This is a genomic window from Dysosmobacter sp. Sow4_B12 (genome assembly GCF_052116665.1).
Lineage (GTDB): Bacteria > Bacillota > Clostridia > Oscillospirales > Oscillospiraceae > Oscillibacter.
Genome location: NZ_JBQKKR010000001.1, coordinates 1 through 112,436, shown reverse-complemented (window position 1 = coordinate 112,436; position 112,436 = coordinate 1). Strand labels below are relative to the sequence as shown.

Here is a 112,436-nt window from a genome sequence, read left to right as displayed (position 1 = left end):
ACCGCACAGGATGATGCCCTTGGTGGCCTCGTCGGGACGCTTGGCGACGATGTTGATGGAAGCGGCAGCCACGCGGCCCTGGAAAATGGCGGACAGCCAGCCGCCCAGCGCGATGGGCAGGCAGGAGACGAAAATGGTCAGGCCCTGGGAAACAGTCAGACTCACCATACCGCTGCCGCCGAACACGCCCATGGTCAGCAGCACGAAGAACCATGCCACCATGCCGTACAGGCCCTGGGTGCCGGGCAGCACCTGCAGGATCAGGCACTTGGAGAAGTTTTCGGGAGCCATGCTGATGACGCCGGTAGCGGCTTCACCCACCATGCCGGTGCCCTTCGCGGAGCCAATGCAGCACAGGCCGACGGCCAGAGCCGCGCCCAGGAATGCCAGACCAGTACCACCAAATAATTCAAAAAAAGCAGCCATGTCAATGTTCCTCCTTGATTACATCTACATATTTTGTTTGAATTGCCAGGGGCTTGTAGGGCTTGCCGCCCTCCTCGTAAAAACGGTTGAAAAATTCCAGGCACTGCAGGCGCAGGTCGTGGACATAGCAGCCCAGCAGGTTCAGCGCCAGGTTCAGTGCGTTGCCGATCATGGAAATGATGATAAACAAGATCACGTTGCCGAAGGTGGCCGCCAAGGTGTTGAACACCTGGGCGATCACGCTGCCGGACAGCATCAGGGCCATGAGGCGGACATAGGACAAAATATCGCTGAAATAGCCGGTGACGCCGTTATAAACCAGGCCCACCAGCTTGGTCACCTTGCCGAAGCCCTTGGCCTCCCGGGTGCCGCCGAACACCAGCATCAAAATGCCGATCACCAGCACCACAGGGACGCCCTTCACCGTGCCGATGCCAAAGATCGCCAGCACGGTGCCGCCCAGAATGATCCACCAGGTGAACTCGTCGAACAGGGCATCGATATACTGGCCCCTGCGGAACTTCTTCACAACGCTGACGCCCATGCCGGTGAACACCTGGATCACGCCCAGCACCAAAGAGCCCAGCATGATGGCCACCGTGTCGTTCAGCGGCGTAAAGAGCGCCGGCATTTCAAAGGTGCTGTTGGGGTTGATGACTTTCAGGATCTGCGGGATAAAATCTCCGAAGAAACCGCCGGTCATGGCGCCGACGATAAACGTGCTGATGCCGCACCAGAACACCAGCTCCATAAAGTTGCGGGTCCCTTCCCGGGGCTTGCTCTTTTTCAGCACGAACAACGCACCCAGGACCATCAAAATGCCATACGCCATGTCCGCCATCATGATGCCGAAGAACAAGATGAAAAACGGCGCCATCAGCGGGTTGGGGTCCACGCTGTTGTAGGCGGGCAGGGAGTACATCTCCGTCACCACGTTCATGCAGCGGCTGAAAATGTTGTTTTTCAGCTTCACCGGCACCTGGGGATATTCCTCCTCCGTGGGGTCCTCAGACTCCCAGGCGCAGCCCAGCCGGTCCAGGAAGGCACTCACCTGCTTCATGGTATCCGCCGGGGCCCAGCCCTCGAAAAAGAGGATGGTCCCATCTGTCAGCAGCCGCTCCGTGTTGGTCTCCCGGTCCGCGTCAGCATTGAGCCGGTCGGCATAAAGCCGCAGAGCGTCTTTGGCCTCCGCGCTCTGGACGATCTCCTGTGTGGCGCGCTCTTGTGCCTCATGGTTTTCCGCTAACTGACGGGACAGCTTGTCCAGGTTTTCCGCCGCGGTCCCCTCAGTGCCCTGGAACGTCACGACACTGAAATTGCGGGGGCGCAGGATCTCCATCGCCGCCGCTTCATCCGCTTTGTGACAGATAAGCAGGCAGTAGCTCTGCTGGCGGTCACTGCTGATCTCATAGAACGCAGCGGCCAGCTCCCTCAGCTCCGCCTTGACCGCCGCCGTATCGGTCCCAGCCGGACAGACACCCATCCGGTAGACCACATGTGCGGTCCCCTCGGCATCCAGCGGCATGTCCAGCGCCTTCCACGGCGCCAGGGACGCCTGCCTGGCCAGCAGCCGGCTCTCCTCGCTTTGCAGGCGGGAGATCGTCTGGAGCAGTTCTCCGACTCTCCGGCTCACCGTCCTGGCCTGCTCCACAGCTCCTCTTCCCAGAAACTCCTCTTCCGAAACGGGCTGCCGCTGCATGAACATTCCGTCCTTGACCTGGGCATACTTTTTAATAGCCGCCAGGGCAGTGTTCACATCCGCGATCTCGTTTCGGGTGGACACCAGCCGGGAACTCTCCCGCTTTAAAAGGGCCGCCCAGGCCGGGTCTGCCAGCTTGCCATCCGGCTCGCTGATCTCCACACAGCCCAAGTGCAAAAGCCCTCTCAAAAGCTCATCCCGCTGGCTGGCCATGGTCATGACGCGGAGTTTCTTCATTTTTACAATGGCCATATCAGTCTTTCACAACCCTTCCGACAATAAACTCCGCGGCCGCCTCCATATGCTTGTCCGCCATCTGCCGCAGCCCGTCAGCTTCGCGGGAAGCATTGGCGCTGATCTCGGCGGCGCGTTCTGCCGCACGCTCCTCCGCCTTACGCAGAAGGGCCTTCCCTTCTGACGCCGCGTCCGCCCGCACTTTCTGCAAAAGCGCAAGGCCTGTCCGCTCCGCATCGGCGACGATCTGTCTCGCCTCGGCTTCCGCGGCTCCCCTGCGCTCCTTGCTTTCCAGCTCTACTTCCGTGACTTTTTCAATTGCTTCCAGGGACATCCGATTTCACCTTCTCTCCTGCAATACAAACCCACGTTTGTCGTCCTTACCTAATTATGCCACCGCCGCGCCAGCCAAGCAACGGACAATCCTCACGAAATGTCACATTTCCAACGCGCACAATTGCCTGCCCAGCTCGGTCAGCTCACAACATTCAGTATAGGTCACCTTCCCCCACTCTGCAAGGGTATTTTTTCATAAACCCCTGCTTTCTTCCATTTGCACAAAAGTGGCTCTTATTTTTTGTAAAAAGGAAGCGCAAACGTGTGCGCATATTTTCGCAAACGTATTCTGCGCCCATTTTTGTTCCTTTTTTCGTTTTATTTTTAACAGAAGATTCCGCTTCTATACGCTTTCCCAAAACGCCTCACTAACTTTTTGTTAAAAAAACAAAATTTTAGTTTTCAAACATTTGGGTATGATGAAATATAGAGAGCCGGGCAGGCAGCCCGGCTCCTCTGTCGGCATACTATCCCTTCTGTTCGCCGCTGCGTTCCAGAAGCTTTTCAAGCTCTTTCAGCTCCGCGCCGGCCTGGTCCATGGCCCGGGGCAGTTGGGTCAGATTGACCTCCACTTTCCGCAGTTCTCCTGTCACATGAGAGGCAGTCGCGGTGAAAGTGCTCATCAGCGCTTGATACTGGGTACGGAAAGTTTCAACCGTCCGGAGAAGCCTGGACTGGGTGTCCGCCTCCAAATCAGCGGCCCGCTTTCGCGCCTCACACTCAATCGCACCGATCTTCTCCCGGAACTGGGCATATGCCTCCGCGTCAGGACGCAGGCGCTCCAGTTCACCGGACATCTGGGTGCACTTCGCCTCCAACGGTTCCAGCTCTTGCAAGCGGCAACTCTCCTTTTGAAGGTCTGCCGCCAAACGCTCGTGCTCCGCCTCCAGAACTGTCAGTCGGGCTTTCAGGCCCTCCACCTGGCTGCGCAGAGACTCCGCCGCTGCCTGCAGCTCGTTGTTTTCCTGCTGGAGCTTTTCCTGCGCAGCGGCAGACTCCCGGGCTGTCCTTTCAATATAGTCGATCACGTCCTGCTTGGCAAAGCCGCCAAAAGCGACGCTTTTAAAGGTGTTGTTCTCCATAAGGCCCACCACTTTCCTCTTTCTCTCATTTGTTACTTTAGCACAGAACAGCCGCGTTTACAAGCCTCTGAAAAAAAGTGAAAAATTTTTAAAAAAAAGCTTGCATTTTCTTTTACCCCATGCTATTATAACTAAGCTGTCTGTGAGACATGCGCCGTTAGCTCAGCTGGATAGAGCGTCTGGCTACGGACCAGAAGGCCGGGGGTTCGAATCCCTCACGGCGTACCAAAAGTGCCAAACCGAAGGGCTTGGCACTTTTGTTTTTACTTTTTTGAAAAAAATCCGCGTGGGCCGCATTCCTTCCGCAGCTCACGCGGATTCTTTTTTACGGATTTACGTTTTATAGCAGCCTCCGCCGATAAACTCCCGCATCAAGGAAGTCTTTGGCACGTCGTCCGCCGGAAGCGGCAGGAAATAGTTCAAGAACTTCAGCAGGCGCTTGGCTTCCAGATATTCCTCGCAGTCCCTGGGGACGCCGAAGAGCAGCGGCTCCACATAGGGCTTTAAAAGGGCTGTCTCGTAAATAAGCGCGGAGTTGAAGATCATGTCCGCACTATCCTGATAGGGGAAGATGTTGTTTTCCTCCCCTTTCCGGACAGAGGGCCACATCTGGATCGTGGCTCTCGCGCTGTATCCTCGAGTCCGGGCATCCCGCTCAATACGCCGCAGGAGCCGGGCGTCTGTGGTGGGGATCCTGTTATGGTCATCAATATTCAGTGTAGTCAGACAGCTGATGTAAATTTTGTACTTGCTCTCCTTGGGAAGTGAATAGGAGAACTGGTCGTTCAAGCAGTGGATTCCCTCAATGACCAACACGTCCTGCTCTCCAAGGGTCAGATAGTCGCCGTTATATTCCCGCACGCCTTTTTTGAAGTTGAACTGGGGGATCTCCACAGTCTCTCCCTTCAAAAGCCGGGTCATGTCGCCGTTGAATTGCTCGATGTCCATAGCGCCCAGGCTTTCAAAGTCATACTGGCCGTTTTCGTCCCTGGGGGTCTCCGACCTGTTTTTAAAATAGTTGTCCGTGGCAATGGCGTGGGGCTGCATGCCGCAGGCCAGCAGCTGCGTGGACAGGCGGTGGGAAAAGGTGGTCTTTCCGGAGGAGGACGGCCCCGCGATCATGACGAAGCGGACGCCCTTGCGGCTGGCGATCTCCTGGGCGATGTCGCCGATCTTCTTTTCCATCATGGCCTCGTGGGCCAAAATCATCTGGGTGGCCTTCCCCTCCGAAATAACATCATTCATTTCACCAACATTGGTGATATGCAGCGCCTCGGACCGCCGTGTGGCGTCGTGAAGCTCCCGGAACACCTTGATGGAAGGCTCAAACACCCCCAGCCGGTCCGGCGCCTTTTGATCCGGAAGACGCAGGACAAAGCCGTCCTCAAACAGTTCCAGGCCAAAGCATTTGATGTAGCCGGTGTCCGGAACCATATAACCGTAAAAATAATCGGAAAAGTCCTCCAGGGTGTAGATATTGACATGGGAATTGATGCGGAAGCTCAAGAGCCTTGCCTTGTCGCGCATCTGGGTCTTTTGGAACAGCTCCACGGCATCGTCGGTATTAACGGAGCTTTTCCGGATGGGCACCGCCTGCGCCGAAAGGGTCTTCATTCTCTCCTCCACCCGCCGCAGCAGATCCCGGTCCAGATGGAAGTTCCCCTTGGCACGGATGAACAGGGCATTGCTGATGGAATACTCCACGGTGATGCGCTCCACATTCTCACGGCCCGCTACGTCGTAGAAGGCCTTCAGCATCAGAAATACCGCGCTGCGCTCATAGGTCTGGCGGCCCGGCTTCTCCGCCGCTGTCACCATTTTCAGCGTACAGTCCCGGTCCAGCGTTTTGTGCAGCTCACAGAGCTTCCCCTCCCGGTTGACTAGCAGGATGTCGTGAGGATACTCTTTCTGAAAATCAGCGGCGATCTTTCGATACGGCGTTCCAAAGGGGTACGCATATTGTGTTCCGTCCACAGTCACTTGCAGCAGCTTCTCTTTTTCCATAATAGACTCCTTCTTTTCTTTAAAGCAGGTGCTGTACGTACTATTTCGCCTCTTCCCTGAGGCCGGGAAGAAATTCCTCCCCTTCCGGCAGCATCTCCAGTGCTCCGGCGGAGAGCTCTGTCAGCCGGGGAGCAAACCGTTCCGCGCCGCCGGCGGGAAACGCCGCCCGCAGCAATATATCCGCTCCGTATTCCGCATCCCGGACCACGCCGCCGCAGGCAGCAATCTCCAGCTTCATCCGCTCAAAAAGCGGATATGTACAGGGAACGTCCCACACGGTCCAAAGGCTCATGCGGCAAATGCCGGCGGCGTCCAACGCATCCTTGGCGCCCTTGGTATAGGCGCGGGTCAATCCTCCCGCACCCAACAAAATGCCGCCGAAGTACCGGGTCACCACACAGCAGACATTTGTCACGTTCTCCCGCTGGAACACGTTCAGCATGGGCTGCCCCGCGGTCCCCTGGGGCTCGCCGTCATCGGAGTAACGGACCACGCCGCCCTCCTTTAATAAATAACACCAGCAGTTATGTCGGGCGTCATAGTACCGCTTTTTTGTCTCCTCAATGCGTGCGCGGGCCTCCGCCTCACTCTCCACACGCCAGACATGGCTGATGAAACGGGAGCGTTTCTCCGTAAATTCACTTTCCGCCTCCGCAAAGGGCACCAGATACTCGCTCACGCCAATCCTCCTCTGTCTGCATGTAAAAATAGCTCTGCCGGGTCTCATTTACCAAAGAGACGTATTCTGTTCGGGAAAACTGGTAGCGAAAGCCGCATTTGTTGATGACCCGGCGGCTTCGCCAATTTCCGGCATAGTGTCCGCACCAGATACGCCGCAAGCCAAGCCCTGTAAAACCATATTGCAATACAGCTTCCACTGCCTCCGGCATGAGCCCCGCTCCCCAACAGGCTGGACTCATGGCATAACCCACTTCATCATCGGGACAGGCGGAATGCTCTCCCGCGGGATGGCTGCCCACAAAGCCCACGGAACCGATGACCCGCCCAGTCTCACGCAGCTCCATGGCGAACACACCTGGCCGGGAAAACACCGAGCGGATGACCTCCCGGCTCTCCTCCAGACTTTTGTGGGGCGGCCAGCCGGCAATGGGGCCCACTCTCGGGTCCCGGGCATAATGGTATACATCCTCCGCATCCTTGTCCCGGAAGGGACGCAGGAGCAGGCGCGGTGTCTCCAAAACAGGCTGCGTCATGGTCAGTTCCTCCTGCCGCGTCTTAGGTTTGTGCTTGCTCTGCAAGGAACGGCGCCACCTGGCCCAATACCCGGGGATTGCACACGGCAGTGACATCAATGGTCTCGCCATACTCCACACGTTCCACCTTGGCCTCCCGGTACAGCATGTCCAGCAAGCCCCCCTTATCATAGGGCAAATGGATGACACACCGGCGGGTGCCCTTGTCCAGCCGCCGGTCGATCATCTCCAGCAGCGTCTCAACGCCCTGTCCCGTTCGGGCGGAAATGGTACAGATATCCTCGCCGTGAGGCAGGATCTCTCCCGCCGGCACCAGATCGCTTTTATTATAGACGTCGATACGGGGCATATCGCCTGCCCCCAGCTCCAAGATGAGGTTTTCCACCACCTGGGCCTGCAGCTTCCACTCGGGATTGGACACATCAATAACATGCAGCAACAGGTCCGCGTACTCCAGCTCCTCCAGCGTGGCTTTAAATGCCTCCACCAACTGGTGGGGAAGCTTGCGGATAAAGCCGACGGTATCGGAGATCACCACATCCAGCGTGTCGCTGACCGTTAAGAGGCGGGTGGTGGTATCCAGCGTATCAAACAGGCGGTTGTTGGCGGGAATGCCCGCCCCGGTAAGCTGATTGAGCAGCGTGGATTTGCCGGCGTTGGTATACCCCACGATGGCCACCACCGGGATCTCGTTCTTCCGGCGCCGCTCCCGCTGGGTGCCCCGGACCCGGCGGACATCCTCCAGGTCCTGGCGCAGCTTGTCGATCTTGCGGTGGATATGACGGCGGTCCGTTTCCAGCTGGGTCTCGCCAGGGCCCTTAGAGCCGATGGGCCCCTTGCCGCTGGTGCCCGCCTGGCGCTCCAGATGGGTCCACATACCCGTCAAGCGGGGCAGCAGGTACTGGTACTGGGCCAGCTCCACCTGGAGCCGGCCTTCCTTCGTTTTGGCACGCTGGGCAAAAATATCCAGAATGAGACCGCAGCGGTCCAGCACTTGAACGCCCAAAGCCTCTGTCAGCACCCGCATTTGGGAGGGTGACAGGTCATTATCAAAAATGACCATGGTGGCTCCGCTGTTCCGGCAAAAATCCCGGATCTCCTCCGTCTTTCCCTCACCGATGAAGGTGCGGGGGTCTGGGGAGGGACGGTTTTGCAGTACCATGCCCACAGTCTCAGCACCGGCGGTCTCCACCAGGGCGGAGAGCTCCTCCATGGTGCCCTCGTCGGCGTTTTCCTCTTTTTTCAGCACCGGCGAGTTCAAGCCCACCAGCACCACTTTGTCTCTGACTTCTTCTGTATTTCCCATAAAACTCCTTATTTAATATAGGCCTCGACTACTTCGCCGGTATATGCCCGGTGCCAGCCCTGTCCCTCGTAATAGCGCTGAATCTGGGTGCCATCCTTCATGCAGGCAGGTTCCAGGTCCTGGACATACACCTTTTTGCACACCAGCACCCATTCCGCCTCATCGAAGAAGGGCGCATCCCCTGCGCCGTAGCAAAGGGTCAGTCCGCAGGCCTTTACCTTATCCACTTCCCGACCGCTTTTCGTGCCGCAAAGCTGCATGGTAGTCTGCTTGTGGCTGGCGGGCAGAACAGATACGGTGAAATAATCATGAGATTCCATAAATTGGTAAGTATACCGTTCCGGGCGCACATAGACTGTGCATACCGGGATGCTCCACAGGCGGCCAAGCTGGCACCAGCCGATGGTCATGGTGTTGCAGCCGGACTTGTCGCCGGCGGTGAGCAGAGCATTTTGACTTCCAAACACCCGGAAGATCTCCGGTGTGAGACTTTTCAGATCCGCAGCGTGCAGTTTCATGGCGCATGCTCCTTCCCGTGTCATTCAGTTACTGACAGTATATGCGATTTTTCCGGAAATGTAAATAAAAAGGGTCTGCCATTTGGCAGACCCTTTTATGTGACTGTGCCAGACTTACTTGTCCAGACCGAACTTCTTGTTGAACTTGGCAACGCGTCCGCCGGTGTCCACCAGCTTCTGCTTACCCGTGAAGAAGGGGTGACACTTAGAGCAGACTTCCACCTTGATATCCTTCTTGGTAGAACCTGTCTCAATCACATTACCGCAGGCGCAAGTAATAGTAGTCTGCTGATAATTGGGATGGATTCCTTCCTTCATTGCTCTCGTTCACCTCTTTCTTTTCCAGCTTACCTTTCACAAAGGCGTCATTTAGTGTAGCACAGTTATACTGGGATTGCAAGCATTTTCCCAAATATTTTTCCATGAATTTTATATTTTCCGTTTTTTAGAATATTTTTTACAATTTGTAATTTTGTATTGTGCTTCCCCACTTTTTTGATATAATATACTTGATATGTAACCTGGTCAAGGGGATGTTGCCATGGTACGCTGGTCCTTGATGGGAGAATACCTCTCACTGTTGATTATCGGCATCATTTTTATACGCTACTACTGCTATGAAGGCAGCGTGGTCTTTTCTCTTAAGAAAAAAATCTTTTTAGGCTGCCTTCTTTCCGCCGCCGCCTCCATCTTTTTGAATATTCTCACGGTCCTCACTATCTCCAATCCCGGCTGCATCCCGCTGTGGCTGGGCATCCTGCTCAACAGCGGATACTTTGTCGTTGTCGGCGGGGCGTGCACACTATTTGCCCTGTTCATGTTTTTGCTGACGCTGGAGCATGTGTATGACCGGCACTGCATGAAAATGGCCTGTACCGTGCTCCTGGTGCTGTTTTCCTTATATTTGCTGGCCATGGTGGTGAACCTGTTCAACGGATGCCTGTTTTATTACGACGCCGTGGAGCAGTACCAGCGGGGGCCGTTGAACCGCATCGTATTCCTACTGCCCATTATGCAGCTGGTGTTTTTGGGATATTGCTACATCCGCAACCGCAGCAGCGTGGGCACATCCATGGTGTACGTCATGTGGACTATGCCTCCCATCGTTTTGCTGTTGAGCCTGTTTCAAGTATTCTATCCCGATTTTCTCCTCAACGGCACCATCAGCGCTTTTGTGAGTTTGATCCTGTTCCTCAGCTTCCAGACCCACACCGGCGACCGGGACAGCCTCACAGGCATCCGCAACCGCAACAGCTTCATGACGGAGCTGTCCCTTCGGGTACGCAGCCGCCAGCACATCCAGATTCTGGTCGTGTCTTTGCTGTCCTTCTCCGATGTGAACCTGCAGCACGGCCATACCCTAGGCGACGCGGTTTTGTATGAAACCGCCCGGTATCTGGACCAGATGTTCCCCCAGGGACACGCGTTCCGCACGGGAAACGTGACGTTTGCCATTATGCTTCCCTGGCTGGATGATGAGACCGCCCACCAGCATCTTCAGCAGGTGCGGGACCGCTTCCGCTCTCCCTGGGTACTGGGTGAGGTCTCCTGCCATCTGCACTGCTGCATCGCCGACCTGTGCTACGATGGCGGCGATGCCACCGCCATGGAAGTGGTGGAGCAATTGGAATACACCCTGGAACAAGCCAAGGAGGAGCGGGGCATCGTCCGTTTTGACGAAACCATCCGCCTTCAGATGCGCCGTAAGCAGGAGATCATTGACATCATACGCCGCTCTATCCAGGAGCGCCGCTTCCGTGTGTGGTACCAGCCCATCTACTGCTGTCACGACGATATTTTCTGCTCCGCCGAGGCGCTGCTTCGGCTGAACGACTACGAGGGGAAACCCATTCCTCCCGACGTGTTCATCCCCCTGGCGGAGGAGACCGGCATGATCGGTGAGCTTACCTGGATCGTGCTGGAAGAGATCTGCAGGCTTCTCAGCAGCGGCCAGGTGCCTGGGCTGAAAACCGTTTCGCTGAACCTTTCCATGCAGCAGCTGCTGGACCCGGGGTTGGCGGACCGCATCCAACGGTATCTGACGGAATATCAGCTTTCCCCCGACTGCCTAAAGGTGGAGATCACAGAGCGATTCCTGCTCCATGACGCTCTGTACGCCAAGCGGCAGCTGGCTTCTTTGGCAGCCATCGGCATCCAGATCTACATGGACGATTTCGGTACGGGCTATTCCAACCTCTCCAGCGTTCTGGATTACCCCTTCGCCTTTATCAAGCTGGACCGGAGCCTGGTCATCCACGTACCGGAAGACCACCGGGCGGAGCTGATGCTCCGTACCCTGTTGACGCTGTTCCACAGCCTGGGCAAGCGTGTTGTGGTGGAGGGCGTGGAGAGCAAGGCCCTCGCCGACTATCTCAAGCACTGCGGCTCCGATATGATCCAGGGCTTCTACTACGCAGCCCCCATGGCGAAAGAAGAGCTGATCGCTTTCTTTTCCCAGAAAAACCATCCGGAAAACCGCAAAATGGACGCATAAAAAACAAGCCCTAACAGCTGTTAGGGCTTGTTTTTTATAGTTCCACAGCTTCTCCCGCTTCCAGGAAGTACAGAACCCGCCGTGTCACCGGGCGCTCCAGCACCGTGGACAGTGCCCGGCTGTACGCCTCCAATTGGGTCCGGTAGCTTTCCGCCCGGACAAGCACATCCTCGTGCCGGAACACGCGGTCTGTCTTAAAGTCCACCACCGTCAGTCCCTCCGCTGTTTCAAAGCAGCAATCCACCACGCCCTGCAGCAAAACATGATCGCCGGAGGACGCGCCAGGCTCCAGTTCCCGGGCATCCATCAGAAGCGTGAATGGATATTCCCGCAGCACATGGCTCCCTTGACGGATCTCCTCTGCCAAGGGCGATGCCAAAAAACGCTCCATCGCCTCCACATCCACAGCTTCCGCCTGCTCCTGCGTCAAAAGCTGCCGCTGACACAGGCCCAGCACTTGAGCCGGTACATCGGCGCCGTCAAAATCCAGATACTGCAGCACCAGATGGGTGGCCGTGCCTCGTTCCGCCGGCGTCAAGCCCGCCCGCTCCTGCCGGAAACGCGGCTGAGATAAGGGCCGGATATAGGGCACATGGGCAGCGTTTTCCGCAATTTCCTGGTCCAATGCGCGGCCTTTCAGCTGTGTGGCCGTCACCTTGGAGGGAAGGCGGGTCTCCCGGGCATAGGGATAGGAGAATTCCAGCAAAGCAGGATCAAAATTTCCGGTTCTCTCACCGTTTTCCTGCTCCCGGGAGGCTGCAAAGGCCGTACGAAACTCCTCGGCGTTGTGGACGGATACCTGCCAGGGCGCTGTATCGCCGGTATACAAATGCTCCACCTGGACATCCGCCAGCGTCCGGAGCGGCGCAGCCTCCGGGCGGCACAGCAGGGGCAGAAGCAGCCACTCCCCGAAATTCCGGCAGGCGGCCACCGTCTCCGGCAACACCGGACAGGATGCCACCGCCGCCAATTTTTGCAGCCGTCCCTCCGCGAAATACATGGAGTCTACTAAAATCAGCTTCTCCTTTGGCCGGGTCATGGCAACATACAAAATGCGCTGCTCCTCCGCCTGGTTTTCCCTGCGGAGTTTTTCTTGAATGGCCTCCCGGGCCAGCGTGGGATATTTGATTTTCCGTTTTAGGTCCACACGCCTGGGCCCCAGCCCCAGGACAGGATGCACCAGCACCGCCGTGTCAAAGTCCTGGCGGGAAAAGGTGTGGTCCAGGTCTGCCAGAATAACGATGGGAAATTCCAGTCCCTTGGATTTGTGAATACTCATCAGCCGCACGCCGCTGACAGCCGCGGCTCCCTTCGTAACAGGCGCCTGTCCCTGGTCCAGCAGGCGCCGCAGTTGGGTCACAAAAGCGAATAACCCCCGGTAGCCGCTGCTCTCGAATTTCTCCGCATGGCGGCTGAGGGCGATGAGGTTTTCCTTTCTGGCGGCACCGCTGTCCATGGCGCCGAATACGCCCAAAATGTTCAAACGGTTGTACACATGCCAGAGAAAACGGTGGACCCCCATATCCCTGGCTGCCAGACGCAGCTCCTCCAGAGTCTCTAAAAAGGTCCGGCAGTCCGCTCCCCCATCCGCCAGTACGGCGTCGTAAAAGTCACCTGTCGGCGTTTTGGCCCGCAGCTCCGCCAGCCGGTCCGGTGTAAAGCCGAACACAGGAGAGCGCAGAACGGCGATGAGGGGCACATCCTGCCGGGGATTGTCAATGATCTGCAAAAGGCCCAGCATGACGGAAATCTCCATGGTTTGGAAAAAGTCTCCGCTTTCCTCAAAAGAACAGGGGATGTCCCGCTCTGACAAAGCCTGTGCAAAGGCGGCGGTACGGCTGCCGGGAGAGCGCATGAGGATGACGAAATCCTCCGGACGGCAGGGCCGCAGGGTGCCGTCCTCTCCGGTGACGGGATAGCCCTCGTCCAGCAGCTGGCGGATGCGCGATGCCACGAAACGGCTCTCCGCTTGCAGCTTTTTTACCGGCTTCGGGTTTTCAGCCGACCGCTGGGCAGCGCAGATCAGATGAAATTCCGTGTCGCAATCATGGCGCTCCGGGTAATAGGCGGCGCCGAAATGAAGGGCCTCTTCATCTCCATACGCCATGTCTCCCATGTCCACAGACAGGATATTTTCAAAGATAAAGTTTGCGGCATCCAGGATCTCCCGCCGGGAGCGGAAGTTCTTGGACAGGAGGATCTTGCGCTCCTGCCCCGGCTCCGCCTCTTCATAAGAGCGAAAGCGGCCGTACTTTTCCAGGAAAATCGAGGGGTCCGCCAGGCGAAAGCGGTAAATACTCTGCTTGACATCGCCCACCGTGAACAGGTTCTGTCCATCCCGGGAGACTGCCCGGAAAATGGCGTTTTGCACCTCGTTGGTGTCCTGGTACTCGTCCACCATGATCTCTTGATACCGGGCGGCTACCTGCCGCCCCAATTCCGTGGGCTCTCCTCCCTCCGTCACCAGCAGCCGCAGAGCCAAGTGCTCCTGATCGGAAAAGTCAGCCGCGTTCAGCCGCAGCTTTTCCGCCTGGTACGCCCGTCCAAAGGCGGCGGTCAGCCCCAGCAGGGCCGACATGGCAGGTGCCACGGCATTGAGGTCCTCCATGGCCTCCTCCCCGCTGATGTCCAGCAAGCGGTCCAGCTTTTTCAAATCTGCTTTGCAGCTGTCCCAAACCTGCTTCATGGCTACCACATCCGGGTCGTCCTTCCGTCCCCGGGGCGTTGTCAGCCGGGGAAAGACCACAGCGCCGGCAGCGTGCCGGGCATCCTCCCACCGCTCCGCCTGGGCAAGAGCCTTCAGCGTATCCGCGGCCTGGCGGAATTTCACGCCGTAACCACTCTCCAGCGCTGGATCATCCGCCGTTCGCTCCGCCGCCCTGCAAAGCAGCGACACCCAGTGGTCCGCCTTGCGGCGGACGAAGATCAGCAGTTCTCCCGCGTATGGCGTGGTGTCAAAATCGGAGCCGAGGCTGTTCCAGGCCGTTTGATTTTCGGAAAGCCACTGGTCCGGATAGGCATGGCTTTGAAGCTTTTCATGGATCTCCAGCACCAGCTCCGCCAGAGCCCGGTCGTCCCGGCCGGCGCCAAGAGTATCCGCCAGCAAAGCGCCGCCCTCGTCCAGATGGTCGTAAAAGTCCTCCAGCGTCCGCTCCAGCACCCGCTGGCGCACCAGCTGGGCCTCTCCCTCGTCCAGAATGCGGAAATCCGGCGTCAAAGAGAGCTTCTCCCCGGGCCGGGGCAGCAGATGGGTGTTTTCCCGCAGCAGCGCTGTGCAGAAAGCGTCCACGGTTTTAATGTCCGCTTGATACACCCGCAGAAGCTGCCGCTTCAAATGCCCGTCGCCGGGAGACTCCGCCAACCGTTTACTCAGCTCCGAGGCGATTTTGGACCGCAGCTCCGCCGCGGCGGCCTTTGTATAAGTAATGATGAGGAAGTCATCCACATTGCAGTGCTCTTCCGTCACATAGCGGAAAAGCCGCTCCACCAGGACTTTTGTTTTGCCAGAGCCGGCGGCAGCGGATACCAGCAGGGCGCCGCCCCGGTTCTCCACCACAGCCTGCTGCTGGGGTGTCAAGTTCAGTTTTGCCATGTCAGTCGCCCCCCTCCCGGTCCAGCTGGTCCCAGAACTCCTCCTGGGTCACCGGCTGGATGTAATGCAAGTGGTCTCCGTCCCTGCCGTCCTGGAAATGGCACGCGCTGGCCCAGTCGCAGAACTGGCAGTAGCTGTCCTCCTCGCTCCTGCAGCAGGGGTCGGCGTCAATGTTGCCGTCCCGGACCTCCCGGGCGATCTGGTGGAGCAGTTTGTCCACGTACCTCCCCAGCTTGCCAAGCTGTGCCGCGGAGGCGATGCTGCCGGCCACGTTGCCGTCCCGACTCACCCGCAGGGGAAGATACCGGGGCTCCGAGAGGGATTCATGCTCCATGGCTTGGAGCACCGCCGGGTCCGACAGCAGAAGCCCTGAGCGGCGCAGCTGCTTGGACACCTCCCCCGCCAGCTTTTCCGGGGAAATGTTTCGCTCTGCGGACAAGATCTCATCCCGGGCCGGGAGGTACAGCACACCGGCAGGCTCAATGTCCCGGCCAAAGTACCGCTTCCCCTCCTTTTGCAGGGTAAAGAGATAGAGCAGCATTTGGATGTCCAATCCCATGCGGACGGATGCCAGGTCGAAGGCCTTTCTGCCGGATTTATAATCTACCACCCGGAGGTAGAGCTTGTCATCCTTCACCCAGCCGTCCACCCGGTCCACCTTGCCGCCCAGACGCAGCTCCCCGTCCGGCTCCGAAATGACCACGGCAGGCAGCGTCCCGCCGTCGCCAAAGGACAGCTCAAATTCCAGCGGTACGAAGTCAGAGTGGCGCAGCTCCTCCGCCACCTGGTCCACCACGGCGTAGGCAGTGGTACGCAGGCGGGAGAACAGGTATTTGAAGCGGGTGCTGCGGTTTTGGAAATTGCGCAGCTCCTGCTGCACATAGAGGTCGATGTATTTGCGAACCAAGGCGTGAAGGGCGTCCTCCTCCACCTGGGCAAAGCCCCCCAGTGCCAGCACATCCCGGGTCACGTGCTCCAGCAGAAAATGGAGGAAGGTGCCGATTTGCGGCGCGTCAAAGGCCGCCGGCTCCCGCTTTTTAGCCCGCAGGCCATACTCCATGAAATAGGCAAAATGGCAGGAGCGCATCCGCTCCAGCCGGGATGCGGACATGGAGGCCCGTCTGCCATACAGCGCCTGTACCGCCGCGGGAGACAGCGATCCACGCTTCAGCGCCGCCGCCCGGTCCATGGCGGCAAGCTGCGGGCCATATCCACTCAAGCTCTCCAAATAGCACCAAAGCGCCCCGTGCCGTTCCTGGCCCGCGGCCTCCAAGGCGGGGAGAATTGCTGTCAAGCGGTAATCCTTGTCAGCCCTTTCTTTTTCAATCCGCAGCTTTGGAAACAGAGACAGCAGCCGCTCCACCACAAACGCAGGCCGCAGTTCCCCGCCGGATACGTCCGCCACCGGATAACTGACCCAAAGCCCCTTCTCCGGCTGGGCCAGGGCGGCGTAAATGTTTTCCAGTTCCATGCTCATTTGATCCATACCGGAGGGAGACAGCCGGATGCCCCGCTGCGCCAGCTCCTCCCGGTCATCCTCGTTGAGAATGCCGCTGCTTTGGCCCACGGCAGGCAGCACATGGTCATTTGCCCCCAACAGGAACAAGTATTGGACTGCGTGGCGTTCATTGCGGGTGATCTCCGTCACGGACACCTGGTCCAGCGCAACAGGAATCGTACCGATGCTGTATTGGGTCAAAATCTGCCGCAAAAGGCGGGTAAACTCATCCAGTCCGATGGGCTCATCCCCCAGAAGCTCCACAAACTGGTCCAGCACGCCGCATAATAGCTCCCACAGCTGGGCAGTCTCCTCCGCCTCCTGGAGGCGGCCACGCTCCGCCTGCTTGTGCATTTGCTCTTCCAAGGTCTGCTGCAAAGACAGCTCCTCCATAAAGCTGTAAAGTGCATCCACCTTCTCCCGGGCCGTTTGTCCGGCTTTCATTCCTTCTGCCAAGCGGGAAAGGGGCTGGCGCACCCGGCGGCGCAGGTCATTGACCTGTGCCAGCCGCTGCTGGTGCTCTTCTTTCCAGGGCGCTCCATATCCCTCCGGATTGTCTGTCCAGTCCACGTCCCGAAGCCACATCTGGCCGTGGATCTGCCAGCGGATGACGTAATTTTCCAAAATGTCACACTCATCCGGCGTCAGGCCCGCAAGGCCGGTCTTTAGCCAGCGGAACATGTCGTCGTATTCATAGCCGTTTCCGATGGCTTCCAGCACGCCGGTCAATAGAGCCAGCGCCGGCTTTTCCAGAATGTCGCTGCGGCGGCTGAGATAGACAGGAATCCCGTAGCGCTCAAACACAGTCTCGATGGTGCCCTCGTAATCCGCCATGTTCCGGGCGGCAACGGTGATGTCCCGGTAGCGGCACTTCCCTGCCGCCGTTAGGCGCCGGATCTCCGCCGCCGCCTGCTCCACTTCGGAAAACAAGTGATCCGCTTCCACAATGCGAATGGGCAGGTCCTCGTCCCGGTAAGGCAGATTCTCCCCGAAAAAGTACCGCTCCAGATGGGCCAGGGCTCCGGTGCCCTCCCTGCGCAGTGTCTGTACCTCCATGGGACAGCGCTCCTCTTCACAGAGGCGGCGCAGCTGGCCCAGGGTCTTCAGCGACGCTTCAAATATCTCCTCCCGGCTGTCCGGCTCCCCCAGGAGCGTGATCGTGACGGAGCGGGCCTGCCGCAGCAGGACAGACAGCACCCGCCGCTCCTGGCCGTTAAAATAAGTAAAGCCGTCCAGGAACACGTCCTTGCCCAGCGCGTATTCAGACTCTTCCAGGTGGTCCGTCAGCTTGCTCATGCGGTCCCGCCGGTCAAAGCCAGGACGGGACAGGCGGCTTTCATAGGCGCCGTACAGCAGGCTCAAGTCCAAGAGCTTGTCATGGGTCGCACCCTGGATATCCTGCGCCTGGTCGTAGAGGATGCGGGGCGTCACCTCATAGCTGCGCAGCTCGTCAAACAGGTCCAACAGCTGCTGCAAAAAAGACGCCTTTTGGGAAGGACGGCGGTATACCGCCAACTGGGAGGCCACCTCCCCCAGGGCCTTCTGCATGGTCAGCAGCCTTCCGCCGGCATCCAGCGTCACCTGTGCGGCGCCGCCGGTAATCGACAAGACCCGGTCACTGAGCCGCCGGAAGCTCAAAACCTCCCCGTGGCGGCTGGCAGTAGGGCCGCAAACGCGGCACAGGTCCATTTCCGCCTGGTGTGAGGCATGCTCCGGCACCAGCAGGATCTGTCGGCTACTGTCCCCCAGCTCCACCATGCGGCGGAGGACGGCCTCGGATTTTCCGGTTTTTGCCCGGCCCATCAAAACGGTCAGCATGGTGCGTCTCCCTTCGTGAACTGTTTTTGTCATGATACCACATTTTCTGTCCCATTAACAGACCCGGTTGCCTTTTTTCCCCGGCTGTGCTATGCTGAGAAAAATGCCAAAACAGGAGGCGCCGCCTATGCCGCACATTCCACAGGGCACCACGGACCAGTTGACGCTGGAGCTGTTTGAACCGGCTCTCAAGGCCGCTCTGCTGCCCTCCCCCGCTTATGATGTCGCCCGATGGCTGTATGTGCCCAATACATACTCTGAATACCGTTACATCCTGGGCACCCGGGGAAAAAGGCCGCTCATCTGCGTGGGCATCAATCCCTCCACCGCCGCGCCGGACGCCCTGGACCCCACGCTTCAATCCGCCCAGCGCATTGCCCTGGCCAACGGGTATGACAGCTTTTTGATGTTCAACGTCTACGCCCAGCGGGCCACACGGCCGGACGACATGGAGCCCGCCTTGAATCCCGCCCTTCACGCCGAAAACCGCAAAGCCTTCCGGTATCTTCTCTCCCTGTCAGACCAGCCGGCGGTATGGGCCGCCTGGGGCAACATCATCATGAAGCGGGACTATCTCATGGAGTGCATGCGGGACTTTGCGGCGGATGGTCAGGCCGTTGGCGCCAGGTGGTACACCGCCGGTCCCCTGCTGAAATCCGGCCATCCCCACCACCCTTTATATCTCAAGGGTGATACAAAGCTTGTGCCGTTTGATATTGACGCCTATGTAGGCAACACATAAAAAATGTCCGGACCGATGGTCCGGACATTTTTTGTGCGGTGTCAAAACAGCGTGATCTGGCTGGTCTCCGCCATGCCGGCAAAAGCCCCCAATGCCTTCAGCTGCTCAATGTGGGTCTTGGAGAGCTTATTGCAGCACATGGAAAACTCCTCAATGGAAACAAACGTCTTGCCCTTTCGCTTTTCCACCGTGTCGATGGCCGCAGTTTCGCCCAGGCCGTGGACCGCCGTGAAGGGCGGCAGCAGGCCGTTTTCCGTCACCTTGAACTTGGTGGCGTCAGACTCGTAGATATTGATGGTATCAAAGTGGAAGCCCCGGAGATAAAATTCGTAGCACACCTCCAGGGTGGTCATGAGGTCCTTTTCCACAGCGGAGGCATCCTTGTTGTTTTCGATCTCCCGGATCTTTTTCTTCACCGCGTCCTTACCGGCGCAGCAGTACTCCGCGTCAAAGGCCTTGGCCCGGACAGAGAAGAAAGTGGCGTAGAACGCCAGAGGCTCGTGGACCTTGTACCAGGCGATACGGAAAGCCATCATCACATAGGCCACCGCGTGGGCCTTGGGGAACAGGTAGCCGATCTTGGCCAGAGACTCAATATACCAAGCAGGTACATCATGGGCCTCCATGGCCTCCACCCAACCCTCGTCAAAGCCGCCCTTTTTCACCTTGCCTTTACGGACCTTCTCCATGATCTTAAAGCTCATCTTGGGGTCCAGCCCCTTGGAGATGAGGTAGAGCATAATGTCGTCACGGCAGCCCACGGTCTCCAGAACGCTCGCCGTGCCGCTGACGATCAAGTCACGGGCGTTGCCGATCCACACGTCAGTGCCGTGGGAAAAGCCGGAAAGACGCACCAGGGTATTGAAGTCCTTGGGCTGGGTGTCAATGAGCATCTGACGGGTAAAGCGGGTGTTGAACTCCGGAATGGCCACGGCACCGGTGGGGCCCAGCAGGTCGTCGTTTTCATATCCCAGCACCTTGCTGGAGGTGAAAATGGACATGGTGTCCGGATCATCCAGAGGAATGGAGTGGGGGTCTACGCCGGTAAGGTCCTGCATCATACGGACCATGGTGGGATCATCGTGTCCCAGCATGTCCAGCTTCAGAATGTTGGCCTCCATGGAGTGGTATTCAAAATGGGTGGTGATGGTGTCGGAATCATCGGCGTCCGCCGGGTGCTGGACAGGGCAGAAATCCTCCATGTCCTTGTCATCCGGGACTACCACCAGGCCGCCGGGATGTTGGCCGGTGGTGCGGCGGGTGCCGACGCAGCCCAGGGTCAGCCGGTTCTCCTCCGCCCGGCCGGCTACGATTCCGTTTTCCTCCAGGTACTTCTTCACAAAACCGTAGGCAGTCTTTTCCGCCAGGGTGCCAATGGTGCCCGCCCGGAAGACCTGGGTCTCTCCGAACATCTCGATGGCGTGGCGGTGGGCCCGGGCCTGGTACTCACCGGAGAAGTTTAGGTCAATATCCGGCACCTTGCCGCCGCCAAAGCCCAGGAAGGTCTCAAAGGGGATGTCAAAGCCGTCCTTGACGTATTTCGTGCCGCAGACAGGACACACTTTGTCCGGCATGTCGGCGCCGCAGCCATAGGAGCCGTCCAGAATAAATTCGCTGTTTTTGCAGTTGGGACAGCGGTAATGAGGCGGCAGGGAATTCACTTCCGTAATGCCAGACATGTACGCCACCAGGGAGGAGCCCACGGAACCACGGGAACCAACCAGATAGCCGTTTTCCAACGACCGCTGTACCAGCTTTTGGGCGGACATGTACACCACGTCGTATTTTCCCAGGATACCGCCCAGCTCCACATTCAAGCGGTCCACGATGAGCTTGGGAGGGTCCTCGCCGTACAAGCAGTGGACCTTTTCCCACACCAGGCGATTCAAGTCCTCCTCGGAATTTTCCAGCCGGGGCGGAAACAGCTCGCTTGGCAGCAGCTCAAAGGTCTCGATCTGGTCCGCCACCAGCCGGGTGTTGGTGACCACCACCTCATAGGCCTTCTCCTCCCCCAGATAGCTGAATTCTTTCAGCATCTCGTCGGTGGTCTTGAAGTAGATCGGCAGAGGCTCATTGGCGTCCGGGAACTTTTTGGAGGCCAACAGGATATGGCGGTACACCTCATCCTCCGGCTCTTGAAAGTGGACGTCTCCGGTGGCGCAGACGGGCTTGTCCAACTCCTCGCCCAGGCGGACGATGGTGCGGTTGAACTCCCGCAGCTCCTCCTCCGACTGGACGTCGCCGTTGCGCAGCATGAAGGCGTTGTTGCACAGGGGCTGGATCTCCAGATAGTCGTAATAGTCCGCGATACGCTTGAGCTCCTCCCAGTCCTTGTGGTCCGCCACCGCCCGGAAGAGCTCACCTGCCTCACAGGCGGCGCCCACGATAATGCCCTCCCGGTGCTCGTTCAGCAGCGTTTTGGGGATGGTGGGCACACGCTTGAAATATTTTAGGTTGGAGGCGGAGATCATCTGGTACAGGTTCTTGAGTCCCACCTTGTTCCGGGCCAGCAGGATGATGTGCTTGGGGAAGCGGTTGGTCTTACTGCCCAAGGGGCGCAGTTTCTCCATCTCCTTGTTCACCGCCTGGAGGGTGTGGACACCCCGCTCGTGGAGCATCTTCCAAAACGGAATGAGCATGTAGCCCACGGTGGCGGCGTCGTCGCTGGCCCGGTGGTGGTTGAAGGCCGGCAGGTCCAGGTGCTCCGCCACAATGTCCAGCTTGTACTTGCCCAGGTCCGGCAGCAGATTCTGTGCCAGAATAAGGGAGTCCACATAGGTGGGATGAAACTCCAGGCCCACCTTTTTGCAGCCAGCCCGGATGAAGCCAATGTCGAACTCCGCGTTGTGGGCCGCCAGAGGGCGGCCGTTCACAAACTTCAAAAAGTCCGTCAGCGCCTGCTTCAGCTGGGGAGCGTCCTTGAGCATCTCGTCCGTAATGCCGGTGAGTCCGATGATCTCCGGTGTCAGACGGCGGTTGGGATTCACAAAGGTCTGGAACCGCTCGGCAATCTGGCCGTTTTTCAGTACCACGGCGCCGATCTCCGTAATGGCCTCGCGGTCTACCTTCAGTCCGGTGGTCTCAATGTCAAAGCAGACGAACTCATCGTCCAGGCCGCAGTCCTGGCTGCCGTGGACAGCCACCCGGTCATCCAGATTGTTGACGAAATATCCCTCCACACCGTAGAGGAGCTTGATCTTGCCGTCGGCGGCATGCCAGGCGTCCGGGAAGGACTGGGCCACGCCGTGGTCCGTGATGGCAATGGCGGGATGGCCCCAGCGGATGGCCTGCTTGATGACCTTTTTCGTGTCCGTCAGGGCGTCCATGTTGCTCATTTTCGTGTGGAGGTGCAGCTCCACACGCTTTACCGGAGCGGTGTCCTTGCGGCCCTCATGCTGAATGACGTTGATGTGGTATGGATTCAGCTGGATGTCCTTGCCGTCCCAGGTGGGCTCCATCTTTCCCTGCACCAACAGCCACATATCCGGCTTGATGGCGCCGCCGAACTGCTCCGCCTCCTTAGCGGTGAGATTTTTATGGACGGTGACGGAGTTGGTATAGTCCGTCATCTCAAAGGTCAGCCGCCACATGCCGGGCCGGCGGGTCTCCGTGCACTCCGCGGAGAACACCTTGCCACTGACAGTTGCGTTGCCCATTTTCAAATCCAGTGTTTTCATCGGCACCGGCTTCGCCTTGATGGGCTTGCCCAGCAGCACCTTCTCTACCGCGGCGCCGCCGGATTCCTTTCCTCCGCCGCCGGTGGCCACCGCCTGGGGCACTGACGCCCTAGCAGTATCCGGCAGCTTGCAGGTCAAATCAATATCCACCCGGCGGAAGCCATAGACCGCCTGGATCATCTGCTTTAAGTCCTCCAGGTCTTCACCGGACATAGCCGTCCGCACCGTCAGAGACATGGAAATGGACAAGGCGGACTGGTCGATGGCGGCGCCGGTCAGCTCCGCCCCCGCCAGCTTCAGCCGCAGTGCGCCGGACAGCTGCAGCTCCGCGAACATATCAAAAAACGGGATATTTTTTGCCATGGAATTTCCTCTCTCGTCTATGGTCACAGCACGCAGAACAGGGCTGCGGCAATTTTCTCTGCCGCTGCCCTGTTTTACGCTCAAAGCTTCTCGATCTCCGCCATCAGCGCGTCTACAAGCTGCTCCTGGGGCACCTTGTAAAGGACCTTCCCTTTTCGAAACAGCAAGCCTTCGCCCTTGCCGCCGGCAATGCCGATGTCAGCGGCGGAGGCCTCCCCGGGGCCGTTGACGGCGCAGCCCATCACCGCCACGGTGATGTTCTTTTTGCAGTTTGCAAGACGCCGCTCCACTTCCTCCGCGATGGGGATGAGGTCGATGCGGGTACGGCCGCAGGTGGGACAGGCAATGAGGTTGACGCCCTCACGCCGCAGCCCCGCCGCCTTTAAAATTTTATGAGCGGCGTAGATCTCCTCCACCGGGTCCGCCGTCAGCGTCACCCGGATGGTGTCGCCGATACCCATGCACAAAAGGCCGCCGATGCCCATGGCGGATTTCACCATGCCCATGGAGGGCGTCCCCGCCTCCGTCACGCCCAGATGCAGGGGATAATCCGTCTGCTGGCTCAAAAGGGTGTAGGCCTTCATGGTCAATGGCACATCGGAGCACTTCACGGAAATGCAGATGTCGTCAAAATCAAACTTGTTCAGCAGCTTCACATGGCCCATGGCGCTCTCCACCAGGGCCTCCGCCGTGACGCCGCCGTACTTAGCCCGCAGCTCCTTTTCCAGGGAACCGCCGTTGACGCCGATGCGGATGGGGATGTGACGGCTGCGGCACATGTCCGCCACGGCCTTCACATTCTCCTCGCCGCCGATGTTGCCGGGATTGATGCGGATGGCGTCAATGCCCCGTTCCGCGCAGGTCAAGGCGTATTTATAGTTGAAATGGATGTCAGCGATAAGGGGGATGTCGATTTGTTCTTTGATGCGGTCCACCGCTTCCGCCGCGGCCTGGTCCGGGATGGCCACCCGGATGATCTCACAGCCGGCAGCCTCCAACTGCTTGATCTGGGCAACTGTCGCCGCCACATCGTCGGTCTTCGTATTGCACATGGATTGGATGGACACCGGGGCCCCTCCGCCCACGGCCACCTTTCCCACCATCAGTTTCTTTGTCATAACAGCCTCCTACCGGAATATCTGAAAAACGTCCTTTACGGTGATGAGCAGCATGAAGCCCATCAGTACCACGAAGCCAGCTGTGTTGATGGCGGCGGCATATTTGCCGGGCACTTTTTTGCGGAAAAGCGCCATGGACACGGCATCCACCGCCAGGAACAAAATATGTCCGCCGTCCAGGGCGGGAATGGGCAGCAAATTCATCACCGCCAGGTTCACGGCGATCAGAGCCGCGAAATTGAGGATACTCTCCACCGCCTCCCGGGTATTGGCGGAGGTCTCCCCGATCTCCACCATGGAGTGGACGATCTCCACCGGACCGCCTACGTCCTCCACAGAGGCCTGGCCGGTCACCAGCATTTTCAAACTCAGCCGCACCACCCGCACATAGTCGATGGTGTTCAGCCACGCATATTTCAGCCGTGTGCCAACCGTGGCTTCTTCCACGCCGGAAGTGCGGTAAATGCCGTAGCCCCGGTAGCTCTCGCCCTCCATATCCGTGAAATCGGACCATTTCAGACCGTTCAGAAAAACTTTCTCCCCGTCCCGCAGCACCACCAGGTCCAGGCTCTGGCCCCGGCTCAGGCTCATCAACAGGTCCACATCACTGTACAGGTAGACCCGCTCACCGTTGATGGACCAGAACACATCCCCCTCCTCCAGGACGGTGCCGTTGACCGTCTGAAATTCCGGAGCAACGCCTGCGATCTCCGGCACCCGAAAGCCCTGGGCAGTGCTGTACAGCAGTACCAGCAGCAAAAAGCCCGTCAAAAAATTCATGAAGGCACCGGCGGCAAAGATGATGAACTGCTTCCAAAAACCCTGGCGGGACAAGGATCGCTCGTCGTCGGAGTCATCCTCCTCCCCCTCCATGGCGCAGAAGCCGCCGATGGGCAGTACCCGCAGGGAATACTGGGTCTCCCCCACCTCCCGGCTCCAGACCTCCGGCCCCATGCCGATGGAAAATTCGTTGACCCGGACACCGCAGGCCTTGGCCGCCAGAAAATGGCCCAGCTCGTGGACCGCGATCAATACGCCAAATACCAGAACAGCCGCCAGGATATAAACGATCGTCATGCAAAGTCTCCTACATCAAAGGCCCAGCACGCTCCGCCGGGCCGCGGCATCCGCCGCTAAAATCTCCTCCAAAGAGGGGTCCTGTACCACAGGCACTTCCGCCCTGGCCTTGGCCACCAACCGATGGATGTCGTGGAAGCCGACGCGGTCCGCCAAAAACAGTCTCACCGCCTCCTCGTTGGCGCCGTTCAAAATGGCGCAGGCGGTGCCGCCCTCCGTAGCCGCCTCCTCGGCAAGCCGCAGGCAGGGGAACGTCTCCCGGTCCGGCGCCGCGAAGGTCAATGGCGGACAGGTCAGAAGGTCCAAGGGCTCCGCCGGGTTCACCCCCCGGTTGGGATACGTCATGGCGTACCGGATGGGTAGGCGCATATCCGGCGTGCCCAGCTGGGCCAGCACGGCGCCGTCCCGGTACTCCACCAAGGAGTGGACGATGGACTGGCGGTGAATGACCACACTCACCTGCTCCAAGGGCAGGCGGTAAAGCCGCATGGCCTCGATGACCTCCAGGCCCTTGTTCATCAGAGTGGCGCAGTCCACGGTGATCTTGGGACCCATTTTCCAGTTGGGGTGGCGCAAGGCATCTGCCTTGGTCATTTTCCCCACTTCCTCATAGGTCATTCCGTAAAACGGCCCGCCGGAACAGGTCAGGATGAGCCGCTTGATCTCCCCGCGGTCGGCGCAGCCCTGGACGCACTGGAAAATGGCGGAGTGTTCGCTGTCCACCGGCACGATCTCCGCACCCCAGCGGTCTGCCGCGTCCATCACCAGCTGCCCGGCGCAGACCAGGGTCTCCTTGTTGGCCAGGGCGATGCGCTTTTTCGCCTCGATGGCGGCAAGGGTAGGCTTCAAGCCCACCATGCCCACCACGGCGGTGACCACCGTATCGGCTTCCTCCGCCGTAGCGGCCTCCGTCAAGGCGTCAAAGCCCCCCAGGACTTTCGTTTCCGTGTCCGCCAGGCGGACAGCCAAATCCCGGGCCGCGCTTTCGTCCGTCATGACCGCCAGACGGGGGCGGAACTGTCTCGCCTGGGCCTCCATCCGCTCCACGCTGGCGTTTGCCGTCAGAGCTGCCACCCGCAGCCCCATCTGCTCCGCCACGTCCAGGGTCTGGCGGCCAATGGAGCCGGTGGAGCCTAAAATTGAAATCGTCTTACTCATATTACGCATCTTATTTCACAAAGCTTAAAATGATCTCAATAACGGGCGTCACGAACAGTACGCTGTCGAACCGGTCCAGGACGCCGCCATGGGCCAGGAACAAGTGCCCGTAGTCCTTGATGCCAAACTCCCGCTTGATGAGAGAAAAGCTCAAGTCGCCCACTTGGGCCACGACGCCGCAGGCGAGAGCCAAGACAGCCATGGAGCCGTAGCCAATGCTTCCGCCAAACCAGCGGTCCATCACAAAGGCGAAGAGCAGGCCGCACAGCAGATTGCCAAGCAACCCTCCGATGGAACCCTCAATGCTCTTTTTGGGACTGACCTTGGGCGCCAGCTTGTGTTTACCGAAGGCCATTCCGGCAAAGTAGGCGAAGGTGTCGCAGGCAAAGCTGAGGATAAAGGGCAGCAACAGATACGCCCGGTGGAGGCCGGACGATTCCAGCCGCAGAAAGGCGGAGAAGGAATACGGAATGAACATCACGGCAAAGATTCCCGCCAGGACTTGAACGAACTTCACCTCGCCGGCCTTCACAATCGCGTAGATAAAAGCAGTCACCACATAGATGGTCCACCAAACCACAATATAACTCGGGCGGTCATAATACCATTCTACGGAGAATATTGCAGAAATCATTGTCCATGATAGGAGAAAACTCGTTTTATCCAAGCCAACGCACTGCATCAGCTCGTGTGCCGCAATGCCCGCCAGCAGCGCCAGCGCCGCCATCATCACAATGGACGGCGCCCACAGCACCACCCACACCAACACCGGCACACCGATGACGGCTACCAGGACACGGGACTTGAATGAGCTCATTTCTTCACGCCTCCAAACCGCCGGTCTCTTGCATGGTAGGCCGCGATGGCCTTATCCAGCTCCGCCTCGTCAAAGTCCGGCCACAGTACATCCGTGAAATAAAACTCCGAATAAGCGCACTGCCACAGTAGGAAGTTACTGAGCCGCAGCTCGCCGCTGGGGCGGATGATAAGCTCCGGGTCCGGGATGCCCCGGGAATCCAGATAGGAGGAGAACATGGCGTCGTCCAGCTCCTCCGGCTTCTTCTCCCCTGCCGCGCAGTCGGCGGCGAACTGCCGCACCGCCCGCAGGATCTCGTCCCTGCCGCCGTAGTTCAGGCACACGTTGGCCTGGAAATCTCCCTCCGGCAGGTGGGCAGATATCTCATCCGTCTCGTGGGCCAACGCCCGCAGCTCCGGGGAGATGGGCGTCATGTCGCCGAAAAAGTGGAGGCGGATGTGGTCTTTTTCCATGGTATCCACTGCTTCCAGCAGATACTTTTTCAAAAGGCCCATGATGGCCGACACCTCGCCCTCGGAACGCTTCCAGTTTTCCGTGGAGAAAGCGTACACTGTCAAATACTGCACGCCGATGTTCTTGCAGTAGGTGGCAATGCGGCGGAAGGTCTCCGCTCCCGCCTTGTGGCCGGCGGTACGGGGCAGGCCCCGCTTCTGGGCCCAGCGGCCGTTGCCGTCCATAATAATCGCAATATGGCGAGGCGGGTCTATGGCCCGCCCCGCCGTATTGGTTTTCAAAATGTCAGCCATCAGACCGCCATCAGTTCCTTTTCTTTTTTCGCCAGGAGCTCATCCAGTTTCTTGCAGCTGTCATCGGTCAGCTTCTGGAGGTCCTTTTCCGCCTGCTTCAGCTCATCCTCGGTGATCTCGGACTTCTTCTCCTGCTTCTTGAAATTTTCCATGGCGTCCCGGCGGATGTTGCGGACGGCCACCTTGCCGGCCTCTGCATACTTATGGATCTGCTTCACCAGCTCCTTACGGCGCTCCTCCGTCAGTTGGGGGAAGCTCAAGCGGATGCAGCGGCCGTCGTTCTGGGGATTGATGCCCAGATCGGAGTTCTGGATGGCCTTTTCAATGGATTTCAGCGCCTTCCCGTCCCAGGGGGAGATGACCAGAGCCCGGGGGTCGGGAGAAGAGATGGCGGCGATCTGCTGGATGGGGGTGGGGCTGCCATAGTAGTCCACCATGATCCGGTCCAGAACAGCGGCGTTGGCGCGGCCGGCACGGACGGAGGCAAAGTCAGCGGCCACAGAGTCGATGCTCTTTCTCATTTTTTCTTCGTAAACCTTGTATTCGTCTTTCAGCATAATGGGGTCCTTCCTTTCACATTCATTCTGTTATGGGAGGCGCTCACGCGCGAAAATCACTCTTTGACGATGGTGCCCACATTCTCGCCGCACAGGGCCCGGATGATGTTGCGGGGGTCCTTCAAGGCGAACAGCAGGACAGGAATATGGTTGTCCATGGAGAGGGATGTGGCGGTGGTGTCCATGACCATCAAATGCTGGGCCAGGACTTCGTCGTAGCTGATGGTGTCGTACTTCACGGCGGTGGGGTCCTTCACAGGGTCGGCACTGTACACGCCGTCCACGTTCTTGGCAAGCAGAATGACGTCGGCGTTGATCTCCGCCGCCCGCAGCACGGCAGCCGTATCCGTGGAGAAATAGGGGTTTCCCGTGCCGGCTCCGAAGATGACCACTCTGCCCTCCTCCAGATGCCGGATAGCGCGGCCACGAATGTAAGGCTCGGCGATGGCCCGCATCTCAATGGCGGTCTGGACCCGGACGGGGATGCCCTTCTGCTCGCACACATCCGCCACAGCCAAACAGTTCATGACAGTTGCCAGCATGCCCATGTGGTCGGCACGTGTGCGCTCCATTTTGCCGCCGCTGTTCTTGGCGCCCCGCCAGAAGTTGCCGCCGCCGACTACCAGACCCACCTGAACACCCATGTCCAGGCACTCCTTAATGACGTCGCAGACACTGCTGATCATCTCAAAATCAAGGCCGGTGCCCTTGCCGCCGGCCAGCGCCTCGCCGCTGATCTTCAGCAGCACGCGCTTATAAACAGGTTTTGCCATTTCAAACCCTCCATGCAATTTTATAGCGATTCTATTTTAGCGTATTTTTCCGGTTTTGCATAGGGGGTCCACTAAAGTTTTTCCCGAAATCTCCCCGTCCCAGGTCTGCCCTTCCGGGAAGAAGAAAAAAGGAACGGCGCGAGCCGTTCCCTTTTTTACGTTTCCCCGCAGGCCTTGTTCAAAAGGCCGATGAGTTCCTCCTTGCCCACACCCTTTTCGGCGGAGAAAGGCACCAGAATATCCCCCTCCGTCAGCTCCAGCGTCTCCCGGATGAGGGACAGGGCAGGCTCTACCTGGCTTTTTTTCAGCTTATCCAGCTTGTTGGCCACCACGATCTCCGGACAGCCTGTCTGGCGGAACCAGTCGTGCATGACCCGGTCATTCTCCGTAGGCTTGTGGCGGATGTCCACGATGAGGACGCCGGCGGTGATGGCGTCGGCCCCCTCCTGGAAGTAGCTCTCCATCAGTCGACCCCAGCGCGCCTTTTCCGCCTGGCTGACCTTGGCGTAGCCATAGCCGGGCAGGTCCACCAGATAGGCTTTTCCATCGATGAGGAAATAGTTGATCTGGGTGGTCTTTCCCGGAGAAGCACCCACATAGGCCAAGTTCTTCCGGTTCACCAGCCGGTTGATAACGGAGGATTTACCCACGTTGGAACGCCCCGCGAAAGCGAACTGAGGCAGGCCGTCCCGTAAGAAGCCATCCCGGGCGCCGGCGGAACGGGCAAACTCCGCTTTGTTAAAATTCAAAGACATGTATAGGAATTCTCCTTTACTGCCGCAAGGCGGTATCGTTAGAGGTCTCCCGGGCAACGGCGGCAAAGGCCGCCGCGGCAGGCTCCTCCCGGTAGGCCGGGGAAGACTCCGGGCACAGGGCGGCGGCAAACACCTCGTCCACCGTGGCTACCGGCACGAACCGCAGGGCGGCTCTTACTGTCTGGTCGATCTCCTCCAAGTCCCGGACATTGTCCACAGGGATGAGGACGGTGCCAATGCCATTGCGCAGGGCTGCCATGGTCTTTTCTTTCAAACCGCCGATGGGCAGCACCCGGCCACGCAGCGTTACCTCGCCCGTCATGGCTACACCAGCCTTGACCTTCCGCCCCGTCAAGGCGGACAGCATGGCCGTGGTCACGGCAATGCCGGCGGAGGGGCCGTCCTTGGGCACAGCGCCCTCGGGGAAATGTACGTGGATGTCCTTGGTCTTATAAAAGTCCGCCTCGATACCCAATGTCGCGGCCCGGCTGCGCAGGCAGCTGAGAGCGGCCTGTGCGGATTCCTTCATGACATCTCCCAGATTGCCGGTAAGCTCCAGCTTGCCGGAGCCCTCCATGACATTGACCTCCACTTCCAGAATCTCTCCGCCGGCCTCCGTCCAGGCCAAGCCGTTCACCACGCCGACTTCCTCCTTTTCCGTGTGGAGGGCAGGCGGGAACGGCTGGCAGTCCAGAAGCTTCGGAAGTTCTTTTTCTGTGATGGTGACACGCTTTACAGTCCCTGTCAACAAACGCATATCAGCTTTTCGGCAGATGGCAGCCAAACGCCGCTCCAGCTGACGGACGCCGGACTCCCGGGTATAGTCCCGGATAACAGCGCGCAGCACATCGTCCCCCACCCGGAGGGCACCTTTCTTGATGCCGTGCTCCTCCATCTGCTTGGGCAGCAGGTGGCGGCGGGCGATTTGGAGCTTTTCCTCATCGGTATAGCTGGAAAGCTGGATGACCTCCATGCGATCCAGAAGAGGTCTGGGAATGGTCTCCGTGGTGTTGGCAGTGGTGATGAACATGACCTTGCTGAGGTCCACCGGAAGCTCCAGGTAGTGGTCCCGGAAGGCGTAATTCTGCTCACTGTCCAGCACCTCCAACAAAGCGGAAGCGGGATTGCCCCGGTAGTCGTTGCCCAACTTGTCGATCTCGTCCAGCAGCAGCAGAGGATTCATGGAGCCGCTGCGGCTGATGGCCTCGATGATGCGGCCGGGCATGGAACCGATGTACGTTTTCCGGTGGCCGCGGATATCCGCCTCGTCCCGGACGCCACCCAGAGAGAGGCGGGCCAGCTTGCGGTTCAAAGCCTTTGCAACAGAAATGGCGATGGAGGTCTTACCCACGCCGGGAGGGCCCACCAGACAAATGATCTGTCCTTTCCCCTCCGGATTCATCTGCCGGACGGCGATGGTCTCCAGAATGCGCTCTTTCACTTTTTCAAGGCCGAAATGGTCCTTTTCCAGGACCTTTCTGGCAGCGTCCACACTGACGCGCTCCTTAGTTTCCGTATTCCAGGGTATTTCCAAGCATACATCCAAATAGTTTCGGATAACGCCGCTCTCCGCGCTACCGAAGGGCTGCTTGGCAAGCTTATTGACCTCTTTCATCAAGTGCTTGGTGGCATCCTCGTCCAGCTGCAGAGCCTGGATGCGGTCCCGGTAGCTCTGGATCTCGTCATCGGGGTCATCCCCCTCACCCAGTTCGTTCTGCAGGACTCGGATCTGGGTCCGCAAAATCTGCTCCCGCTGGGACTGGGCCAGCTGCTCCCGAACCTTCCCCTCCATCTCATGCTCAAAGCCCAGGACATTATTTTCCCGGGCCAGGAAGGCGTTCAGCTTCCGAAGACGGATAAAGGGGGCCGGCTCCTCCAGGATCTCCTGCTTGTCCGTGTAACGCAGGGCAGTGTTCTGAGCAATGTAGTCCGCCAGATACCCGGGATCCCGGCAATCCATAACGGTGGTCAGTACCTCCTCTGGCAGGCTTCCGGCTTGCTGGGCATAGTCGTTGAAGAGGTTATATGTCTGCCGCAGCAGCGCTTCCGTCCGGGGGCTGGCCCCCATGGCCGCGCTGGTGGGTTCCTCCTCCAGCAGGGCCACATTGGCCTGGAGGAAGGGCTCCGTCTGCCACAGGCGCCGCAGGTGGGCCCGTTGGCGGCCCTCCACCATTACACGGACAGAGGTGGCAGACAGCCGCAGAATCTGCACAATGTGTGATACAGTGCCCACAGCGTACAGGTCCGTTTCCCCCGGCATGTTAACGCCGATCTCCCGCTGGGTCACCAAGAAGATGTCCTGGTCCCCCTCCATGGCCCGTTCCAGGGCCGCGATGGAAATACGACGCTCCACATCGAAGGTCAAGCTCATATGGGGAAAAACCGTCAAGCCCCGAAGAGCCAGAACGGGAATATTCAATGTAGTGGGTTCCATGGGATAATCCCTCCTTTACAGGGGTGGAAATGAAACAGGAGACGCCATGCGGCGTCCCCTGTTTTCTCATTAAGACGCCGACGCGGGGGTGGAAGAGCCAGAGGCCGGCTTCTCGCCCTTGCCGGTGTTCAGTTTCACGGAATAGCTGACTTTGTTGGGGTCCCGGGTCAACTGCGGTTGTCCCTTCCCCTCCACGCAGTCACGAGTGACAAGCACCTTCACGATAGTGGGGTCAGAAGGCACCTCGTACATGATCTGGGTCAAGAGCCCCTCCATTACGGCTCGCAGGCCCCGGGCGCCGATATTCCGGGCGATGGCCTGGTCGGCGATGGCCTCCAGGGCCTCCGGCTCAAATTCCAGGTCCACGTCATCATATTCCAGCAGCTTTTTATACTGCTTGACCAGGGCGTTTTTGGGCTCCTGCAGGATGCGGACCAGGTCCTCCCGGCGCAGGCCGTTCAACGGCGCGATGACCGGCAGGCGGCCCACCAGTTCCGGGATAATACCGAACTTTAAAATGTCGTGGGGCTGGACCTCATGAAGGATTCTGCTGAGGTCCTTATCCTTCCTGCCTTGAACATTGGCGCCAAAGCCGATACTCTTCTGGTCCAGGCGCTTTTCGATGATCTTTTCCAGGCCGTCGAAGGCACCGCCGCAGATGAATAGGATGTTCTTGGTGTTCACCTGGATGAACTCCTGGTGAGGGTGCTTTCGGCCGCCCTGGGGCGGCACATTGGCCACAGTTCCCTCCACGATCTTCAAAAGGGCCTGCTGCACGCCCTCGCCGGACACATCCCGGGTGATGGACGTATTTTCGCTCTTGCGGGCGATCTTGTCGATCTCATCCACATAGATGATGCCATGCTCCGCCCGCTCCACGTCAAAATCAGCTGCCTGCAGCAGGCGCAGGAGAATATTCTCCACGTCGTCGCCCACATAGCCGGCCTCCGTCAAGGTGGTGGCATCGGCGATGGCGAAGGGGACCTTCAAAATTCTGGCCAGAGTCTGGGCAAACAGAGTCTTGCCGGAGCCGGTGGGGCCCAGCATCAAGATATTGCTCTTCTGGAGCTCCACATCCTCGTCCCCGCCGAAGAAAATGCGCTTATAGTGGTTGTACACCGCCACGGACAAAGCCACCTTGGCCTCGTCCTGGCCGATGACGTACTGGTCCAGCACGTCCTTGATCTCCCGGGGCGTGGGGAGCTGGTCGGGCATATCCTCCAGGGCATCGGACTGCGCGTCGTCAAACCCATCGTCCAGGATGCTCATGCACAGGTGGACGCACTCGTCGCAAATACGTACACCGGGGCCCTGGATCATCCGGTGCACTTGATTTTCATGCTTGCCGCAGAAAGAGCACCGGAGCGTCTTCTTGCCGTCGTCGTTCATGGTTATACCTCGGTTTCTGGGAATTTAAGAGAAGTCCAGCTTACTTCTTGGCGGTAATGATCTTATCCACCAGGCCAAAGTCCTTGGCCTCCTCGGCTGTCATCCAGTGATCCCGCTCAGACGCCTCTTTGACCTCTTCCGGTGTCTTTCCGGTGTTTTCAGCCATAATTTGATTCAGCTTATTCTTGATCCGCAGGAAATGCTCCACGTCGATCTCCATATCGGTGACCTTGCCCTGGGTACCGGCAGAGGGCTGGTGGATCATGATCTCGGCGTTGGGCAGGGCGATGCGCTTGCCCTTGGTGCCAGCGGACAGCAAAAACGCGCCCATGCTGGCGGCCATGCCCACACAGATGGTGGACACATCGCACTTGACGTACTGCATGGTGTCATAAATGGCCATACCGTCGGTGACGGAGCCGCCGGGGCTGTTGATATACAGCTGGATATCCTTGTCGGGATCCTGTGCCTCCAGATACAAGAGCTGGGCCACTACCAGACTGGCGGTGGTGGCGTTGACCTCCTCGCCCAGGAAAATGATGCGGTCATTCAGCAGCCGGGAAAAAATGTCGTAGGACCGCTCTCCGCGGCTGGTCTGCTCCACTACATAAGGGACTAAACTCACTTTCGAAAACCTCCGATCTTTTGTGGCCTGGCCAGTGCTATTGGCCCTATAAACCATTCTCTCATGATACCACAGGCACCATGAGAGAATGTGTCGAATCTGTAAAATGTCGCAGGAAAAGATTCGGGCTTATTCGGCCTCAGTCTCGCTCTTAGCCTCAGTCTCAGTCTCTTCGGCTTCCTTCTCGGCCTTCTTGGTGGTCTTCTTGGCGGTCTTCTTCTCGGGCTTGATGGCGGTGGCGCTGTCCACGACCACGGCCACGGCCTTCTGGGTCAGAAGCTGGTCCTTCACCTGGTCGGCCTGCAGATACTTCTTCACCATCTCCAGGTCCATGTTGTACTGCTCGGCCATCTTCTTAAACTCAGCCTCCACGTCCTCGTCGGAGACTTCCAGCTTCTCAGCCTCGATAATGGCAGCCAGGGCCAGGTCCAGACGCACCTGACGCTCGGAGGGCTCCTTGGCGTCAGCCAGGAGCTTGGCCTCGTCCATGCCGGTCATCTTCATGTACTGGTCATAGGGGATACCCTGCTGGGCGATCTGCATCTTGAAGTTGTCCAGGAACTGGCGGGCCTGGTTCTCGATCATGGCGTCGGGAACATCGGCGGTGATGTTGGCAGCCACCTGCTCCATCAGAGCGTCCTCAAAGGCCCGGTCAGCGTCCTTCTGCCGCTCCTCAGTGATCTTCTTCTTCAAGTCAGCCTTCAAGTCCTTCAAGGTGTCGAACTCGCTGACATCCTTGGCAAACTCATCGTCCAGCGCGGGAACTTCCTTCTCCTTGACCTCGTGGACCTTCACCTTGAACACAACGGCCTTGCCGGCCAGGTCAGCGTGGTAGTCCTCGGGGAAGGTGATGTCCAAATCCTTCTCCTCGCCGGCCTTCATGCCCACGACCTGCTCCTCAAAACCGGGGACAAAGCTGTGGGAGCCCAGCTCCAGGCTGTAGTTCTCGCCCTTGCCGCCCTCAAAAGGCTTGCCCTCCAGGAAGCCCTCAAAGTCGATGACGGCGGTGTCGCCCTCCTTGGCCTCACGCTCCACGCTCACCAGGCGGGTGTTGCGGTCGCTGAGCTGCTTGAGGCGCTCGTTGACGTCGGCGGCGGTGACCTTCACCTCGTCCTTCTCAGCGGACAGGCCCTTGTACTGGCCCAGCGTCACCTCGGGATACACAGGCGTGGTAGCCTTGAAGGTGAAACCGTCCTTCGTGCACTCGCCCACCATCTCCACCGTGGGATAGCCCACCACGCGGAGCTCCTGCTCCTTGACGGCAGCCTCATAGGCCTCGGGGAACGCGTTATTGATAGCCTCCTCGAAAAACACCTCTGCGCCGTACATGCCCTCAATGATCTTGCGGGGGGCCTTGCCGGGACGGAAACCCGGAACGTTGATCTTCTTGCGCATCTTCTGATATGCCTTTTCGATGGCGGCCTCAAATTCTGCCGCGCCGACCTCGATGGTCAGAGCGACCTGACTTTTTTCGACTTTTTCGCAGCTTTTTACACTCATTATGTTAACTCCTCCGTTCATCACCGATCAAATGCCGGTGCGAATAGATATTTTAACAGAAAATTCTTGAAAAATCCAGCCTTTTTTCCGTTAATCACAAATTTTTTTCGGAACAAATCCCAAATAGTCCCCGGAGATCAAAGAAAAGGCCGTTTCGCCCCGCTGCCCCTCCACTCTGCGGCGGATGACAGGACCGTGGAGATGGCCGTAGCAGCACTGCTGTACCCGGTATTTTGCAAGCAGATTCAAAATCTCCGGACACTCATACCCCTGGTACAAAGGCGGGTAATGGAGGAAACACAAAATGGGCTTCCCCCCCGCCGCCTTTAGACTGGTCTCCAACCGCATGACCTCCCGGTTGAGGACCTTGGCGTTGTGAGGCTTCTGCTCCTCCTCCAGGAACCACCCCCGGGTGCCGCACAGGGCGTAATCCCCATAGGCGCGGCAGTTGTTGTGGAGAAAATCAAAGGTGGTGAAGCCCTTCTCCGCGAAGAAGGCGCTCATTTTGGAAACCGTGGACCACCAATAATCGTGGTTTCCCTTCACCAGCAGTTTTTTGCAGGGGAACTGCTCCAAAAACCGGAAGTCCGCCTCCGCCTCCGCAAGGTCGATACCCCAGGAGGTATCTCCCGCCAGCACCAGGGTATCCTCCGCCGTTAAGGCGGACAGGCTCTCCCCGATGCGGTCCATGTAGTTTTCCCACGCGGGGCCAAACACCTCCATGGATTTGTCAGCGGTTAGGGAGAGGTGCAGGTCCCCGATGGCATAGAGGGCCATAATGCCCCCCTCCTTTCCTTCCTGCTCATGCGTTCCCAGCCGGGTCTCGGCAGGGCGCAGAAGAGCATTACTTCAAAAAGTCCAGCACCACGTTTTCCATATTCTGCTTTTCAGCCGTCAAGTCAAAGCGGCGGGCCTTGCCCTTCAGCGCCGCAAGCCGCTTGGGCACGGGAACGCCGGACACCTCGTGCAGCTGGTCCAAAAGCTCCATACCGTCCCCCGCCGGAGTCTCGCCGATGGCAGTGAGGACGTGATTGCAGAACTTGTAGGGAGAGGCGGTGGAGACAAACACCGTCACAGCCTCGTCGCCGGTGGCGGCGCGGTACTGCTCCATGACGTTCACCGCTACGGCAGTGTGGGTGTCAATGAGATAGCCGTGCTTGCGGTAGTACTCCGCGATGGTGGCCGCTGTGCCCTCCTCGCCGCAGAAGCCGCCCCAGTACTGCTCCGCGAGCTTTGCCTTGATGGCGTCAGACACCTCGTATTTTCCATCCTTCGCTAAAGCATCCATGTATCCCCGGACCTCGGCGTCGTTCTCGCCGGAGAGGTCGAAGAGCAGACGCTCCAGATTGCTGGACACCAGGATGTCCATGGAGGGGCTCATGGTGGTGTGGAAGGGGCGGTTGCGGTCATAGACGCCGGTGCGCAGGAAGTCCGTCAGCACGTCGTTGCGGTTGGAGGCGCAGATGAGCTTGCCCACAGGCAGGCCCATGCGCTTTGCGTAGTATGCCGCCAGGATGTCGCCGAAGTTGCCGGTGGGCACGCAGAAGTTCACCTTCTGGCCCATGGTGATCTTCCCATCCCGCAACAGGTCACAGTAGGCGGAGATGTAATACACCACCTGGGGCAGGATGCGACCCCAGTTGATGGAGTTGGCGGAGGAGAGCACATAGCCCCGGTCCGCCAGGGTATTCCGGATATCCACATCGGAGAAAATGCGCTTCACGCCGGACTGGGCGTCATCGAAGTTGCCCACCACGGCGCACACGCCCACATTGTCTCCCTCCTGAGTGACCATCTGGGCCTCCTGGACAGCGGAGACACCGTCCTTGGGATAGAACACCAGGATCTTCGTCTGCGGCACATCGGCAAAGCCCTCCATGGCGGCCTTGCCGGTATCGCCGGAGGTGGCCACCAGAATGCAGACGGTCTTGTCCTCCCCGGTCTTTCGGAGGGCCGCGGAGAGCAGCTGGGGCAGCATCTGCAAGGCCATATCCTTGAAGGCGGAGGTGGGGCCGTGCCACAGCTCCAGGCAGTGGGTAGTCTCGTCCACGGTGCGGACGGGAGCCACGGCGTCCGTATCAAATTTTCCGCCGCCATAGGCGTTTTCCGCGAAGGCAGACAGCTCCTCATAGGTGTAATCCGTCAGATAAAGGCCCATGACCTTGGCGGCACGCTCCTGATAGCGGGCGCGGACCAGGCTCTGCAAAAACGCCTCGTCGATCTGGGGGATCTCCACAGGGGTCAGCAGGCCGCCGTCCCGAGAAAGGCCCATCTTGACGGCCTCCGCCGCCTCGTAGCGCAGCGTGCAGTCCCGTGTGCTGTAATATTTCATGTTGATTTCCTCGCTTTCTCTCGGGAAAAGTCTTATTGGAACGCGTCCATCAAGTATTCCAGCTTGACAACGCGGTGCCCTTCATCTGTATAGACCTCCGCCACATCAAACCGGGCGGGGGCATCCAGGTCATGGGTGCTGAGGTAGCAAGCGGCGGCTCTGCGCAGCCGTTCCTGCTTCCGGGCGTCCACAAACTCCCGGGGCAATCCGATGGCTCCGGCGGAGCGGAGCTTCACCTCCACAAAGCAGATGGTGCCCCCGCGGTCTCTTGCCACCAGGTCCAGCTCCCCGAACCGGCAGCGCCACTGGCTGGCCAGGAGGGTGTAGCCCTTTTTCCGCAAATACCGGGCAGCCTCCGCCTCCCCGGCATTGCCTGCGCTTCTGGCGGTCATGGCTTTCTCTGCTCCCATTTCTTCAAAAATGTCCTCCGGTGCTGGGGACAGGGGCCAAACCGGTCCAGCATCTCATAGTGGAGCTTCGTGCCGTAGCCCTTGTGCTTTGCGAACTGGTACTGGGGATACTGGCTGTCCAGTTCCGTGGACACGTATCGGTCCCGGCTGACCTTGGCCAGAATAGACGCCGCCGCGATAGAGGCGCTCTTCCCGTCGCCGCCCACGATGGTAACGTGGGGCGCCTGGATGGCGCAGCGGCTGCCGTGGTCCCGGTTGCCGTCGATGAGGCACAGGTCCGGCTGGACAGTAAGCCCGTCGATAGCCCGGGTCATTGCCAGCATCCGGGCGTTGAGGATGTCCATTTCGTCGATCTCCGCCGCCTCCACCCGTGCAACACTGTACGCCACCGCCTGGGCGGTGATCAAGTCAAACAGGGCCTCCCGTTTTTTCTCCGTCAGCTTTTTGGAGTCGTTGAGTCCGGGGATGTCCAGTTCTTTCGGCAAAATGACAGCGGCGGCATATACCGGCCCCGCCAGAGGTCCGGCTCCCGCCTCGTCCACGCCGCAGACGGCGGAAAAGCCGTTTTCCCATTGTTCACGCTCATAGGTCCAAAGGTCCATCGTGTCGTTTTCCTCCGTCATTCCGGCAGCTCCAGGGTGAACCGGCCCAGCTTGGCGCCCCGGAATTCGTCCAGCAGGATTTTCGCCATCCGCTCCGTGTCCACATCGCCGCCGGAGACCAGGAAGCCCCGCTTCCGGCCCGCCGCCTCCAGCAGGCGGTAACCCCAGGCCACATCGTTCTCCCCGTCCTCCCGGACCGGGATGGCAGGCAGCTTATAGGCGGCTTTCAAGGCGTCGGGGTAGTTCTCCCCCAGATAGGCCATGAGGTGACAACCCAGGGTCTCCACGTCCAGAATATCATCCTTCACAGCGCCGGTGTAGGCCAGGTTCAGTCCCACGCTCTGGTCCTCAAACTTGGGCCAGAGGATGCCGGGCGTGTCCAACAGCTCCAGTCCCTTGTCAATGGGCACCCACTGCTTGGAGCGGGTGACGCCGGGACGGTCCTCGGTCTTGGCGGTCTTGCGGCCCGCCACTTTATTGATAAACGTGGACTTGCCCACGTTGGGGATGCCCAGGATCATGACACGGACCACACGGCCCGCCATGCCCTTTTCCGCGTAGGCGCGCAGCTTGTCCGCCAGCAGTTCCCGGACGGCGGCGGCGAATTTCGCCGTGCCCATGCCGCCCTTGGCGTCGGATTCCAGCACGGCGTAGCCCTTGCCGCGGAAATAGGCGGCCCAGCGCTTTGTGGCCTCCGGGTCCGCCTGGTCCACCCGGTTTAACACCACCAGCCGGGGCTTCCCCGCCGTCAGCTCGTCCACATCCGGGTTCCGGCTGGACACCGGAATACGGGAATCCAGGATCTCACACACGGCGTCCACGTTTTTGATCTGCTCCGCGATCATGCGCCGGGTCTTGGTCATATGACCGGGATACCATTGAATATTCACAAAAACCTCCATGCGCTGACGCGCTCATGAAAACTTAGGCGATCACGCCGATGCGGCTCAGCTCCTTCTTCCCCGTGGCCTCATTGGCACCGGGGAACGCCAAAAATACCGCCTTGCCAATGACATACCGGGTATCCACAGTACCCAGCCGGGAATCCCGGCTGTCGCTGGAACGGTTGCGGTTGTCACCCATGACGAAAATACTGCCCTCCGGCACCGTCAGGGGAAATTCCGTGCCCTCCTCTAAATAGGTGGGCTCGTTGATATAATCCTCCTCCAGAGCCTGGCCGTCCACGTACACCACGCCGGCGTCAAAGTCGATGTCCACTGTCTGCCCCTCTGTGGCAATGACCCGCTTGACAATAGGCTCCTCCAAAAAGGCCTCTTTCCGCAGGACAACAATGTCACCATACTTGTAATCGCTGTACAGCATGGAGTTCAGCACCAGCAGCCGGTCTCCGTCCTGCAATGTAGGGACCATGGAGTGTCCGTCCACGCCGATCAGGCGGATGACGAAGGTGAACACCAGCACCACCGTCAGCACGGAGCCCACCAGGGCCTGGACCCATTCATACAGTTCCCGGCTGTTTTCTTTTTTATTTTCTTCCTGTTGCTTTTCCCGCATGATTTGCTCCTCACAGTCCGCCGATGCGGCCGAAGTCACGTTTGCCGGTCTCCGCGGTCTTGCCCGGGAACACCAGCACCACCGCCTTGCCGATCACACAGCGGACATCCACCGGCCCCAGGTCGGGATAACGGCTGTCCATGCTGTTGTTCCGGTTGTCCCCCAGCAGGAACAGGCAGCCCTCCGGCACCGTGATGGGAAATTCCAGTCCCTCGTCCAGATAGGTCGGCTCCCGGATATAGTCCTCCTCCAGAGCCTGGCCGTCCACATACACCACGCCGGCGTCAAAGTCGATGTCCACTGTCTGCCCCTCTGTGGCGATGATCCGTTTGACAATGGGCTTTCCATCCTCAAAGTATTCCTTTTTTATCACCACAATATCTCCGGCCTTCAGCTCTCCCGCCAGATGCCGGTTCACCGTCAGCAGGATATCTCCGTTTTGCAGAGTCTCCCGCATAGATTGCCTTTCCACACGAACGATACGGACCACCAGGGTAAAAACCAGCACCGTGGCCAGCACCACGCATACCAATGTCCGCAGCCAGCTGTACCAGCTCTGGTCCTCCCGGGACTCCTTTTCCATGATGTCATCCATAACCGCAATCCTCTTCCAGTTTAATTTAAATAGTATAACAAAGAACCGGATGAATCACAAGAGCTTTTCCCCGTCAAGCAAACAAAAAAGAGAGGCGTAAACGCCTCTCTTCTTGTCTCTTTCTTAGAGCTTCTCCTTGACCTTGGCACCCTTGCCCACGCGGCCACGCAGATAATACAGCTTGGCACGGCGGACGTCGCCGCTGCGGACGACCTCGATGGTGGCAATGGAGGGAGAGTGAACGGGGAACACCTTTTCCACACCGATGCCGTAAGAAATGCGGCGGACGGTGATGGTCTCTTCGATGCCGCCATGCTTCTTGGCAATGACGGTGCCCTCGAACACCTGGATACGCTCACGGGAGCCTTCCTTGACCTTCACGTGCACGCGGACGGTGTCACCGATCTGGACGCTGGGCACTTCGTTCTGCAGGGTTTCCTTGTTCAGTTCTTTGATGAGATCCATGGATTTTCCTCCTAAATTATAGGTGTTCATGCCGCTTTTCCATGGCACAATGGCGCTTTCAGCGCGTGCACGGCAGAGGACCGCCCTTTTGTAGCCATGATAGGATACCATAATTGCACGCTCATTGCAAGCATTATTTTACAAAAAAGTGCGCTTTCCCGCAAGTTCTCTCCCGGCGGAGGCTGCAAACCCCACCACTGCCGGCAGCAGCCACAAGCTGCCTCCCGTCTTTATCATGAGCCAGACAGTCCCGCAGGCCAGCAGCGACGCCGTCAAAAAGCTCACACATTCCGCGGCCTGCTCCCCCGCCGCCGGTCCCGCCGCCCAGCTGACTGCCAGAGCCAACGCCCTGCCGCCATCCAGCGGGCGCACCGGAAGCAAATTGAATAGGCCCAGCACTACTTGAGCACCGGCCGCCTCCAGCCACGGCTCCCCTGCCGCAGCCAACAGCACGCCCGCGGCCAGATTGACCGCCGGCCCCGCCAGCACCGCCAACAGCTCTCCGCCGTAAGAAAGCCGCCCTACCGTCCGCATCTCCGCGCCGAACACGCTGATCTCCACAGACGCCACTCTCGCCCCCATGAGCCGCAGCGCCAGCCAGTGGCCAGACTCGTGGAGGACAGCGGCAGCCAGGACCGCCGCCAGCAGCTGCCAGCCATTGGCATAGAGAAACCATCCCAGCAGCAGCCAGAAGCCGCCGCTGACCTGCAATTTTTCTCTAAACAGCCACATAGTAGACCGGGTTTAGATACACTCCGTCCCGGTGGAGCTCAAAGTGCAGGTGCGGCCCCGTGGCAATGCCGGTATCCCCTACCCGCGCAATGGTCTGTCCCAAGCTCACCTTGGTGCCGGAGGAAACTTCAATGCGGCTGCAATGGGCGTACAGCGTATCATAGCCTCCCTCGTGGGAAACAATGAGGTATTTGCCGTAGCTGCTGCTCTCTCCCACCGCTTTCACGGTCCCGTCCGCAAAGCAGGCGATAGCCATCCCCGTGTCTGCCGCCAGGTCGAGCCCGTAGTGGAACCGCTCCTCTCCCTCTGTGGGATGCTCCCGGTATCCGAAACCGGAGGAGATCGTCCCAACCACCGGCGTGCAGTAGGCAAAGCCCAAAATAGCCTGCTCCATGCTGACCTGTTCCGGCAGATTCTGATCAGAATAGAGCACAAGGGCCAGCGCTCCGGCGCCTGTCTCACCATCGGCTGCTTCTCCGCCTTCTCCGGTCTTCTCCCGTTCTGTCCGAAAAGCGCGCAGGCTGTCCATGGCACGGTTTTTGGAGAGCCCGGGCACTTCCTGCAGCAGCACCGCTGTTTGCAGCGCTTCACTCCGCTCCTGGGGATGGAATACCGCCTGGTAGACTTCATCCAATGTCTTGTCAACAGGCTTTTCTCCGGCCGCCGCCTGCCCCACTGCGGAAAATACCTCCCGAATGTCCATATTCTGTTCCAACACGCTCTGCAGCCTCGTTCGCGCGCCCTCCAAATGGCCGGGCAGGAGCAGTTTTGCTGCCACGATCAAGATAAAGATTCCGCCGCAAGCAACCAATTGCGCCAGCCAGCGCCGTTCCCGGGTGCTCAAGTCCGTCTTCCGGACAGCCGCCCCGCTGCTTCGAATCCGTTTTTCAACCGAAAACGTGTTTTTCTTCCGCCGTGTCCGCCGTATAGCCATACCCACCCCTCCCTTTCTTCGGTCTTCTTTTAAACCTATGAGAGGTTTTTCCGCAATATGACCTTGACATTGCATTGGAAATTCCGTATAATAGTTGTCGCTGTATCCGGGTGTAGCGCAGTTGGTAGCGCGCATGGTTCGGGTCCATGAGGCCGTGGGTTCGACTCCCGCCACTCGGACCATGCGGAGTGTCCTTATAGGATCTGAGTATCCTGTAACGGGCACTCCGCATTTTTTATTTCCAATCTTATACCGCAACCTCTGCCGGGGCGTAGCTTAATGCTACGCCTCGTCTTGTTTCCAGCAGAATATCCCGCTCAGGGATTTTCCGGCGATCCGGCACCTCAAACACGCCGATGCAGTTGTAGTGGATTGTCACCCGCTGGTTGGTTACACCATCCTCCTTGACCGCTGGATATACCTCAATGTGGTCTATCAGTTCGGCTACCATGCGCTTGGTGATTTTAGTGGCGTCCGTATAGCGGCGTACCGTTTCCAAAAAGTCCTCCACATCCATACGCTTTTCGTCCAGCTTTTTCACTTCCAGCCGCAGGGTCTTAATACGCCCGGCGTTTTCACCCTGCTCCTGTTCATAACGCTTTGCCATTTTCGCAAACCGGGCATCGTCAATCTTGCCGGAAACATTGTCCTCATACAGCCGTTCAAAGAGCGTATCCAATTCCCGGTCACGGGCCAGTAGCGCATCCAGCTCCCGCTTTTTGCGTACCCGCTCGTTTTCAGCCACCTTTGCCGAGCGGCCCACCATAGCCTTGATAAAGTCGTTTTCATACTCGTTGGCGAAACAGGCCAGCCGATGCACCTCGTAGAGAACGACTTGCTCCAAGAAGTCCAGACGGATATAGTGGGTAGACGAGCATTTACGCAGTCCCGAATTATGATTTTGGCAACTGAAAAACTTGATGTCATGGTTATTCTGATTAAAATGGAAGTTCAAATTGCCGCCACACTCGGGACACTTCATCACGCCGGAAAAAACGCTTGGCTCTTGGGTAACGGTAGGACGCTTGCGCCGTGTCCCGGCTTTCAGCGCCTGTACCTTTTCCCAAGTAGGCCGATCAATGATGGCCTCGTGAACATTGAGGAAGATCGCCCGGTTTTCTTCCGGGTTTTCAATCCGCTTTTTCATCTTGTAGGATTTGGAGTAGCTTTTGAAGTTGATCACATCGCCACAATACTCTTGTGTGGTAAGGATTTTCTTGATTGTGGTGTGCCCCCACTTGGTAGGCTCCAAGGTGCTCTTGGAGCCGCCCCGGCTTGTACCCTTGCTGCGCCAGTAATAGGTAGGATTGACGATGCCATCAGCACCGAGAGCGGCGGCGGTTTCAGCCAGTCCGTATCCCTCCAGCGCCATGCGGTAGATACGGCGCACCACATCGGCAGCTTCGGGATCGACCACCCAAAAGCGGGGATCGTCCGGGTTTTTGATGTAGCCATAGGGCGGCGGTGAAAGCGGAATACCAGCGTTGCCTTTCATCTTGTTGACGATCCGGCGCTTCTTGGAAATGTCCTTGGCGTAGTATTCGTTCATGATATTTTTGAACGGGGTGAAATCGTCCTCGCCCTCGTCACTATCCACGCCATCCGACACAGCCACCAGCCGCACATCATGGAGCGGGAAAAACTCCTCGGTCAGCTTGCCGACCTCAATGTAGTTGCGGCCCAGCCGGGACAGGTCTTTGACGAATACCGCCGAGATATACCCGGCTTCGATTGCGGTTATCATTTTCTGAAAACCCGGACGCTTCATGGTAGTGCCGGTAATGCCGTCATCCACGAAGAAGATCGTGTCCGAATATCCCTTGTCCTTGGCGGCCTTTTGCAGTATCTTTTTCTGATTGCTGATGCTGTTGGACTCGTTGTCCATGTTATCGTCACGGCTCAAGCGGCAATAAAGAGCGGCTGTGCCGAGGGTAATTTTCTTACTTGACTGTTTCAAAATATCCTCCTTCCCGCAGTCAAGCAAGAGGTTTTATCCTATCTATATTATACCTCTGCCGACCGCCCATGTTAAGGATGTCGATGGAGCAGTTATGCTGGTTCTAAATCAGCCAGCATCAGTTTCAAAAGAATGTCACGCATAGGCTCGCCCTCGTCTTTGTAGACAGGCGTGACAATGAATGTGATTTTTCCGACTTGGTATGTATATTCTTCTCGGCAAGTTGCTTCGGCCATAGCGCACTCCTTTCGTGACAGTAAAACAATCTGCGATCCGTATTCCCGTTGTCCGCTGGGGAAACAGAAAAAGCCAGCGCCCGTAAAGAGCGCTGGCCTTTCGCCTTTCGCCACCTCCTCGGGGCAAGTTGTCCCAAGGTAGTCGGGAGCGCCACGCACATTTCCTTGGCCCGTCATAAGACAGCAATACTCGGCGCGACGCTCCCGCTGGGGTGCGGCGGCCCGGAGGGGCAAGCGGCCAACTTGTCCGGTTGCGGATCGTGGCCGTGGGGTGGCTTGTCCCACTTGCGGCGCTGGTGTTGTTCGCTCGTTCTCCCCTATCAGGCCCCCCGAAAAGTCAAAGACTTTTTGGGGAGAGGAGGAGCTGCGGAATGATTGAGCTTTCACGCTTGCGTGGAAGCGAAAGAAAACTGCAGAATTGCGGATTTTGGCACCGTGGTAGAAACTTGCTCTCCGTGACTGCAAACTTTCTCTCACTTCCGTCCGCCACTTTTTTGGAAAACTGCAACCACAAAAGTTTGTTTCTCTTTTTCTGCTACTACTAATCCTGTAAAGGGCATTCCTGCCCGCTTTCGCTAAAATGACACCGGACGCAGTGGTTTCTACCCGGTGTTGGAGAAATCCTTTCTCTTTGCCCTCTACTACGGGTAAATGCTCCAAATGCCAAACACCAGGGCAGAAAAAGGCAAGCCCCCGAGCGGTCAGCTTCGACGCCTTTACCGATACGGCAATCGTGCGCCGGGAAATATCCTCGTCTACCAGCCGTCATCGCCTCCTCTCTGGTAGAAATATGACCTCGGGACAAAATGTCCCAAGGTCAGCGGTCATCATGCTCCTTTCTCGGGTGCAGGCGTTCGCCCTCCAAAGAGGAACGGTCTATGACCTCCTTGTAGGCCGCCATCTGCTCCCGGATATTCAATTTGGGGTACGCAAAAATGCGGTGTTCGGCAGGAATATCCTCGATGCCGTGGTACACCTCCTTAAAGTCGCCGCTGCGGGTCAGATAGCCCGTGGGGGCGAAGTGGCCGCCCTCGTTGATCCGCATATCCCGCCCATAGGCTTCAAAATCGAAGTAGGGCAGCACATTATCCGGCACATCCAACAGCTCCATGTCCTCTACATAGATGCGCCCCAGCGTTTCATCGTCGGTCACGCCGGGGTGCAGATCGTAGCAGTCCAGATTGTGAACAAGGTTGATGATGTCCGCCACGCTGGAAGTATGGTCGCCCTTATTGAGTACGGCCTCCAGCGTTTCGATCTCGTCGCTGTCCAGCTCGGAAATGAGATGCGCCAGATGGTTCAGCTCGTCCAAGTTTTCATACTCGGTGAGATAGTCGTATAAGCCCATCACATCGCCGTCAAAGGCGGTGATGAAAAGCTCCTCATACCGCACACCGTCCACGCCGATGTTCTTTAAGAGCGATTGCACCTCCTCCGTGGTAGCCGGAAATTTCAGCGTTTCGCCCACAAGCTGCCCCTCGGAGTATTTGCCGAGGTTGGTAATGTAGGCTTCAAATACCGTCATTTGCACCTCCTTTTGTCAGCGCCTCCGCGATCCCCGCCATGATGTATTCGGCACAGGGCAGCGCGATGGCATTTCCCAATGCCCGGTAACGGTGGGAGGATAGAATTTCCTCGCCGTCCGCGCCGTACCTTGTCCAGCCCTCCGGCAGCCCCATGAGCCGTTCACATTCCGTTTCCGTGGGAAAGCGGACGCAGCCCCCGGAGGGATCGTCCTCATACCAAAAGGCAAAGGGCGAAATGCCGCCCGCTAACAGAGTGGGAAAAGGGTCAGTTGGCAGTCCGAAGCTGTTTCGGAACGCTGTTTCCGTCCGCTCCTTGGCGGATGCCCGCATACGGAAGCATTGAAAGGGTCGGGTAACTGGTACGCGCCGCCCTGCTTCAATAAAAGAGCCTCGATCTCCGCAGGCGGCGGGCAGCCCGCTATCTCTGCCAGATGCAGAAAGTGACTGCATTGTGCGGGGCTTAAAAAGTATTTCGTGGGAGCGCCGTCCTCCAAAGTCTGCCACAAGAAAGATACGCTGCCGTCGTGCCAGCCGGGGGCTTGCCCAATACTGGGCATCCATGAGCCGCCAAGAGAGGTCAGGCGTTCGCCCTCGCACCATTCCGGCTCCTGCCCATCTTCCAGAAGCAGGCATTGAAACATCGGCGTCTGTGAAAGCGGATAGGACGGCTCTAAAATCCATCCGGTCATTTGATGAAAACGCTCCCATGACGTTTTCCCAAACAGCGATTGCTGGAAATAGACCATTTGTCGCCTCCCTCATTTCACGGATAATGCGGATGGCTTGAAAAAACAGGCTGGACTTTTCTCCCGCAAGCCCCTTGCGGTTGCCGATTTGCGAGAGATTTTGACACGGTGAGCCAAAGGTGATGATATGGACGGGCGGGAGATCCCGCCCGTCCAGCTTTGTCACATCCCCCAAGTGAACCATATCGGGAAAGTGGCGCTTGGTGATGGAGATAGGGGCTTTTTCAATCTCGCTTGCCCATACTGGCTCAATGCCGCAGCGCACCGCCGCCAGCGGGAACACGCCGATCCCGTCAAACAGGCTCCCCAGCCGGAGCGCCGTCATCTTATCTGCGCCCCTGTCCCTTGACGGTCAATATGCCCTCAAGGGTAGTGGCGGTGATCCCCAGCCGCTGGGCAACGGCGATGTCGTTCTTCATGGCCTCGGTGACGGTATGACCGCACACCACCAGCACATGAGAGCGGCGGAGCAGGTCGCGCCCCATGTCGATACCGCTCTTATGCTCCTCGGGAACGGCGTCATTGAGGAAAAGCGGCTGATAGAGCGTCGGGCAGATAGGCGAAAAGCCCGCCTCATACACCGTGCGGCAATACTGCGCCGCCAGCTTCATGTTTTCGTGGTCGCTGCCGCACCATGCGGCGGTGATATACGCGAGGGGTCGTTTCATTGTAAAAACCTCCATTCATAAACGAAAGACCTCGGGACAAAAAGTCCCAAGGTCATTTTTCAAGATCCGTTTTCTTTTCGGGCTTGCCCAGCTCGGGCGGTTGCTTGGCTTTCCAGTCATCCAGCAGAGAAATGATCCTGTCTTTCATTTCCCTCGGGGACTTGTCCTTGCCGAAATACTTTTCCAGTTCCGCACTATTGATGATCACCTTGTCTACCTCCTTTTTCTCCTGCGACAGAATACCGTCGATCACATCGCCGTTGAGCCTGCCGTCCTTGTCCAGCTCCCGCATTTTCTGTGCCTGCGACAGCGAGGGCGAGGACTGCTGCCCCTCGATGGACACGGCGATATACCTCTGATTTTTGGGGCGGATGAATGAGATCTCCACCGCCGGGGTGAACGCCAGCTTTTTCTCGTCCACCATTTTCTGCAAATCCGGCACAAGCTCGGTCAGGCGGATATACCGCTGCACCTGCTTGTAGTTCATGCCGTTGCGATCTCCTACGACCTGCGTGGAGCGTTTTCCGGCATCCTTGTCCTCCTCGCCGGGGCGGCTGCCTTGGTGCTTGATGGCCTCCACCTGCATTTTGAGTGACTGCGCCTTTTCCGTGGGCAAAATGCGCTCACGGTGGCGGAGATTGTCATCCGTCATGGCGAGGATGGCTTCATCGTCCGTCATGTTGCGGACGATACACGGCATATTCGCAAATCCGGCAAGCTCGCTTGCCCGCTGGCGGCGGTGGCCTGCGATGATCTCATAGCCGCCATCCTCACGGGGACGCACCAGCGCAGGCTGATTGACGCCCGCTGCCTTGACCGACTCCACAAGCCCCTGCATCTCCGCATCGTCCCGGACACCAAAGGGATGATTTTTGAACGGATGCAGGTCAGACAGATTGAGATAGACGATCTCCTCTTTTTCGGCACGGGTGGCGTCACGGGGCGCAGACGGCTCCGGCGTGACCTCCGTGCCAGCGGGAGCGCCGCCCTTATCCACGGCAGGCTTCTCCGGGGTGGGCTTGCTTTGGGACTTTTTGTCCCGAGGTTTGGGCGGCTTGGCCTTATCGGGAGCGGCCTTGCCCTCCTTGGGCGGACGCCCTCTGCCTGGTTTGGTGGTCTTGTCCTTTTCCGTGGGTGGCTTTTGCTTGACCGCCTTTTTCTCCTCCTCGGCCGCCTCGTCACGGGCGGCGGAAAAATTCAACACCTTGCCGGAATGTGCCGGGGTAGGATCGTCCTTGCCGGGAGTGAGCGGCTGCTCCTGTTCCTTTTCAGCCTTGGGGACTTCGGGCGCGGCAGGCTCCTCCACCTCGGCGTGGGTAACAGCGTCGGCGGGATCGGGTACGGCCTCGCCCATTTCAAAGAGTGCGGCTTGTCCCTCATGCTCCAAAATGAGCTGTTCCTCTACGGTCAGCGCCTCCGGCCCCAGCGGGGCGGGAGCGGTGGCATCGGCCAGATCGGGAGCGGGGTTGGGCTGCTCCGGGACCTCGGTGGGAGTACCCACATCGGGGCTGATGGTCTTTTTATCGTCTGCCACTAAAAAACCTCCTTTGTTGTGAAATGAAAAAAACCAGCCCGATGGCTGGCAGCAGATAGGGTATCTCCTCCTTTCAGATTGTGGTGTATGAAAACGCCACCCATAGTCTCTCTGGGTGGAATTTACAATTTATTATTTTCTTTTTCGACCTATTGTGATATAATTACATTGTCAGTACGAGCGGTCAGATCAGACTTCGTTTGGCTCGTGATCAAAACGCGGGCGGCATCGTACCTATGGGTAAGGATGCATTTTCTCCGGCAGAAGTGCCATCAGCACCTCGTCACCCCGACACAGTGACACACGAACACGGTAACACTGTGACTGCACTTGTAGTCAGTATGTATGTGTGTTTCGTTGTGACCGTGTCAAGTGATTTGGTGTTAGACCGAGCAGAACAAACTGTTTGGGAAGTCGGATTTGTGCTGGTGTGATTTTAGGATATAAGGCTGCAATATCTCCTTGTTGTTGGCGGATGGGAAGTCCCCTCAATTTTGAGGGCCAATAATAACAAGGAGGTGAATTCCGTGAAGAAAGCGGACAAGCCCAATATTGTCATCAATATCAATGTTTACGGTGACAATAACAAGGTTTCCACGAATGAGACTCGCTCTCATGTTCCTGTTGCTGTGATCATCATTGTACTGATTGCAGTAGCCGTACTGGCTGTATCCTTTTGCTGCCCTGAACTACTTCCCGATTTTGTCCGTTGGATAATCGGTAAAGTAGTCAACAGCTAACACCAGCACATTTTAAGAATTGAGGTGTAATGCCTTTTGAAATATACTGATTGCCCACTATACGGAATTCAATCTAAAAAAATGCTAAAATATGTTCTACATATTAAAGATGGGGATTTGTTAAAACAAGACTATGTTGTTTCGATGATTAGTCCCTATGTAGATATGTCTAAAAAGCCTCGGCTTATTGAACCTCCACAGGCCGAATTGAAAACTGTACAAAAACGCATAAAAACATTATTGGGAAAAATTGAAGTGCCCGATAATGTTTTTTCCGGTATTAAGGGAAAATCATACTCCGATAATGCTCGCCAGCATTTGGGCGAGGGCACTCGGAATCTATATAAGATTGATTTGACTGCATTTTTCCCTTCGATCAGCAGAGAAACAGTTTATCGCTTTTTCTTTGAAGATTTGTGCTGTTCTCCTGATGTTGCCGAGGTACTGACTAACTTAACAACAATCGATCTTAAAAAGCTCGATCAAAAGTTCCTTTCGGAAGTTTACGATTTTCTGGCAGCTAAAGGAGTTAAATGCTATAATCATCTGATCTCTGGAGCTCCAACAAGTCAAATCCTTTCATATCTGGTTAATCACAAAATGTTTGATGAATTACAGGCGTTGTCAGATAATAACGATGTGATAATGACTGTCTATGTAGATGATGTGGTATTTTCGAGCGAACATAACATATCCTCGGAATTTAGAAAAACGGTATTGTCCCTTATCCGAAAATATAATTACCAAGTTTCCCGAAAAAAAGTGAAAGGGTATTCCAGAACATATCCTAAATTGGTGACGGGTGTTATTATCAATAGTGAGGGCAAAGCCACCGTCAAGAACTCACTTAGGAAAAAGATTATGTTTGAACATGAATATCTTCGCAATAATCCCACTGATAAAAAAAGTCGTCAGCGTCTACGTGGCCTTGTTACTGCTGCCAGACAGGTTGACAAGTCAGCTTACCCTAATATACGTAAATTTGCTTTTGAAAAGTTTGCAAAAGAATAAGTCACCGCTCAAAATTGGGTGGTAGCGTTAAAATTGTTTTCTCAGGATGAATACCTCTTGCCGACTACCAGCAAACCATTGATATATCTGTGTTTTTTGAGATCCTATAATTACACTCCGACCATCGGTGAGTCCTGAAAGGACTCACCGATTTTTTATTGCATATTTGTAAAGTTTTTGATTCTGTTGCACGGAAATGTGCAACTTTTTCTATTTTGGGGCCTGCATATAGAAGGACTTATTCCTTACTATGTACAGAGGTTCCACATGACCGAAGAAAATTACAACTACCGTACCAGCCAATCCCTGCTCCGCAATCAATTTCCCGGCAAAGGAAAACTACAAATTCCCGTGATTCCAAAGTTTCAAGAAAAGCCTGGTGACTTTGACGATCTCCTGCTGATCGGGTTTGATAAGACGCATCTGGAGGATCAAACCCACCTTGACCGCATGGTGCATTTCTTCCTCTATGACTACCGCTTTGAGCGGGTATGGAAGAATCCTGACAGCGATATTGAAAAGCTGTTATGAGCAGAATACCAAACGGCATCTGAAAGGGGCTAAGACGATGCAGATTTCCGCCATTGGCCACTCTGTTATACGTGGATTGGGTACCACAGGACAATGGTTCTCCGCCAGCACTACCGTCTATCCTCGTGGATCGCCGCAAGGGCGCCGTCATAGCTATTTCGTAGATTGCTGAACCTTCATAAGTCGCTTAGCCCTTTCCAGATGCCGTCCGGCAGCACAGATGTATATTGATTCCTTGAATACAATACATTGCGTGAAAATATGTGGGTCAAGGACGAAGCCGCGCAGCGGTGCAAAGCATCCTTGACGCACGGATTTTTACGCAATACGCTCTATCAAGGAATCATGCACAAGATATGCTTCAAACAAAACGATCCAGTTAATGCCAAGCAGCGCGCCGGACACAAACAGCAAAAAGAAATTTTTTCTGATATTGGGCAGATTCATGGGTTTTTTCTGTACAAGCCGCAGGAGCAGCAAAAATAAGCACCCGATCAAGCCTCTGACAAGGGAGACAACGCTTGACGCATACGGAATATTTCTGCGCACAATGCTGATGGTGCCCAGAATGGTCATTGCGGAAATCAGTTTGATCTTGTCACGTTTCATCTTTCACACACCTTGTCGGCAGCCCTCCGCGCCTGAAAGCCCGCCTCGTATTGAGTCCATTATAAGGGGGCTTTCGGTAAACATCAATGCGTGTATACCTAGGGTGTAAAGTAGATTACATTTTCAAAAGTTCCTCTTATTTCCGCCAATGGTTTTCTTCCTGCTGCACATACTAGGCACCGGTGATGATTATGATGGACTCTCTCTGGGCGGATACCGCCCTGCCCTCCTTTCCCTCTCTGGAGCAAGACGCAAAAACCGACGTGCTGATCATCGGTGGAGGTCTGGCAGGTCTTTTATGCGCATATGCCCTGGTCCAAGCCGGCGTCCAATGCCTTCTCATCGAAGCCGACACCATCTGCAGCGGCATCACCCGCAACACCACGGCAAAGCTCACCGTGCAGCACGGCCTCATCTACGACAGGCTGCTGCGGCAATTCGGTCCGGACGCCGCCCGGTCGTACTGGAAGGCCAACGACGCGGCACTCAGGCGATACCGGCAGTTGTGCAGGGTGTTCCCCTGTGATTATGAGGAAAAGCCCTCCTATGTCTATTCCGTCAGCAGCCCGGATAAGCTGGAGCGGGAGCTGCGGGCCCTGGAGGAGATCGGCGTCCGGGCGGAATACACCGGCAAGCCGCCCCTTCCTTTCCAGGTAGCCGGCGCCGTCAAGCTGGAGCGGCAGGCCCAGTTTCACCCGCTGAAGTTCGCCGCCGGCATCGCCCGGGACCTCCCCGTCCGCGAGCACACGGCAGTCCGGGCCTTTCAAGGGAATACCGTGGTCACAGACCGCGGCAGCATTAGGGCCGAAAAAATCATCGTAGCCACCCACTTTCCCCTTCTGAACAAGCACGGCGGCTATTTTTTAAAGCTGTATCAACACCGTTCCTATGTGCTGGCCCTGGACGGCGGGCCGGCGCTGGACGGCATGTATGTGGATGAGGCGGAAGGCGGATTATCCTTCCGAAATCATCAAGGTTATTTGCTTCTGGGCGGCGGCGCCCACCGCACCGGCAGCCAGGGCGGCGCCTGGAGGGAGCTGGAGGCCTTTGCCTCGGCTCACTATCCCCAGTCCCGGGAAGTCTGCCGCTGGGCTGCCCAGGACTGCATGAGTCTGGACGGCGTGCCCTATATCGGCCAGTATAGCAGGCATACGCCGGGCCTTTTTGTGGCCACCGGCTTCAACAAATGGGGGATGACCTCTTCCATGGCGGCAGCCATGCTCCTGTGCGACCTGGTGCTGGGAAGAAAAAATCCCTACGCCGAGGTATTCTCCCCGTCCCGAACATCTTTGCGTCCCCGGCTTTTCTCCAACATGGCAAAAGCCACTGTAAACCTGCTGACGCCGACATCTCCCCGCTGCCCCCACATGGGCTGTGCCTTGAAATGGAACCCCCAGGAGCACTCCTGGGACTGCCCCTGCCACGGCTCCCGGTTCACAGGGGAAGGCAAGCTGCTGGATAATCCCGCCACAGGGGATTTGAAGCGGGAGTGAACCCATGCACTGACAGCACGTTCTTTCCATATACTGCCCTATCATGGATCGTCATGAGGAGGCGTATGAATGATGGACAGAACCCAGGATTACGTGGTTCATTCCCTGGAGCTGCATTTATTTTTCGCGCGTATTATGAAGGAACACGCATACTTTCTGAAAGCCGGCTTTCTCCCACCCAACGGGAATCTGGCAAAAGAGGCGGAGTGGTTTTTACGAAGCTTTGAATCGCTTTTGTCCCGGTCCATCGCGCTGAGCGATCATGTGGCACGGTGCTGTGTGGTGGAATCCGGTGAGCTGTTCACCGAATTCACTGATCGGGCCGAATGTCAGACCCAGCGTTTCACCGGGATCGCCATCAACCGGGGACTGACCGCCCGGGAAAAGCGCTTGACATGCTGCGGGTGTGACGCGGAGCCCTGCTTCTCCCCGGCCCTGTTGCGGCAGGTGCGCCAACTGAACCGGGACGGGCTGCGGCTGGCAGACGGCCTTATCTCTTTCAAGGAGCGGCTTTTACGCAGCGTCAACGCCTGCTGTCTCGCCACCGCCAACTATCCGCTGCTGCTGGCCCACATTCTTCGGGAAGCCCGCCACTACCGCGCGCATTTGACCGCTTTGGAAGAAGGCGACAGCTGCCGCTGCCAGGAAATAAACAACGAAGAGCTTTTCTGGAATCAGATCATGATGGAGCATGCCTTGTTCATCCGGGGCTTGCTGGACCCCAGCGAGGATGCCCTCATCGATACCGCAGGCGAGTTCGCGGCGGACTACAAACGCCTGCTGGAGAATGCGTCGGCGGCCAACGACAAGACTATGCGCTGCGGGAACGTCCTGGCGCTGACCCAAAAGTTCCGGGACTTCAAGCAGGCCGGGGTGGAAGGCATCGAGGCCTGCCGCATCCGCTCCATCATCCTGCCGCTGCTGGCGGACCACGTTCTGCGGGAGGCCAATCACTATATCCGCCTGCTGGAAGCCTAGGCTGCCAGGCGCGCAGAAATTCCCCTCCATACGCCGCTGCGGACGACGCTCTCCGCAGCGGCTTTTTCCACCGGAGCGGCTCTTTCCGCACCTTCCCCGCCGCCCGGCATACACTGGATTGAAAGACACCATGCTTTCACCCAGTTACTTATTAGGAGGTATCACCATGCCCGAGAAAGTCATGCCCGGTCCCGTGTCGGACTGCGAAGGCGTCCGGGAGGCAGTCTGTATCCACACCCGAAAGATCTACGACTCCTGCCGTGACAAGGATTGTGTAGAGGACCTGCGGTTCTATCCCAAGATGCAGTATGTGGACGTTATCAACCGCGCCCTGTCCGTGAAGGGCGGCAGCGCCCGGCTGCTGTATGTGTACGTGGATGTGGAGCCCGTCAGCTTCAACCGCGGCTTCTACACGGTGGATATGCGGTTTTTCTACGCCGTCACTCTCCAGGCCTATCTCAGCTGCCCCGCCCCTGTCACCGTGGAGGGCCTGTGCGTCTTTGACAAGCGGGTCATCCTGTTCGGCAGCGAGGGCAACGCCAAAATTTTCTCCTCCGAGCTGCGGACCGGAGAGCCGGACATCCAAATGATGCGCCGGGCCAACGCCCCGGTGGCAGTGGTGGAGGCCGTGGACCCCATCGTGCTGGACGCCCGCATCCTGGACTGCTGCGGAAAGCGGGACTGCGACTGCGACCTGTGCGAGGTGCCGTCCTTCGTCAACGGCTGCTTTGACGGAGAGCTGTCCAGCGGTGACGACTCCCGCCGCATCTACGTGACCCTGGGTCAGTTCTCCATCGTCCGTTTGGAGCGGGATTCCCAACTGCTGGTTCCGGTGTTCGATTACTGCATGCCCGACAAGGAGTGCACCTGCAACAGCGGCGAGAGCGGCAACGTGGACCCCTGCCGCGTGTTCCGCAACATCTCCTTCCCTGTGGGCGAGTTCTTCCCGCCCAACACCATCCACACTCCGGAAAACTACGAGGATGCCAAATTCTGCTGCAAATAAACGAACAGGAGCCGCCCTGGCCGGGCGGCTCCTGTTTGTGTTTTTTACTCGTAGGACAGCGTGCTGGTCTTGGGGCTCATGATGCACACGTAGCTCCTGCCCTGGCCCATGGTCAAGGGCGTACCGTCGGCCAGGGTGTAGACGAACTGGCTGTTGCGGTCCGCCTTGCTCCAGCGGATGGTCATGGCTTTGCCGCCGCAAAAATAAGTGCCGTCGCCGCTGCCGGTCAGCTGTACCGTCAGCCGGCCCGCCTTGTCCCCGGGGATGACGGAAATGGCGGTCTCCAGCACCAGTACGTTGGTGGCGCTCACCTGCTCCCCAGTGGCGCCGTCGGTATAGGCGCCGCCGTACTGGCTGGCAAGATACTGCTTAGAATCGCTGTCATAGTCAAATTTTCCGGTCTTATAATTGGAAAATTTCAGCGTCACGTGCTCCGCCGGGGCGCCGCCGGCAGGGGTGCCGTCCTGGACAAAGGCCTGGGTATACACATAGCCATCCTTGTGCTCTGTGCGGAAATGGCCCTCCGCGTACTCCTGGATCTTCTCGCTGGAGGTGACCAGGGTGTGCTCGTAATCCATGGTCTTGCGGCGCTCGGCGTCCCGCCAGAAGATCTTGGCGTCGGAGCCGCCGTTGACGCCGTCCATGTTGTCCACGCCCCAGGCGGGGATATCCTTATAGGCCTCCGGGCTGCCTCCCGCATGGACATATAGGGCGTCGTGACCCAGCGCCAGCTCCAGATAATAGGGCCGGGAGGAGCGGATGCTGCCCAATGTGCCCACGCCCTCCAAGGACTGGAACACACCCAGCATCCGGGTGATGCCGCCCTCGGCGGGGACCTCGTAGATGATATCCGCCTGGCTGACGCCCAGTTGAGGCTGGGCCGCCTTCAAGTTGTTGAACATGACGGCCACCGGACGGTCTTTCTCAAGCTCCGGTTCCATCGGTTCTCCGGTAAGGGGATTGCTGCCCGCCGGAACGTAAGGCTCCGGTTCCGGCTGGGGCTCCGGTTCCGGCTGCGGCTCCGCTACCGGCTCCGGCTCCATCACCGGCTCCGCCGGCGCCTCCTCCTTCCCGCATCCCGCCAGGGAAACCACCATCATTGCCGCCAGAAGCATCGCCAGGAACCGCTTTCTCATAGGGCCGCCGCCTTTCGTATTATGGTTAACCTCATGATACCAGCGTCTTCCAGAGCCGTCAAGCAAAATCCGACCTTTTTCGTTTTGCCACTGTACAAACCGCCACCAGATGCGGTATACTGTAAATCAATATGAAACAACATCTGGAGGTGTATGTTTATGGCAGGCCGGGGCTTTATCCACGACAAGCTGGAGATCAAATTCCTCATCCTCTATATCACCGCCCGGGTCATCGAGCCCATCCCCTTCGACACGGTGCTGGATCTGACCATGTGCGATGACGGTGTGGATTATTTCGATTTTTCCGAGTGTCTCAACGACCTGGTGAAAACGGAGCATCTGACACTGTCGGAGGATGGACTGTACGCCATCACCGACAAGGGCCTGCGGAACAGCCGTATCTGCGAGTCCTCCCTGCCCTATTCCGTCCGGCTCCAGTGCGACAAAAACCTGGCCACCTGCAACCGGAAGCTCCGGCGGAAAAGCCAGGTGCGCGCCTCTTGGGAAAAGCGGCCCAACGGCACCTATACCGTGAGCATGGCGTTGGATGACGACACAGGCAGCATCATGGACCTAAAGGTCATGGCCGTCCGGGAGGACATGGCCGTCATGCTGGCGGAGCGGTTCCGCAAGACACCGGAAAAGCTGTACAGCGAGATCATGAATGTACTGCTCAGCGACGGACAGGATATGAAAAGCGAAAAATGAACATGAAACAGCGCCGCCCTATCTGGAGCGGCGCTGCTTTATTTGACCACGACATTCTCTTCTCCCAAGGTTTCCCTGGCTTCCTGGAGGAGGGCCTTGTGGAGCAGGACCCGGGCGGCAAAAACCTTGCGGGTATCCGCCATGACCATTTTCACCTGGGTATTGCCGGGGAACATGCTGAACACCAGCTTCATATGGCGGATGGAGGGATGGTCCAGGCTGGGGAATTTCAAATACAGCACCTGGCTCTTCTCCTCCGCGCCGCCTTGCCGGTCCGCCGGGACATCCGTCCCGGAAAGGGGGTACGCAGAATCGCACATGACCTGGGGTGCCTTCTCGTCCCGGACGGACAGGCGCCCCTTCACCACCACCGCCTGGTTCTCCTTTAAGTAGGCGCCGCAGGTATCCAGCACCCGGGAAAAGCACAGGAGCTCCATGGAGGCAGTGTCGTCCTCCACAGTAACATAGGCCATGAGGCTGTTATTTTTGGTCGTTTTCGTTTTGCTGGAGGTGATCACACCGCAGATGGTGATACGCTGGCCGTCGGCAAAGCGCTCCGGTCCGCCCTCCTGGGCAAAGTCCTCCAGAATGGAGCCGATGGTGGGGGCATGGAGCGTTTGCACCTGCCGGCGGTACTGGTCCATGGGGTGGCCGGAGAGGTAAAGACCTGTGGTCTCCTTCTCCATGTTCATGAGCTCCTGGGGGGTGAACTCCGGAATATCCGGCAAGGTGATCTCCTTCACAGGAGCTGTTCCGCCGGAAACCCCAGCCGCCATGGAGAAAAAGTCCATCTGACCCTCCAGGTTTTTCCGCTGCTGGTCCGCCACGGAATCCATGACCTTTTCATATACCTGGATCAGCTGGGAGCGGCGGGCACCCAGGGAGTCAAAGGCGCCGCTGCGGATGAGATTCTCCACCGCCCGTTTATTCATATCGCTGCCGTTCATCCGCTGGCAGAAATCCGTGAGAGAGGTGAACGGGGCACTCTCCCGCTCCCGCATGACCGCCTGGATAAAGCCGCGGCCGATGTTCTTGATAGCCACCAGACCGAAGCGGATGCCGTCTTCCTCCACGGTGAAGCAGTCGCTGGAGCGGTTGATGTCCGGCGGCAGCAGACGGATGCCGCAGTCCTTACACTCGTTGATATAACCGGACACCTTGTCCGAGTTGTCCAGCACGGAGGTCAGCAGCGCCGCCATATACTCCTTGGTGAAATGGCACTTGAAATACGCCGTCTGATAAGCCACCACCGCGTAGGAAACCGCGTGGGCCTTGTTGAAGGCGTAGTTTGCAAAGTCGTAGATCTCCTGGTAGATGGCCTGGGCGGTCTCCTCCGGGATGCCGTTGGCCACACAGCCTGTAATGCCCCGCTCCTTGTCACCGTGGATGAAAGCGTCCTTTTCCTTCTGGATCTGGGCGGCTTTCTTTTTAGAAATGGCGCGGCGCACCATGTCCGCCTGGCCCAGGGAATAGCCGCCCAACTGTTGAAAGATTTGAATGACCTGCTCCTGGTAGACGATGCAGCCGTAGGTGACTGACAGGATAGGCTTCAAAGCCGGGTGCTTGTAGGTGACCTTCTTGGGGTCCTGGGAGCAGGCGATGAACCGGGGGATAGAATCCATGGGACCGGGACGGTACAGCGCGATCACGGCGGTAATGTCCTCGATGCTCTTGGGCTTGAGACCCACGCACACGCCGGTCATACCGGAGGATTCGATCTGGAACACACCGGAGGTCTTGCCGGCGGAGATCATGTCGAAGGTGGCCTTATCGTCCTCCGGAATATCCTCCAGGCGGAAGTCCGGGTGCTCCGCCCGAACCAGCTTCACCGCGTCATCCAGCACGGTCAGGTTCCGCAGGCCCAGGAAGTCCATCTTCAAAAGGCCCAGTTCCTCCAGAGTGGTCATGACATACTGGCACACCACGGATTCATCGTTTTTCGCCAGGGGCACATATTCATATACCGGCCGCTTGGTGATGACCACGCCGGCGGCATGGGTGGAGGCGTGCCGGGGCATGCCCTCCAACGCCTTGGCGGTATCGATGAGCTTTTTCACCTGCTCATCCCGGTCGTACAGCTCCGCCAAGGGCTTGGAAAGCCGCAGGGCGTCGTCCAGCGTGATATGCAGGGTGTTGGGCACCTGCTTTGCGATCTGGTCCACATCGGCGTAGGGCATATTCATGACCCGGCCCACATCCCGGATGACGCCCCGGGCAGCCATAGTGCCGAAGGTCACGATCTGAGCCACGTGGTCGTCGCCGTACTTCCGGCGGACATAGTCTACCACCTCACCCCGCCGGGTGTCTCCGAAATCCATGTCAATATCCGGCATGCTGACCCGTTCCGGGTTCAAAAACCGCTCAAAGTACAGGCTGTACTTCATAGGGTCAATGTCCGTGATATGGAGGCAGTAGCTGACCATGCTGCCCGCCGCGCTGCCGCGGCCCGGGCCCACAGGGATCCCCACGCTTTTGGCGTAGCGGACAAAGTCGGACACGATGAGGAAGTAGTCCGTAAAGCCCATTCGTTCGATCATGTCCTGCTCATAGCAGAGCTGGTCCCGGTACTGGTCGTTTTCCCCATACCGCTCCCGGTATCCCTCGTCGCAGAGCTTTTTCAGATAGGAAAAGCTGTCATAGCCGGGAGGCAGCTGGAATTCCGGCAGGTGGTATTTGCCAAAGGTGAACTCCAGCTCGCACATATCCGCGATTTTGGCCGTGTTCTCCAGAGCGCCCTCATAGCCGGAGAACAGCGCTGCCATCTCCGCCTCGCTGCGGAGGTAAAAGTTCCTGGGCTCGTAGCGCATGCGGTTCTCATCGTCCAGGGTCTTGCCCGTCTGAATGCACAGCAGCACATCGTGGGCCTCGGCGTCCTCCTTGCGGAGATAGTGGGCGTCGTTGGTGCACACCATGGGGATGCCTGTCTCCTGGTGGATACGCAGAAGCCCCCGGTCCACCTCCGCCTGCTCCGGAATGCCGTGGTCCTGGAGCTCCAGGTAAAAATGGTCCGGCCCGAAAATGTCCGCCATATCCAGAGCATACTGCTTGGCGTTTTCGTATTCCCCGTTCCGCAGCATCCGGGGGAGCTCACCGGCAAGGCAAGCCGACAGGGCGATGAGGCCTTTGCTGTGCTCTCTCAAAAGCGCCAAATCGACCCGGGGCTTGATGTAAAAGCCCTCTGTCCAGGCCATAGACACCATGTAGGAGAGGTTGCGGTAGCCCTCTTCGTTCTCACACAGCAGCACCAGATGGCGGCTCTCCGCGTCGAACTCGTGGACTTTGTCGAACCGGGAGCGGCCCTTGGGGGTCACGTACACTTCACAGCCGATGATGGGCTTGACTCCCTCCGCCTTGCAGGCCCGGTAAAAGTCGATGACGCCGTACATAACGCCGTGGTCCGTGATGGCGCAGGCGGTCTGGCCCATGTCCTTCACCACCTTGGGCAGGTCCCGGATGCGGCAGGCGCCGTCCAGCAGGCTGTATTCCGTATGGACATGTAAATGGACAAAGGACATAGGCTATTCCTCAACTTCCTAAAAATGTTCCCACAAAAAGTGTAAAATTTCTTCCGCACCATCATAGGAGTCAATGGCCCTGTAAGCGTGGACAAGTTGGCGCAGATACAGCGCCGCCGCGATGATCGCCACCACCAGGGTCTCCACACTGCGGGCCGATAAAAACAATAAACTGTATACGATCACGAGCGCAAAGACCGCGAACAGTAGCTTTCCCGCCGGATGGATGCGGAACCGCCCGGACAGGACGCTGCCCCCCCTGTCCGTCGGGACAGACCTGGCCGCAAAAGGGATTGTTCCACTGCCAGTCCATGCGCCGCCCCTTGGTCCAACCCACACAGTGGCCCCTCGGGACCCAGCCGTCTTCCGCGGTATAGCGGCGCACGGTGGTCCTGGTCACCGTGAAGCGCCTGCCCTTCCACCTGGTCCTGATGCAGACCTCCAGCTTTGCCGTCCGGTCTTGAAACCGGGTCTCCCCCGGCAAGATGCGGGGGAGCTGCTCCGGCGGCAGGGGGCTGTGAAATTCGTAGCTGCGGGACATCCGGATCGTTCTCCTTTTTTCGTGAACGCTCTCAAAAGCGGCAAGTCTTTTCCAGCCTCTCGCCGCAGTTCGGACAGGAATGCGGGATGGGCGACATCATGCGAAAGGGTCTTTGCAGCGGTGCTCCGCATTTGGGGCAGACGCATCCATTCACCAGCACATGGTTCCCACAAAGGCACAGACAGAGGAGCCAGCCGCAGCAAAGAACACCAAGTACGCCAGGGTCTCCAAATCCCATCCAGCGCACCAAAGCACCTATGGGAAGCGCGGCAAAGCCGGCGCATACAAGGCCGCAGCCCAGGCGGCGGGCCCAGAAGCAATCCATTTCCCGCTTCATTTCAGATTCTCCTTTCCCGGGGCTGCCGATTCCCGCAGGAGGTTTTCCTCCATAAAGGCGATGGTCTCCCGCTGCTGGCGGCGGTTGAGTGCCGGCGTCAGCTTCGTCAGTAAAAGCCAGCACAGGCCGCCGGTCTTTGCCAGATAAAACCCGCCGTCCGCCCTCAAAAGCGGTCAGCTCCGCTCCGCCAGCATTTCCTCCAAAACCTCCACGGCGGTGACGATGAGGATGTCACAGTGCTTGTCCACACCCAGCCGGACAGCGGCGGGCGTTTTTTCCTCCGTGGGCTCGATGCGGGAGCGCAGCAGGTCGCCGCAGCGGCTCAGCCCGTCGAACCGGGCCTGGAAGCGCTGCAAAAACTCCTTGGCCTGGGCATAGGCCCGCCGCTTGCCCTCGGCGTCGGCGCCGTCGGTAAAGGGAAACAGCAGCCCCAGGGTCATGACCGCGCCGCTGGCGGCGCCGCACAGCTCCTGGTGGGTGGCACCTACGCCGCCGCCCAGACCGCCGGCCATGGCGAGGCCCGTGGCGGTCTCCAGCTTCGTTAGGTCCTCAAAGGCCATCAGCACGCTTTGCGCGCAGTTGTAGCCGCTGTGGTGATATTGTAATGCCAGTTCGCAACGATCCATGATACATTTCTCCATTCTTTTATGTAATATATTTTTCTTTTACAGGTTTTTTGACAGCTCCATAAGCTTTCGCAGCCGGTGGTTCAGGCAGGACTTCGTCACCGGCGGGTCAAATTCCTCCGCCAGCTCGGAAAGGGTCAGCTCGGGGTTTGCCGCCCGCAGGGCCGCGGTCTGACGGAGCTTATCCGGCTGCTTTTCCAACAGTCCCGCCGCGTCCAGCTTCCGGATGGCCTCCAGCTGTTCCTGGGCGGCGCCGACGGCTTTGTCCACATTGGCGCTGTCACAGTTGAGCCGGCGGTTCACGCTGTTGCGCAGGTCCTTTTCCATTTTGGCGGTCATCACATTCATGGCCGCCACCGGCGCGCCGATCAAGGTCAAAAAGTCCTCGATCTGGTCGCTTTGCTTGAAATAGGTCACAAAGCTTCCGTTACGGGTAACGCTTTTGGGCGGATACCCGCTCTCCCGCAGCAGGACCTCCAGCTCCCGGCTCACCTGGCCGTGGGAGGTAGTCAGCTCCAAATGGTAGCGCTTCAAGGGATCTGTGATGCTGCCGCCGGCAAAGAATACGCCCCGCAGGAAGGCTGACCGGCAGCACTCCTCCTCCAGAAGCGCAAAATTGATGTGGAGCACCAGGTTCTGCCGGGGGTCAAAGCCCAGGGTGTTGGTGATATGGTCCAGCTTCTTACGCTCCGTGATCTGAAACACCAGCTTTCCCTCCGCCTCCGGCTCCGGCTGGCGGTCGAACCGCAGGCCGAAGGCCCTGTGGAACAGGCGGGGCAGCCGGGCGGCGAAGTTCGGATTCTCCGTCACCACCCGGACCTCCGACGAGTGGAAGGTGTTGCAGTAGAGCAGGATGCCGTAAGCCTCCGCCCGGGCACAGCATAGGCGCTGCACCGGCAGGCGGCACAGCTCGTTTTTCGTATCAAAGGAAAAGGACATGGATGCTTCCTCTCTCTTCGTATTCCATGGCGTTCACCGCTTCTCCACCCGGTAGGTGTCATCCCGGTAGTCAAAGCTGTCACCGGCGATGCGGACGCTGCGCTCTGCATGGAGCAGAATGAGTTCCCGGGCCAGATGGCCGGGGTGGTGGCGGACATAGCCGTTTTTCACCGTGGCCACCGGCCGGTTGATGACCTCCACCCCCAAAGCGGCGCAGGCCTCCCGGTCGCACCGCAGCAGCTCCGCTCCCTCCTCGGCGTACCGTGCGGCCACGCCCTTGGGAATGGGGGAGGAATTGGTAAGGCACAGACTGAACAGGTCCGGCACCGAATGCTCGAAAATGGCCCGGATGTGGTCGGAGACCGTGTAGCCCTCTGTCTCCCCCTCCTGGGTCATGACATTGCACACGTAGATCTTCAAGGCATCGGAGGCTCGAATCGCCTCCACAATGCCGTCCACCAGCAGGTTGGGGATGATGCTGGTATACAGGCTGCCGGGACCCAGAACGATCATATCCGCCTCCCGGATGGCCTCCATAGCCGCCGGCAGGGCCTTGGGATGCTCCGGCAGCAGCCGCACCTGGCGGATGCGGCAGTCCTCTTTTTTCTTACAGTAGAAGATTTTCGACTCACCGATGACGCTGGCGCCGTTTTCAAACTGCGCCTCCAGCTGCACATCCGCCGTGGTCACCGGAAGCACCCGGCCCGTTAGGGCCAGGACCTCCCCCATGCGGCTCACCGCCACGTCAAAGGAGGGAGAGATGCCGTTCATGGCAGCCAGGAAAAGATTGCCGAAGCTCTGGCCAGCAAGAGACCCCTCTGTGAAGCGGTAATGGAGCAGTTCGCTCATCAGCGGCTCCGTGTTAGCAAGCGCTTCCATACAGTTGCGGATGTCCCCCGGAGGCGGCATGCCCAGGTCCTGGCGCAGCATGCCGGAGCCGCCGCCGTCATCCGCCACGGTCACCACGGCGGAGAGGTTTTCCGTATAGTGCTTCAAGCCCCGCAGCATGGTGGAAAGACCGTGGCCGCCGCCGATGGCAACCACCTTGGGGCCATGCTCCTTGGGAAGGCGGTAAGATACCCGTTTTGTTTCCATGGGTGCTCCTCCTCAGCCGCCGCGGCTGATGTCCCGGTGGTTTTCCGCTGTCTGATAGCCCAAGCCCCGGATATATTCCGCCAGGGCGTGAGTCACCGCCACAGAGCGGTGGTGGCCGCCGGTACAGCCCACGCCGATGAACAGGCTGGTCTTGCCCTCCTCGGCGTACAGGGGCAGCGTAAAGGACAACAGGTCCTCCAGCTTTTTCATGAAGCTGCCCGTCTGCGGGAAACCAAACACATACTCCGCCACCGGGGCGTCCAGCCCCGTCTGATGGCGCAGCTCGTCAATATAGAAGGGGTTTGGCATGAACCGGACATCCAGCACCAGGTCCGCCTCCATAGGCAGGCCGTACTTGAAGCCAAAGGAGGTGACGCTGACCGCCAACCCCGCCTTTTCATCCTTGCCGTCGAACAGGCGCAGAAGCTCTGCGCGCAGCTGGGCAGTGGAGGTATGGGTGGTGTCGATGACGCAGTCTGCCCGCGCCCGGACCGGCGCCATCATGGCCCGCTCCTTTTCCACCGCCTCCGCCAGAGACGTGGTGTCCCCGCTGAGAGGATGGCGGCGGCGGGTCTCCTTGTACCGCTTGATAATGGTCTCCGGAGAGGCCTCCAAAAATAGCATCCGGCAGGCGCCGTCCATGCTCTTCAGCTGGTCCAGCACGTCGAACAGCTCCGTGAAGGAGCTGGCCGTCCGCACATCGTATACCAGGGCCACCCGGTCATACCGGCCGTTTCCGCCAGCGCAGAACTCCGCGAATTTCAAGATCATGGCGGCGGGCATGTTGTCCACGATATAAAAGCCCATGTCCTCCAGGAAGGAGGCCGCCTTGCTCTTTCCCGCGCCGGACAGGCCGGAGATGATGAGAATTTCCATACTTGCCTCCCGTCACCGGATGATACGGACCTCCGGCTCCAGCCGGACGCCCTTTTCCGTCCACACCCGTTCCTGGACCTGGCGGATGAGCTCCATCACATCCGCGCAGGTGGCGCCGCCGGTATTGATGAGGAAGCCGGCGTGCTTTTTGCTGACCTGCGCGCCGCCCACAGTCAAGCCCTTTAGGCCGCACTGCTCAATGAGGGTGCCGGCAAAATACCCCTCGGGCCGTTTGAAGGTGCTGCCGGCGGAGGGCCATTCCAGCGGCTGGCTGGCCTTCCGCCGGTCCATAAGCTGACGCATCTGGGCCCGGATGGTCTCCGGGTCACCAGAGTGCAAGTGCACCACGGCGCTCAGCACCACCACCTCCGGATGGTCTGTAAACAGGCTGTGGCGGTAGCCCAGATCTAATTCCTCTAGACGGAGGGTGCGGACACCGTCCGGAAACAGAGCCGTGACAGACTCCAGCACCTGGCGCATCTCACCGCCGTAAGCCCCGGCGTTCATACACACGGCGCCGCCCAGGGTGCCGGGGATGCCGTGGGCGAATTCCAGCCCTGTAAGGCCCTGTCTGCAGGCAAAGTCCGCCAGCCGGGCCAGGGACACGCCGGCAGCGGCGCTGATGCGGCCATCCTCCTTCGCCTCCATGGCATGCATGGCGGCGGAGGTATCGATCACCAGAGCGTCCAACCCTTCGTCCGGCGCCAGGAGGTTCGTGCCGTTGCCGATGACCAGGGTACGGATGCCCCGCTCCTGGGCAAAGCCCATGAGAAGCACCAGCTGCTCTCCCGACGCCGGGCAGGCCATGCGCTTTGCCGGCCCGCCGATGCGGAAAGAGGTGTGGCGGCTCATGGGCTCGTCATGAAGTATGTCTAAGTCCGGCAGATACGCTGCCGTCCATTTGTCCAATTGCGCTGTCCAGTCCATGAAAGGACCTCCCAAATTCAAATTGCGCGGCCAAGCATCGCCGCGCCGATGATGCCGGCGTCGTTGCCCAGCTCCGCCCGCAGAACGCGGGTGGTGATGCCGCCGTGGCTGGAGAAGGACTCCCGGGCCACGATCTCCCGCAGGGGCTCCAGCAGCAGGTGCTCCGGGGCCGCTGCCACACCGCCGCCGATGGCAACCGCCTCCGGCCGCAGGATGTTGATGAGGCTGATGGTACCGTCCGCCAGGTATTCCACATACTGCCGGCATACCGCAAGCGCCGTCTCATCTCCCGCCTGGGCTGCCTGGAACGCGGTGCGTCCCTCCACCACGCCGCCGTTTTCTGCGGCAATCGCGTGGAGCAGGCTCTCGGGATGGGCCGCCATGGCCGCCTTTGTCTGCTGAATGAGGGCGGTGGCGGAGGCGTAGCGCTCCCAGCAGCCCCGGCGCCCGCAGTTGCACAGCTCACCGCCGTGGCAGATGACCAGATGCCCCGCCTCACTGGAGGCCGGTCCGCCGTGGAGCTTTCCGCCCAGCAGCAGTCCGCAGCCGATACCGGTTCCCAGCGTCACCACGGCGAAGTCCCGGGTGCCCCGGCCAGCACCGCAGAAAAACTCACCCACGGCGGCGCAGTCCGCGTCGTTGCCCAAAAGCAGGGGCAGGTCCAGATGACGGCGGAACAGACGCTCGATGGGAACGTCCTTCATGGGGATATTGGTGGTGAACAAAATGTCACCGCCGGACACGGCACCGGGCAGGCCCATGCCCACATATGCCAGGGACTCCGGCGCCACGCCGCCCTTCCCGGCGGCGGAAGCCGCCAGACGGGCCACATCCTCCGCGAACTGCTCGGGCCCCTGGAAGTTCAGTGGACACCGCTCCACTGCCAGGATCTTTCCCGTTTCATCCACCAGGCCGGCCTTCAAATTGGTGCCGCCCACGTCAATACCGATATACAGCATATGTATGTTTCCTCCTCTTAACGCAGCTTGCTGCCGGCGTCCGCCCGCTGATCCACCCGGCGGGCCAGCTCCTGGGCGGCGTTGTAGCCGAACTTGCGGTGACGGTTGTTCATGGCGGCCACCTCCACGATGCTGGCCAGGTTTCGGCCCGGCCGCACGGGGATGGTAACGATGGGCACCTGCACATCCAGGATGTCAGTGAAGTGGTCCTCAATACCCAGGCGGTCATAGAACTTCGTCTGGTCCCACTGCTCAAAGTGGACCACCAGGTCCAGTTGGGACTCCGTCTTGATGGCCCGCATACCGAACAGCTGCCGCACATCGATGACGCCGATGCCCCGCAGCTCGATATAGTGGCGGATGACCTCCGGCGCCGTGCCGATGAGCTGGTCGGAAATGCGTCGCAGCTCCACGGCATCGTCCGCCACCAGACGGTGGCCCCGCATAATGAGCTCGATACCGGCCTCGCTCTTGCCCACGCCGGAGTCGCCGGTGATCATGACGCCCTCGCCGTAAATATCCAGCAATACGCCGTGGCGGGTGACGCAGGGCGCCAGGGCCCTGTTGAGATACTCAATGGTGTGGCTGGTGAAATCCACCGTGGTCTCCTCGGTCCGAAGGAGGGTCTTTTCGTGCTCCACGGCGCTTTCCAGGCACTCTGGGAAGCAGTCCAGTCCCCGGGAGATCACCAGTGCGGGGATGTCATACAAAAACAGGTCGTCAAAGCACTTGCGGCGCTGTTCATCCGTCAAGCTCTTCAGATACGTCACCTCGGCCTTGCCGATGACCTGCAGCCGGCGGGGGTCAAAATAGTCGTAAAAATCATGGAACTGCAGTCCGGGGCGGTTCACGTCGTTGATGGTCAGCAGGGCCGTGTCAAAATCGCTGCCCTTGTTGAGTACCTGCAAGTTAAAGATGGAGACGAATTCCGTGATCTTCAAGCCTTTTTCATACATCGCGCATTCTTCACCTTTCCGGCGCGGCGGCGCCCATCTCCGCCCAAGCCGAGCCATGCGAACACCCGGCAGAGCGGTCAAAAATTTTTCAACAGGAAACTGCTTTTTATTATATATGAATTTCCGCCATTTCGCAACACTTTCGCCGTTGGAAGCGTCTGTTGGCGGCCTGGAAAATTCCTTGAATTTTTTTGAAAAATCTTCTTGCTTTTTTCTATTCTTTCTGTTATGATATCAGCTGTGCTTGTGAAAACGGCACGGAAGTACGCAACAGCAAGGAGGTGCAACGGATGGCAAAGTGCGAGTTCTGCGACAAGGGCGTTACCTTCGGCATTCAGGTTTCCCACTCTCACCGGCGTTCCAATCGTCCCTGGAAGCCCAATGTGAAGCGCGTGAAGGCGATCGTCAACGGTTCCCCCCGCCATGTGTATGTTTGTACCCGGTGTATGCGTTCCGGTAAGGTCACCAGAGCGGTCTGATTGTACAAACAAAGATCCCGGACTTCGTGTCCGGGATCTTTCTTTTTCCGTAAAAGCAGGAGCGGGCAAAATGCCCGCTCCTGCTTTTTTCAAATTACGGCTGCGAGAGACTCCAAAAAGCAAACCGCTCCCCGGTTCTCCGGATGAACCTCCGTTCGAAGCTCCGCACCCGGCAGGCGGAAACTCGCCAAGAGCGCTCCCTCATGCAGTTGGCTGCTCTCCAGGAGCACGCCGCCTAGGGCGGACCAGGGGATGGCTGTAAACTCCGCGCTGTATGTCTGCTCCCCTTTTTTCTCCGGCTTGCCGCTGCGCAGCAGCAGTACCTCCCGTTCGTTGTGGAGATACAGCGTGCCGGCAAACTCCTCTTTGCGCTTCCAGGGCAGGTGCCGGTCCGTCCGCGTGTCGCTCCAGCAGGGCTGATAGGCGTCCAGCGTAAAGCAGACGCCCCGATCCCGCAGGTCCCGCATCTGGTTATAGAGCCAGATGTCCAGGTCCCTTTCCCGCAGGTCCGGGTCGCCCCGGAGCCCGGCGGCGGCAGACACACCGCCTCCGTATTCCGCCCGCACCAGATCCCCAAAGCGCCGCATCACGTCGGCGGAGACCGTGTTGTATGTCAAGATGACCGGACCGCCGGCGCTGTACAGGGTGCAGACGCCATGGAGCAGCCGCTGGTACAGGCGGATGCCCGTTATATCCCGGTAGGCGATCCGGGTGGACTCCACCGCCTTTTCCCGGCGGCTCCAGATCTGGACGCCCGCGTCATCGGCCCCCACCACGAAGTCGTAAAGGTCCATGTCCGGTGTGGCCCGCCGCCGCTCGATGTCCCTGGGGATCTTCAGCAGCATCCTCCAGGATTTTGACATGTCCACAAAGGGAACAAACAGCGGCGGCAGAGGATGCTCGCCGTCAACGTCATATACCCAGGGACCAAAGGCATCATATTCCGAGATCCGCATGCTCCACTCCCCTTTTCATCACATCCAGGTAGTCTCCAGCAGCTCGTCCTTCTTGGCCCGGGTCATAAGCTCTGACACCACGTCCCGCACCTGCTTGCCGTGGTACAGCACCTCGTAGGCGCAGCGGCAGATGGGCATATCCACCCCCTCCCGCTCTGCCAGCTGATGGATGCTCTCGGCGGCGTAATAGCCCTCCACGACAGCGCCCACCTCATCCATGGCCTCCTGGACGCTTTTCCCCTGGCCGATGAGGATGCCGGCCCGGTTGTTCCGGGAGTGCATGGAGGTACAGGTGACGATAAGGTCACCCATACCGGCCAGGCCGCCAAAGGTGCGGCGGGTGCCGCCCAGCTGCTCGCCCAAGTGGGTGATCTCCGCCATGGCCCGGGTCATGAGCAGGGCCTTGGTATTGTCCTGGAACCCAAGTCCCGTGCAGATGCCGCAGCTGAGGGCGATGACGTTTTTCAGTGCGCCGGACAGCTCCACACCCACGATGTCATAGCTGGTATAAATGCGGAAATAGTCATTCATGAAAGCATCCTGAACGAACCGGGCCGCTGCCCGGTCCGGGCAGGCAGCCACGCAGCCCGTGGGCATGCGGATGCCAACCTCCTCCGCATGGGAAGGTCCGGAAAGGGCAACCACTTTACAGATGTGGTGTGTCTCCTCCTGGAGCACCTGGCTCATACGGAGGTTCGTGTCCCGCTCGATGCCCTTGGATACGGACACCAAAATGGTGTCCGGCCGCATGTAGGGGGCCGCTTTTCTGCCGGTAGCCCGCACGGCAAAGGAGGGCGACGCGCACACGACCATATCCGCGCCCTCCAGTACCGAAAGGTCCCCGGTGATATGGAGGCTCTCCGGCAGGGAAACACCCTTGAGCAGGGGATTTTCCCGTGTCCGGGCCATCTCCTCCGCCTTGGCGGGGTTGTGGGACCAGAGATATGTCTCATGACCATTGTCGCAGAGGACCCGGCTCAAAGCCGTGCCCCAGCCGCCGCTGCCCAACACAACTGCTTTCATGATACTCCTCCCTTATGAGTGTTTCCGGTGCAGGCTGAATTTATTTTCCGTACCGCTCAAAAGCCGCTTGATGTTGCCCCGGTGCTGCCACACCACCAGTCCGCCGCAGGCAAAGGCCAGGGCCACGATGACCGGGTCCGGATAGCAGTACCAGGAGATGAAGGGAAAGCTGGCCCCGGCCCAGAGAGAGCCCAGGGATACGTACCGGGTCAGTATGGTGAGAAGCAAGAATCCGCCCCACACCACCAACGCCACCCGCCAGTCGATCATAATGGCGATGGTGCCGCCGGAGAGGATGCCCTTGCCTCCCTTAAAGTGAAACATGCAGGGGAACATATGGCCCAGCAGGCAGAATAGGCCCGCCCAGTATTTGCCCAGCACATACCAGCCGCCAAACAGCCACTGCCCCAACAAAACGGCCAAAACAGCCTTTAAAACATCTGTTAGGATAACAACGACGGTCAAGGGACCTCCGAAAGTACGGTAAAAGTTCGTCAGGCCCGCGTTGCCGCTGCCGTGGGTGCGCACATCGTCCCGCAGGATATACTTGGACACGATGACCGCACCGTTGAAGCAGCCCAGGAAATAGGATGCCAGGGCGGTGATGATGACCGCCAGCACCAAATGCATGCCGGTGGGGACCGCCAGCAATTCCACGGTGGCCCCGGCGTTCAGAAACGTTGGCATAGCTTACTCCTCCTTATCGCCTTTCTGGCGGATGGAAAGGACAACGGGCGTCCCCTCCAGGCCAAAGGTATTGCGGATGCAGTTTTCGATATACCGCTGGTAAGAGAAGTGGAACAGCCGGGCGTCGTTGCAGAAAATCACAAAATGGGGCGGCTTCACGCCCACCTGGGTCATATAGTAGATCTTCAGCCGCCGGCCCTTATCCGTGGGCGGCTGCACCCGGGTCTGGGCATCCGCCAGAACGTTATTCAGCATGCCGGTGGTGATGCGGACCGCGGCCTGGTTGCTGACATAGTCGATGAGCTCGAAGAGCTTGTCCACCCGCTGGCCGGTCTTGGCGGAGATGAACAAAATGGGAGCGTAGGTCATGAAGGCCAGGTCCTGGCGGACCTTTTCCCGCATTCTGTCCATGGTCTTGTCATCCTTTTCCACCAGGTCCCACTTGTTGATGACAATGATGCTGGCCTTTCCGGCCTCATGGGCCAGGCCGGCCACCTTGGTATCCTGCTCCGTGACGCCCTCGGTGGCGTCGATCATGATGAGGCACACATCACTGCGCTCAATGGCCATGGTGGCCCGGAGCACACTGTACTTTTCAATGTCCTCTTCCACCTTGGACTTTTTGCGGATGCCGGCGGTGTCGATGAACACGAACTTGCCCTTGTCGTTTTCAAAGTGGGAGTCGATGGCGTCCCGGGTGGTGCCGGCCACGTTGGACACGATGACCCGCTCCTCCCCCAGGATCTTGTTCACCAGGGAGCTCTTGCCGGCGTTGGGCTTGCCGATAACAGCCACCTTGATGGCGTCATCCTCTTCCTCCTCTTCCTCCTCCGGAGGGAAGTACTGCACGCAGGCATCCAGCAGGTCGCCGGTGCCATGGCCATGGACAGCGGAAACGGCGATGGGGTCCCCCAGGCCCAGGTTGTAGAACTCGTAAAAATCCGGGTCCACGGTGCCGGTGGAGTCCATTTTGTTCACCGCCAGCACGATGGGCTTGCCGCTGCGAAGCAGCATGTTGGCCACCTCGTGGTCGGAGGCGGTGAGTCCGGTCTTGATGTCCGTCAAAAATACGATAACAGTGGCGTTGTCAATGGCGATCTGGGCCTGGTCCCGCATGAACTCCAGGATCTGGTTGTCCGTCCGGGGTTCGATGCCGCCGGTATCGATGAGGGTGAAGCGGCGGCCATTCCAGTCCGTCTCTCCATAAATGCGGTCCCGGGTGACGCCGGGGGTGTCCTCCACAATGGAAAGCCTCCTGCCGATCAGCTTGTTGAACAGCATGGACTTACCCACATTGGGGCGACCTACGATAGCAACGATAGGTTTCGACATATTGTCTCCCTTTCCAGAGCGCCGCGTCGTCCGGCGCTCACATAAAATCCCACGATGTATTATACCCGTTCCCAGACGGATACGCAAGCATAAAGCGCAGCTTCATTGGCTCTGCCGCAGCAAAGCGCCGGCCCACTCCAAAAGTGCCGCTCCGCAGCTGCCAGAGGGGGGCAGATCCAACACTGGCTTCCCCTCCTCTCATGTGCGCGCGCAAAAAGTTAGGAGGGAAGAATGAATCTTCCCTCCTAAAGCAAGCATGCGCAAATCCTTATTTAGAGACGACGGACTTAACAACCTTGACCTCACGGCCATTGTAAGTACCGCACTCCTGGCACATTCTGTGAGGCAGGTGCAGCGCACCGCATTTCGGGCATGCAACGAGACCGGGGACAGCCAGCTTCCAAGTGGAGCTGCGCCGCTTGTCGCGTCTTGCTTTGGATACTTTTCCCTTAGGTACTGCCATTGTGACACCTCCTTGATCTTTCAAAGGCCCGGGAGGTCAAGCCCGTCCTTAGTTTGTTTCTTTATTTGTTCTCCAAAAGCTTGGCCAGGACTGCGAGCCGCGGGTCCGCTTCCTTTTTGCAGGAGCAGGGGCCGAGGTTCAGGTCAGCGCCGCACCGAGGGCACAGTCCCTTGCAATCTTCCGAACACAATGTCTTGGTGTCCATTCCGAGGATAAACGCGGTCCGGGCCAGATCGGCCAAATCCACCTTTCCCTCCTCCAGCAGGACGATCTCGTCGTTGTCCTCGTCCTGGAGCTCCTCCGCCAGCATGCAGCTGTACGGGATCTCCTTGTCCTGGAGAAATTCTTTTCCGCAGCGGTCGCAAACAGCGTCCAGCGTGGAGCGGGCCGTCAAGTCCAACAGCAGCACATCCGCGCTGCTGTATGCCTGCCCCTCCACCACCACAGGGCGGGAAACGGGATGCCGCCCGGAAAACTCCAAATCGGACAAATCCATTTCAAACTGAAATGTCAGTCGTTTGGCGGGGTCCCGCAGGATGGGTTTTACATCTAAAAGCATAAGCTACCTCGCAATGACACGAGTAGTATTATAAGGGATGGACTACCCGTTGTCAAACTATTTTTCAAAAAAATGTTATAATTTTTGTTCACGTCCCTCCCCGCTCCTTCCGGGCGGGGTCCAGGGGACTTCCTGTCACGTCGATCCCCAGGATGGAGGTGCGGAAACCCGAACACAAGACCTCATAGGTGGTGATATGGTATTCCTGTTTGGGCCATCGCTCCGCCCAACGCTGCCGCAGCATTCCGGCCAGCCGCCCGCAGCGGGCGTCCGGCTGCTCCAGCAGCATGGGAGAGAGAAAGCTGACGATCATCTGACGCTCATCCACCATCAGCGCGCCCCGGCCCAGCCAGCGGCGCTTCCAGCGGCGTTCCAGAGCATCCAGCATGTCGTCCGCCAGCGCTTGAAGCCCTTCCAGGTTCTCCGCCTCTTGAACAGCCTGGACGTACAGAGGTGCGAACTTCTCTCCGTACCGGCGGAAGGCGCCGGGATATTCCTTCCGGTTGAACTGCTTCATCCACCGCTCCGCTTCCCACACAGCGGCGCAGAGGGCGTCAATATTCACGGCTCCTCCCCCTCTTCCCCGTCCGTCTTCTCCGGCTCATCAGACCAGGAGCTCGGGTCGTCCTTATGCTCCAGGCCGTAACGGTAGGCCTTCCACTCCCGCCAGAGCAGTGCGCCGCCCACGGCGGCAAACGCCACCGCTCCCAGGATGCTGGAAGCCGTATAGGCGCTCTCTCCGGCGTCCCGCACCAACTGATAGGCAAGATACAGCAGGTAGCCGCCCGCCAGGACCATGAAGTTGTTCACGCGGCCTCTCGGCTTTTTCTCGGGTGCCTGTTTATCCATCAGTTTCTCCTGCTTTCCTCGTAAAATTCTTTTTCCCATCGCTTTACAACATCGCCGGAAACAGGTATGATAAATGCGATCTTAATCCATGCTCCGGAGGGTATTATGCGGGAATTCACCATTGGAAAAAATGACGCCGGCCAGCGGCTGGACCGCTTTGTTGCAAAGAATCTGCCGCTGCTGCCCCCCGCCCTGCTGCAAAAGTATATCCGCCTCAAGCGCATCAAGGTCAACGGCAAGGGCTCCAAGCGGGACGTGCGGCTGAACGCCGGCGATGTTCTTCAATTATATATCAACGATGAGTTTTTTGACAAGCCCTCTGAGGAAAACATGTTTCTGACTCTGTTCAGCCCCCAGCTGGACATCGTGTACGAGGATGAGAACCTGCTGCTGGTGAACAAGCGGCCGGGGCTGGTGGTCCACGCCGACGAGACGGAGAAGGTGAACACCCTCATCAACCACATCCAGGCCTACCTGTACCAAAAGCGGGAGTGGAACCCCAAATGGGAAAACGCCTTCGCCCCCGCCCTGTGCAACCGTATCGACCGCAACACCGGCGGCATCGTCATCGCCGCAAAAAACGCCGAGACCCTGCGCATCATCAATGACAAGATCAAAAACCACGAGCTGGAGAAAAGCTACCTCTGTGTCACCGTGGGCCATCCCCGGCCCGCCGAGGGGCGGATCGAAGGCTTTTTGCTGAAGGATGAGGCGAAAAAGCAGGTCTTCTTCTACCACAAGCCCATCCCCGGCGGCAAGACTGCCGTCACGCTGTACAAGACCCTGGAGAGCCGGGGACCGCTGTCTTTGGTGGAGTGCCGCCTCCTCACTGGCCGGACCCACCAGATCCGCGTGTCCATGGCGGAGATCGGCTGCCCGCTGCTGGGCGACGGCAAGTACGGCCGGGGCGCCGTCAACAAGCAGTATCACGAGACCCGCCAGGCCCTGTACTCCTATAAGCTGGCCTTCGCTTTCACCACGGACGCCGGCGCCCTGGAATACCTGCGGGGCAGGGAGTTCACCGTGGACACCGTACCCTTCCGGGACAAGTATTTCCCCCCGCTGGAAAAGCTTTGAACCAGCGCAATAAAAAATAGGTAATTCCCTTGACATTTGGGGATACTTCCGATATAGTTCAAATTGCTGAATTTCGACGAGAAAGGTTCCCCCTCAACAGAGAGAAGAGGCGCATGTGTTTATACAAAAAATATGATTGAAATGGGGGAGGATACATGTCCAAAGAGTTGATTCGCCTGCGGAACCTGTGCATGGCGTTTGACGATGAACCTGTATTGAATAACATCAATCTTTATATCAATGACAAAGAATTCCTCACATTGCTCGGACCCAGCGGGTGCGGTAAGACCACCACGCTGCGGATCATTGGCGGCTTCGCGACTCCTACGTCCGGAGACGTCCTGTTCGACGGTGTGAGGATTAATGACGTTCCGCCCTATCAGCGGCAGATCAATACCGTTTTCCAGAAATACGCCCTGTTCCCGCACTTGAACGTGTACGAGAACATCGCCTTCGGCCTGCGGATGCAGCGACGTCCCGACCCCAATGACCCCACGGGAAAGAAAAAGGTGAAGATCCCCGAGGAGGAGATCCACCAGCGGGTCATGGAAATGCTGGAGGTCATCAGCCTCAAGGGCTTTGAGCACCGCAAGCCCGACGCCCTCTCCGGCGGCCAGCAGCAGCGGGTGGCTATCGCCCGGGCCCTGGTGAACCGGCCCAAGGTCCTGCTTTTGGACGAGCCTCTGGGCGCCTTGGATCTGAAGCTTCGCAAGGACATGCAGATCGAGCTCAAGCGCATCCAGCAGCAGGTGGGCATCACCTTCATCTATGTGACCCACGACCAGGAGGAGGCCCTCACCATGTCCGACACCATCGTGGTCATGGACAAGGGCTCCATCCAGCAGATCGGCACTCCCGAGGACATCTACAATGAGCCGAAAAACGCCTTTGTGGCGGACTTTATCGGCGAGTCCAACATCATCGACGGCGTCATGGTCCGGGACAAGGTGGTAAAGATGTACGGTCGGGAGTTCGCCTGCCTGGACGGCGGCTTCGGCGAAAACGAGCCTGTGGATGTGGTCATCCGCCCCGAGGACATCGACATCGTCCCCGTGGAGCAGGGCCAGCTGGTGGGCACCGTCACCAACGTGACCTTCAAGGGCATGCAGTACGACATCATCGTGGATTTCCGGGGCTTCAAGTGGCTCATCCAGACTACGGACCACTCCCCTGTCGGCGCCCGCATCGGTATCAAGATCGACCCCGACGGCATCCATGTCATGAAGAAGAGCCAGTACTCCGGCATGTTCGGCGACTACTCCTCCTTCTCCGAGGAATACGACGAGCTGGACGACGCCAGCCTTGAGCCGGACGAGGAGGAGAGCGGGGATGAAGAATAAGCTCTCCCATCTGGCCATCCCCTATGTCATCTGGATGGCTTTGTTTGTGGTGGCTCCCATCATCATGGTGGTCATTTACGCCTTCTCCTCCGCTGACGGCGGCTTTACCCTGGCAAACTTCGCCCGCATGGGCACCTACGCCGTGGTGTTCACCCGCTCTTTCAAGCTGGCCCTCATCGCCACGGTCATCTGCCTTGCCATCGGCTATCCCGTGTCCTACATGATGAGCAAGGAGGGGCCTCAATTTCAGCGGATCGCCATGGTCCTCATCATGCTGCCCATGTGGATGAACTTTCTGCTGCGGACTTACTCTTGGATGTCCATTCTGGAGAACAACGGTCTTTTGAACCAGCTGTTCCAGAAGATCGGCCTCATTTTCCTGTACAACCAGGTCTTCGGCACGGACCTCCAGTTTTTCCGGCTCATCAACACCCAGGGCGCCGTGGTGCTGGGCATGGTGTACAACTACCTGCCCTTTATGATCCTGCCCATTTACTCCGTGATCGTCAAGCTGGACCGCTCCCTCATCGAGGCGGCCCGGGACCTGGGTGCCAACACCTTCAACGTGTTCCGCCGGGTCATTCTGCCCCTGTCCCTGCCCGGTGTGCTCTCCGGCATCACCATGGTGTTCGTTCCCTCCGTGTCCACCTTCGCCATTTCCAAAATGCTGGGCGGCGGCACGGAGATGATGCTGGGCGACCTCATTGAGCAGCAGTTCCTGGGCGGCGCCTACAACCCCCAGTTGGGCGCGGCCATTTCCCTGGTGATGATGATCATCGTGGTGGTGTGCATGTGGGTCATGAACCGCTTCGGTGAGGGTGAAGAACAGGCGGTGATGATGTGAAGAGAAACAATTCTTTCCTCAACCGGCTGTTCATGGTGCTGGTATTCGTATTTTTGTACGCCCCCATTGTCCTGCTCATCATTTTCTCCTTCAACGCAGGCAACAGCAATACCGTCTGGAAGGGCTTCTCTCTGGACTGGTATGTAAAGCTCCTGCACAACCGGCTCATCATGCAGAGTGTATATACCACGCTGCTGGTGTCCCTCTTGGCCACGGTCATCGCTACCATCGCCGGCACCTTCGCCGCCATCGGCTTTTACGCCATGCGCCGCAGGCTCCGGGACCCCCTCATGACCGTCAACAACATCCCCATGATGAACGCAGACATTGTCACCGGCGTTTCCCTGTGCCTGTTTTTTGTGGCCTTTTTCAGCTTTTGGAGCGATTTCGCCCGGTGGTTCAACAACCTGCAGGCGTTTATTCAGCTGCCCACCCGGCTGACCATGGGCTTTGGCACATTGCTCATCGCCCACATCTGCTTCAACATCCCCTATGTCATTTTGTCCGTGGGGCCCAAGCTGCGCCAGATGGACAAGAATCTGGTGGATGCCGCCATGGACCTGGGCTGCACGTGGATGCAGGCCTTCTGGAAGGTCATCCTGCCGGAGATCAAGCCCGGCATCGTCTCCGGCGCCCTAACGGCTTTCACCATGAGCATCGATGACTTCGTCATCAGCTATTTCACCGCCGGCTCCTCCGCCTCCACCCTGGCCATGACTATTTACGGCATGACCAAAAAGCGGGTCAGCCCGGAGATCAACGCCATCTCCACCCTTTTGTTCGTGACGGTGCTGGCTCTGCTTGCCATCGTCAACATTCGGGAAGCCCGGCAGGAACGGCGCCGCTCCGCGGAGGCCCATCGCGTCTGACGGTTTCACGGCCCCTAGGCCATGAGATAGATTTTCACACAAACACTGGAGGAATGATCAATTGAAAAAGACACTTGCCTTGGCCCTTGCCATGATGATGGCAGCCACTCTGCTCCTGACCGGCTGTGGAAACGGCGGCAGCGAGGAACGGGTCGTCAACGTGTGCAGCTGGGGTGAATACATTGATGAAGATTTGATTTATCAATTCGAGGAGGAAACCGGCATCAAGGTCAACTATCAGACCGCGGAAAGCAACGAGGCCCTCTATTCCCTGCTGAAGACCGGCGCCGGTGACTATGACGTCATCGTCCCCTCTGACTATATGATCGGCCGCCTGATTGCCGAGGATATGCTGGCGGAGCTGAATTACGACAATATCCCCAACTACGCCCTCATCGACGACCAGTACAAGGGTCTGAGCTATGACCCGGACAACAAGTACACCGTGCCCTATACCTGGGGTACTCTTGGTATCATTTACAACACCACCATGGTGGACGAGCCCATCACCAGCTGGGATGCCATGTTCGACACGAAATATGCCGGCCAGGTGCTGATGATCCGCAATTCCCGGGACGCCCTGGCCGCGGCTCTTCTGGACCTGGGCTATGACATCAACACCACCGACGAGGCCCAGATCCGGGAAGCCTATACTCTGCTCTCCAACGCCAAAAATGCCGGTGTGTACCAGGCTTTCGTCATGGATGAGATCTTCCAGAAGATGGAAGGCGGCAACGCCGCTATCGCCATGTACTACGCCGGTGACTACCTGACCATGCTGGAAAACAATCCCGACCTTGCCTATGTGGTCCCCGAGGAGGGCAGCAACTGGTTTGTGGACGCCATGTGCGTGCTGAAGGACGCCCAGCACAAGGACGAGGCCGAGGAATGGATCAATTTCATTGCCGGCACGGACGCGAACCTGGCCAATATGGACTATATCTGGTATGCCTCCCCCAACACCGAGGCGCTGGCGGCATATCCCGATTACTACCAGGAGACCTACGGTGAGGCGCTGGACATGGGCCTGTATGAGATCATGGCCGCGCCCCAGGAGGTTTTGGACCGCTGCACCCTGTATGAGAACCTGCCCGCCGAGACCTTGTCCCTTTACAACGACCTGTGGACGGAGCTGGGCATCTGACCCAAGCAAAAACGGCGCCTTTCCCGGCGCCGTTTTCCTATCTTTCAAACGGAGGTAACACATATGATCTTGATCGGAACAAAATGCCAGCTGGAGCAAACTGTCACTGAAGAGCTGACCGCTGCCGTCGTGGGCTCCGGCGCCCTGCCGGTGTTCGGCACTCCCTTTATGGCCGCCATGATGGAAAATGCCGCCCTGACCTGTCTCCAGAGCTTTCTGGAGGAGGGCAAGGGCAGCGTGGGCACCCACCTGGACATCAGCCATGACGCTCCGACGCCCGTGGGCATGAAGGTCTGGGCGGAGGCGGAGATCACCGCGGTGTCTGAAAACGGTAAAATGGTGGACTTCAAGGTGTCCGCCTGGGACGAAAAAGGTCCCATCGGTGCCGGCACCCACACCCGCGCCATTATTTCCAACGACCGCTTCCTCTCCAAGTGCAACGCTAAGCTGGAGAAATAAAGCCTAAAAAGAAAAGGACACCGCAGCGGTGTCCTTTTCTTTTGCACTTAAAGAACCAGAGACGGCGCGCTGTATACCCGGCCAGCCAGCTCGCTGTTGAGCATGTACAGGCTCTTGGGGTCAGAGCCAAACAGCTCCATCTTGGAGATGAGGTCATTGGCGTTGGTCTCCTCTTCGCCCTGCTCCTTGACGAACCAATCCAAAAATTGCATGGTGCGGAAGTCCTTCACCTCATAGGCAGCGGCATAGATGTCGTTGATGAGGCTGGTCACATACTCCTCATGCTCCAGTCCCGCCTTCAAGGGGTCCATGTCGCAGGTGAACACCTTGTCCGGCTTGGCAATGGCCTCCAGCGTCACCTTTTCATTGTTGTTTTGCAGGTACTGATAGAACAGCATGGCGTGGTCCCGCTCCTCCTGGGCCTGGATCTTGTACCAGTTCGCAAAACCGTCCAGTCCGCGAGCCTCAAAGTAATTGGAAAAATCCAAATACAAATACGCGGAATAAAACTCCTTGTTGACCTGCTGATTCAGCAGGGCGCTGACTTTCTCATTCAGCATCGCACATTCCTCCATTTCTGATTTCCGGCTTCAACCCCGGCATATTTGTCTCTATGATACGGCATCTTTTTTTCAAAATCAATCCCACTCTCAAAAAAACACCGGACCGCCAGAGGCGGCCCGGTGATCGCGTTACGCCATTTTCAATTGTTCCCGGACATATTCCACCGGCACGTCCATCCGCCGGGCAATGCCCTCCTCATCCAGACCGCTGTCCCGGAAGCGGCGGCACACGTCGCTGATGGCCTCTCCCACCTCAATGACATGGCGGTCCGGGTCGTACAGCCGCACCACCCGCTGGCCCCAGCGGTGCTCCAGCGGGGCGTGGACCAGCTCCACCGACGGCGTTTCAAACAGGCGCCGCAAAAAGCCGTCAAAATCTCCCGTTTCAAAATAAATCTCGCTGTCATTGCCGCCAAAGGCGATCTCCCCGGGCGTCTTTCCCAGAAAGCCCGCCCAGCTGTCCAGCGTTTGGAGCGCCAGACCCCCTTCCAGCACCACATTGGCCCCCAGGTCACTGACCGTCTCCAGGTCAAGCACCGTTTTATAAAAATTTCTGGAACGCTCCATATCCGCCACCACCAGCAGCGGATTTTGCAGCCGCAGTTTCAAGCCACTTCCTCCTCACTCAAACCGCTCTTTCAGTTCCTCCCAAAGCTCCACGGATTTCAGCCGCAGCTCATAGCCCTGGTCCGCCTCCGTGATGAGGCCCACCTGTCCTTCGGTGAGTCCCGCCGCCAGCGCCGTCTGCGCCACATCCTCCGAGGCGGCGGCACACAGGGGCGGAAACACCACACACCACCAATTTTGTCCCTCTGCCGCGCCAATGAGGACCCGCAGGGCCAGATATCTCCCCGCCGGCAGAGTAAAGCCGTCGTAAGTCTTGGTGGGAAAAGCGGTCTCCTCCAGCCGGACGGAGACCGGGTAGTCATATCCCCTCTCCGCGACTTCCTCCGAAGCCAGACGCTCCAGCTCCGGCAGGGCAGCTTCCAGACGACGCGCCGCGTCCTCACGGTCAGATGACGATTCCAGCAATACCTCCGTCTCCGCCAGCACCCGGTCCCGGACCCGCAGCTTCAGAGCCTGGTCCTCCTCTGAGTCGGAATTCGCCAATACGTGGAGACGCACCACCTTCTCCGACAGGGCCGTCTGCTCTCTTAAAGACAGCGCTCCCCACAGCAGTACCGCCGCCAGCCCCGCCAGCAGCGCTAATTCCCAAAGGTATAGTCCCCGAGCGGGCTTTTCTTTTGTCTTCATGTCCATCCGTTCCTTTCCTATGTAAGGTCTGCCAACAGGATGGACAGGTTTTTCCAAGTTTATTCCAAACCGGCGAATTTTTTCACCGGCTCCGCCACAAAGGTCTGGGCATAGCGGGCTTTCAGTGCCGCCGCTGCCCGCTCCGCCTCTGTCCGGCAGCGGAAGATGCCGAACACTGTGGGACCGGAGCCGCTCATGGCGGCGTTCATCGCTCCCAGCTCCCGGAGCCGTTCCTTAATGGTGAACACCTCCCGGTACTCCGGCGGCAGCACCTCCTCAAAGACATTCCCAAGTCTGGCTGCCACACCCTCCAGGTCTCCCACGGCCAACGCCGCTGTCATGCCGCCGATGTCTGGCCGGGCCGTCAGCTCCGCTCCATCCACCCGGGCAAACAGCGTGGGCGTGGGGATACCGAAATCCGGCTTGCAGAGGACAAAGGTACACGTTGGCAGAGGCGGCAGGTCCGTCAGCACCTCGCCCCTTCCCTCCGCCAGGGCAGTGCCGCCCCGGACGCAGAAAGGCATGTCGCTGCCGACCGCAAGGCCGATGCGCTCCAGCTCCTCATCCGCCATGGCAGGACAGTATCGGTCCCGCAGCAGGCGCAAAAGCGCCGCCACATCGGCGCTGCCGCCGCCCATGCCCGCGTACGCCGGTGTCCGTTTTTCCAGCGTCACGGCAAGGCCCGGCATCGTCTGTCCCGCCGCTTGGAAAAAAAGCTCCGCCGCCTGCTGCTCCAGGGTCTTTTTCCCCGCCGGGATAAAATCTCCGTCCGTCCGGAGGGAAAAAGCCTCCTCCGTCTCCCGCACAGTCACCGTATCGCAGAGGGACACTGTCTGCATCACCATCCGCATTTCATGATATCCGTCCTCACGGCGGCCCAGAATATCCAAGGCCAGATTCACCTTAGCCGGCGCTTTCCGCTTCATCTCCACCGAAAATCCCTCCATTGAAAACATTCCTCCGCCCGGCTCTTCCCCTGGCAGACCAACCGCAGGTCCTTTCCCGCAGCCAACAGCGCCAGCAGACACAGTACAGGCGCGTACCATCCCAAGCAGCCGCCTATGAAATAGGGCAGGCAGAAAAGTCCCGCTCCCGCCAGCTTGTTGAGGCGGGTATGCAGAGCCGGAACACAGCCAAGCCGCAGCAGGCACAGTGTGAATACGGTGCCCCGGAGGAAAGCCGCCGCCAGCGTTCCCAACTGGACCGCTGGTGGAAGCAAGGGCCACAGACAAGGCAGCAGGCGGATAGCCGCCGCTGTAAAAAACACCAGGTCAGCGGCGCTGTCCAGCCGGGCGCCAAAAGCACTCGCGCCCCCCGTCCCACGGGCCACGGGACCATCCAGCATGTCGGTAATGCCCGCGGCGGTATACAATGCCAAAAAAGCCGGTGACAAGGGTTCCGCCGCAAGCAGAACGAGCGCCAGAACCATCCGGGCCGCCGTTAGGAAATTCGCCGCGTGCTTCATCTCCCCCGTTCCTCCTCTTCATAAGCTGGATTTTACCATATAGGGCGAAAAAAGAAAAGCAGGGCCTCCAGGAAAAACCCGAAGACCCTGCCGCTAGGCGGCTCAGAACCATCCATACCTCATTCGGATCGTATGGATCACATCGGCAACGACATACACAACACTGACTGCCGCAAAAACCACGACAGGTAAGAGCAGCAGTCCCACCAGTACCATACTTCCGCCCATCAAGAATGAGATCTGCAACAACTCCAGCATAGCGTGCTCCTTTCTCTCTCGATTGGTAAAAACAGCTAAGTCTTTTTCAATTCGTCCGCCTTTCTTTGGTTAAATCTTATCACGTTCTTTATGAAAAAGAAAGTCCCCGGCGACATTTTTTTGCCGCCGGGGTAAGATCACCGGATGCGCCGGGCTTCCACATAATACCGTTTGTCCCGGGCATGCCCCATGGAAAAGGTCTTGCGGGGCAAAACGCCGTCTGCCATAACAGTTTTGAACAGCTGCTCTTTCCCCATGGCAGGCAGCAAAAAGGCGATAGCGCCCTCTTGTCGGCCCAGTGCTTCCGCTGTTTCATGGCCGTGGATATAGTCGATTTTCCCGGGATGGACCGCCAAGTACGCATCTAAAAACGCCTGCAGCGTTCCAACCGCCAACTGGGACGTTGGAGACGGCACCGTGACAGCGCCGCTACCGCAGGCCCAGACAAAACGGATGGTGTGGCCCTCCCCCGCCCCCAAATGGGCGCCGGGATAAAAATTCAGCAAAGCCTCCAGCACCGCCTGGGGCTCCACGCCGAACAGGCAGCGGTGGATGGGTGCGAACGCCAAAGCGTCGTCGTGGTTGTTCACCACCTCGGCCAGGGCGTACCGGGCAGGGTCTGTGCTCCACTGCGCAGAGGGCAATGTCCGCTTCCGCTCTTCCCAGCAGGCCTTGGCGGCGGCCAGGGAATGGTTGCCGTCACCTACGGCAAACAGCATCGGAGCCGCGCCGGAAAGGCCGTACTTCTCCTCCGGCAGCGCCGGGTCCGCCAGAGCGGATAGTGCGGAAGAAAGTCCGGCATACGCCGTTCCGGGCACCAGCCAGCCCCGCAGATGTCCCCCGCCCTGCTGAAGGTCAAAGTCATAGACACGCTCCATTTCGTCCCGTTTGGCCGCCAAGGGCTCAATGACGGTCCTGCCCGGGTCGTCCACCAGCAGCATGACATGGGGCAGCTCAATGGGCGCGTCCCGCCGGACCCGCGTCCGTGGCGGGATGCGGTCCAGTACCGTACCCTCCGTGGCCCGGATGAGAGCGCCGGAGCCGGGGGTAAAATCATATTGCTCCAGGTCCACCATACCCACAAGGCCTCGGCGGACCTTGCCGTCGGACTGGGTGCGCTCAAGGTACAAAAGCGCATCCGGCAGCGTCTGAAATATACCGTCCGCCAGATAACGGTCCATGGTGGCGTTGATGGCGGTGATATCGTCCTCTGCATCTTCTCCCAACCGGGCCTCCGGAAGAATAAGCCGCAGGGTCGACGGCGCATTTCCCACAGTCTCCTCTACCGCCTGCCAGTACTCCGGCTGAGAGGTAAACTGGTCGCATGCCACCACGGCCCACTTTGTCATATCCGTGCCCGCCCGGGGCAGCAGAATATCCGCCGGGCCGAAGCCCAGCGGCTGAAAATTCTGATTCATGCTGAAAATTCCTTCTTCATGGGACGGCTGTCCGGTCCCAGTATGGTCCGCTCCTTACAGTGCGGCCTTGATGGCGGCCAGCAGGTCGTCAAACTCCTCAAAGGCCGGGATGTCCGGATAGTCGGCCTTGATCTTCTCCGTGCTGCGGAACAGGAAACCCGCCTTGCTGGCCTGGATCATTCCCAGGTCATTATAGCTGTCGCCGCTGGCAATGGTGTCAAATCCGATGGCCTGGAGCCCCTTCACCGTGTTCAGTTTGGAATCCTGCAGGCGCATTTTAAAGCCGGTGATCTCACCGCTGTCCGCCACCTCCAGACTGTTGCAGAAAATGGTAGGCCAGCCCAGCTTTTTCATGAGCGGCTTGGCAAATTCCTCAAAGGTATCACTGAGTATGACCACTTGGGTCAAGGAACGCAGCTCATCCAAAAATTCCTTCGCCCCGGGCAGAGGGTCGATAGTGGCGATGGTGGCCTGGATTTCCTTTAGGCCAAGGCCATGCTCTTTCAAAATGCCCAGGCGCCAGCGCATGAGCTTGTCATAATCCGGCTCGTCCCGGGTGGTGCGCGTCAGTTCCGGGATGCCGCTGGCCTCCGCGAAAGCGATCCAGATCTCGGGCACCAGCACACCCTCCATATCCAGACAAACAATATTCATAAGTACCTCCATTCCGCTGCAATATGCGGCACAAAACAATATGAAATCTCCCCGCAGGGGACGTTTGTCGTTTTGTTATTATACAACACCCGTGTACCACTTGCAATCGGGATGTATCATTTTTTCACAGGCGTGCCATACTAACCCATATCCCGCAAGCGAAATGGAGGTTTTCATATGTTTTTAGACAAACTGGCCCTGGTCCTGGTCATCATCGGTGCCCTAAACTGGGGCGGCATCGGCCTGTTCGGCTTTGACACGGTGGCCTTCCTCTGCGGCGGACAGCTGGCCCTCCTCTCCAGGATCATCTATGCCCTGGTGGGCCTGGCGGGGCTTTGGTGCGTCACGCTGCTGTTCCGCTCCGACGAGGAGCAGGGCCACGCCCCCCACACCGCCTGACAACAGGCAAAACCAAGGCAGGCAGGAGTGATCTCCTGCCTGCCTTTTTTCCGCTGAATGCCGCAAACCAGTTTTATTTCACGAACAAGCGCTTGATCAGCCCTTCCTCCGGCGTCACATTCACTGTCTGGCAGGTGTGGTAGACCACCATACCGGGCCGGGCACCGGAGGGTTTTTTTACATGTTTCACCTGGGTATAGTCCACGGGAATGTTGCCGCTGGTCCGGGCCTGGGAGTACCAGGCGGCGATCTTGGCGGCCTCCACAATGGTATCGTCATCCACTTCCATACCGCCGGTGCATAAGATCACATGGGAGCCGTGGATCTTCTGGGTATGGAACCAGAGGTCCCTGTGGTCCGCATCCTTCATGGTCAGCTTGTCATTCTGGCGGTTGTTGCGGCCCACCAATACCCGCAGGCCGCTGGTAGTACGGAACTCCCGGGGCTTTGTGACCCGTTTGGGTTCCTTTTTGCCCTTGCCCTGCCGCCGCAGGAAGCCGGCATCCCGCATTTCGCTGCGGATATCCAGAAAGTCCTGTTCCGTTTCCGCCTCGGCGATCTCCTCCAGAATACTCTCCAGATACTCCAGGTCCCGGCGGGCAATGTCCATTTGCTCCCGCAGGTATTTTTCCGCCGTTTTGGCCTTGGTATAGCGCTTATAATACTTGGCGGCGTTCTGCTGGGGCGTTAGGAGTGGGTCCAGCTGGATGGTGATCTCCGCGCAATTCTCGTCGTAGTAATTCTCGCACACCAGCTTTGTCTGCCCCCGCTCCATGCGATAGAGGTTGGCGGTAATAAGGTCGCCGCTGATGCGCAGCTGGTCCCGGTTCTGGGTGGCGGCGTAGTCCTTTTCCTGCAGCGCCAGCTTCCGCCGCAGACGGTCCCGGGCAGTGGTGGCACTGCGGATAAGGTCCGCCCCCCGCTGGCGGGTCCGTTCCATTCGCTCTCTTGCCTCATAGAAGTCATCCAGCAGCTGGCAAAAGCTCCCATACCGCTCCGTGTCCACGGCGGTGCCGTACTGGGTAATGGGAAGGTAGGAAAAATCCACGGGCTTTCCCTCCTGCCGGAGGCATATAGGTGTAAAGTTATTTTCCTTGATTGCACTGATAAATCCTTGCAGCTGCGCCCACAGGGTATCCTCTTCCCGGGAGGTGAGCTCAAACATGCGGCGGTCCGTGTCCCCGGCCGCGCGGAAGGCCAGCTCCCGGGCAATGATGGGAGATACTCCGAAATAGCTGTCCAGCAGGAAGGCATCCAGCTGCCGCTCCGGGTTGGCCGCGGCCAGCTTTGCCCGAAAGCCCTCCTCTGTTTCCTCTGTCACAGGCAGGCGGCCCGTGGAAGCGGGCGGCTCATAATAGAGCCCCGGCAACACTTGGCGGGCAGCGGACATGTCCGCGTCCACCCGGCGCAGGCAATCGATGATGCGCCCCTCACCGTCCAGAAGAATGAGGTTGGAGCGGCGGCCCATGGCCTCCAGCACCAGGGTCCGCCTGCCGGGCTGGCCGAAGTCATCGGTGATGTCCAGCTCCAGACGCACCAGACGCTCCAGAGGCGGCTGCACCATGTCCGCCACCCGGGCACCCACCAGATGCTTACGCAGCAGCATACAGAACATGGGAGGCTCCGCAGGGTTGTCCCGGATGATGCCGGTCAGCTGGATACGGGGCGCGTTTGCTCCCGCGTTCAGCAGCAGCCTCTGATTGCCCCGCAGCAGCAGGACCACCTGGTCCCGGGCGGGCTGCTGGACCTTGTCGATCCGCAATCCCAGCAGCCGGGGCCGCAGCTCTTCCAAAATAGCTTGTAAACATACCGCGTCCAGGGGCATGGGTCATTCCTCCATCATAGTGCAAAAAAGTTCGTTGATCCGGTCCTTCCGCCCCTTCAGCCACAGCCAACCAAGCAGGGCCTCCAGCGCCGTGGCCTCTCCGTACTGGGCCCGGCTGGCGTGGGGCGGCACCGAATGGACCTGGGCGTTGCGGCCCCGGCGGAATACCGCCGCTTCTTCCTCTGTCAAAAGGGGCAGAATACGCCCCGCCATTTCCGCCTGGCTCTCCGCCCGGACCAGGGCGATGGTGGCCTGGTGAAGACCTTTCCCAGTGGCCTTTCCATGGGCGCACAGCCAGGTGCGCACCAATATCTCAAACACCGCGTCGCCCATATGGGCCAGACCGATGGAGCTGATGGTGCGCAGCTGGTCGTCGGTCATGGTGATGTCGAAGTAGTTTTCCATAGGGTCCTCCCTGTTTGTTGCACGATTCGAGGGAGATTATACCACGGTTTAGGAGGTTTGTCACCTGTTCCGCCCTTTTTCCCAGGAAGTATGAAAAGTTCTCCGCCACTTTTCCGCCGCCCGATCCGTCTATAATTATAAAGGCATGCTTAGAAGGGAGATCTTTCATGAAGCGGAATATCCAATCGTATTTTCTCTATTTTCTCCTGTATGCGATCTTAGGATGGCTGTACGAGGTGTTTTTAGAGGTGGTTATCTACCGCTGGGGCTACTCGGACCGGGGGGTTCTGTTTGGTCCATACTGCCCTGTATACGGCGTGGGCGCCATGGTATTTCTCCTGTGCTTTGGCCGCTTGATACATAAGCGGGAGCCACGCTGGCTGCGGTGGGTAATGCCGCTTCTCATGTTCCTGGGCTGCATGGCAGTGGCTACCGCCATTGAGCTTGCCACCAGCTATGTGCTGGAGGCACTCACCGGCGCCTGGCCCTGGCAAACTTACACCAACTATACCGTTAACTTCCAGGGCCGCATCGCCCTGTCTCCCTCTATCCGCTTTGGTCTGGGCGGAGTGCTGTTTTTGTACGTTATACAGCCGCTGTTTGAACGCCTGGTGGGGCGATTGTCTCCGTCTGTGCGGTCAGTGGCATTCTGGACCGCCCTGGCGGTATTTACAGCAGACTGTGCCGCAACAGTCTTGACAAAGCTTTAAAAAATGCCGCCGGTTTTGCCGGCGGCATTTTTGCGTCTGTCAGCGTTTAAAGTTCCCGAACAGGCCCCGGACGATCTGCTTGCCCAACTCCCGGCCAACGGTGTTGGCAGCGGAATTGATGGCCTTTTCCAGAGGGTCCTGCCGCCGGCGGCTGGTGGTGGTGCGGGCACGGCTGGTGGCCGCGGGGCGGCGGGGCGCGCTTTGGCGGGCAGTCCGCTGGCGGGCGGCTTGTTCTTTCTCCCAGGCAGCCTGCTTAGCGGCTTGCTCTTTCTCCCACGCGGCCTGCCGGGCCTCCTCTTCCTCCCGGGCGGTCTCCTGCTGGCGGGCCTCCTCCAGCACCTCATAGGCGGAGCGGCGGTCCTCAGTCTGGGTGTACTTGTCCCGGAGAAGACTGCTGTTGACGGCGGCCTGGATCTTACTTTCCTCAGCGGCGCTCATGGAGCTGCGGGGCGGCAGAATATTGGCGCGCTCCACAATGGAGGGAACACCCTTTTCATCCAGCACGGATACCAGCGCCTCGCCCACGCCCAGAGCCTGCAGGGCCTCCTCCGTGTCAAAGGCCGGATTCGCCCGGAAGCTCTTGGCGGCGGAACGCAGCGCCTTCTGATCGTTGGGCGTATAGGCCCGCAGGGCGTGCTGCACCCGGTTGCCGATCTGACCCAAAACACTGTCCGGCAGGTCGGAGGGGTTCTGGGTGATGAACCAGATGCTGACGCCCTTGGACCGGATAAGCCGGACCACCTGCTCCACCTTTTCCACCAGGGCCTTGGGCGCGTCCTTGAACAGGAGGTGGGCCTCGTCAAAGAAGAACGCCAGCTTGGGCTTGTCCAGATCTCCGGCCTCCGGCAGCAGCTCATACAGCTCCGACAGCATCCACAGCAGGAATGTGGCGTACAGCAGTGGGTGCTGGAACAGCTCCTGGCACTCCAGGATGTTCATGACGCCCCGGCCGTCCTCGTCCCAGTCCATCCAGTCAGCGATGTCCAGTGCAGGCTCTCCGAAGAAAATATCGCCGCCCTCATCCTCCAGGGACAGCAGGGCCCGCTGGATGGCGCCCACAGACTGACTGGAAATATTGCCGTAGGTCAGCTTGTACTCTTTGGCGTTGTCGCCTACGTACTGCACCATGCTCCGCAGGTCCTTCAAGTCGATGAGCAGCAGTCCCTTGTCGTCGGCAATGCGGAACACGATCCGCAAAACACCGCTCTGGGTCTCATTCAAGCCCAGCAGGCGGCTTAAAAGCTCCGGACCCATCTCGGAGATGGTGGTGCGGACAGGATGGCCCTGCCGGCCATACACATCGAAAAACCGGACTGGATACGCGGTATAATCAAAGTCTGTCAAGCCCATGGTGTCAATGCTGCGGCGGATGTGCTTGTTTTCCTTTCCTGGCTGGCACATGCCGCTGAGGTCACCTTTGATGTCCGCCAAAAAAACAGGAACGCCCATATCACTGAAAGACTCTGCCGCCACCTTTAGTGTGACCGTCTTGCCGGTGCCGGTAGCGCCGGCGATCAGCCCGTGGCGGTTTGCCATGGAGGGTTCCAGATAAATGGGGGTCTCCCCCGTTGCCAGCCAGATTTTATGCTGATCTTGTAAGTACATAATCGGTCTCCTTCCTATTTGCTGTGATATTGGCTATATTGTATCATACAGACGAAAGAAGCGTCTATGTTTTTTAAGAGCGGATTCAAAAAAGTTCGACGAAAACTCCAAAAAATATACAAATTTCCTTGCAGTATCTCTCCATGTATTATACAATATGGAAAACGCACAGGCATATTTTTATACAGGAGGGCTGCAGCATGGGAAAATTTGTAATTCGGGAAACCAAAACGGGCATCAAATTTGATTTGAAGGCCGGCAACGGTGAGGTCATTGCCACCTCGGAAGTCTATTCCAGTGAAAAATCCTGCCGGGCCGGTATCGCCAGCGTACAGAAAAACGCGCCGGCAGCCGCGGTGGAAAACCAGACGGTGGAAGGTTACACCGTGGAGAAGCACCCCAAGTTTGAGGTCTACACCGACAAGGCCGGAGAGTTCCGCTTCCGTCTAAAAGCCACCAACGGTCAGATCATCGCCGTCAGTGAGGGCTACAAAGCCATCGCCAGCTGCATGAATGGCATCGAATCCGTGAAGAAAAACGCCGTGGACGCCCCTGTGGTAAGGGCTGAATAACAGGAGCAATCCATGGATATCAAAGAACAGATTGAAAGCATCGTTGGGAAAATTCAAAAGGACAAGTCCCTCCAGGCTCAGTTCAAAAAAGACCCTATCAAGGCTGTTGAGAAGCTGCTGGGCGTAGATCTGCCGGACGACGCGGTGGAAAAGATCGTGGCCGGTGTGAGCGCCAAACTCTCTCTGGACGACATATCCGGTGTCGTGGGCAATCTGAAAAAGTTTCTGTAATCAAAAGCAGACAGGCCTTCCGGCCTGTCTGCTTTTTTGTGAAAAAAGAGGGCCATCCTTTCGGATGGCCCTCTTTTCAATCGCTGTAAAGGGATCTTACTTCGCAGCCTTGGCGGCGCGGACAGCCTCGATCAGCAGCGGGGTGACCTTGAACAGGTCGCCGCAGATGCCGTAGTCGGCGATTTCGAAGATGGGAGCGGTCTCGTTCTTGTTCACCGCGATGATGCACTCGGAATCCTGCATGCCGGCCTTGTGCTGGATGGCGCCGGAGATGCCCAGAGCCACATACACCTTGGGATGCACGGTCTTGCCGGTCTGGCCAACCTGGTGGTCGGCGGACAGCCAGCCGGAGTCGATGGTGGCACGGGAGCCGCCCACAACGCCGCCCAGCTCGGCAGCCAGTTCCTCGGCCAGCTTGATGCCGCCCTCGACATCCTTGCTGATGCCGCGGCCGACGGACACGATGTAGTCGGCGCCGATCAAGTCCACCAGCTTCTTGGCGGCCTTCACGACCTCCACGACCTCGGTCTTGAGGTCAGCCTCGCTCAGCTCGAAAGCGGGCTTCACGATCTGGCAGGCGTCAGCCTTGGCCTGGTCGAAGGCGTTCTTCTTCATAACGCCCGGACGCACGGTGGCCATGCAGGGACGGAAGCGGGGGCAGATGATGGTGGCCATCAGATGACCGCCGAAAGCGGGACGGGTCATCTTCAGGTTCCGGTCCTCCATATCCCACTTCTGGGCGTCCACGTCCAGGGTGGAGGACTCACGCAGGAACTGGATGTAGTTGGGCACATCCACGTCCAGGTGGGTGCAGTCAGCGCACAGGCCGGTGTGCAGACGGGCCGCGCAGCGGGGGCCCAGGTCACGGCCGATGTTGGTGGCGCCGATCAAGAACGCCTCGGGCTTCAAGTCCTCGATGACGTCGCAGATGACCTTGGCATAGGCATCGGTGTTGTAAACGCTCAGCAGGGGGCTCTCGCAGACATAGACCTTGTCGGCGCCGTAGCCGCCCAGCTCCTTGGCGACGGACTCGATGCCCTCGCCGCCCAGCAGCAGGCCGCACAGGTCCACACCCAGCTCGTTGGCCAGGTCGCGGCCCTTGGAGATCAGCTCCAGGTCAGTGGGCATCAGCTTGCCCTCGCGCTGCTCACAGAACACCCATACATCCTTGAAAGCAGCGATATCAGCACTGTTGAAATTAGACATAGTTCTTTATCCCCTTTCTCAGATGATGTGCTTGGCGGTCAGAATGCCCACCAGCTTCTCGCAGGTCTCCTTGCCGTCGCCCTCCAGCATCATGCCGGCGCCCTTCTGGGGAGGCGTGAAGCTCTTGAAGATGTTGGTGGGAGAGCCCTTCAGGCCGATGGTGGTGGCATCGATCAGGGGATGATCCTTGAGGGTCTCATAATTGTAGGTGGCCAGGGGCTTGCTGTAAGCCTCGAACACGCCGGAAACGCTCATGTAACGGGGCTGGTTCAGCTCCTTGATGCAGGTGACCAGGCAGGGAGTCTGGGTCTTGATGGTCATGTAGCCATCCTCCAGCATGCGCTTGACGGTCACGTTCTTGCCCTCGACAGTAATGTCGGCGGCATAGGTGATCTGGGGCAGGTTCAGCTTCTCGGCGATCTGGGGACCAACCTGGGCGGTATCACCGTCGATGGCCTGGCGGCCGCAGAGAACAATGTCGTCCTCCTCGATGCCGATGGTGCTGATGGCAGCAGCCAGAACCTGGGAGGTGGCGTAAGTATCAGAGCCGCCGAACTCACGGGCGGAGACCAGAACGGCCTCATCAGCGCCCATGGCCAGGGCCTCACGCAGCATGCCGGCCGCGGGAGGAGGACCCATGGTGACAACGATGACCTTGCAGTCGGTGGCGTCCTTGATCTTCAGGGCGGCCTCCAGGGCGTTCATGTCATCGGGGTTGGTGATGGTCTGCATGGAAGCGCGGTTCAGGGTACCATCGGGATTGACGGCGACCTTGCCGGAGGTATCGGGAACCTGCTTAATAGAAACAATGATCTTCATGTGAATCGTTACCTCCTATTTCTTACTTCACGCCCAGACGGCTGGAAATGACCATGCGCTGAACCTCGGAAGTGCCCTCGTAGATCTCGGTGATCTTGGCGTCGCGCATCATGCGCTCCACGGGATACTCACGGGTGTAGCCATAGCCGCCGAACAGCTGGACGGCACGGCGGGTCACATCGGAAGCGGCCTCAGCGGCAAACAGCTTGGCCATGGAGGCGTCCATGGAATAGTCCTCATGCAGCTGCTTCTTGCAGGCAGCGGCGTAGACCAGGTACTGGGCAGCCTGCATGCGGGTGTGCATGTCGGCCAGCTGGAACTGGGTGTTCTGGAACTGGCTCAAACGGCGGCCGAACTGGACGCGCTCCTGGGTGTACTTGATCGCCTCGTTCACAGCGCCCTCGCCCAGGCCCAGAGCCTGCGCGGCGATGCCGATACGGCCGCCGTCCAGGGTCTGCATGGCGATCTTGAAGCCCTTGCCTTCCTTGCCCAGCAGGTTCTCCTTGGGAACGATGCAGTCCTCAAAGATCAGATCGCAGGTGGAGGAGCCGCGGATGCCCATCTTCTTCTCGTGCTTGCCGGTGGAGAAGCCGGGGAAGCTCTTCTCGACGATGAAGGCGGAGATGCCGTGGTTGCCCTTGGACTTGTCGGTCATGGCGAACACCACGAAGGTGTCGGCCACATTGCCGTTGGTGATGAAGCACTTGGAGCCGTTCAGGACGTAGTGGTCGCCTTCCAGAACAGCGGTGGTCTGCTGGCCGGAGGCGTCAGTACCGGCGTTGGGCTCGGTCAGACCGAAAGCGCCGATCTTGCGGCCGCTCAGCAGGTCGGGCAGGTACTTGCGCTTCTGCTCCTCGGTGCCGTTCTCAAAAATGGGAGCGCAGCACAGGGAGGTGTGGGCGGAGACGATAACAGCGGTGGTGCCGCAGACCTTGGCCAGCTCCTCCACGCACATGGCGTAGGACAGAACGTCGCCGCCGGCGCCGCCGTACTCCTTGGGGAAATAAATACCCATCATGCCCAGCTTCGCCATCTTCTCCACGGTCTCCATGGGGAAGCGCTCTTCTTCGTCGATCTCCTCGGCCAGGGGCTTGACTTCGTTCTCGGCGAATTCGCGGTACATCTTACGGAGCATCAGCTGCTCATTTGTCAGATGAAAATCCATACCTTTTACTCCTTTTCTATGTGGTTTACTTGGAATAATCGTAGAAGCCCTTGCCGGACTTACGGCCCAGCAGACCACCGCGGACCATCTTCTTCAGCAGCAGGGCAGGACGATACTTGGAGTCGCCGGTCTCGTTGTACAGGGTCTCCATGATGGCCAGGCACACATCCAGGCCGATGAAGTCGCCCAGAGCCAAGGGGCCCATGGGATGGTTGGCGCCCAGCATCATGGCCTTGTCGATGTCAGCCACGGAAGCAACGCCGGTCTCCACCAGGCCGATAGCCTCGTTGATCATGGGGATCAAGATCTTGTTGACGACGAAACCGGGAGCCTCAGCCACCTCGACAGGATCCTTGCCGATCTCCTGAGACAGCTTATAAACGAAGTCGAAGGTCTCCTGGGTGGTGTTGGCACCGCGGATGATCTCCACCAGCTTCATGCTGGGAACGGGGTTGAAGAAGTGCATGCCGATGACGGGATGCTTCAAGCCGTTGCCCATCTCGGTGATAGACAGAGAAGAGGTGTTGGAGGCGAAGATAGCCTCGGGCTTGCACAGCTCATCCAGCTCGTTCAGCAGGACCTTCTTGGTGGCCATATCTTCCTTGACGCACTCGATGATCAGATCGGCGTCGGCGCAGGCGGACTTCTCCTCCACCAGGATGTTGGCCAGCAGAGCGTCCACAGCCTCCTGGGTCATCTTGCCCTTCGCCACACGCTTGGCAAGAGACGCAGCCAGCTTATCCTTATGCTTCTGCGCGGAAGCGACGGAGCTTGCATACATCAGAGCGGTGTGGCCCTTCGCGGCGAAGACCTGAGCGATACCGCTGCCCATAGTACCGGCGCCAAAAACTGCAACTTTCATGATTTTTCCTCCTGTTATTTCAATTCTTTGTTCGGTTTTTACGATCGACATCTGCGGGGGAAAACAGAGCAAATCCCTAGTTTGCCAATTTACTCACAATCTTTATTATAGGGGTGTGTCAGAAATTTATCAAGTGGAAAATGTATGTTTTCCCACGGTTTTTCACTTTTTTACACTTCGTACAAAATACTCGTTAAAATTTATACAATTTTGTTAAGCTCTTAACATAACTGTCTTTCCGCGGCTGTCACTTCTCCTCCTGTTCACCATTTACAGGGGCGTTTTCCTGTGTTAAAATGGGACCGCACCCACAAGGTATTGTGGATTTTACGAAAAAATCATCCAGGAGGATCTTCCTATGCGCATGCGGAAAAAGAAAAATCTGGTGCCCCGGATGGAACGCTGCGGCGACTTCCTCATCCGGGACCCCTACACCATGGCCGGCAAGTGGCGCCAGCTGATGCCGGAAGCCCGGGAGATCCGGCTGGAGCTGGGCTGCGGCAAGGGCCGCTTCACCGCCGGCACCGCCGCCGCGGAAAAGGATGTGCTGTTCATTGCCGTGGAGATGGTGCCCGACGCCATGGTGGTGGCTATGGAGCGGTGCGTGAACGCCGGCCTCACCAACGTCTATTTTGTGGACGCCAACGCCGACCAGCTGCCCTGCTTCTTCGCCCCCGGCGAGATCGACCGTATTTATCTGAATTTCTCCGATCCCTGGCCCGGCAACCGCCACGCCAAGCGCCGCTTGACCCACGGCAACTTCTTGAAGCTGTACCGCCAGGTGTTGAAGATGGGAGGCCAGATCCATTTCAAAACAGACAATCAGCCTTTATTCGAATTCTCTGTGGAGGAGATCCCCCAGTTCGGCTTCACCCTGTCGGAGGTCACCCGTGACCTTCACGCCAACGGTCCTGTCGGCGTCATGACGGATTACGAGGCCAAGTTCTATGAGCTGGGCCAGCCCATCAACCGGCTGGTTGCCACCATGGTGCCCTGGGACGAGCCATTCCCCACCAACGTAAAGGTGGTAAAGGAGCGCTGGCTGGACGCCTTCGCTGACGGCGTCTCCGAGGCGGACCTGGGAAAGCACGTTCTGGCGGAGGGCAACTACCTCTGGCACCTGTTCTCCTGGAAGCTGGTGCCCTGCCTGGAGGGTGACGCCGCCCGTGAGGCGCTGCCTCAAGAGGATTGCTGGCAGTTCTTCTGTGAGTGCCCGCCGGCGGCCCTGCCCCGGGTGCGGGCCATGGCATGGGAGGATATCGCAAAGCTGCCGGAGGGTGTGGACTGGTATCTGGTGGACAAGGACTTCACCTGGACCTACGCCCATCCCCACGAGGCGGGCCTGGGCCCCTACTTTTATCAGCCGGAAGCACAATCAAAACCACCGGTTGAACCGGTGGTTTGAACAAGCCCTATAAGGGCCTATCTCTTGTGGCCGCCCCCTTAAGGGGGCACAGAATAGTCTGACAACCACAAAATGATCTCTGGCAGCCCCCTACTCGGGGGCTGCCATTATTTGCCCTGTTTCACCGGCTCACCCGTAAACGAGTCTACAAATTCTTTTAGGCTGATCTGGTCATTTGCGATATCTTCCTGTAATTGATTCCGGATGTACTCTTTGATTGCCCCTTCGTACTTTCCTACTGTATCGACGTAATAGCCTCTGCACCAGAAATGCCTGTTCCCATATTTATATTTCAAATTCGCGTGCCGATCAAATATCATCAGACTGCTTTTACTCTTGAGGTATCCCATATACTGAGCTACACTCAGGTGCGGCGGGATTGCCACAAGCATGTGGATATGATCCGGACAGCATTCCGCCCCCAGTATCTCCACCCCTTTTCGCTCACTTAATTCTCTCAATATTTTTCCCCACATCGGCTTTTATCTTTCCATATACAATTTGCCGACGGTATTTCGGTGCAAATACGATGTGTGTAGGATTGTCAAACATATTGGACAGAGAACTCGACAGGAGATAGCCAGTGGAGAGGCCTCATTGGAAAGTTGTTGGAACGACGATTATGGACAGAAAGCTGCTTATCAAAGTCTGCAAGGGAATAAAAGCAGTGGGAAGAATAGAAGTGTTTCTGGCCTTCCCGGTGGCTGCGCTCTACTTTGCCGTTATGTCGCGGCGTGTAAGGCCGGATGAGCTTGTGTCGGATGCCAAGTTCTCTTGCCGTTGCTTCAAATAACGTAGGCAGATTCCGCTTGCTGTTGGAGAAGCGGTTGGTAAATTCGAAGCCGTTATCCGTTTGGACGCACTCCACCCGAATGACTCGGCGGGCATACCACTTCGCCAGCTTTTTCAGGAAATCAGCAGAGGAGTAGGTAGATTGCTCCGGATAAGCCGCCAGAAAGCGCAGACGGGTAAACTCGTCAATGGCAGTGTACTGGAACAAGCGCAGCTCAGGGTCTGTGATACAACGTTGCGGAACGACTTTCACATCCACCTGGACCCGCTGGCCGGGATAGGTCATCTGTTCGTAGGGCTTTGGCTTGTAAGAGCTTTTTTGCTTTTCGCCGGGAAACAGCCCCAATTTCCGCATGACCCGGAACAAGCTTTCCGGACGACGGGCGTAACCACGCAGTCTCAAACGGTGCCACAACTCCACCATGCCCAACGTGGGATTGCGGCGGCGCATATCTCGGATCAGCTTCAATTCTGCCTCAGTGTGCTGGCTTGGGTGATGACTATGCGGCCGTCGGGATTGGCAGGCCAGGGACTCCACACTGCCGTCCCAACGGCCCTGCCAGAAGTAGATATACGACCGGCTTTTGTTATATTTCCGGCTGGCACGGCTGACGTCGTATTTCGCCGCGTATTTCATCAGGGATTGCCTGTACGCCATGTCCTGTGTTATACTCTTGCTCATGAAGGATATGGCCCCCTTTCGTCAAGTTGTTGTGTGGTAACTCAACTTTAACCGATAAGGCCCTATCCTTCATCCTTTTTATTCACTTGTCCAAGATGTATTGTAATCCTACACGGTATTTCGGTGCAAATACGATGTGATACTTGCACCTCCATTTACTATGTGATAAGCTTTTTAAGTCATCTTGCATGACAAACCTCCTGTGTTTTCTTTTGTGGTTGCCAGACCAGCATTAGAGTATCACAGGAGGTTTCTCTCGCATATACTAAAGTATTTTTTCCACCCCCAGTTCAACTGGGGGTTTTATTGCCGCTAAAGCGCCAACAAAAAAAGCTTTGAAACTCAATGGTTTCAAAGCTTTTTTTGTTTGGTACGCCCGACTGGATTCGAACCAGCGGCCTTCAGAGTCGGAGTTATCAGGCCGTCAACGTTGGAACGCTGATGTCCCAGGGGTTCCAGTAGTTTTGCACAAATATTCAGGAAAAACGGAGCAAACCTGGGAGCCATTGCGCCGCAATGGCTCCCGGGTTTTTTCGTATCTTCCGAAACAGTAGTCAAATAGTAGTCAGGAGTTCTCAAATCCTGTGCTCCCTGACCCATGACAACAATGCTTCGTATTTCATCTGTCCCGCCGCAACAGCGAGTCCCACTTCTGCGGCCTCTTGAATGTCTCGCCTTTTGACGCATTATCACTTTGCCAACTCCAGAAATGCCGGCTTATATTTTTCCAGAATGCGGGCCGCGGCAAAATCAATTTTCTCATCGTCACTCATCTCAATGACGGGGGAGCTATCCAAGTCAATCAGCATATATTTGGGACGATCATTCTTGAAAATAACAGCACTGCCTTTCTCCTCGGCAATGCGTGTCATATGGGAAAAGCTTTGATTTGCTTCGGCTCCAGAAATAATAGCATCGCTATCTATATTCATACGTGAGCCTTCTTTCTGCTAATATTTTGAAATAGTCAGATGATTCTAATATTCTGCATATTGATTAAAATCAATAAAGGCTGGATCACAAACTTACAATTCTAAAAAACGAAGTTTAGCAGGACCGGGGTATTGCCCCGGTTCTGCTGTTTTCAGCAGTATTGTTAGTGTTTATCATTACGATCCCGTAGTAGAGGGAGGACCTGCGCCATCAGGAACATCAACCCGAAGAATCTCCTTTGTCTTTTCTGGCGGCCAGGGAGCTGTTAGGCGGGTGCAGTCGAATACGGAAGTTACTTGCCCCCGGCAAAGAACGTTTTTGGCCCCAAAGGGAACCTCCACCCAGTCGTCTATCTTAACGGGAAGCTGTCCGGTCAGGTAGGAATAGACACGCGTGCTGCCTTCGATTCTGACCGTACAGTAGCGGTAGACCGTCCCATCATCCGCCAACACTTTTTCGGTTTCCGCAGTTTTGGGAGGGACATTGTCTTTTTCTGATGGAGCCGATGCTTTTCGAAGTTCCTCCATAATTTGGCGGAGCGTTTTATCATACGCTGTTCCCCTCTGCAAATATGGCTCTATCAGAGCGAACAGTTCCTCCGCCTGTGCATCCCGGTGCAGTTCCTTGCAGGCAAATAGAATTGCTTCATGGGGTTCCCCAATATAGGCGCTTTGGAAAACCTGCTGCTCAAAACGGGGATCGTACAGCTCATCCAGAATCGGTTCCAGGCTTGCCGGAAAATCAAGGCCCTCTTTCCAGACGGATTCCATGTACTCGTCAAGCAGAAACTCAGCCGTACCCGATGCCTGCAGTTCCTCCCCAGCGTCATCCAGAACCATCCTCCACATACGGATCGCCAGTTCCGGTTGATCGGGGTAGGTATCCTGGAGAAGGTCTTCGATATAGCCATCCGTCCGTTTTTCTTCTGGCCAATCGCAAAACGCTTCTGGAAATTCCTTCAAAAGGCGATCCATCTCCGCAGAATCCTCCCGGGAGGAAACTTCCTGATCCGGACCGTCAAATGTGACTTTCAGTCGCAGCGTTATTTTGGCTGGCGCACTTTTTACAGAACCAAAATTTCCGCACCAGCCGCACTGCCATTGGATTCCTGTAACGGTGGCAGGGCTTCCGCAGTTTGGGCACCTGAATGTTGACATAGAGCCTTCACTCCTTCTGAAAACAATGCAGTCCAATATCAAGAGACCAGATTCATCAGTTTTTCAAAGCTGTCCACAACATCATACGTTACACTCTCGTTGCTGATGGCCGCAAAATGGGCCTTTGCGCACTCAATTTTTGCCAGCTCTACGCCTCTTAGCTCCAGACTATCAGTGTTGCCCTTCGTTTCTGCAATAAAGCAAATATGCTTCACAGAGCCTTCGTTAAAGGCGATTGCCCAGTCTGGATTATATTTCCCAACAGGCGTAGAGATGAAGAAACTACTCGGAAGCTTTGTATAGACGGCAACCTTGTCGTTGATGTCCAGTTCACTGGCAAATCTCTTTTCATTGTCAGAATCATAGATGATGTGGCTGTACAAGCTCCGATTTGCTTCCATTGCGTTCATACCCAGTTTACCACGGAGATTCGCACTGGTAAAGATACCGGTATCATAGGCAGTGTCCAACTTGTTATAAGTGATATGCTCGATGATCTGGGTCGCCTTTTGATTGCTTATCAGCTTAGCGGATTTGAGAATAAACTCCTCCGGGTTCAAACGGAACATGGAGAATTTCTGCGGAGAAATGCCTTGCAGAATGGCAGCAATAGTAGCACGGGTCAAGCCGGTTTCTTCAACCAGTTTTCCAACCAAATCATACCGAACACTGCCAAGCGGCGCATGCTTTGCAGTTTCCTGATTGGTGCGGGTCTTGTGGAATCCATCTCCCTGTTCCAACTGTTCTCTGGATTCCATATGGGAAGTCTGTTCGCCGTACTCGGTTTTCACAGTAATTCGAGTGACATCCAGTTTGGCGTCGATTTCCCGAATGGAGTTGTCAATCAACTCCTGCTTGTCAAAGTGAACCGTATAGAAGGATTTGTGGTTGATTCGCTCCCAAAGCTCCAGAAACTCCTTCTTTTTCAGCTTTTCTGGGTCTATTTTAGCATCCACATTGTTCCCGTGGGCATCTTCTGTCGGTATCGAGTGCTTGTCATAGATGGAAGAGAGAATATTCACGATGGAAGTTGCACAGTCTTTGACTTCTTCTGCCACTTGGACGGTGCCGCTGGCCTTATCCGCATAATACTTTTCGGTCAGTTCACCCCGTTTTACATAGCCGTTGCTGATCAGGTCCTCGTAGATCGCCCCAGCCAATTCCGGCGTGACCTTGATGGAATCTCCATTGGCGTTGGTAAGTACCTGGTGCAAAAATAGCTGCTCGTCCACCTTTTTGGGCCGATCCGCCAGAGACTCTGCCAGACCTGCCTGCAGCGCTTCTGCAAACTTTCCGAATTCCATATCGGTGATGAGGGTCAGTTTGTTCAGCTCTTGCACTTCACTGCCCAGCATGCTTTCGTCCATACGCTCGCCTTGCTGGTTGACGCATAGCCGAAGGCCGCGGCCAATCTCTTGACGACTGCGAATTTCGGAGTCGCTCTGTGGCTTCAATGTACAGATTTGGAATACGTTAGGGTTGTCCCAGCCCTCACGGAGGGCGGAGTGAGAGAAGATAAACCGTACCGGCTCGTCCAGACTAAGCAGACGCTCTTTGTCTTTCATGATCAGATCATAAGCATCAGCATCATCAGAGGTCTGGGTTTTCCGGTCAATTTTACTCTCTACAAACCGTGCCTTTTTGCCCTTCTTCTTGTCAATGGAGAAATAGCCCTGGTGGGTTTTGTGGACATCAATTTTATCCAGGTATTTGAGGTATGCCTCGTCGCCAATCTCACGCTGGAGAGAACCCACCACGCTGGCATATTCCTCCTCAAACATTTTGGCATACTCACCGTTGCGGCCATCGTCGTTGTCGCCGTCGTACAGGCGGTATTTTGCCACCTCATCGATGAAAAACAGGCTCAGGACCTTGATGCCTTTTGGATACAGTTCCCGCTCACGCTGAATGTGGGTGCGAATAGTCTCCCGAATCTGGACTCTCCGCTGGAGAGCAGTCATTTGTTCGTTGCCCTGAATTTGTCCGGCGTAGAGCTTCAATCCGTTCAGGAAAGTGACAGAGTTGTCCCGACCATCGATATTGGTGATAATATAGCGGTCATCATATTCCTCCAAGCCGTTGGACTCATCCAGCAGGTTGGCCTCTCGCCCCAGCTTTTTTACAACAGTCCGCGTCCCGATTGCTCCCTTGACTTCAAATCCAATGCGGGCAGTCGGGGCTTTGTTTTTATAGAGGTCGATGCCCTCCAGATACACATACCCATTGGTGGCAGTGGAGCCGGTAAGGGTGACACCCAGTGCGGCGATTTTCTTCACCAAATGCTGGTTGTAGGCGTCCATGGCATCCAAGCGGTACACCATGTCATATTTTTCCTTGTGGGTGGCGGAGTAGCGCAGAGTGAACAGGGGGCAGAACTTTTTCAGGCTCTCCTTGGTCTGTTTACCTTCCACGCTTTGCGGCTCATCGATGATCAGAATGGGATTTGTTCTTGCAATGATGTCGATGGGCTTGCGGCTGCGGAAGGTGTCCAGCTTTTTGTCAATGATTCGTTGGTTTTTGCTGGAATTGAACGCCTGCATATTGATGATCATGACATTGATGGCACTGTCTGAGGCAAAGCGGTCCACCTCGGTGAGCCGGTCAGATGAGTAGATAAAAAAGCGGATTTTCTTGCCGTATTCCCCGGCAAAGTGTTCCTGGGTGGTCTGAAGGGATTTGTAGACGCCTTCCCGGATAGCAACCGACGGCACCACGATGATGAACTTGCTCCAGCCGTAGCGCTGATTCAGCTCGTACATGGTCTTGACGTATGTATAGGTTTTTCCAGTGCCGGTCTCCATCTCAATGGACAGGTTGATGCCCGGTCCCGCCAGAGCTTCAGAGGCCTTCAGGCCATTACGCCGCTGGACTGTTTGCATATTTTTCAGGATATGGGAGTTGGTCAGCTCCGGTACCAGGGGATGGTTGCGGAAGCCGGTGTCGCTCATATCCAGATTTGTCTGGACATTGGTCATATCGCCCAGGTCCAGGCGATAGGTGGTGGTACGGTAAGGTTGGCCGTTGAACACATCACAGACTGCCGCGGCAGCCTCTGCCTGGAAGGGCTGATGTTTGAATTGGAGTTTCATCAGATCACCTTCACCTTCGTGTCCGGGGAGAGATTTTTGAAGATTTCAGTGACATTGATCTTGTCCGCATCGGTGGCAAAGGCGCTGTCCCGGAAGATGGCACGGAGCGGCTGCTGCTTCGCCATATGCTCCACCACGGTAGTGGGAACGTGTTCGTTAAAGCAGGCCATGAGGGCACCGGTGTCTACATTATGCACTATATAGCCATCCACGGTCTCGGCAGTATGGGGTAGGCTGATCTCCACTCCCCTGTCCAGCAGGCAGGCGTAGAGCAGGTCCAGGTCCGTGCGGTCATCCTTGATATTGCTTACTGTTTCACCGATGGTGAGCTGTGTCAACTCTTCGGGGTGATAATAGACATCCTTCATGTTGCTCTCGTCCACCTGGAATACCCGGAAGCCGATGTCCAGGTCATCGTCAGGATGCTCGGCTTTGATTTTATCACCTGCCCGGCGGATACGCTCTTTGCCGATTTCGCAGATATTTTTGTAGCCGGCTTTGAATGCTTCGGATTTTTCATCGCAGGGCTCTGGCAGCTGTACCATGATGAATTTGCGGTGCCCGCCGTCCTCGGCATTGAGCTGCATGACAGCATGGGCGGTGGTGGCAGAGCCGGAAAAGAAGTCCATAATTATTGCATCTTCTGTGAGGTTAACAATACTAATCAAATAACCAATTAATTCCACAGGTTTTGCAAAATCAAATGGGATAGACAGTTCTTGGAGTTCTTTTGAACTGGCTCTGTTTTCCCATTTAGATATTAAATCTACAGGTACCATGCCCTCTTCCTGACGGTCAGAAAGCCAAATTTTTGTATAGACATTCCATTTAGCGGGTGTTCCATCAGCATTAATTAAAACGCCGTCGGATTCTTTAAATGCAATATTTCCTTTTTCCTTTTCTTCTAAATAGCGATCTCTGCTCCATCTCCAGCAACCGTCATTCAAATGCGGAATGACCATCTCTCCATCTCTTGGAATACGAGGCATCGTCTCTCCAGGAGGTATAACGAAACTCCCATCAGGACACTCAATAAAATATCGCTGATTTGGCCTTGCATCCAGTGAGGATTGGTATAGACCAAATGGCCTGTATCGTTCTCCCTTCTTTTCACCAATGGTTTCAACAGAAGTATATAGTTTATTTATTATTTCATCTGAGATTGGCTCTCTAAAATTACCTGTTTTTGTTAAATCTCTGCCATAAACCAGAATATATTCCATGTTAGGAGAAAAGAACCGCCCTTTTGCACCACCGCTCTTCATAACACGAGATATTATGCCACATCTATTCGATGCTCCGAAAACTTCGTTGCAAATTGCCGTGAGGTTTTCAAGTTCTGACTGACCGATGCTTATAAAAATTACACCATCATCTGTTAGAAGGTTTCTTGCCAACATCAGTCTTGAATACATCATACTACACCAGACGGAATGAAATCGCGGATTGGTTATGTTGTTCTCATGGAAAGTTTTTTCTCCATTCTCGTCGTATAGACCGACTTCGTTTTCGTATTCATCCTTGCTCATTATAAAATTATCAGGATAAACAAAGCTATACCCATGCGTTCGATAAGAACAAGAAAGCGGCAAGCGAGGTGTTGCAGAAGGGACTGGAAATCTGATAAGGATAGAATTGTGCTACAAAGTGAAATTGCAGTACAAAAAGCCACAGAAAACTCCCTTGTAGATGATGATCGTTCTACAAGGGAGTTTTCATAGACTTAAAATTGGATCAATCACAGTTCCTCGGCCTTGAAGATCGCATAACCCTCATAGTAGTAGCTGTGGTCAATACCTTTCATATACACTTCACGGCTGTCAATTTCGTCTGTAAGTGCATTTTTCAGGATGTGCTTGATTTCTGTATCCCGGATAGGACTGCGTTCCATGGCCAGCAGATAGTCCTCCTTATCCACGCGGCTCCAGTCTACCACCTGGTGCAACTCGGCTTTCAGCAGCAGATCCAGCCAGATGCGTGTGCTGCGCCCGTTGCCTTCGCGGAAGGGGTGGGCGATGTTCATCTCCACATACTTCTCAATGATCTCATCAAAAGTGGACTGCGGCATCTTTTCAATATTCGCAAGCGCCGCTTCCAGGTACATCACCGGAGCAAAACGGAAGTTGCCCTTGGCGATGTTAACTGTGCGGAGTTCGCCGGCAAAGTCGTAAATCTCCTCAAAGAGGTACTTGTGGATGGCTTGCAGGGAGGAGAAGGTTCCGGCCTCCAGCTGATTCAGCAGACCCTTCTCAAAAAGCTCGACAGCTTTCTTTTTGCTGATTCGCTCTTCTTCACGGGCGAGATCAGCAGAGGATGTGAGTCCCAGTTTATTCTCAAGAGCCATGGCGAAACCTCCTTTGCCTAAATTAAAACAAAAGGCACTTACTTTCGCAAGTGCCTTTTACTGGTACGCCCGACTGGATTCGAACCAGCGGCCTTCAGAGTCGGAGTCTGACGCGCTATCCAACTGCGCCACGGGCGCGTATCAAAACGGTATGAACTTGTGGGGAAGTGCTATTTTTCAAAATAGTGGTCAAATAGTAGTCAACGGTGGAAGATATTTTCCTCTGCGTTGGCTGGAAGCCACTGATTGCAAGGGGTTGCGCCGGTTCGCTGCGGATAGGACCTGAAACGTCGGAGTCTGACGCGCTATCCAACTGCGCCACGGGCGCATACCCATAAGATGTATTCCCCTCACGTACTATGGTAGTATAGCAAGATTTTGGCGTTCTGTAAACCCCTAATATAAAAATTTTTTCCGAAAAAGATTGTTAAAAAATTTGACAAGTTCACTATTTTGCGATAAACTATATTTGCGAATATTTTAACGAATCCTTAAAACAGGAGTGAATTTTTTTGAAAAAAGAGAACATCTCTGACGCCGTCATCCGGCGACTTCCCCGATATTACCGACAGCTGACCGATCTGTGCAACCGTGGCGTGGTCCGCATCTCCTCCCATTCCCTGGGACAGGAAATGAATATCACCGCCTCTCAGATTCGTCAAGACTTCAGCTGCTTCGGCGAATTCGGCCAACAGGGCTACGGCTATAACGTGGAGGAGCTGCGAGCTGAGATCGGACATATTCTGGGCGTAGATAATAACCACCACTTGGTCATGATCGGCGTTGGCAATCTGGGCCATGCCCTGCTGCAAAACTTCCCCTTTTCCCACACTGGCTTTACCGTGGACGCCGCTTTTGATGTCTCCCCCGCTGTTATCGGCACTTCCGTCAATGGCGTGCCCATCTACTCCATGAGCGATTTGGACAGCTTCATCCGGGAGCACAGCGTGGATGTGGTGGTCTTGACCATCCCCCAGTCTGTAGCCCAAGACACTGCCAACCGGCTCATCGACCTGGGTGTCCGGGGCTTTTGGAACTTCACCAATGTGGAGCTGTCCTCCCCCTCCCCGGATGTGAAATTTGAGAACATCCACTTTGCTGACAGCCTGCTCACCCTCAGCTACCGCATTGCCAACCGCTGACCCGCCGTCCACCGGAAAGGATTTCGATTTCCTATATGAAAAAAAGGGTTATTCTCATTACCGCCTGTCTTCTGGCCTCTGTGCTGATGGTCACCGCTCTGGCTGCCGGTGATGCCGGCGATCCTCTAATCTCCCTGTCCTATCTAACGGAGGTCTTTACCAAGCAGGTGGACCAGAAGGTGGAGGAAAAGCTGGATGTTTCCGATACCACTATTTTAGGAGGCGATACCTCTTTACCGGATACCTCCATTGCCAGGACCTGGACAGAGACCCGCTTGAAGGCCCAGGATGTTCTGCTGGGCACCACCGGCACCAGCGTTATGGTGCTGGCTGGGAAGGCAGAGGTCTCTTTCCCCTTTGGCACAGTGGTAGATGTGACCACTGGCACCGCTGTCACCACCGGCACCGCTCTGGCTCTGAACCACCGCTACATGGTAGCGGAGGACACCAGCGCTCTTTTCCAGATCACTTCCAAGACCGCTGTTGTGGACTACCAGGGGAGCTATGCTTTCAGCTATTCCGATACGGTGGACTACAATGCGATCGCCTACGCCCTGAAAACCATGCACCTGTTTAAAGGCAGCTTCACCGGCTACGGCCAGGGATATGACCTAGAGGCCGCTCCCACTCGGTTGCAGGCCCTCATCATGTTCATCCGTGTTTTGGGCGAAGAGGATGCAGCCCTTGCCTATACCGGGACCCACCCCTTCACCGACATCACCAAGGGCACACAGGCGGACAAATACGTGGGCTATGCTTATGCCAAGGGATACACCAACGGATACTCCGCCAATACATTCCGGCCTAGTCAAGCCATTCCCGCCAACCAGTACATGGAGTTCGTGCTTCGGGCCATGGGATACAGCTCCTCCGACAACAAGACCGTATCTGACGCTCTGGAACGGGCGCTGGCCAGCGGCGTTATTACCGTAGGTGAATACACCGCCCTAAAGAACGGAATCTTCCTCCGGGCGGATTTGGTCTATGTCTCCTATTACGCCCTGGATACCCAGATGGCCCTAGGCGGCCAAACTCTGCGGGACGTGCTGCTGGACCGGGGGGTGTTTACCTCTGCCGAATCCCGGGAAGCTGACCGATTGGTTTCCTCTGGCCGAATATAGTAGTCACCTTTGTCAGACCTCCGCATAGGATGAACTGAGACCGCTTCCGGTCTACGTCTTCATAGGAGGCTACGATATGTGTAACAATGGTTGGGGCGGCGGCAACTGCTGCTGGATCATCATTCTGCTCATCATCATTTGGTGCTGCTGCGGCAATGGCAACTGGGGTGGCTGCGGCAACAACTGCGGCTGCAATTCCTCTTCCTGCTGCTGAGGTTCATAGCGCGCAAAGCCCCCGGGCCTTTTGGCCCGGGGGCTTTTATCGTGATGTACGTTAGGCGAGAATACCCAGGTGCTCCAGCAAGATCTTCACACCCAGCAGGATCAAAATAATGCCGCCGGTGAGCTCCGCCCGTTTTTTATACCGTGAGCCGAAGAAGTTGCCCACCACAACACCCACTAAAGACAAGCAGAAGGTCGTGCAGCCGATGAGAGAGACCGCAGGAAGAATCAAGACATCCATAAACGCAAACGCCACACCGATGGCCAGCGCATCGATGCTGGTGGCTACCGCCATCATGAAAAGCTTCTTGTGATTCAGCTTGCTGTTCACCGCGCAGGAGGTCTCTTCCTCTTCGGGGGACAGCGCCTCCCGGACCATGTTGCCGCCTATGAGCGCCAACAGCACAAAGGCCACCCAGTGGTCAAAGCTCTGAATATAACCGGCAAACTGGAAGCCCAAAAACCAGCCGATTAAGGGCATCAGCGCTTGGAAGCCGCCGAAGTACAGGGCAATGACGCCTCCCTGCCGCAAATTCAGCTTCGGCATGCAAAGGCCCTGGCAGACAGCCACGGCAAAGGCGTCCATAGAAAGGCCCACACCGATCAAAAACAGCTCCACAATACTCATGACAAACTTCCTTTTCCTCTTTACAAAATCACCGGCACCTTCCGGCGGATGGAAAGACTATCCGGCGTCACCAGGCAGTCATAAGCGCAAACGTTTACGCCGCAGGCCGCAGCCTCCCGCAGTGCCGCGCCGAAAGCGGGGTGTGTGTCGTTATTGGGCGATACAGAAACGGCGTTTCGAAATTGTACCACAAAGAACAAGGTGGTGTCAAGGCCAGCCTTCGCCGCCTTTTGCAGCTCCCGGATGTGTTTGACACCTCGCTCCGTGGGCGCGTCCGGAAAACGGGCAGCACCGCCATCCTCCAGCGTCACACCCTTTACCTCCACCAAATGCGATCCCGCAGCTGTTTCCAGGCAAAAATCCAAGCGGGAATCCCCATACCGGAACTCTGGCCGTACCGCCGTCACATCCGGTAAAAAGCTCCCTTGTTTTACCCATTCAGCAAAGACCTTATTGGGGGCCTGGGCGTCCATATTGATGAGCAGGTCTCCCTTTTCCACAGCGATCAAGTCATATGCCGTCTTGCGGCCGGGATTTGTACCCTGTTCCAGATAGACAGTGGCGCCAGGGACCAGCAGTTCCCGGCAGCGGCCGGTATTTTTCACGTGAACGGTCTGTACCCCCTCCGCTGTCTCCACAAGAGCGATAAAACGGTTGGGGCGGGTCAGAAAGCGGCCAGGGATGACAGTTCCATAACGCATGGGACATTCGCTCCTTTTTCAGCAAGGACTGATATGTCCAATTATAACACACACCGCCGCGACATTCAAACCATATCAGACCAGTGCTGTGCCGCAAACCACAGCTTTAACCTTTTCCGTGAATTTGTCCTTTTTTGTAATACAGTAATATTTCCGAATCCTGCCGGTCTCTGTCTCTGAAAAGCTCCTGCCGGATTCTGTATACGGAAGGTAAAGCAGCTCTCCCGGCACTTAAAGCGTATCCTGGACATCGTGGAGCTGCCAAAAATCTCTACCCCCGCTGTGTTCACATGCTCCACAGATCCCACTGGAGCTCCCGGGGTTTCCATTGCACACTTCCGGACCAGCTGAGGGACATAACCAAGCCACCCCACATCCCTCACATGGTCCTCAAAATGCGCCTCCAACTACCGGAAAATAATACCTTGGATATCTATGTATAGAATAGATATCCAAGGTACGTTAACTGCGTTTTTTTATTTTTCCGGCAGCAGTGGGCTGTACATCATAATAGCATCGTTCGTAAACAAAAACTGTTCCTCCAACAGCTGGTCTGACAGGTTATAGATTAGACGGAACAATACGTTGTGGCGTATATATCCGCCCCAGGAGGCCTGGTCTATCCGGGCGTCCCGTTCCACAATCTCGTATCGGCATACCGGCGCTGTCACGGCCCGCCACTCCCCCTCTAAATGCGTTTCACCCACCCGAAGGCACAGCTGAAAGTCCTGGTCCGTGTCATTGCGGATCATCAAATCCCGGTGAGGATAGGCGCAGGTAGCGCCGCTGCCAAAGGGCTGCGTACGGGTGGAATCTGGAAAAACATCATGGGAATGGCGGTAACGCTCCACTATCGTCAAAGACGTGTGCAGTGTCATCCAAAAAATAAGGTTGGAAAGCTGGCAAAGCCCGCCACCCACATCGCTGCCAATATGGCCCAAAAACAGCACCATCCCCTCTTGATAGCCTTTCCGACGGGTAGGCTTCCCAATGAGCCGCCAATAGCTGAAGGTCTCTCCGGGATGGAGGATGATGCCGTCCAAACGTGAAGCCGCCAGCTTCAGATTCGTGACCTTATTTTGCTGGAGCACCATATCCTCTCCCCGCAGCTTCCGCAGCAGCGGCGTGGCATGGGAAAAGTGAATACAGGGCAATCGCTCCGTCCTGCGCTCCTTAGCCCAATGGAATTTGGGAGAACACCACAATAGATACCGCTTTCCCGTATAATAGACCTTTCCCAACCGCAAACGAAGCCAACTGCGTTGGATTGGTGGCCGTAAGGTACTGTTTTTCGAGTAGGCCATAGCTCTCTCCCCCTTTCTTTTGCTCCATATTAATTGTTAAGCAGCCGAAATTCTTTACAAAAGGGCAACAAAAAAGAGCGACAGTCGCGAGACTGTCGCTCAGTGTTGGCGCTACCTATCTTCCCGGGCCGTCACCAGCCAAGTATTGTGGGCAGAAACGAGCTTAACTACCGTGTTCGGAATGGGAACGGGTGGACCCTCGTCCTAATCAGCACCAACTGCGTTATCCGTGTTACC

At 57.5% G+C, this 112,436-nt stretch carries 109 protein-coding genes, 3 tRNA genes, 1 rRNA gene and 2 pseudogenes (1 of these 115 running past the window's edge); 26 read left to right on the top strand and 89 right to left on the bottom strand.

The features are described from left to right. The 4 genes from ACTQ4R_RS00575 to ACTQ4R_RS00560 all read right to left on the bottom strand — a co-directional run. Window positions 1-426: the 5' portion of a V-type ATP synthase subunit K gene (locus ACTQ4R_RS00575; RefSeq protein WP_441624813.1), read on the bottom strand. 66 nt of this gene lie to the left of the window's left edge; 426 of the gene's 492 nt are visible here — the first part of the coding sequence; its start codon is at window positions 424-426; the stop codon falls past the left edge of the window. A 1-nt stretch (window position 427) separates the two neighbouring features. Continuing rightward, window positions 428-2,377, bottom strand: a complete 1,950-nt coding sequence (locus tag ACTQ4R_RS00570) for a V-type ATP synthase subunit I (protein ID WP_441624811.1) — start codon at window positions 2,375-2,377, stop codon at window positions 428-430. 1 nt (window position 2,378) lies between these two features. After that, window positions 2,379-2,693 (bottom strand): hypothetical protein, encoded by a 315-nt coding sequence (locus ACTQ4R_RS00565; RefSeq protein ID WP_441624810.1) that lies wholly within the window; start codon window positions 2,691-2,693, stop codon window positions 2,379-2,381. Window positions 2,694-3,162: 469 nt separating this feature from the next. Further along, window positions 3,163-3,777, bottom strand: coding sequence for a hypothetical protein (locus ACTQ4R_RS00560; protein WP_441624808.1), 615 nt, complete (start codon window positions 3,775-3,777; stop codon window positions 3,163-3,165). 151 nt (window positions 3,778-3,928) lie between these two features. On the opposite strand from ACTQ4R_RS00560, the gene ACTQ4R_RS00555 reads away from it, so the two are divergent. Next, a tRNA-Arg gene (locus ACTQ4R_RS00555) sits at window positions 3,929-4,005 on the top strand. Window positions 4,006-4,110: 105 nt separating this feature from the next. Here the strand turns inward: ACTQ4R_RS00555 and ACTQ4R_RS00550 are convergent. The 6 genes from ACTQ4R_RS00550 to rpmE form a co-directional block, all read right to left on the bottom strand. Beyond that, on the bottom strand, window positions 4,111-5,781 hold the full coding sequence (locus ACTQ4R_RS00550; RefSeq protein ID WP_441624806.1) for a nucleoside kinase: 1,671 nt from the start codon (window positions 5,779-5,781) through the stop codon (window positions 4,111-4,113). Window positions 5,782-5,821: 40 nt separating this feature from the next. Further along, window positions 5,822-6,460 carry a YigZ family protein gene (locus ACTQ4R_RS00545; protein WP_441624804.1) on the bottom strand — a complete coding sequence of 213 codons (639 nt, stop codon included), beginning with the start codon at window positions 6,458-6,460 and terminating at the stop codon, window positions 5,822-5,824. Further along, window positions 6,420-6,995 (bottom strand): GNAT family N-acetyltransferase, encoded by a 576-nt coding sequence (locus ACTQ4R_RS00540; protein WP_441624802.1) that lies wholly within the window; start codon window positions 6,993-6,995, stop codon window positions 6,420-6,422. The genes ACTQ4R_RS00545 and ACTQ4R_RS00540 overlap by 41 nt, the downstream gene beginning before the upstream one ends. Before the next feature lie 22 nt (window positions 6,996-7,017). Next, entirely contained in the window at window positions 7,018-8,301 is a 1,284-nt protein-coding gene (gene hflX, locus ACTQ4R_RS00535) for a GTPase HflX (protein WP_441624800.1), read from the bottom strand. Window positions 8,302-8,309: 8 nt separating this feature from the next. After that, window positions 8,310-8,819 carry a flavin reductase family protein gene (locus tag ACTQ4R_RS00530; protein WP_441624798.1) on the bottom strand — a complete coding sequence of 170 codons (510 nt, stop codon included), beginning with the start codon at window positions 8,817-8,819 and terminating at the stop codon, window positions 8,310-8,312. A gap of 114 nt (window positions 8,820-8,933) precedes the next feature. After that, on the bottom strand, window positions 8,934-9,137 hold the full coding sequence (rpmE, locus tag ACTQ4R_RS00525) for a 50S ribosomal protein L31 (RefSeq protein ID WP_021748737.1): 204 nt from the start codon (window positions 9,135-9,137) through the stop codon (window positions 8,934-8,936). Window positions 9,138-9,360: 223 nt separating this feature from the next. Here rpmE and ACTQ4R_RS00520 point away from each other — a divergent pair, with 223 nt between their 5' ends. Continuing rightward, window positions 9,361-11,313, top strand: coding sequence for a putative bifunctional diguanylate cyclase/phosphodiesterase (locus ACTQ4R_RS00520; RefSeq protein WP_441624795.1), 1,953 nt, complete (start codon window positions 9,361-9,363; stop codon window positions 11,311-11,313). 34 nt (window positions 11,314-11,347) lie between these two features. Here the strand turns inward: ACTQ4R_RS00520 and addA are convergent, their stop codons facing one another. Beyond that, entirely contained in the window at window positions 11,348-14,905 is a 3,558-nt protein-coding gene (addA, locus tag ACTQ4R_RS00515) for a helicase-exonuclease AddAB subunit AddA (protein WP_441624791.1), read from the bottom strand. Between the two features lies 1 nt (window position 14,906). Continuing rightward, entirely contained in the window at window positions 14,907-18,221 is a 3,315-nt protein-coding gene (locus tag ACTQ4R_RS00510) for a PD-(D/E)XK nuclease family protein (RefSeq protein ID WP_441624789.1), read from the bottom strand. A 127-nt stretch (window positions 18,222-18,348) separates the two neighbouring features. On the opposite strand from ACTQ4R_RS00510, the gene ACTQ4R_RS00505 reads away from it, so the two are divergent. Beyond that, window positions 18,349-18,963 (top strand): DUF1643 domain-containing protein, encoded by a 615-nt coding sequence (locus tag ACTQ4R_RS00505; RefSeq protein ID WP_441624787.1) that lies wholly within the window; start codon window positions 18,349-18,351, stop codon window positions 18,961-18,963. A 41-nt stretch (window positions 18,964-19,004) separates the two neighbouring features. Here the strand turns inward: ACTQ4R_RS00505 and ACTQ4R_RS00500 are convergent, their stop codons facing one another. The 23 genes from ACTQ4R_RS00500 to ACTQ4R_RS00390 all read right to left on the bottom strand — a co-directional run bounded on the left by ACTQ4R_RS00500 (window position 19,005) and on the right by ACTQ4R_RS00390 (window position 43,381). Continuing rightward, complete coding sequence (locus ACTQ4R_RS00500; protein ID WP_441624785.1) at window positions 19,005-23,003, bottom strand: PolC-type DNA polymerase III; 3,999 nt, start codon at window positions 23,001-23,003, stop codon at window positions 19,005-19,007. A gap of 80 nt (window positions 23,004-23,083) precedes the next feature. Next, on the bottom strand, window positions 23,084-24,121 hold the full coding sequence (ispG, locus tag ACTQ4R_RS00495; protein WP_441624783.1) for a flavodoxin-dependent (E)-4-hydroxy-3-methylbut-2-enyl-diphosphate synthase: 1,038 nt from the start codon (window positions 24,119-24,121) through the stop codon (window positions 23,084-23,086). A 9-nt stretch (window positions 24,122-24,130) separates the two neighbouring features. Then, window positions 24,131-25,198: a M50 family metallopeptidase gene (locus ACTQ4R_RS00490; protein WP_441624781.1), complete on the bottom strand. Its 1,068-nt coding sequence runs from the start codon at window positions 25,196-25,198 to the stop codon at window positions 24,131-24,133. Window positions 25,199-25,213: 15 nt separating this feature from the next. Beyond that, on the bottom strand, window positions 25,214-26,356 hold the full coding sequence (locus ACTQ4R_RS00485; protein ID WP_441624779.1) for a 1-deoxy-D-xylulose-5-phosphate reductoisomerase: 1,143 nt from the start codon (window positions 26,354-26,356) through the stop codon (window positions 25,214-25,216). 10 nt (window positions 26,357-26,366) lie between these two features. Then, the gene (locus ACTQ4R_RS00480; RefSeq protein WP_441624777.1) at window positions 26,367-27,173 is read right to left on the bottom strand and encodes a phosphatidate cytidylyltransferase; all 807 of its coding nucleotides are present in this window, start codon (window positions 27,171-27,173) and stop codon (window positions 26,367-26,369) included. Beyond that, window positions 27,170-27,919 carry a polyprenyl diphosphate synthase gene (gene uppS, locus ACTQ4R_RS00475; RefSeq protein WP_441624775.1) on the bottom strand — a complete coding sequence of 250 codons (750 nt, stop codon included), beginning with the start codon at window positions 27,917-27,919 and terminating at the stop codon, window positions 27,170-27,172. Before uppS ends, ACTQ4R_RS00480 begins: the two co-directional genes overlap by 4 nt. Continuing rightward, window positions 27,919-28,476 (bottom strand): ribosome recycling factor, encoded by a 558-nt coding sequence (gene frr / locus ACTQ4R_RS00470; RefSeq protein ID WP_441624773.1) that lies wholly within the window; start codon window positions 28,474-28,476, stop codon window positions 27,919-27,921. Before frr ends, uppS begins: the two co-directional genes overlap by 1 nt. Before the next feature lie 56 nt (window positions 28,477-28,532). After that, a complete protein-coding gene (gene pyrH / locus ACTQ4R_RS00465; RefSeq protein ID WP_441624771.1) occupies window positions 28,533-29,249 on the bottom strand; it encodes a UMP kinase in 717 nt (238 codons plus the stop codon). A gap of 155 nt (window positions 29,250-29,404) precedes the next feature. After that, window positions 29,405-30,004, bottom strand: coding sequence for a ribosome biogenesis GTP-binding protein YihA/YsxC (gene yihA, locus ACTQ4R_RS00460; protein ID WP_441624770.1), 600 nt, complete (start codon window positions 30,002-30,004; stop codon window positions 29,405-29,407). Window positions 30,005-30,020: 16 nt separating this feature from the next. Next, window positions 30,021-32,438, bottom strand: a complete 2,418-nt coding sequence (lon, locus tag ACTQ4R_RS00455) for an endopeptidase La (protein WP_441624768.1) — start codon at window positions 32,436-32,438, stop codon at window positions 30,021-30,023. A gap of 69 nt (window positions 32,439-32,507) precedes the next feature. Further along, entirely contained in the window at window positions 32,508-33,827 is a 1,320-nt protein-coding gene (gene clpX, locus ACTQ4R_RS00450) for an ATP-dependent Clp protease ATP-binding subunit ClpX (RefSeq protein WP_441624766.1), read from the bottom strand. Window positions 33,828-33,867: 40 nt separating this feature from the next. After that, window positions 33,868-34,452: an ATP-dependent Clp protease proteolytic subunit gene (locus ACTQ4R_RS00445; RefSeq protein ID WP_441624764.1), complete on the bottom strand. Its 585-nt coding sequence runs from the start codon at window positions 34,450-34,452 to the stop codon at window positions 33,868-33,870. 129 nt (window positions 34,453-34,581) lie between these two features. After that, window positions 34,582-35,952, bottom strand: a complete 1,371-nt coding sequence (gene tig / locus ACTQ4R_RS00440; protein ID WP_441624762.1) for a trigger factor — start codon at window positions 35,950-35,952, stop codon at window positions 34,582-34,584. A 90-nt stretch (window positions 35,953-36,042) separates the two neighbouring features. Further along, window positions 36,043-36,729 carry a metallophosphoesterase gene (locus ACTQ4R_RS00435; protein ID WP_441624760.1) on the bottom strand — a complete coding sequence of 229 codons (687 nt, stop codon included), beginning with the start codon at window positions 36,727-36,729 and terminating at the stop codon, window positions 36,043-36,045. A gap of 67 nt (window positions 36,730-36,796) precedes the next feature. Continuing rightward, window positions 36,797-38,284 (bottom strand): threonine synthase, encoded by a 1,488-nt coding sequence (gene thrC, locus ACTQ4R_RS00430; RefSeq protein WP_441624758.1) that lies wholly within the window; start codon window positions 38,282-38,284, stop codon window positions 36,797-36,799. 32 nt (window positions 38,285-38,316) lie between these two features. Next, window positions 38,317-38,694 carry a YraN family protein gene (locus tag ACTQ4R_RS00425; protein WP_441624757.1) on the bottom strand — a complete coding sequence of 126 codons (378 nt, stop codon included), beginning with the start codon at window positions 38,692-38,694 and terminating at the stop codon, window positions 38,317-38,319. Further along, entirely contained in the window at window positions 38,673-39,317 is a 645-nt protein-coding gene (locus ACTQ4R_RS00420; RefSeq protein WP_441624755.1) for a ribonuclease HII, read from the bottom strand. Before ACTQ4R_RS00420 ends, ACTQ4R_RS00425 begins: the two co-directional genes overlap by 22 nt. Next, window positions 39,314-40,186, bottom strand: coding sequence for a ribosome biogenesis GTPase YlqF (ylqF, locus tag ACTQ4R_RS00415; protein ID WP_441624753.1), 873 nt, complete (start codon window positions 40,184-40,186; stop codon window positions 39,314-39,316). The genes ACTQ4R_RS00420 and ylqF overlap by 4 nt, the downstream gene beginning before the upstream one ends. A 34-nt stretch (window positions 40,187-40,220) precedes the next feature. Further along, complete coding sequence (gene lepB, locus ACTQ4R_RS00410) at window positions 40,221-40,811, bottom strand: signal peptidase I (protein WP_441624751.1); 591 nt, start codon at window positions 40,809-40,811, stop codon at window positions 40,221-40,223. Between the two features lie 10 nt (window positions 40,812-40,821). Next, window positions 40,822-41,406, bottom strand: coding sequence for a signal peptidase I (gene lepB, locus ACTQ4R_RS00405; RefSeq protein WP_441624749.1), 585 nt, complete (start codon window positions 41,404-41,406; stop codon window positions 40,822-40,824). A 123-nt stretch (window positions 41,407-41,529) separates the two neighbouring features. Continuing rightward, window positions 41,530-41,871 carry a 50S ribosomal protein L19 gene (gene rplS, locus ACTQ4R_RS00400; protein ID WP_441624747.1) on the bottom strand — a complete coding sequence of 114 codons (342 nt, stop codon included), beginning with the start codon at window positions 41,869-41,871 and terminating at the stop codon, window positions 41,530-41,532. Window positions 41,872-42,009: 138 nt separating this feature from the next. Next, window positions 42,010-42,603: a site-2 protease family protein gene (locus tag ACTQ4R_RS00395; RefSeq protein ID WP_441624745.1), complete on the bottom strand. Its 594-nt coding sequence runs from the start codon at window positions 42,601-42,603 to the stop codon at window positions 42,010-42,012. Further along, window positions 42,590-43,381: a M23 family metallopeptidase gene (locus tag ACTQ4R_RS00390; protein WP_441624743.1), complete on the bottom strand. Its 792-nt coding sequence runs from the start codon at window positions 43,379-43,381 to the stop codon at window positions 42,590-42,592. Before ACTQ4R_RS00390 ends, ACTQ4R_RS00395 begins: the two co-directional genes overlap by 14 nt. Window positions 43,382-43,643: 262 nt before the next feature. On the opposite strand from ACTQ4R_RS00390, the gene ACTQ4R_RS00385 reads away from it, so the two are divergent. Continuing rightward, window positions 43,644-43,719: transfer RNA gene (locus tag ACTQ4R_RS00385), tRNA-Pro, on the top strand. A 65-nt stretch (window positions 43,720-43,784) separates the two neighbouring features. Here ACTQ4R_RS00385 and ACTQ4R_RS00380 read toward each other — a convergent pair. The 6 genes from ACTQ4R_RS00380 to ACTQ4R_RS00355 all read right to left on the bottom strand — a co-directional run bounded on the left by ACTQ4R_RS00380 (window position 43,785) and on the right by ACTQ4R_RS00355 (window position 50,204). Further along, window positions 43,785-45,494: a recombinase family protein gene (locus ACTQ4R_RS00380; protein WP_441624741.1), complete on the bottom strand. Its 1,710-nt coding sequence runs from the start codon at window positions 45,492-45,494 to the stop codon at window positions 43,785-43,787. Window positions 45,495-45,586: 92 nt separating this feature from the next. After that, window positions 45,587-45,730: a hypothetical protein gene (locus ACTQ4R_RS00375; RefSeq protein ID WP_325195414.1), complete on the bottom strand. Its 144-nt coding sequence runs from the start codon at window positions 45,728-45,730 to the stop codon at window positions 45,587-45,589. Window positions 45,731-46,547: 817 nt separating this feature from the next. After that, on the bottom strand, window positions 46,548-47,255 hold the full coding sequence (locus ACTQ4R_RS00370) for an antirestriction protein ArdA (RefSeq protein WP_441624738.1): 708 nt from the start codon (window positions 47,253-47,255) through the stop codon (window positions 46,548-46,550). Then, window positions 47,242-48,327 (bottom strand): DNA cytosine methyltransferase, encoded by a 1,086-nt coding sequence (locus ACTQ4R_RS00365; protein ID WP_441624736.1) that lies wholly within the window; start codon window positions 48,325-48,327, stop codon window positions 47,242-47,244. Before ACTQ4R_RS00365 ends, ACTQ4R_RS00370 begins: the two co-directional genes overlap by 14 nt. Before the next feature lies 1 nt (window position 48,328). Continuing rightward, window positions 48,329-48,670 (bottom strand): DUF7768 domain-containing protein, encoded by a 342-nt coding sequence (locus ACTQ4R_RS00360; RefSeq protein ID WP_441624735.1) that lies wholly within the window; start codon window positions 48,668-48,670, stop codon window positions 48,329-48,331. A gap of 52 nt (window positions 48,671-48,722) precedes the next feature. Continuing rightward, window positions 48,723-50,204 carry a ParB/RepB/Spo0J family partition protein gene (locus ACTQ4R_RS00355; protein ID WP_441624734.1) on the bottom strand — a complete coding sequence of 494 codons (1,482 nt, stop codon included), beginning with the start codon at window positions 50,202-50,204 and terminating at the stop codon, window positions 48,723-48,725. A gap of 527 nt (window positions 50,205-50,731) precedes the next feature. On the opposite strand from ACTQ4R_RS00355, the gene ACTQ4R_RS00350 reads away from it, so the two are divergent. The 3 genes from ACTQ4R_RS00350 to ACTQ4R_RS00340 all read left to right on the top strand — a co-directional run bounded on the left by ACTQ4R_RS00350 (window position 50,732) and on the right by ACTQ4R_RS00340 (window position 52,486). Beyond that, the gene (locus ACTQ4R_RS00350; protein ID WP_441624733.1) at window positions 50,732-50,944 is read left to right on the top strand and encodes a hypothetical protein; all 213 of its coding nucleotides are present in this window, start codon (window positions 50,732-50,734) and stop codon (window positions 50,942-50,944) included. A gap of 36 nt (window positions 50,945-50,980) precedes the next feature. Then, window positions 50,981-51,955: a reverse transcriptase family protein gene (locus ACTQ4R_RS00345; protein ID WP_441624732.1), complete on the top strand. Its 975-nt coding sequence runs from the start codon at window positions 50,981-50,983 to the stop codon at window positions 51,953-51,955. A 267-nt stretch (window positions 51,956-52,222) separates the two neighbouring features. Then, complete coding sequence (locus ACTQ4R_RS00340; RefSeq protein ID WP_441624731.1) at window positions 52,223-52,486, top strand: DUF4417 domain-containing protein; 264 nt, start codon at window positions 52,223-52,225, stop codon at window positions 52,484-52,486. A 318-nt stretch (window positions 52,487-52,804) separates the two neighbouring features. On the opposite strand, the gene ACTQ4R_RS00335 is transcribed toward ACTQ4R_RS00340, so the two are convergent. Continuing rightward, complete coding sequence (locus tag ACTQ4R_RS00335) at window positions 52,805-53,095, bottom strand: hypothetical protein (RefSeq protein WP_441624730.1); 291 nt, start codon at window positions 53,093-53,095, stop codon at window positions 52,805-52,807. Between the two features lie 191 nt (window positions 53,096-53,286). Between ACTQ4R_RS00335 and ACTQ4R_RS00330 the strand changes: the two genes are divergently transcribed. From ACTQ4R_RS00330 to ACTQ4R_RS00320, 3 genes are all read left to right on the top strand, one after another. Next, the gene (locus ACTQ4R_RS00330) at window positions 53,287-54,588 is read left to right on the top strand and encodes an FAD-dependent oxidoreductase (RefSeq protein ID WP_441624729.1); all 1,302 of its coding nucleotides are present in this window, start codon (window positions 53,287-53,289) and stop codon (window positions 54,586-54,588) included. A 69-nt stretch (window positions 54,589-54,657) separates the two neighbouring features. Beyond that, entirely contained in the window at window positions 54,658-55,566 is a 909-nt protein-coding gene (locus tag ACTQ4R_RS00325) for a DUF2935 domain-containing protein (RefSeq protein ID WP_441624728.1), read from the top strand. Window positions 55,567-55,732: 166 nt separating this feature from the next. Beyond that, complete coding sequence (locus tag ACTQ4R_RS00320) at window positions 55,733-56,572, top strand: hypothetical protein (RefSeq protein ID WP_441624727.1); 840 nt, start codon at window positions 55,733-55,735, stop codon at window positions 56,570-56,572. A 44-nt stretch (window positions 56,573-56,616) separates the two neighbouring features. On the opposite strand, the gene ACTQ4R_RS00315 is transcribed toward ACTQ4R_RS00320, so the two are convergent. Further along, window positions 56,617-57,708: a DUF3048 domain-containing protein gene (locus tag ACTQ4R_RS00315; RefSeq protein ID WP_441624726.1), complete on the bottom strand. Its 1,092-nt coding sequence runs from the start codon at window positions 57,706-57,708 to the stop codon at window positions 56,617-56,619. A gap of 159 nt (window positions 57,709-57,867) precedes the next feature. Between ACTQ4R_RS00315 and ACTQ4R_RS00310 the strand changes: the two genes are divergently transcribed. Then, window positions 57,868-58,416: a DUF4364 family protein gene (locus ACTQ4R_RS00310; protein ID WP_441624725.1), complete on the top strand. Its 549-nt coding sequence runs from the start codon at window positions 57,868-57,870 to the stop codon at window positions 58,414-58,416. 38 nt (window positions 58,417-58,454) lie between these two features. On the opposite strand, the gene ACTQ4R_RS00305 is transcribed toward ACTQ4R_RS00310, so the two are convergent. The 10 genes from ACTQ4R_RS00305 to hprK all read right to left on the bottom strand — a co-directional run bounded on the left by ACTQ4R_RS00305 (window position 58,455) and on the right by hprK (window position 69,187). Next, window positions 58,455-61,931: a DNA polymerase III subunit alpha gene (locus tag ACTQ4R_RS00305; protein ID WP_441624724.1), complete on the bottom strand. Its 3,477-nt coding sequence runs from the start codon at window positions 61,929-61,931 to the stop codon at window positions 58,455-58,457. Between the two features lie 18 nt (window positions 61,932-61,949). After that, window positions 61,950-62,117, bottom strand: coding sequence for a hypothetical protein (locus ACTQ4R_RS00300; protein ID WP_441624723.1), 168 nt, complete (start codon window positions 62,115-62,117; stop codon window positions 61,950-61,952). 688 nt (window positions 62,118-62,805) lie between these two features. Next, window positions 62,806-62,976, bottom strand: a complete 171-nt coding sequence (locus tag ACTQ4R_RS00295; protein WP_441624722.1) for a hypothetical protein — start codon at window positions 62,974-62,976, stop codon at window positions 62,806-62,808. 6 nt (window positions 62,977-62,982) lie between these two features. After that, window positions 62,983-63,435: a C-GCAxxG-C-C family protein gene (locus ACTQ4R_RS00290; protein WP_441624721.1), complete on the bottom strand. Its 453-nt coding sequence runs from the start codon at window positions 63,433-63,435 to the stop codon at window positions 62,983-62,985. Between the two features lie 39 nt (window positions 63,436-63,474). Further along, on the bottom strand, window positions 63,475-64,374 hold the full coding sequence (gene whiA, locus ACTQ4R_RS00285) for a DNA-binding protein WhiA (protein ID WP_441624720.1): 900 nt from the start codon (window positions 64,372-64,374) through the stop codon (window positions 63,475-63,477). Window positions 64,375-64,407: 33 nt separating this feature from the next. After that, on the bottom strand, window positions 64,408-65,469 hold the full coding sequence (locus ACTQ4R_RS00280) for a gluconeogenesis factor YvcK family protein (RefSeq protein ID WP_441624719.1): 1,062 nt from the start codon (window positions 65,467-65,469) through the stop codon (window positions 64,408-64,410). Between the two features lie 12 nt (window positions 65,470-65,481). Next, window positions 65,482-66,345, bottom strand: a complete 864-nt coding sequence (rapZ, locus tag ACTQ4R_RS00275; protein WP_441624718.1) for an RNase adapter RapZ — start codon at window positions 66,343-66,345, stop codon at window positions 65,482-65,484. A 12-nt stretch (window positions 66,346-66,357) separates the two neighbouring features. Then, the gene (murB, locus tag ACTQ4R_RS00270; protein WP_441624717.1) at window positions 66,358-67,272 is read right to left on the bottom strand and encodes a UDP-N-acetylmuramate dehydrogenase; all 915 of its coding nucleotides are present in this window, start codon (window positions 67,270-67,272) and stop codon (window positions 66,358-66,360) included. Window positions 67,273-67,289: 17 nt separating this feature from the next. Then, window positions 67,290-68,231 carry an ROK family protein gene (locus ACTQ4R_RS00265; RefSeq protein WP_441624716.1) on the bottom strand — a complete coding sequence of 314 codons (942 nt, stop codon included), beginning with the start codon at window positions 68,229-68,231 and terminating at the stop codon, window positions 67,290-67,292. Window positions 68,232-68,248: 17 nt separating this feature from the next. Beyond that, window positions 68,249-69,187 (bottom strand): HPr(Ser) kinase/phosphatase, encoded by a 939-nt coding sequence (gene hprK, locus ACTQ4R_RS00260; RefSeq protein ID WP_441624715.1) that lies wholly within the window; start codon window positions 69,185-69,187, stop codon window positions 68,249-68,251. 290 nt (window positions 69,188-69,477) lie between these two features. On the opposite strand from hprK, the gene rpmB reads away from it, so the two are divergent. Continuing rightward, window positions 69,478-69,666, top strand: a complete 189-nt coding sequence (gene rpmB, locus ACTQ4R_RS00255) for a 50S ribosomal protein L28 (RefSeq protein ID WP_022290354.1) — start codon at window positions 69,478-69,480, stop codon at window positions 69,664-69,666. An 89-nt stretch (window positions 69,667-69,755) separates the two neighbouring features. Here rpmB and ACTQ4R_RS00250 read toward each other — a convergent pair whose 3' ends face one another. The 8 genes from ACTQ4R_RS00250 to ACTQ4R_RS00215 all read right to left on the bottom strand — a co-directional run bounded on the left by ACTQ4R_RS00250 (window position 69,756) and on the right by ACTQ4R_RS00215 (window position 75,535). After that, window positions 69,756-70,622 carry a hypothetical protein gene (locus tag ACTQ4R_RS00250; protein ID WP_441624714.1) on the bottom strand — a complete coding sequence of 289 codons (867 nt, stop codon included), beginning with the start codon at window positions 70,620-70,622 and terminating at the stop codon, window positions 69,756-69,758. A gap of 18 nt (window positions 70,623-70,640) precedes the next feature. Then, the gene (locus ACTQ4R_RS00245; protein WP_441624713.1) at window positions 70,641-71,645 is read right to left on the bottom strand and encodes an NAD(P)H-dependent glycerol-3-phosphate dehydrogenase; all 1,005 of its coding nucleotides are present in this window, start codon (window positions 71,643-71,645) and stop codon (window positions 70,641-70,643) included. Window positions 71,646-71,657: 12 nt separating this feature from the next. After that, entirely contained in the window at window positions 71,658-72,332 is a 675-nt protein-coding gene (gene plsY, locus ACTQ4R_RS00240) for a glycerol-3-phosphate 1-O-acyltransferase PlsY (protein ID WP_441624712.1), read from the bottom strand. Between the two features lie 3 nt (window positions 72,333-72,335). After that, window positions 72,336-73,664, bottom strand: a complete 1,329-nt coding sequence (gene der, locus ACTQ4R_RS00235) for a ribosome biogenesis GTPase Der (protein WP_441624711.1) — start codon at window positions 73,662-73,664, stop codon at window positions 72,336-72,338. Between the two features lie 268 nt (window positions 73,665-73,932). Beyond that, complete coding sequence (rpmF, locus tag ACTQ4R_RS00230) at window positions 73,933-74,127, bottom strand: 50S ribosomal protein L32 (protein WP_441624710.1); 195 nt, start codon at window positions 74,125-74,127, stop codon at window positions 73,933-73,935. A 61-nt stretch (window positions 74,128-74,188) separates the two neighbouring features. Beyond that, the gene (locus ACTQ4R_RS00225; RefSeq protein WP_441624709.1) at window positions 74,189-74,686 is read right to left on the bottom strand and encodes a YceD family protein; all 498 of its coding nucleotides are present in this window, start codon (window positions 74,684-74,686) and stop codon (window positions 74,189-74,191) included. A gap of 88 nt (window positions 74,687-74,774) precedes the next feature. Then, window positions 74,775-75,251: a hypothetical protein gene (locus ACTQ4R_RS00220; RefSeq protein WP_441624708.1), complete on the bottom strand. Its 477-nt coding sequence runs from the start codon at window positions 75,249-75,251 to the stop codon at window positions 74,775-74,777. Beyond that, window positions 75,248-75,535: a hypothetical protein gene (locus ACTQ4R_RS00215; protein WP_441624707.1), complete on the bottom strand. Its 288-nt coding sequence runs from the start codon at window positions 75,533-75,535 to the stop codon at window positions 75,248-75,250. Before ACTQ4R_RS00215 ends, ACTQ4R_RS00220 begins: the two co-directional genes overlap by 4 nt. 105 nt (window positions 75,536-75,640) lie before the next feature. On the opposite strand from ACTQ4R_RS00215, the gene ACTQ4R_RS00210 reads away from it, so the two are divergent. The 6 genes from ACTQ4R_RS00210 to ACTQ4R_RS00185 all read left to right on the top strand — a co-directional run bounded on the left by ACTQ4R_RS00210 (window position 75,641) and on the right by ACTQ4R_RS00185 (window position 81,268). Continuing rightward, window positions 75,641-76,612 carry an RluA family pseudouridine synthase gene (locus tag ACTQ4R_RS00210; RefSeq protein ID WP_441624706.1) on the top strand — a complete coding sequence of 324 codons (972 nt, stop codon included), beginning with the start codon at window positions 75,641-75,643 and terminating at the stop codon, window positions 76,610-76,612. A 155-nt stretch (window positions 76,613-76,767) separates the two neighbouring features. Next, window positions 76,768-77,952 (top strand): ABC transporter ATP-binding protein, encoded by a 1,185-nt coding sequence (locus ACTQ4R_RS00205; protein WP_441624705.1) that lies wholly within the window; start codon window positions 76,768-76,770, stop codon window positions 77,950-77,952. Beyond that, entirely contained in the window at window positions 77,942-78,796 is an 855-nt protein-coding gene (locus ACTQ4R_RS00200) for an ABC transporter permease (RefSeq protein ID WP_441624704.1), read from the top strand. Before ACTQ4R_RS00205 ends, ACTQ4R_RS00200 begins: the two co-directional genes overlap by 11 nt. Further along, window positions 78,793-79,665, top strand: coding sequence for an ABC transporter permease (locus ACTQ4R_RS00195; protein WP_441624703.1), 873 nt, complete (start codon window positions 78,793-78,795; stop codon window positions 79,663-79,665). The genes ACTQ4R_RS00200 and ACTQ4R_RS00195 overlap by 4 nt, the downstream gene beginning before the upstream one ends. 61 nt (window positions 79,666-79,726) lie before the next feature. Beyond that, window positions 79,727-80,809: an ABC transporter substrate-binding protein gene (locus tag ACTQ4R_RS00190; RefSeq protein ID WP_441624702.1), complete on the top strand. Its 1,083-nt coding sequence runs from the start codon at window positions 79,727-79,729 to the stop codon at window positions 80,807-80,809. 63 nt (window positions 80,810-80,872) lie between these two features. After that, entirely contained in the window at window positions 80,873-81,268 is a 396-nt protein-coding gene (locus ACTQ4R_RS00185; protein WP_441624701.1) for a thioesterase family protein, read from the top strand. 47 nt (window positions 81,269-81,315) lie between these two features. Here the strand turns inward: ACTQ4R_RS00185 and ACTQ4R_RS00180 are convergent, their stop codons facing one another. From ACTQ4R_RS00180 to thrH, 8 genes are all read right to left on the bottom strand, one after another. Beyond that, window positions 81,316-81,828 carry a ferritin gene (locus ACTQ4R_RS00180; RefSeq protein WP_441624700.1) on the bottom strand — a complete coding sequence of 171 codons (513 nt, stop codon included), beginning with the start codon at window positions 81,826-81,828 and terminating at the stop codon, window positions 81,316-81,318. A gap of 132 nt (window positions 81,829-81,960) precedes the next feature. Continuing rightward, window positions 81,961-82,440 (bottom strand): VOC family protein, encoded by a 480-nt coding sequence (locus ACTQ4R_RS00175; protein ID WP_441624699.1) that lies wholly within the window; start codon window positions 82,438-82,440, stop codon window positions 81,961-81,963. 12 nt (window positions 82,441-82,452) lie between these two features. Next, window positions 82,453-83,085, bottom strand: coding sequence for a stage II sporulation protein R (gene spoIIR, locus ACTQ4R_RS00170; protein WP_441624698.1), 633 nt, complete (start codon window positions 83,083-83,085; stop codon window positions 82,453-82,455). Between the two features lie 59 nt (window positions 83,086-83,144). Then, entirely contained in the window at window positions 83,145-84,032 is an 888-nt protein-coding gene (gene ispE, locus ACTQ4R_RS00165) for a 4-(cytidine 5'-diphospho)-2-C-methyl-D-erythritol kinase (protein ID WP_441624697.1), read from the bottom strand. Continuing rightward, complete coding sequence (locus ACTQ4R_RS00160) at window positions 84,008-84,550, bottom strand: CDP-alcohol phosphatidyltransferase family protein (protein ID WP_441624696.1); 543 nt, start codon at window positions 84,548-84,550, stop codon at window positions 84,008-84,010. Before ACTQ4R_RS00160 ends, ispE begins: the two co-directional genes overlap by 25 nt. 102 nt (window positions 84,551-84,652) lie before the next feature. Further along, window positions 84,653-84,808 carry a hypothetical protein gene (locus ACTQ4R_RS00155; RefSeq protein ID WP_441624695.1) on the bottom strand — a complete coding sequence of 52 codons (156 nt, stop codon included), beginning with the start codon at window positions 84,806-84,808 and terminating at the stop codon, window positions 84,653-84,655. A gap of 137 nt (window positions 84,809-84,945) precedes the next feature. After that, entirely contained in the window at window positions 84,946-86,226 is a 1,281-nt protein-coding gene (locus ACTQ4R_RS00150; RefSeq protein WP_441624694.1) for a DUF1015 domain-containing protein, read from the bottom strand. A 54-nt stretch (window positions 86,227-86,280) separates the two neighbouring features. Further along, window positions 86,281-86,880 carry a bifunctional phosphoserine phosphatase/homoserine phosphotransferase ThrH gene (gene thrH / locus ACTQ4R_RS00145; protein ID WP_441624693.1) on the bottom strand — a complete coding sequence of 200 codons (600 nt, stop codon included), beginning with the start codon at window positions 86,878-86,880 and terminating at the stop codon, window positions 86,281-86,283. Between the two features lie 177 nt (window positions 86,881-87,057). Here thrH and ACTQ4R_RS00140 point away from each other — a divergent pair, with 177 nt between their 5' ends. Continuing rightward, entirely contained in the window at window positions 87,058-87,279 is a 222-nt protein-coding gene (locus ACTQ4R_RS00140) for a DUF378 domain-containing protein (RefSeq protein WP_441624692.1), read from the top strand. 73 nt (window positions 87,280-87,352) lie between these two features. On the opposite strand, the gene ACTQ4R_RS00135 is transcribed toward ACTQ4R_RS00140, so the two are convergent. Next, entirely contained in the window at window positions 87,353-89,104 is a 1,752-nt protein-coding gene (locus ACTQ4R_RS00135; protein WP_441624691.1) for an Rqc2 family fibronectin-binding protein, read from the bottom strand. 3 nt (window positions 89,105-89,107) lie between these two features. Next, entirely contained in the window at window positions 89,108-89,509 is a 402-nt protein-coding gene (locus ACTQ4R_RS00130) for a Mini-ribonuclease 3 (RefSeq protein ID WP_441624690.1), read from the bottom strand. Window positions 89,510-89,676: 167 nt separating this feature from the next. Between ACTQ4R_RS00130 and ACTQ4R_RS00125 the strand changes: the two genes are divergently transcribed. Further along, window positions 89,677-90,219 (top strand): putative ABC transporter permease, encoded by a 543-nt coding sequence (locus ACTQ4R_RS00125; protein WP_441624689.1) that lies wholly within the window; start codon window positions 89,677-89,679, stop codon window positions 90,217-90,219. 39 nt (window positions 90,220-90,258) lie between these two features. Here the strand turns inward: ACTQ4R_RS00125 and ACTQ4R_RS00120 are convergent, their stop codons facing one another. Continuing rightward, window positions 90,259-91,824 (bottom strand): helicase HerA-like domain-containing protein, encoded by a 1,566-nt coding sequence (locus ACTQ4R_RS00120; RefSeq protein ID WP_441624688.1) that lies wholly within the window; start codon window positions 91,822-91,824, stop codon window positions 90,259-90,261. A 200-nt stretch (window positions 91,825-92,024) separates the two neighbouring features. Between ACTQ4R_RS00120 and ACTQ4R_RS00115 the strand changes: the two genes are divergently transcribed. Both ACTQ4R_RS00115 and ACTQ4R_RS00110 read left to right on the top strand, forming a co-directional pair. Further along, window positions 92,025-92,396, top strand: a complete 372-nt coding sequence (locus ACTQ4R_RS00115) for a YegP family protein (RefSeq protein ID WP_441624687.1) — start codon at window positions 92,025-92,027, stop codon at window positions 92,394-92,396. Window positions 92,397-92,408: 12 nt separating this feature from the next. Further along, window positions 92,409-92,627, top strand: a complete 219-nt coding sequence (locus tag ACTQ4R_RS00110; protein ID WP_441624686.1) for a hypothetical protein — start codon at window positions 92,409-92,411, stop codon at window positions 92,625-92,627. A gap of 96 nt (window positions 92,628-92,723) precedes the next feature. Here the strand turns inward: ACTQ4R_RS00110 and acrA are convergent, their stop codons facing one another. From acrA to ACTQ4R_RS00090, 4 genes are read right to left on the bottom strand one after another with little or no spacing between them, the layout of a single operon-like run. Next, window positions 92,724-93,833 (bottom strand): acryloyl-CoA reductase electron transfer subunit beta, encoded by a 1,110-nt coding sequence (gene acrA / locus ACTQ4R_RS00105; protein ID WP_418725446.1) that lies wholly within the window; start codon window positions 93,831-93,833, stop codon window positions 92,724-92,726. An 18-nt stretch (window positions 93,834-93,851) separates the two neighbouring features. Next, window positions 93,852-94,652: an acryloyl-CoA reductase electron transfer subunit gamma gene (acrB, locus tag ACTQ4R_RS00100; protein ID WP_441624685.1), complete on the bottom strand. Its 801-nt coding sequence runs from the start codon at window positions 94,650-94,652 to the stop codon at window positions 93,852-93,854. 22 nt (window positions 94,653-94,674) lie between these two features. Beyond that, window positions 94,675-95,817, bottom strand: a complete 1,143-nt coding sequence (locus ACTQ4R_RS00095; RefSeq protein ID WP_441624684.1) for an acyl-CoA dehydrogenase — start codon at window positions 95,815-95,817, stop codon at window positions 94,675-94,677. 25 nt (window positions 95,818-95,842) lie between these two features. Beyond that, window positions 95,843-96,682, bottom strand: a complete 840-nt coding sequence (locus ACTQ4R_RS00090; RefSeq protein ID WP_441625978.1) for a 3-hydroxyacyl-CoA dehydrogenase family protein — start codon at window positions 96,680-96,682, stop codon at window positions 95,843-95,845. Window positions 96,683-97,037: 355 nt separating this feature from the next. Between ACTQ4R_RS00090 and trmB the strand changes: the two genes are divergently transcribed. Continuing rightward, window positions 97,038-98,084, top strand: coding sequence for a tRNA (guanosine(46)-N7)-methyltransferase TrmB (trmB, locus tag ACTQ4R_RS00085; RefSeq protein ID WP_441624683.1), 1,047 nt, complete (start codon window positions 97,038-97,040; stop codon window positions 98,082-98,084). Window positions 98,085-98,191: 107 nt separating this feature from the next. On the opposite strand, the pseudogene tnpA reads toward trmB, so the two are convergent. From tnpA to ACTQ4R_RS00040, 9 genes and pseudogenes are all read right to left on the bottom strand, one after another. Further along, a pseudogene (gene tnpA, locus ACTQ4R_RS00080) lies at window positions 98,192-98,636 on the bottom strand (IS200/IS605 family transposase). Then, window positions 98,629-99,558, bottom strand: a complete 930-nt coding sequence (locus ACTQ4R_RS00075; RefSeq protein WP_441624682.1) for a DDE-type integrase/transposase/recombinase — start codon at window positions 99,556-99,558, stop codon at window positions 98,629-98,631. The pseudogene tnpA and the gene ACTQ4R_RS00075 overlap by 8 nt, the downstream one beginning before the upstream one ends. Window positions 99,559-99,655: 97 nt before the next feature. Next, window positions 99,656-99,748: pseudogene (locus ACTQ4R_RS00070) on the bottom strand (IS200/IS605 family transposase); the annotation flags it as partial. A 499-nt stretch (window positions 99,749-100,247) separates the two neighbouring features. Next, window positions 100,248-100,490 (bottom strand): type II toxin-antitoxin system Phd/YefM family antitoxin, encoded by a 243-nt coding sequence (locus tag ACTQ4R_RS00065; protein WP_441624681.1) that lies wholly within the window; start codon window positions 100,488-100,490, stop codon window positions 100,248-100,250. Between the two features lie 177 nt (window positions 100,491-100,667). Then, the gene (locus ACTQ4R_RS00060) at window positions 100,668-101,648 is read right to left on the bottom strand and encodes a hypothetical protein (protein WP_441624680.1); all 981 of its coding nucleotides are present in this window, start codon (window positions 101,646-101,648) and stop codon (window positions 100,668-100,670) included. A gap of 38 nt (window positions 101,649-101,686) precedes the next feature. Further along, the gene (locus tag ACTQ4R_RS00055) at window positions 101,687-104,737 is read right to left on the bottom strand and encodes a type III restriction-modification system endonuclease (RefSeq protein ID WP_441624679.1); all 3,051 of its coding nucleotides are present in this window, start codon (window positions 104,735-104,737) and stop codon (window positions 101,687-101,689) included. After that, window positions 104,737-106,266, bottom strand: a complete 1,530-nt coding sequence (locus tag ACTQ4R_RS00050) for a site-specific DNA-methyltransferase (protein ID WP_441624678.1) — start codon at window positions 106,264-106,266, stop codon at window positions 104,737-104,739. Before ACTQ4R_RS00050 ends, ACTQ4R_RS00055 begins: the two co-directional genes overlap by 1 nt. Window positions 106,267-106,475: 209 nt before the next feature. Continuing rightward, window positions 106,476-107,081: a protein adenylyltransferase Fic gene (gene fic / locus ACTQ4R_RS00045; RefSeq protein ID WP_325299595.1), complete on the bottom strand. Its 606-nt coding sequence runs from the start codon at window positions 107,079-107,081 to the stop codon at window positions 106,476-106,478. 61 nt (window positions 107,082-107,142) lie between these two features. Next, window positions 107,143-107,219 (bottom strand) — tRNA-Arg (locus ACTQ4R_RS00040). A 374-nt stretch (window positions 107,220-107,593) separates the two neighbouring features. Here ACTQ4R_RS00040 and ACTQ4R_RS00035 point away from each other — a divergent pair. The 3 genes from ACTQ4R_RS00035 (at window position 107,594) to ACTQ4R_RS00025 (ending at window position 109,558) form a co-directional block, all read left to right on the top strand. Beyond that, window positions 107,594-108,223, top strand: a complete 630-nt coding sequence (locus ACTQ4R_RS00035) for a redox-sensing transcriptional repressor Rex (protein ID WP_441624677.1) — start codon at window positions 107,594-107,596, stop codon at window positions 108,221-108,223. A 35-nt stretch (window positions 108,224-108,258) separates the two neighbouring features. Continuing rightward, window positions 108,259-109,344 carry an S-layer homology domain-containing protein gene (locus ACTQ4R_RS00030; protein WP_441624676.1) on the top strand — a complete coding sequence of 362 codons (1,086 nt, stop codon included), beginning with the start codon at window positions 108,259-108,261 and terminating at the stop codon, window positions 109,342-109,344. 76 nt (window positions 109,345-109,420) lie between these two features. Continuing rightward, window positions 109,421-109,558, top strand: coding sequence for a hypothetical protein (locus tag ACTQ4R_RS00025; RefSeq protein WP_441624675.1), 138 nt, complete (start codon window positions 109,421-109,423; stop codon window positions 109,556-109,558). Window positions 109,559-109,618: 60 nt separating this feature from the next. Here ACTQ4R_RS00025 and ACTQ4R_RS00020 read toward each other — a convergent pair whose 3' ends face one another. The 4 genes from ACTQ4R_RS00020 to rrf form a co-directional block, all read right to left on the bottom strand. Continuing rightward, window positions 109,619-110,194 carry a manganese efflux pump MntP gene (locus ACTQ4R_RS00020; RefSeq protein ID WP_441624674.1) on the bottom strand — a complete coding sequence of 192 codons (576 nt, stop codon included), beginning with the start codon at window positions 110,192-110,194 and terminating at the stop codon, window positions 109,619-109,621. Window positions 110,195-110,214: 20 nt separating this feature from the next. Next, window positions 110,215-110,895, bottom strand: coding sequence for a DNA/RNA nuclease SfsA (sfsA, locus tag ACTQ4R_RS00015; protein ID WP_441624673.1), 681 nt, complete (start codon window positions 110,893-110,895; stop codon window positions 110,215-110,217). A gap of 476 nt (window positions 110,896-111,371) precedes the next feature. Further along, on the bottom strand, window positions 111,372-112,049 hold the full coding sequence (locus tag ACTQ4R_RS00010; protein ID WP_441624672.1) for a VanW family protein: 678 nt from the start codon (window positions 112,047-112,049) through the stop codon (window positions 111,372-111,374). A gap of 253 nt (window positions 112,050-112,302) precedes the next feature. After that, window positions 112,303-112,418 (bottom strand): 5S ribosomal RNA (gene rrf, locus ACTQ4R_RS00005). Window positions 112,419-112,436: the final 18 nt, after the last annotated feature.

Excerpts from the sequence above, each read along its gene's own strand:
- ACTQ4R_RS00540 (WP_441624802.1), bottom strand. The coding sequence starts at position 6,995 with ATGACGCAGCCTGTTTTGGAGACACCGCGCCTGCTCCTGCGTCCCTTC.
- ACTQ4R_RS00180 (WP_441624700.1), bottom strand. The coding sequence starts at position 81,828 with ATGCTGAATGAGAAAGTCAGCGCCCTGCTGAATCAGCAGGTCAACAAG.
- lon (WP_441624768.1), bottom strand. The coding sequence starts at position 32,438 with ATGGAACCCACTACATTGAATATTCCCGTTCTGGCTCTTCGGGGCTTG.
- ACTQ4R_RS00520 (WP_441624795.1), top strand. The coding sequence starts at position 9,361 with ATGGTACGCTGGTCCTTGATGGGAGAATACCTCTCACTGTTGATTATC.
- ACTQ4R_RS00340 (WP_441624731.1), top strand. The coding sequence starts at position 52,223 with ATGACCGAAGAAAATTACAACTACCGTACCAGCCAATCCCTGCTCCGC.
- ACTQ4R_RS00490 (WP_441624781.1), bottom strand. The coding sequence starts at position 25,198 with ATGACGATCGTTTATATCCTGGCGGCTGTTCTGGTATTTGGCGTATTG.
- ACTQ4R_RS00560 (WP_441624808.1), bottom strand. The coding sequence starts at position 3,777 with ATGGAGAACAACACCTTTAAAAGCGTCGCTTTTGGCGGCTTTGCCAAG.
- rapZ (WP_441624718.1), bottom strand. The coding sequence starts at position 66,345 with ATGGAAATTCTCATCATCTCCGGCCTGTCCGGCGCGGGAAAGAGCAAG.
- ACTQ4R_RS00335 (WP_441624730.1), bottom strand. The coding sequence starts at position 53,095 with ATGAAACGTGACAAGATCAAACTGATTTCCGCAATGACCATTCTGGGC.
- ACTQ4R_RS00325 (WP_441624728.1), top strand. The coding sequence starts at position 54,658 with ATGATGGACAGAACCCAGGATTACGTGGTTCATTCCCTGGAGCTGCAT.
- ACTQ4R_RS00205 (WP_441624705.1), top strand. The coding sequence starts at position 76,768 with ATGTCCAAAGAGTTGATTCGCCTGCGGAACCTGTGCATGGCGTTTGAC.
- ACTQ4R_RS00025 (WP_441624675.1), top strand. The coding sequence starts at position 109,421 with ATGTGTAACAATGGTTGGGGCGGCGGCAACTGCTGCTGGATCATCATT.
- ACTQ4R_RS00435 (WP_441624760.1), bottom strand. The coding sequence starts at position 36,729 with ATGGCCCTCTATGCCATCGGGGACCTGCACCTCTCCCTAACCGCTGAC.
- whiA (WP_441624720.1), bottom strand. The coding sequence starts at position 64,374 with ATGTCCTTTTCCTTTGATACGAAAAACGAGCTGTGCCGCCTGCCGGTG.
- ACTQ4R_RS00155 (WP_441624695.1), bottom strand. The coding sequence starts at position 84,808 with ATGCTGGAGTTGTTGCAGATCTCATTCTTGATGGGCGGAAGTATGGTA.
- ACTQ4R_RS00120 (WP_441624688.1), bottom strand. The coding sequence starts at position 91,824 with ATGTACTTACAAGATCAGCATAAAATCTGGCTGGCAACGGGGGAGACC.
- plsY (WP_441624712.1), bottom strand. The coding sequence starts at position 72,332 with ATGCCAACGTTTCTGAACGCCGGGGCCACCGTGGAATTGCTGGCGGTC.
- ACTQ4R_RS00130 (WP_441624690.1), bottom strand. The coding sequence starts at position 89,509 with ATGGAAAACTACTTCGACATCACCATGACCGACGACCAGCTGCGCACC.
- addA (WP_441624791.1), bottom strand. The coding sequence starts at position 14,905 with ATGGCAAAACTGAACTTGACACCCCAGCAGCAGGCTGTGGTGGAGAAC.
- ACTQ4R_RS00510 (WP_441624789.1), bottom strand. The coding sequence starts at position 18,221 with ATGCTGACCGTTTTGATGGGCCGGGCAAAAACCGGAAAATCCGAGGCC.
- ACTQ4R_RS00330 (WP_441624729.1), top strand. The coding sequence starts at position 53,287 with ATGATGGACTCTCTCTGGGCGGATACCGCCCTGCCCTCCTTTCCCTCT.
- ACTQ4R_RS00110 (WP_441624686.1), top strand. The coding sequence starts at position 92,409 with ATGGATATCAAAGAACAGATTGAAAGCATCGTTGGGAAAATTCAAAAG.
- ACTQ4R_RS00225 (WP_441624709.1), bottom strand. The coding sequence starts at position 74,686 with ATGCTTTTAGATGTAAAACCCATCCTGCGGGACCCCGCCAAACGACTG.
- ACTQ4R_RS00480 (WP_441624777.1), bottom strand. The coding sequence starts at position 27,173 with ATGAGCTCATTCAAGTCCCGTGTCCTGGTAGCCGTCATCGGTGTGCCG.
- ACTQ4R_RS00075 (WP_441624682.1), bottom strand. The coding sequence starts at position 99,558 with ATGAGCAAGAGTATAACACAGGACATGGCGTACAGGCAATCCCTGATG.
- ACTQ4R_RS00055 (WP_441624679.1), bottom strand. The coding sequence starts at position 104,737 with ATGAAACTCCAATTCAAACATCAGCCCTTCCAGGCAGAGGCTGCCGCG.
- ACTQ4R_RS00485 (WP_441624779.1), bottom strand. The coding sequence starts at position 26,356 with ATGAGTAAGACGATTTCAATTTTAGGCTCCACCGGCTCCATTGGCCGC.
- ACTQ4R_RS00265 (WP_441624716.1), bottom strand. The coding sequence starts at position 68,231 with ATGCTGTATATCGGTATTGACGTGGGCGGCACCAATTTGAAGGCCGGC.
- ACTQ4R_RS00310 (WP_441624725.1), top strand. The coding sequence starts at position 57,868 with ATGGCAGGCCGGGGCTTTATCCACGACAAGCTGGAGATCAAATTCCTC.
- murB (WP_441624717.1), bottom strand. The coding sequence starts at position 67,272 with ATGGACTGGACAGCGCAATTGGACAAATGGACGGCAGCGTATCTGCCG.
- tig (WP_441624762.1), bottom strand. The coding sequence starts at position 35,952 with ATGAGTGTAAAAAGCTGCGAAAAAGTCGAAAAAAGTCAGGTCGCTCTG.
- yihA (WP_441624770.1), bottom strand. The coding sequence starts at position 30,004 with ATGTCTTTGAATTTTAACAAAGCGGAGTTTGCCCGTTCCGCCGGCGCC.
- ACTQ4R_RS00200 (WP_441624704.1), top strand. The coding sequence starts at position 77,942 with ATGAAGAATAAGCTCTCCCATCTGGCCATCCCCTATGTCATCTGGATG.
- ACTQ4R_RS00140 (WP_441624692.1), top strand. The coding sequence starts at position 87,058 with ATGTTTTTAGACAAACTGGCCCTGGTCCTGGTCATCATCGGTGCCCTA.
- thrH (WP_441624693.1), bottom strand. The coding sequence starts at position 86,880 with ATGAATATTGTTTGTCTGGATATGGAGGGTGTGCTGGTGCCCGAGATC.
- ACTQ4R_RS00020 (WP_441624674.1), bottom strand. The coding sequence starts at position 110,194 with ATGAGTATTGTGGAGCTGTTTTTGATCGGTGTGGGCCTTTCTATGGAC.
- ACTQ4R_RS00320 (WP_441624727.1), top strand. The coding sequence starts at position 55,733 with ATGCCCGAGAAAGTCATGCCCGGTCCCGTGTCGGACTGCGAAGGCGTC.
- ACTQ4R_RS00420 (WP_441624755.1), bottom strand. The coding sequence starts at position 39,317 with ATGACGGAGGAAAACGACACGATGGACCTTTGGACCTATGAGCGTGAA.
- ACTQ4R_RS00370 (WP_441624738.1), bottom strand. The coding sequence starts at position 47,255 with ATGACGGTATTTGAAGCCTACATTACCAACCTCGGCAAATACTCCGAG.
- ispE (WP_441624697.1), bottom strand. The coding sequence starts at position 84,032 with ATGGAGGGATTTTCGGTGGAGATGAAGCGGAAAGCGCCGGCTAAGGTG.
- ACTQ4R_RS00060 (WP_441624680.1), bottom strand. The coding sequence starts at position 101,648 with ATGTCAACATTCAGGTGCCCAAACTGCGGAAGCCCTGCCACCGTTACA.
- ACTQ4R_RS00500 (WP_441624785.1), bottom strand. The coding sequence starts at position 23,003 with ATGGCAAAAAATATCCCGTTTTTTGATATGTTCGCGGAGCTGCAGCTG.
- ACTQ4R_RS00050 (WP_441624678.1), bottom strand. The coding sequence starts at position 106,266 with ATGAGCAAGGATGAATACGAAAACGAAGTCGGTCTATACGACGAGAAT.
- ACTQ4R_RS00360 (WP_441624735.1), bottom strand. The coding sequence starts at position 48,670 with ATGAAACGACCCCTCGCGTATATCACCGCCGCATGGTGCGGCAGCGAC.
- rpmF (WP_441624710.1), bottom strand. The coding sequence starts at position 74,127 with ATGGCAGTACCTAAGGGAAAAGTATCCAAAGCAAGACGCGACAAGCGG.
- ACTQ4R_RS00125 (WP_441624689.1), top strand. The coding sequence starts at position 89,677 with ATGAAGCGGAATATCCAATCGTATTTTCTCTATTTTCTCCTGTATGCG.
- spoIIR (WP_441624698.1), bottom strand. The coding sequence starts at position 83,085 with ATGAAGACAAAAGAAAAGCCCGCTCGGGGACTATACCTTTGGGAATTA.
- ACTQ4R_RS00315 (WP_441624726.1), bottom strand. The coding sequence starts at position 57,708 with ATGAGAAAGCGGTTCCTGGCGATGCTTCTGGCGGCAATGATGGTGGTT.
- ACTQ4R_RS00550 (WP_441624806.1), bottom strand. The coding sequence starts at position 5,781 with ATGGAAAAAGAGAAGCTGCTGCAAGTGACTGTGGACGGAACACAATAT.
- ACTQ4R_RS00375 (WP_325195414.1), bottom strand. The coding sequence starts at position 45,730 with ATGGCCGAAGCAACTTGCCGAGAAGAATATACATACCAAGTCGGAAAA.
- ACTQ4R_RS00115 (WP_441624687.1), top strand. The coding sequence starts at position 92,025 with ATGGGAAAATTTGTAATTCGGGAAACCAAAACGGGCATCAAATTTGAT.
- ACTQ4R_RS00425 (WP_441624757.1), bottom strand. The coding sequence starts at position 38,694 with ATGGGAGCAGAGAAAGCCATGACCGCCAGAAGCGCAGGCAATGCCGGG.
- ACTQ4R_RS00065 (WP_441624681.1), bottom strand. The coding sequence starts at position 100,490 with ATGAATATAGATAGCGATGCTATTATTTCTGGAGCCGAAGCAAATCAA.
- fic (WP_325299595.1), bottom strand. The coding sequence starts at position 107,081 with ATGGCTCTTGAGAATAAACTGGGACTCACATCCTCTGCTGATCTCGCC.
- uppS (WP_441624775.1), bottom strand. The coding sequence starts at position 27,919 with ATGGCTGACATTTTGAAAACCAATACGGCGGGGCGGGCCATAGACCCG.
- ACTQ4R_RS00565 (WP_441624810.1), bottom strand. The coding sequence starts at position 2,693 with ATGTCCCTGGAAGCAATTGAAAAAGTCACGGAAGTAGAGCTGGAAAGC.
- rpmB (WP_022290354.1), top strand. The coding sequence starts at position 69,478 with ATGGCAAAGTGCGAGTTCTGCGACAAGGGCGTTACCTTCGGCATTCAG.
- rplS (WP_441624747.1), bottom strand. The coding sequence starts at position 41,871 with ATGGATCTCATCAAAGAACTGAACAAGGAAACCCTGCAGAACGAAGTG.
- ACTQ4R_RS00135 (WP_441624691.1), bottom strand. The coding sequence starts at position 89,104 with ATGCCCCTGGACGCGGTATGTTTACAAGCTATTTTGGAAGAGCTGCGG.
- ACTQ4R_RS00245 (WP_441624713.1), bottom strand. The coding sequence starts at position 71,645 with ATGAAAGCAGTTGTGTTGGGCAGCGGCGGCTGGGGCACGGCTTTGAGC.
- der (WP_441624711.1), bottom strand. The coding sequence starts at position 73,664 with ATGTCGAAACCTATCGTTGCTATCGTAGGTCGCCCCAATGTGGGTAAG.
- lepB (WP_441624749.1), bottom strand. The coding sequence starts at position 41,406 with ATGGATGACATCATGGAAAAGGAGTCCCGGGAGGACCAGAGCTGGTAC.
- ispG (WP_441624783.1), bottom strand. The coding sequence starts at position 24,121 with ATGACAAAGAAACTGATGGTGGGAAAGGTGGCCGTGGGCGGAGGGGCC.
- ACTQ4R_RS00305 (WP_441624724.1), bottom strand. The coding sequence starts at position 61,931 with ATGTCCTTTGTCCATTTACATGTCCATACGGAATACAGCCTGCTGGAC.
- ACTQ4R_RS00530 (WP_441624798.1), bottom strand. The coding sequence starts at position 8,819 with ATGAAACTGCACGCTGCGGATCTGAAAAGTCTCACACCGGAGATCTTC.
- ACTQ4R_RS00290 (WP_441624721.1), bottom strand. The coding sequence starts at position 63,435 with ATGGATCGTTGCGAACTGGCATTACAATATCACCACAGCGGCTACAAC.
- hflX (WP_441624800.1), bottom strand. The coding sequence starts at position 8,301 with ATGGGAAATACAGAAGAAGTCAGAGACAAAGTGGTGCTGGTGGGCTTG.
- clpX (WP_441624766.1), bottom strand. The coding sequence starts at position 33,827 with ATGAACGACGACGGCAAGAAGACGCTCCGGTGCTCTTTCTGCGGCAAG.
- ACTQ4R_RS00215 (WP_441624707.1), bottom strand. The coding sequence starts at position 75,535 with ATGGATAAACAGGCACCCGAGAAAAAGCCGAGAGGCCGCGTGAACAAC.
- hprK (WP_441624715.1), bottom strand. The coding sequence starts at position 69,187 with ATGTATGAAAAAGGCTTGAAGATCACGGAATTCGTCTCCATCTTTAAC.
- ACTQ4R_RS00570 (WP_441624811.1), bottom strand. The coding sequence starts at position 2,377 with ATGGCCATTGTAAAAATGAAGAAACTCCGCGTCATGACCATGGCCAGC.
- ACTQ4R_RS00280 (WP_441624719.1), bottom strand. The coding sequence starts at position 65,469 with ATGGAAACAAAACGGGTATCTTACCGCCTTCCCAAGGAGCATGGCCCC.
- sfsA (WP_441624673.1), bottom strand. The coding sequence starts at position 110,895 with ATGCGTTATGGAACTGTCATCCCTGGCCGCTTTCTGACCCGCCCCAAC.
- ACTQ4R_RS00185 (WP_441624701.1), top strand. The coding sequence starts at position 80,873 with ATGATCTTGATCGGAACAAAATGCCAGCTGGAGCAAACTGTCACTGAA.
- ACTQ4R_RS00095 (WP_441624684.1), bottom strand. The coding sequence starts at position 95,817 with ATGGATTTTCATCTGACAAATGAGCAGCTGATGCTCCGTAAGATGTAC.
- thrC (WP_441624758.1), bottom strand. The coding sequence starts at position 38,284 with ATGAAATATTACAGCACACGGGACTGCACGCTGCGCTACGAGGCGGCG.
- pyrH (WP_441624771.1), bottom strand. The coding sequence starts at position 29,249 with ATGGCAAAACCTGTTTATAAGCGCGTGCTGCTGAAGATCAGCGGCGAG.
- ACTQ4R_RS00210 (WP_441624706.1), top strand. The coding sequence starts at position 75,641 with ATGCGGGAATTCACCATTGGAAAAAATGACGCCGGCCAGCGGCTGGAC.
- acrB (WP_441624685.1), bottom strand. The coding sequence starts at position 94,652 with ATGAAGATCATTGTTTCTATTAAGCAGGTTCCCGATACCTCCGGCAAG.
- ACTQ4R_RS00160 (WP_441624696.1), bottom strand. The coding sequence starts at position 84,550 with ATGAAGCACGCGGCGAATTTCCTAACGGCGGCCCGGATGGTTCTGGCG.
- ACTQ4R_RS00395 (WP_441624745.1), bottom strand. The coding sequence starts at position 42,603 with ATGTGGCTGTTTAGAGAAAAATTGCAGGTCAGCGGCGGCTTCTGGCTG.
- ACTQ4R_RS00150 (WP_441624694.1), bottom strand. The coding sequence starts at position 86,226 with ATGAATCAGAATTTTCAGCCGCTGGGCTTCGGCCCGGCGGATATTCTG.
- acrA (WP_418725446.1), bottom strand. The coding sequence starts at position 93,833 with ATGTCTAATTTCAACAGTGCTGATATCGCTGCTTTCAAGGATGTATGG.
- rpmE (WP_021748737.1), bottom strand. The coding sequence starts at position 9,137 with ATGAAGGAAGGAATCCATCCCAATTATCAGCAGACTACTATTACTTGC.
- ACTQ4R_RS00505 (WP_441624787.1), top strand. The coding sequence starts at position 18,349 with ATGCCGCACATTCCACAGGGCACCACGGACCAGTTGACGCTGGAGCTG.
- ACTQ4R_RS00365 (WP_441624736.1), bottom strand. The coding sequence starts at position 48,327 with ATGACGGCGCTCCGGCTGGGGAGCCTGTTTGACGGGATCGGCGTGTTC.
- frr (WP_441624773.1), bottom strand. The coding sequence starts at position 28,476 with ATGCTGAAAGACGAATACAAGGTTTACGAAGAAAAAATGAGAAAGAGC.
- trmB (WP_441624683.1), top strand. The coding sequence starts at position 97,038 with ATGCGCATGCGGAAAAAGAAAAATCTGGTGCCCCGGATGGAACGCTGC.
- ACTQ4R_RS00250 (WP_441624714.1), bottom strand. The coding sequence starts at position 70,622 with ATGCGGATCTCGGAATATGATGCCTTTGGTCCCTGGGTATATGACGTT.
- lepB (WP_441624751.1), bottom strand. The coding sequence starts at position 40,811 with ATGCGGGAAAAGCAACAGGAAGAAAATAAAAAAGAAAACAGCCGGGAA.
- ACTQ4R_RS00030 (WP_441624676.1), top strand. The coding sequence starts at position 108,259 with ATGAAAAAAAGGGTTATTCTCATTACCGCCTGTCTTCTGGCCTCTGTG.